This window comes from Allobosea sp. FG18 (assembly GCF_057809495.1).
In genome coordinates, this window is the sequence record NZ_JBMDKB010000015.1 from 54,916 (window position 1) to 163,552 (window position 108,637).

The 108,637-nt window shown below is 67.1% G+C and carries 101 protein-coding genes and 1 pseudogene (1 of these 102 cut by a window edge); 42 read left to right on the forward strand and 60 right to left on the reverse strand.

The window, feature by feature from the left end; all coding sequences use genetic code 11:
• The 14 genes and pseudogenes from ACODTJ_RS17110 to ACODTJ_RS17175 all read right to left on the reverse strand — a co-directional run.
• Window positions 1-241, reverse strand: partial view of an ATP-binding protein gene (locus ACODTJ_RS17110; RefSeq protein ID WP_454657658.1) — the 5' portion only. The gene continues 1,142 nt to the left of window position 1, outside the view; 241 of the gene's 1,383 nt are visible here — the first part of the coding sequence; it begins with the start codon at window positions 239-241; the stop codon falls past the left edge of the window.
• 9 nt (window positions 242-250) lie between these two features.
• Window positions 251-919, reverse strand: a complete 669-nt coding sequence (locus tag ACODTJ_RS17115) for a response regulator transcription factor (RefSeq protein WP_454657659.1) — start codon at window positions 917-919, stop codon at window positions 251-253.
• 38 nt (window positions 920-957) lie between these two features.
• Entirely contained in the window at window positions 958-1,281 is a 324-nt protein-coding gene (locus ACODTJ_RS17120) for a PepSY domain-containing protein (RefSeq protein ID WP_454657660.1), read from the reverse strand.
• Window positions 1,282-1,344: 63 nt separating this feature from the next.
• Window positions 1,345-5,268 (reverse strand): baseplate multidomain protein megatron, encoded by a 3,924-nt coding sequence (locus tag ACODTJ_RS17125; RefSeq protein ID WP_454657661.1) that lies wholly within the window; start codon window positions 5,266-5,268, stop codon window positions 1,345-1,347.
• Window positions 5,268-5,699: an NlpC/P60 family protein gene (locus ACODTJ_RS17130; RefSeq protein ID WP_454657662.1), complete on the reverse strand. Its 432-nt coding sequence runs from the start codon at window positions 5,697-5,699 to the stop codon at window positions 5,268-5,270. The genes ACODTJ_RS17125 and ACODTJ_RS17130 overlap by 1 nt, the downstream gene beginning before the upstream one ends.
• Complete coding sequence (locus ACODTJ_RS17135; RefSeq protein ID WP_454657663.1) at window positions 5,696-6,577, reverse strand: DUF2163 domain-containing protein; 882 nt, start codon at window positions 6,575-6,577, stop codon at window positions 5,696-5,698. The genes ACODTJ_RS17130 and ACODTJ_RS17135 overlap by 4 nt, the downstream gene beginning before the upstream one ends.
• A 9-nt stretch (window positions 6,578-6,586) precedes the next feature.
• Window positions 6,587-7,225 carry a phage distal tail protein, Rcc01695 family gene (locus ACODTJ_RS17140; RefSeq protein ID WP_454657664.1) on the reverse strand — a complete coding sequence of 213 codons (639 nt, stop codon included), beginning with the start codon at window positions 7,223-7,225 and terminating at the stop codon, window positions 6,587-6,589.
• Window positions 7,226-7,236: 11 nt separating this feature from the next.
• A complete protein-coding gene (locus ACODTJ_RS17145; protein WP_454657665.1) occupies window positions 7,237-7,833 on the reverse strand; it encodes a phage tail tape measure protein in 597 nt (198 codons plus the stop codon).
• Between the two features lie 36 nt (window positions 7,834-7,869).
• Window positions 7,870-8,040, reverse strand: a pseudogene (locus ACODTJ_RS17150) (phage tail assembly chaperone); the annotation flags it as partial.
• Between the two features lie 26 nt (window positions 8,041-8,066).
• Window positions 8,067-8,411 carry a gene transfer agent family protein gene (locus tag ACODTJ_RS17155; RefSeq protein WP_454657666.1) on the reverse strand — a complete coding sequence of 115 codons (345 nt, stop codon included), beginning with the start codon at window positions 8,409-8,411 and terminating at the stop codon, window positions 8,067-8,069.
• Between the two features lie 10 nt (window positions 8,412-8,421).
• Window positions 8,422-8,832 carry a phage major tail protein, TP901-1 family gene (locus ACODTJ_RS17160; protein ID WP_454657667.1) on the reverse strand — a complete coding sequence of 137 codons (411 nt, stop codon included), beginning with the start codon at window positions 8,830-8,832 and terminating at the stop codon, window positions 8,422-8,424.
• 19 nt (window positions 8,833-8,851) lie between these two features.
• A complete protein-coding gene (locus tag ACODTJ_RS17165; protein WP_454657668.1) occupies window positions 8,852-9,262 on the reverse strand; it encodes a DUF3168 domain-containing protein in 411 nt (136 codons plus the stop codon).
• Window positions 9,259-9,594 (reverse strand): phage head closure protein, encoded by a 336-nt coding sequence (locus ACODTJ_RS17170; RefSeq protein WP_454657669.1) that lies wholly within the window; start codon window positions 9,592-9,594, stop codon window positions 9,259-9,261. The genes ACODTJ_RS17165 and ACODTJ_RS17170 overlap by 4 nt, the downstream gene beginning before the upstream one ends.
• A 2-nt stretch (window positions 9,595-9,596) precedes the next feature.
• Window positions 9,597-10,166 carry a head-tail connector protein gene (locus tag ACODTJ_RS17175; protein ID WP_454657670.1) on the reverse strand — a complete coding sequence of 190 codons (570 nt, stop codon included), beginning with the start codon at window positions 10,164-10,166 and terminating at the stop codon, window positions 9,597-9,599.
• A 114-nt stretch (window positions 10,167-10,280) separates the two neighbouring features.
• On the opposite strand from ACODTJ_RS17175, the gene ACODTJ_RS17180 reads away from it, so the two are divergent.
• Both ACODTJ_RS17180 and ACODTJ_RS17185 read left to right on the forward strand, forming a co-directional pair.
• Window positions 10,281-11,057: a S1 family peptidase gene (locus ACODTJ_RS17180; RefSeq protein ID WP_454657671.1), complete on the forward strand. Its 777-nt coding sequence runs from the start codon at window positions 10,281-10,283 to the stop codon at window positions 11,055-11,057.
• A 63-nt stretch (window positions 11,058-11,120) separates the two neighbouring features.
• Entirely contained in the window at window positions 11,121-11,966 is an 846-nt protein-coding gene (locus tag ACODTJ_RS17185; protein ID WP_454657672.1) for a S1 family peptidase, read from the forward strand.
• A 131-nt stretch (window positions 11,967-12,097) separates the two neighbouring features.
• On the opposite strand, the gene ACODTJ_RS17190 is transcribed toward ACODTJ_RS17185, so the two are convergent.
• The 5 genes from ACODTJ_RS17190 to ACODTJ_RS17210 are packed head-to-tail and all read right to left on the reverse strand — an operon-like array spanning window position 12,098 to window position 15,432.
• Complete coding sequence (locus tag ACODTJ_RS17190; RefSeq protein ID WP_454657673.1) at window positions 12,098-13,342, reverse strand: phage major capsid protein; 1,245 nt, start codon at window positions 13,340-13,342, stop codon at window positions 12,098-12,100.
• A gap of 23 nt (window positions 13,343-13,365) precedes the next feature.
• The gene (locus tag ACODTJ_RS17195; protein ID WP_454657674.1) at window positions 13,366-13,875 is read right to left on the reverse strand and encodes an HK97 family phage prohead protease; all 510 of its coding nucleotides are present in this window, start codon (window positions 13,873-13,875) and stop codon (window positions 13,366-13,368) included.
• The gene (locus ACODTJ_RS17200; RefSeq protein WP_488849518.1) at window positions 13,872-14,051 is read right to left on the reverse strand and encodes a hypothetical protein; all 180 of its coding nucleotides are present in this window, start codon (window positions 14,049-14,051) and stop codon (window positions 13,872-13,874) included. Before ACODTJ_RS17200 ends, ACODTJ_RS17195 begins: the two co-directional genes overlap by 4 nt.
• Entirely contained in the window at window positions 14,048-14,248 is a 201-nt protein-coding gene (locus tag ACODTJ_RS17205; RefSeq protein ID WP_170843290.1) for a hypothetical protein, read from the reverse strand. Before ACODTJ_RS17205 ends, ACODTJ_RS17200 begins: the two co-directional genes overlap by 4 nt.
• Window positions 14,245-15,432: a phage portal protein gene (locus ACODTJ_RS17210; RefSeq protein WP_454657676.1), complete on the reverse strand. Its 1,188-nt coding sequence runs from the start codon at window positions 15,430-15,432 to the stop codon at window positions 14,245-14,247. Before ACODTJ_RS17210 ends, ACODTJ_RS17205 begins: the two co-directional genes overlap by 4 nt.
• Window positions 15,433-15,765: 333 nt before the next feature.
• Here ACODTJ_RS17210 and ACODTJ_RS17215 point away from each other — a divergent pair, with 333 nt between their 5' ends.
• The gene (locus ACODTJ_RS17215) at window positions 15,766-15,933 is read left to right on the forward strand and encodes a YegP family protein (RefSeq protein ID WP_454657677.1); all 168 of its coding nucleotides are present in this window, start codon (window positions 15,766-15,768) and stop codon (window positions 15,931-15,933) included.
• Window positions 15,934-15,999: 66 nt separating this feature from the next.
• Here the strand turns inward: ACODTJ_RS17215 and ACODTJ_RS17220 are convergent, their stop codons facing one another.
• The 4 genes from ACODTJ_RS17220 to ACODTJ_RS17235 form a co-directional block, all read right to left on the reverse strand.
• Window positions 16,000-17,262: a DNA-packaging protein gene (locus ACODTJ_RS17220; RefSeq protein WP_488849521.1), complete on the reverse strand. Its 1,263-nt coding sequence runs from the start codon at window positions 17,260-17,262 to the stop codon at window positions 16,000-16,002.
• Window positions 17,240-17,641, reverse strand: coding sequence for a hypothetical protein (locus ACODTJ_RS17225; protein WP_454657679.1), 402 nt, complete (start codon window positions 17,639-17,641; stop codon window positions 17,240-17,242). Before ACODTJ_RS17225 ends, ACODTJ_RS17220 begins: the two co-directional genes overlap by 23 nt.
• 157 nt (window positions 17,642-17,798) lie before the next feature.
• The gene (locus ACODTJ_RS17230) at window positions 17,799-18,380 is read right to left on the reverse strand and encodes an LOG family protein (RefSeq protein WP_454657680.1); all 582 of its coding nucleotides are present in this window, start codon (window positions 18,378-18,380) and stop codon (window positions 17,799-17,801) included.
• Window positions 18,377-19,759: a M20/M25/M40 family metallo-hydrolase gene (locus ACODTJ_RS17235; RefSeq protein ID WP_454657681.1), complete on the reverse strand. Its 1,383-nt coding sequence runs from the start codon at window positions 19,757-19,759 to the stop codon at window positions 18,377-18,379. The genes ACODTJ_RS17230 and ACODTJ_RS17235 overlap by 4 nt, the downstream gene beginning before the upstream one ends.
• Window positions 19,760-19,951: 192 nt before the next feature.
• On the opposite strand from ACODTJ_RS17235, the gene ACODTJ_RS17240 reads away from it, so the two are divergent.
• A complete protein-coding gene (locus tag ACODTJ_RS17240; protein WP_454657682.1) occupies window positions 19,952-21,295 on the forward strand; it encodes an Nramp family divalent metal transporter in 1,344 nt (447 codons plus the stop codon).
• 248 nt (window positions 21,296-21,543) lie between these two features.
• On the opposite strand, the gene ACODTJ_RS17245 is transcribed toward ACODTJ_RS17240, so the two are convergent.
• Window positions 21,544-23,085 carry a helicase HerA-like domain-containing protein gene (locus ACODTJ_RS17245; RefSeq protein ID WP_454657683.1) on the reverse strand — a complete coding sequence of 514 codons (1,542 nt, stop codon included), beginning with the start codon at window positions 23,083-23,085 and terminating at the stop codon, window positions 21,544-21,546.
• Between the two features lie 159 nt (window positions 23,086-23,244).
• Here ACODTJ_RS17245 and ACODTJ_RS17250 point away from each other — a divergent pair, with 159 nt between their 5' ends.
• The 6 genes from ACODTJ_RS17250 (at window position 23,245) to ACODTJ_RS17275 (ending at window position 29,454) form a co-directional block, all read left to right on the forward strand.
• The gene (locus ACODTJ_RS17250) at window positions 23,245-23,631 is read left to right on the forward strand and encodes a DUF2267 domain-containing protein (protein WP_199091723.1); all 387 of its coding nucleotides are present in this window, start codon (window positions 23,245-23,247) and stop codon (window positions 23,629-23,631) included.
• Between the two features lie 166 nt (window positions 23,632-23,797).
• A complete protein-coding gene (locus ACODTJ_RS17255) occupies window positions 23,798-25,771 on the forward strand; it encodes a methylmalonyl-CoA mutase subunit beta (RefSeq protein WP_454657684.1) in 1,974 nt (657 codons plus the stop codon).
• Between the two features lie 16 nt (window positions 25,772-25,787).
• Window positions 25,788-26,612 (forward strand): bifunctional hydroxymethylpyrimidine kinase/phosphomethylpyrimidine kinase, encoded by an 825-nt coding sequence (thiD, locus tag ACODTJ_RS17260; protein ID WP_454657685.1) that lies wholly within the window; start codon window positions 25,788-25,790, stop codon window positions 26,610-26,612.
• A complete protein-coding gene (scpA, locus tag ACODTJ_RS17265) occupies window positions 26,609-28,774 on the forward strand; it encodes a methylmalonyl-CoA mutase (RefSeq protein WP_454657686.1) in 2,166 nt (721 codons plus the stop codon). The genes thiD and scpA overlap by 4 nt, the downstream gene beginning before the upstream one ends.
• Before the next feature lie 42 nt (window positions 28,775-28,816).
• Window positions 28,817-29,113, forward strand: coding sequence for a nucleotidyltransferase family protein (locus ACODTJ_RS17270; protein ID WP_454657687.1), 297 nt, complete (start codon window positions 28,817-28,819; stop codon window positions 29,111-29,113).
• Window positions 29,113-29,454 (forward strand): HepT-like ribonuclease domain-containing protein, encoded by a 342-nt coding sequence (locus ACODTJ_RS17275; RefSeq protein WP_454657688.1) that lies wholly within the window; start codon window positions 29,113-29,115, stop codon window positions 29,452-29,454. Before ACODTJ_RS17270 ends, ACODTJ_RS17275 begins: the two co-directional genes overlap by 1 nt.
• A 62-nt stretch (window positions 29,455-29,516) precedes the next feature.
• On the opposite strand, the gene ACODTJ_RS17280 is transcribed toward ACODTJ_RS17275, so the two are convergent.
• From ACODTJ_RS17280 to ACODTJ_RS17300, 5 genes are all read right to left on the reverse strand, one after another.
• The gene (locus ACODTJ_RS17280) at window positions 29,517-29,786 is read right to left on the reverse strand and encodes a hypothetical protein (protein WP_454657689.1); all 270 of its coding nucleotides are present in this window, start codon (window positions 29,784-29,786) and stop codon (window positions 29,517-29,519) included.
• Window positions 29,787-29,883: 97 nt separating this feature from the next.
• Window positions 29,884-30,672, reverse strand: a complete 789-nt coding sequence (locus ACODTJ_RS17285) for an ABC transporter permease (RefSeq protein WP_488849527.1) — start codon at window positions 30,670-30,672, stop codon at window positions 29,884-29,886.
• Window positions 30,669-31,571: an ABC transporter permease gene (locus ACODTJ_RS17290; protein WP_454657691.1), complete on the reverse strand. Its 903-nt coding sequence runs from the start codon at window positions 31,569-31,571 to the stop codon at window positions 30,669-30,671. Before ACODTJ_RS17290 ends, ACODTJ_RS17285 begins: the two co-directional genes overlap by 4 nt.
• Window positions 31,568-32,722, reverse strand: a complete 1,155-nt coding sequence (locus ACODTJ_RS17295; RefSeq protein WP_488849541.1) for an ABC transporter ATP-binding protein — start codon at window positions 32,720-32,722, stop codon at window positions 31,568-31,570. The genes ACODTJ_RS17290 and ACODTJ_RS17295 overlap by 4 nt, the downstream gene beginning before the upstream one ends.
• A 26-nt stretch (window positions 32,723-32,748) precedes the next feature.
• Window positions 32,749-33,861: a polyamine ABC transporter substrate-binding protein gene (locus ACODTJ_RS17300; RefSeq protein ID WP_454657692.1), complete on the reverse strand. Its 1,113-nt coding sequence runs from the start codon at window positions 33,859-33,861 to the stop codon at window positions 32,749-32,751.
• A gap of 164 nt (window positions 33,862-34,025) precedes the next feature.
• Here ACODTJ_RS17300 and ACODTJ_RS17305 point away from each other — a divergent pair, with 164 nt between their 5' ends.
• Complete coding sequence (locus ACODTJ_RS17305; protein ID WP_454657693.1) at window positions 34,026-34,763, forward strand: DUF3750 domain-containing protein; 738 nt, start codon at window positions 34,026-34,028, stop codon at window positions 34,761-34,763.
• A gap of 13 nt (window positions 34,764-34,776) precedes the next feature.
• Here ACODTJ_RS17305 and ACODTJ_RS17310 read toward each other — a convergent pair whose 3' ends face one another.
• Window positions 34,777-36,060, reverse strand: coding sequence for a cystathionine gamma-synthase family protein (locus tag ACODTJ_RS17310; protein WP_454657694.1), 1,284 nt, complete (start codon window positions 36,058-36,060; stop codon window positions 34,777-34,779).
• Between the two features lie 133 nt (window positions 36,061-36,193).
• On the opposite strand from ACODTJ_RS17310, the gene ACODTJ_RS17315 reads away from it, so the two are divergent.
• Entirely contained in the window at window positions 36,194-36,664 is a 471-nt protein-coding gene (locus ACODTJ_RS17315) for an Lrp/AsnC family transcriptional regulator (RefSeq protein WP_377846710.1), read from the forward strand.
• A 6-nt stretch (window positions 36,665-36,670) separates the two neighbouring features.
• On the opposite strand, the gene ACODTJ_RS17320 is transcribed toward ACODTJ_RS17315, so the two are convergent.
• The 3 genes from ACODTJ_RS17320 to ACODTJ_RS17330 form a co-directional block, all read right to left on the reverse strand.
• Complete coding sequence (locus ACODTJ_RS17320; RefSeq protein WP_454657695.1) at window positions 36,671-37,555, reverse strand: alpha/beta hydrolase family protein; 885 nt, start codon at window positions 37,553-37,555, stop codon at window positions 36,671-36,673.
• A 13-nt stretch (window positions 37,556-37,568) separates the two neighbouring features.
• A complete protein-coding gene (locus ACODTJ_RS17325) occupies window positions 37,569-38,573 on the reverse strand; it encodes an alpha/beta hydrolase (protein ID WP_454657696.1) in 1,005 nt (334 codons plus the stop codon).
• A 134-nt stretch (window positions 38,574-38,707) separates the two neighbouring features.
• Window positions 38,708-39,859: an alpha/beta hydrolase gene (locus ACODTJ_RS17330; protein WP_454657697.1), complete on the reverse strand. Its 1,152-nt coding sequence runs from the start codon at window positions 39,857-39,859 to the stop codon at window positions 38,708-38,710.
• A gap of 132 nt (window positions 39,860-39,991) precedes the next feature.
• Between ACODTJ_RS17330 and meaB the strand changes: the two genes are divergently transcribed.
• Complete coding sequence (gene meaB / locus ACODTJ_RS17335) at window positions 39,992-40,978, forward strand: methylmalonyl Co-A mutase-associated GTPase MeaB (protein WP_454657698.1); 987 nt, start codon at window positions 39,992-39,994, stop codon at window positions 40,976-40,978.
• A gap of 85 nt (window positions 40,979-41,063) precedes the next feature.
• Window positions 41,064-42,434 (forward strand): TIGR03808 family TAT-translocated repetitive protein, encoded by a 1,371-nt coding sequence (locus ACODTJ_RS17340; protein WP_454657699.1) that lies wholly within the window; start codon window positions 41,064-41,066, stop codon window positions 42,432-42,434.
• Window positions 42,435-42,441: 7 nt separating this feature from the next.
• Here ACODTJ_RS17340 and ACODTJ_RS17345 read toward each other — a convergent pair whose 3' ends face one another.
• Window positions 42,442-43,437, reverse strand: coding sequence for an asparaginase (locus ACODTJ_RS17345; RefSeq protein WP_454657700.1), 996 nt, complete (start codon window positions 43,435-43,437; stop codon window positions 42,442-42,444).
• A gap of 140 nt (window positions 43,438-43,577) precedes the next feature.
• Between ACODTJ_RS17345 and ACODTJ_RS17350 the strand changes: the two genes are divergently transcribed.
• From ACODTJ_RS17350 to ACODTJ_RS17370, 5 genes are all read left to right on the forward strand, one after another.
• Entirely contained in the window at window positions 43,578-44,402 is an 825-nt protein-coding gene (locus ACODTJ_RS17350; protein ID WP_488849532.1) for an alpha/beta hydrolase, read from the forward strand.
• Between the two features lie 52 nt (window positions 44,403-44,454).
• Complete coding sequence (locus ACODTJ_RS17355; protein WP_038361355.1) at window positions 44,455-44,691, forward strand: Lrp/AsnC ligand binding domain-containing protein; 237 nt, start codon at window positions 44,455-44,457, stop codon at window positions 44,689-44,691.
• A 215-nt stretch (window positions 44,692-44,906) separates the two neighbouring features.
• Window positions 44,907-47,207 carry an NADP-dependent malic enzyme gene (locus ACODTJ_RS17360; RefSeq protein ID WP_454657702.1) on the forward strand — a complete coding sequence of 767 codons (2,301 nt, stop codon included), beginning with the start codon at window positions 44,907-44,909 and terminating at the stop codon, window positions 47,205-47,207.
• 140 nt (window positions 47,208-47,347) lie between these two features.
• Window positions 47,348-48,943, forward strand: a complete 1,596-nt coding sequence (locus ACODTJ_RS17365; RefSeq protein WP_454657703.1) for a peptide ABC transporter substrate-binding protein — start codon at window positions 47,348-47,350, stop codon at window positions 48,941-48,943.
• 120 nt (window positions 48,944-49,063) lie between these two features.
• On the forward strand, window positions 49,064-49,921 hold the full coding sequence (locus ACODTJ_RS17370; protein WP_348704754.1) for a D-amino-acid transaminase: 858 nt from the start codon (window positions 49,064-49,066) through the stop codon (window positions 49,919-49,921).
• 134 nt (window positions 49,922-50,055) lie between these two features.
• Here the strand turns inward: ACODTJ_RS17370 and guaD are convergent, their stop codons facing one another.
• Complete coding sequence (gene guaD / locus ACODTJ_RS17375) at window positions 50,056-51,360, reverse strand: guanine deaminase (protein WP_454657704.1); 1,305 nt, start codon at window positions 51,358-51,360, stop codon at window positions 50,056-50,058.
• Between the two features lie 117 nt (window positions 51,361-51,477).
• On the opposite strand from guaD, the gene xdhA reads away from it, so the two are divergent.
• From xdhA to ACODTJ_RS17425, 10 genes are all read left to right on the forward strand, one after another.
• The gene (gene xdhA / locus ACODTJ_RS17380) at window positions 51,478-52,968 is read left to right on the forward strand and encodes a xanthine dehydrogenase small subunit (RefSeq protein WP_454657705.1); all 1,491 of its coding nucleotides are present in this window, start codon (window positions 51,478-51,480) and stop codon (window positions 52,966-52,968) included.
• Window positions 52,961-55,303, forward strand: a complete 2,343-nt coding sequence (gene xdhB / locus ACODTJ_RS17385) for a xanthine dehydrogenase molybdopterin binding subunit (RefSeq protein ID WP_488849537.1) — start codon at window positions 52,961-52,963, stop codon at window positions 55,301-55,303. Before xdhA ends, xdhB begins: the two co-directional genes overlap by 8 nt.
• Window positions 55,300-56,142, forward strand: coding sequence for a xanthine dehydrogenase accessory protein XdhC (xdhC, locus tag ACODTJ_RS17390; protein WP_454657707.1), 843 nt, complete (start codon window positions 55,300-55,302; stop codon window positions 56,140-56,142). The genes xdhB and xdhC overlap by 4 nt, the downstream gene beginning before the upstream one ends.
• Window positions 56,126-57,670: an ABC transporter ATP-binding protein gene (locus ACODTJ_RS17395; protein WP_454657708.1), complete on the forward strand. Its 1,545-nt coding sequence runs from the start codon at window positions 56,126-56,128 to the stop codon at window positions 57,668-57,670. The genes xdhC and ACODTJ_RS17395 overlap by 17 nt, the downstream gene beginning before the upstream one ends.
• Window positions 57,663-58,727: an ABC transporter permease gene (locus ACODTJ_RS17400; protein WP_454657709.1), complete on the forward strand. Its 1,065-nt coding sequence runs from the start codon at window positions 57,663-57,665 to the stop codon at window positions 58,725-58,727. Before ACODTJ_RS17395 ends, ACODTJ_RS17400 begins: the two co-directional genes overlap by 8 nt.
• Window positions 58,728-58,899: 172 nt before the next feature.
• Window positions 58,900-59,823 (forward strand): ABC transporter permease, encoded by a 924-nt coding sequence (locus ACODTJ_RS17405; RefSeq protein WP_454657710.1) that lies wholly within the window; start codon window positions 58,900-58,902, stop codon window positions 59,821-59,823.
• A gap of 30 nt (window positions 59,824-59,853) precedes the next feature.
• Window positions 59,854-60,933 (forward strand): BMP family ABC transporter substrate-binding protein, encoded by a 1,080-nt coding sequence (locus ACODTJ_RS17410; RefSeq protein WP_454657711.1) that lies wholly within the window; start codon window positions 59,854-59,856, stop codon window positions 60,931-60,933.
• A 320-nt stretch (window positions 60,934-61,253) separates the two neighbouring features.
• Window positions 61,254-61,526: an HU family DNA-binding protein gene (locus ACODTJ_RS17415; protein ID WP_055730639.1), complete on the forward strand. Its 273-nt coding sequence runs from the start codon at window positions 61,254-61,256 to the stop codon at window positions 61,524-61,526.
• Between the two features lie 83 nt (window positions 61,527-61,609).
• Window positions 61,610-62,785 carry a vWA domain-containing protein gene (locus ACODTJ_RS17420; RefSeq protein WP_454657712.1) on the forward strand — a complete coding sequence of 392 codons (1,176 nt, stop codon included), beginning with the start codon at window positions 61,610-61,612 and terminating at the stop codon, window positions 62,783-62,785.
• Window positions 62,786-62,796: 11 nt separating this feature from the next.
• Complete coding sequence (locus ACODTJ_RS17425; RefSeq protein WP_454657713.1) at window positions 62,797-63,390, forward strand: hypothetical protein; 594 nt, start codon at window positions 62,797-62,799, stop codon at window positions 63,388-63,390.
• Window positions 63,391-63,393: 3 nt separating this feature from the next.
• Here the strand turns inward: ACODTJ_RS17425 and ACODTJ_RS17430 are convergent, their stop codons facing one another.
• The 3 genes from ACODTJ_RS17430 to ACODTJ_RS17440 all read right to left on the reverse strand — a co-directional run bounded on the left by ACODTJ_RS17430 (window position 63,394) and on the right by ACODTJ_RS17440 (window position 64,735).
• The gene (locus tag ACODTJ_RS17430; protein ID WP_454657714.1) at window positions 63,394-63,816 is read right to left on the reverse strand and encodes a universal stress protein; all 423 of its coding nucleotides are present in this window, start codon (window positions 63,814-63,816) and stop codon (window positions 63,394-63,396) included.
• 174 nt (window positions 63,817-63,990) lie between these two features.
• Window positions 63,991-64,311, reverse strand: coding sequence for a 2Fe-2S iron-sulfur cluster-binding protein (locus ACODTJ_RS17435; RefSeq protein ID WP_454657715.1), 321 nt, complete (start codon window positions 64,309-64,311; stop codon window positions 63,991-63,993).
• A gap of 85 nt (window positions 64,312-64,396) precedes the next feature.
• Window positions 64,397-64,735, reverse strand: a complete 339-nt coding sequence (locus ACODTJ_RS17440) for an Hpt domain-containing protein (protein ID WP_454657716.1) — start codon at window positions 64,733-64,735, stop codon at window positions 64,397-64,399.
• 262 nt (window positions 64,736-64,997) lie between these two features.
• Between ACODTJ_RS17440 and ACODTJ_RS17445 the strand changes: the two genes are divergently transcribed.
• Window positions 64,998-71,093: an apolipoprotein A-IV repeat region-like domain-containing protein gene (locus ACODTJ_RS17445; protein ID WP_454657717.1), complete on the forward strand. Its 6,096-nt coding sequence runs from the start codon at window positions 64,998-65,000 to the stop codon at window positions 71,091-71,093.
• A gap of 247 nt (window positions 71,094-71,340) precedes the next feature.
• Here ACODTJ_RS17445 and ACODTJ_RS17450 read toward each other — a convergent pair whose 3' ends face one another.
• From ACODTJ_RS17450 to ACODTJ_RS17470, 5 genes are all read right to left on the reverse strand, one after another.
• Window positions 71,341-72,054, reverse strand: a complete 714-nt coding sequence (locus tag ACODTJ_RS17450; protein ID WP_488849538.1) for a DNA helicase — start codon at window positions 72,052-72,054, stop codon at window positions 71,341-71,343.
• Between the two features lie 193 nt (window positions 72,055-72,247).
• Window positions 72,248-72,847: an ABC-type transport auxiliary lipoprotein family protein gene (locus ACODTJ_RS17455; protein WP_454657719.1), complete on the reverse strand. Its 600-nt coding sequence runs from the start codon at window positions 72,845-72,847 to the stop codon at window positions 72,248-72,250.
• 3 nt (window positions 72,848-72,850) lie between these two features.
• On the reverse strand, window positions 72,851-73,993 hold the full coding sequence (locus ACODTJ_RS17460) for an MlaD family protein (protein ID WP_454657720.1): 1,143 nt from the start codon (window positions 73,991-73,993) through the stop codon (window positions 72,851-72,853).
• 3 nt (window positions 73,994-73,996) lie between these two features.
• A complete protein-coding gene (locus ACODTJ_RS17465) occupies window positions 73,997-74,830 on the reverse strand; it encodes an ABC transporter ATP-binding protein (protein ID WP_454657721.1) in 834 nt (277 codons plus the stop codon).
• A gap of 2 nt (window positions 74,831-74,832) precedes the next feature.
• Window positions 74,833-75,978, reverse strand: a complete 1,146-nt coding sequence (locus ACODTJ_RS17470; RefSeq protein ID WP_454657722.1) for an MlaE family lipid ABC transporter permease subunit — start codon at window positions 75,976-75,978, stop codon at window positions 74,833-74,835.
• Window positions 75,979-76,290: 312 nt separating this feature from the next.
• On the opposite strand from ACODTJ_RS17470, the gene ACODTJ_RS17475 reads away from it, so the two are divergent.
• Complete coding sequence (locus ACODTJ_RS17475) at window positions 76,291-77,133, forward strand: hypothetical protein (protein WP_454657723.1); 843 nt, start codon at window positions 76,291-76,293, stop codon at window positions 77,131-77,133.
• 18 nt (window positions 77,134-77,151) lie between these two features.
• Here ACODTJ_RS17475 and ACODTJ_RS17480 read toward each other — a convergent pair whose 3' ends face one another.
• The 3 genes from ACODTJ_RS17480 to ACODTJ_RS17490 form a co-directional block, all read right to left on the reverse strand.
• A complete protein-coding gene (locus tag ACODTJ_RS17480) occupies window positions 77,152-77,964 on the reverse strand; it encodes an ABC transporter permease (protein ID WP_454659021.1) in 813 nt (270 codons plus the stop codon).
• A gap of 59 nt (window positions 77,965-78,023) precedes the next feature.
• Window positions 78,024-78,845: an ABC transporter ATP-binding protein gene (locus ACODTJ_RS17485; protein ID WP_454657724.1), complete on the reverse strand. Its 822-nt coding sequence runs from the start codon at window positions 78,843-78,845 to the stop codon at window positions 78,024-78,026.
• Between the two features lie 160 nt (window positions 78,846-79,005).
• Entirely contained in the window at window positions 79,006-80,037 is a 1,032-nt protein-coding gene (locus tag ACODTJ_RS17490) for an ABC transporter substrate-binding protein (RefSeq protein WP_454657725.1), read from the reverse strand.
• Window positions 80,038-80,185: 148 nt separating this feature from the next.
• Here ACODTJ_RS17490 and ACODTJ_RS17495 point away from each other — a divergent pair, with 148 nt between their 5' ends.
• Complete coding sequence (locus tag ACODTJ_RS17495) at window positions 80,186-80,986, forward strand: creatininase family protein (protein WP_454657726.1); 801 nt, start codon at window positions 80,186-80,188, stop codon at window positions 80,984-80,986.
• Between the two features lie 157 nt (window positions 80,987-81,143).
• Here the strand turns inward: ACODTJ_RS17495 and soxR are convergent, their stop codons facing one another.
• On the reverse strand, window positions 81,144-81,599 hold the full coding sequence (soxR, locus tag ACODTJ_RS17500) for a redox-sensitive transcriptional activator SoxR (RefSeq protein WP_454657727.1): 456 nt from the start codon (window positions 81,597-81,599) through the stop codon (window positions 81,144-81,146).
• 77 nt (window positions 81,600-81,676) lie between these two features.
• Between soxR and ACODTJ_RS17505 the strand changes: the two genes are divergently transcribed.
• Window positions 81,677-82,270, forward strand: coding sequence for an NADPH-dependent FMN reductase (locus ACODTJ_RS17505; protein WP_454657728.1), 594 nt, complete (start codon window positions 81,677-81,679; stop codon window positions 82,268-82,270).
• A 391-nt stretch (window positions 82,271-82,661) separates the two neighbouring features.
• Window positions 82,662-83,426, forward strand: a complete 765-nt coding sequence (locus tag ACODTJ_RS17510; protein WP_454657729.1) for an MBL fold metallo-hydrolase — start codon at window positions 82,662-82,664, stop codon at window positions 83,424-83,426.
• A 143-nt stretch (window positions 83,427-83,569) separates the two neighbouring features.
• Here the strand turns inward: ACODTJ_RS17510 and ACODTJ_RS17515 are convergent, their stop codons facing one another.
• From ACODTJ_RS17515 to otnK, 3 genes are all read right to left on the reverse strand, one after another.
• Window positions 83,570-85,099: a malonate--CoA ligase gene (locus ACODTJ_RS17515; RefSeq protein WP_454657730.1), complete on the reverse strand. Its 1,530-nt coding sequence runs from the start codon at window positions 85,097-85,099 to the stop codon at window positions 83,570-83,572.
• Between the two features lie 118 nt (window positions 85,100-85,217).
• Complete coding sequence (locus tag ACODTJ_RS17520) at window positions 85,218-86,552, reverse strand: malonyl-CoA decarboxylase (RefSeq protein WP_454657731.1); 1,335 nt, start codon at window positions 86,550-86,552, stop codon at window positions 85,218-85,220.
• A gap of 58 nt (window positions 86,553-86,610) precedes the next feature.
• Entirely contained in the window at window positions 86,611-87,882 is a 1,272-nt protein-coding gene (gene otnK / locus ACODTJ_RS17525; protein WP_454657732.1) for a 3-oxo-tetronate kinase, read from the reverse strand.
• 295 nt (window positions 87,883-88,177) lie between these two features.
• Here otnK and ACODTJ_RS17530 point away from each other — a divergent pair, with 295 nt between their 5' ends.
• The 6 genes from ACODTJ_RS17530 to ACODTJ_RS17555 all read left to right on the forward strand — a co-directional run bounded on the left by ACODTJ_RS17530 (window position 88,178) and on the right by ACODTJ_RS17555 (window position 95,060).
• Window positions 88,178-89,683: an ABC transporter substrate-binding protein gene (locus ACODTJ_RS17530; RefSeq protein ID WP_488849539.1), complete on the forward strand. Its 1,506-nt coding sequence runs from the start codon at window positions 88,178-88,180 to the stop codon at window positions 89,681-89,683.
• A 145-nt stretch (window positions 89,684-89,828) separates the two neighbouring features.
• The gene (locus ACODTJ_RS17535) at window positions 89,829-90,773 is read left to right on the forward strand and encodes an ABC transporter permease (protein WP_454657734.1); all 945 of its coding nucleotides are present in this window, start codon (window positions 89,829-89,831) and stop codon (window positions 90,771-90,773) included.
• Window positions 90,773-91,654 (forward strand): ABC transporter permease, encoded by an 882-nt coding sequence (locus ACODTJ_RS17540; protein WP_454657735.1) that lies wholly within the window; start codon window positions 90,773-90,775, stop codon window positions 91,652-91,654. The genes ACODTJ_RS17535 and ACODTJ_RS17540 overlap by 1 nt, the downstream gene beginning before the upstream one ends.
• A 17-nt stretch (window positions 91,655-91,671) precedes the next feature.
• Window positions 91,672-93,471 (forward strand): gamma-glutamyltransferase family protein, encoded by a 1,800-nt coding sequence (locus ACODTJ_RS17545; RefSeq protein ID WP_454657736.1) that lies wholly within the window; start codon window positions 91,672-91,674, stop codon window positions 93,469-93,471.
• 162 nt (window positions 93,472-93,633) lie between these two features.
• Window positions 93,634-94,362: a DUF1028 domain-containing protein gene (locus ACODTJ_RS17550; RefSeq protein ID WP_454657737.1), complete on the forward strand. Its 729-nt coding sequence runs from the start codon at window positions 93,634-93,636 to the stop codon at window positions 94,360-94,362.
• 83 nt (window positions 94,363-94,445) lie between these two features.
• The gene (locus ACODTJ_RS17555) at window positions 94,446-95,060 is read left to right on the forward strand and encodes a hypothetical protein (RefSeq protein WP_454657738.1); all 615 of its coding nucleotides are present in this window, start codon (window positions 94,446-94,448) and stop codon (window positions 95,058-95,060) included.
• 109 nt (window positions 95,061-95,169) lie between these two features.
• Here ACODTJ_RS17555 and ACODTJ_RS17560 read toward each other — a convergent pair whose 3' ends face one another.
• The 10 genes from ACODTJ_RS17560 to ACODTJ_RS17605 form a co-directional block, all read right to left on the reverse strand.
• A complete protein-coding gene (locus tag ACODTJ_RS17560) occupies window positions 95,170-96,291 on the reverse strand; it encodes an alanine racemase (RefSeq protein ID WP_454657739.1) in 1,122 nt (373 codons plus the stop codon).
• The gene (locus ACODTJ_RS17565) at window positions 96,288-96,746 is read right to left on the reverse strand and encodes a RidA family protein (protein ID WP_454657740.1); all 459 of its coding nucleotides are present in this window, start codon (window positions 96,744-96,746) and stop codon (window positions 96,288-96,290) included. Before ACODTJ_RS17565 ends, ACODTJ_RS17560 begins: the two co-directional genes overlap by 4 nt.
• Window positions 96,747-96,795: 49 nt before the next feature.
• Window positions 96,796-97,305 carry a GNAT family N-acetyltransferase gene (locus ACODTJ_RS17570; RefSeq protein ID WP_454657741.1) on the reverse strand — a complete coding sequence of 170 codons (510 nt, stop codon included), beginning with the start codon at window positions 97,303-97,305 and terminating at the stop codon, window positions 96,796-96,798.
• Between the two features lie 6 nt (window positions 97,306-97,311).
• Complete coding sequence (locus ACODTJ_RS17575) at window positions 97,312-98,475, reverse strand: amidohydrolase/deacetylase family metallohydrolase (protein ID WP_454657742.1); 1,164 nt, start codon at window positions 98,473-98,475, stop codon at window positions 97,312-97,314.
• A gap of 22 nt (window positions 98,476-98,497) precedes the next feature.
• Window positions 98,498-99,433 (reverse strand): N-carbamoyl-D-amino-acid hydrolase, encoded by a 936-nt coding sequence (locus ACODTJ_RS17580; protein ID WP_454657743.1) that lies wholly within the window; start codon window positions 99,431-99,433, stop codon window positions 98,498-98,500.
• 113 nt (window positions 99,434-99,546) lie between these two features.
• Complete coding sequence (locus ACODTJ_RS17585; RefSeq protein ID WP_454659022.1) at window positions 99,547-100,389, reverse strand: ABC transporter permease; 843 nt, start codon at window positions 100,387-100,389, stop codon at window positions 99,547-99,549.
• A 50-nt stretch (window positions 100,390-100,439) separates the two neighbouring features.
• Entirely contained in the window at window positions 100,440-101,381 is a 942-nt protein-coding gene (locus tag ACODTJ_RS17590; protein ID WP_454657744.1) for an ABC transporter permease, read from the reverse strand.
• A 134-nt stretch (window positions 101,382-101,515) separates the two neighbouring features.
• Window positions 101,516-103,111 carry an ABC transporter substrate-binding protein gene (locus ACODTJ_RS17595; protein ID WP_454657745.1) on the reverse strand — a complete coding sequence of 532 codons (1,596 nt, stop codon included), beginning with the start codon at window positions 103,109-103,111 and terminating at the stop codon, window positions 101,516-101,518.
• Window positions 103,112-103,326: 215 nt separating this feature from the next.
• The gene (locus ACODTJ_RS17600; RefSeq protein ID WP_454657746.1) at window positions 103,327-104,739 is read right to left on the reverse strand and encodes an amidase; all 1,413 of its coding nucleotides are present in this window, start codon (window positions 104,737-104,739) and stop codon (window positions 103,327-103,329) included.
• Between the two features lie 11 nt (window positions 104,740-104,750).
• Window positions 104,751-105,980, reverse strand: coding sequence for a M20 family metallo-hydrolase (locus tag ACODTJ_RS17605; RefSeq protein WP_488849540.1), 1,230 nt, complete (start codon window positions 105,978-105,980; stop codon window positions 104,751-104,753).
• Between the two features lie 144 nt (window positions 105,981-106,124).
• On the opposite strand from ACODTJ_RS17605, the gene ACODTJ_RS17610 reads away from it, so the two are divergent.
• The gene (locus tag ACODTJ_RS17610) at window positions 106,125-107,531 is read left to right on the forward strand and encodes an MATE family efflux transporter (protein ID WP_454657748.1); all 1,407 of its coding nucleotides are present in this window, start codon (window positions 106,125-106,127) and stop codon (window positions 107,529-107,531) included.
• A 194-nt stretch (window positions 107,532-107,725) separates the two neighbouring features.
• A complete protein-coding gene (locus tag ACODTJ_RS17615; protein WP_454657749.1) occupies window positions 107,726-108,487 on the forward strand; it encodes a L,D-transpeptidase in 762 nt (253 codons plus the stop codon).
• Window positions 108,488-108,637 lie beyond the last annotated feature (150 nt).

Below are 108,637 nucleotides of genomic sequence, written 5' to 3' on the forward strand. Positions count from 1 at the left end.
GGTCGAAGCGCGGCTCGCCGAGATCGCCGATCGTCTGGCGCTCGGTCTCGGGCGGCGCGGCGAGGTCGGCGACCAGCTGCTTGATATAGACCGAGAGCCGCTCGTCGAAGCCGCGCTCGGCCGAGCGGCGATAGAAGGTGGTCAGGCCGACGCCGGCCAGCACCAGGATCAGCACGCAGCAGACGGCCGCCGAGAAGAACAGCCGCGTTCCCAGCGAATAGCGATGGGATTTGAGCGGCATCGCCCGCGATCAGACCTTTTCCGGAGCGGCGGCGATATAGCCGAGCCCCCGGACAGTCTCGATGACATCGACGCCGAGCTTCTTGCGCAGACGGCCGACGAAGACCTCGATCGTATTGGAATCGCGGTCGAAATCCTGATCGTAGAGATGCTCGACCAGTTCGGTGCGCGACACCACCCGTCCCTGATGGTGCATCAGATAGGAGAGCAGCCGGTATTCATGCGAGGTCAGCTTGACCGGATTGCCGTCGACGACGACGCGGCTCGCGCGGGTGTCGAGCCGGACGGGGCCGCAGACCAGTTCCGAGGTGGCGTGGCCGGCGGCGCGGCGCAGCAGGGCCCGGACGCGCGCCAGCAATTCCTCGATATGGAAGGGCTTGACGACATAGTCGTCCGCGCCGGCATCGAAGCCCGAGACCTTGTCGCTCCAGCGGTCGCGCGCGGTCAGGATCAGCACCGGCATGGTCTTGCCGGCGCGGCGCCAGCTCTGCAGCACGGCGACGCCATCGACCTTCGGCAGGCCGAGATCGAGAATCACCGCGTCGTAGGGCTCGGTCTCGCCGAGATAGAGGCCTTCCTCGCCGTCGAAAGCCTTGTCGACGGCATAGCCGGCATTCTCGAGCGCGGTCACGATCTGGCGGTTGAGGTCCTTGTCGTCCTCGACGACGAGCAATCTCACGGTAGGGTCGCTCCAGTTAGGGGTAGCCGCAACGGCTGTCAGCGGATGGTGGCGATCTTGCCGGATTGTCCTTCCAGCGTCACCCTCGCGACGCGACCGTCACGCTTCAGCGTCGTCACCACATAGACGAATTCCTCGCCCTGGCGACAGAGCCTGATGCGGACGACCTCGCCCGGAGCGGCATGGCGGGCATGGCGCGAGGCCTCGGCCGGCTGCATCACGCGCCCCTCGGCGACGGCATCTCGCGTCTCCTCGGAGGACAGGCATGAGATCGGCGTCGCGTCGTCGACGCGGATCACCGGCATCGGCGAGGAGGCGATAAGCGCAAAGGCAAGGATCGGTTCGACCGGCATCATCGACATGGGCTAGTCCCATCCGCCTGAATGCGCCATGAATGCATCGCCTCGTTCACAACTCACAGTAGATCAACGCACCGAAATCCGTCCACGCCATTCGCGGCCGCGGCCGACCGTGGCGCTGAGCTGCCGGAGCGAGAGTCCGATTTCCTGCTGCGGCGCACCGAAATCGGCGAGCTCCTGCGCAGCCGGATAGGTCCATGCCGGTGCGTTCACGATTTCGGTACGAAGCGGCGTCTCGCCGTCGAGGACATCGAGGACGTAACGCTCTCCCTCCTCTCCAAGCGGCACCTCCACCAGGTCCCAGGAATCGCCATCGATTCGCGTCCGCCTTAGCCAGTCGATGTCGATACCGGCCCCGGTCCTGATCGCCTTCGGCCGGACAGGCGATAGCGGCACGAGCGCCTCCCCGGCGATCGGGGCCACGAATTCCACCATCGTGGCATCGCCGACATCGTCGCGGGCCGGGCCGATGCGATAGCGCTGCGTCCGGCCGAGATGGGCCAGATCGCTCGTCAAAGCGACGGCGGCACCATCCAGCACGACGACGCGAGAACCGGCCGGAAGAGTACGCGCCGCCGCACTCTCGCTGCCGCCGATTCCACGAATCAGGCTGGACAAGCGGAAGCGCTGTGGTCCGATCAGTTCGACCTGCGAAGCCGTGGCGATTTCGACGATGCCGTCCGCTCCCACCAGAGCGAGCGCATTCGCGCCGGCCAACGCTGCCTCCGGCGAAACGGAAGACAGCACGCCGCCGCGCAGCCTGACCTCCAGCACAGCGTGCCGATCCGTCCGCCAGAGCGGCCCCGGCGGCAGTGCCGTCAAGGTCTCGCCGACGATCGAGGGCGCCTCGACGAAGCCGTCGAGCGCGAACAGCCCGGCCTCGTCGGCGCGCCAGATCGCCAGCGCGCCAGGCCAGGGCGCGGCGAAAGCAGCGAGCGACAGCAGAGGCGGCGGTTGCACGGTGACGATCGGCAGGGCCAGCGGCACCGCCAACGGGCGGCCGGGCAGAGCGGGCGGCAGTCGCGGCGGCCGCGTCCCGCCGCTCGCTCCAACCGCCACATAGATCGCCGGTTCGACGGCGCGGGCGCTGACACGCCGTGTCGGGCCGTCTGCGATACGCGTGACGCGGAACAGGCGGGTGCCGGCCTCGGCCGGAACGGACAGGACATCGCCGGGCTCGAGCGCGATGCAGCGTGGAGACAACTCGCATTCGAGGGTTTCGCGCCCGGCCCAGGCTTCCTGCAGTCGCTGGTCCGCCAGGCGCCGCCCTTCAGCGGAGCGGGTCACGATCGCGGTTTCGACCGCGGCCTCGCGACGAGCCGCTCCCGCCAACCGGCGCGAGCGTGCGGCGGCGCTTCGGTAATCAGCCTCGCTGTCGCTGAAGCCGAGGCGCAGTTCGAGCGGCAGCTCGGTCTCCTGGCTGCGCCGGAGCGTGAACGGCTCGCCATCGCGATCTGGAACGAGATCGTCGGGTCCGAGCAGGCGAGCGACCTTGCCGCCCCTGCCCTCGAAGCGCAGAGCCCCAGCGCTCATGATCGCGTCGAAACCGAAGCTCTGGGCCAGCGGCTCGAGCGCCTGTCGCGCCGAAAGCGGCCGATCCAGCACATAGCCGTCGACGAAGCCGTCGACAGCGATCCGATCCGCAAGCGGCAGGCCGAAATCAGCCAGGAGCTTCGCGACGAGCCGGTCGACCGGCGTGCCTTCGAGACGCCCGTTCAGCCAGTGGCCGGTTTCGAAATTCGCGCCATCGGCCCAGATGCCCGAGAGATCCGGGAAGGCGGGGAACGGCCGCATATCCCAGGTCCAGACGAAAATCCTGTTGGGATCGACCATGCGGATACCGCTGGTCGGATGGACCGGATTGCGTGCGGGGTAGAACCCGGCCCGCGCCGGATCGAAGCCCGAAATGATCGCCTCGAGGGCGCGAGCCTGCACGAGATCGTCGCGCGCGCCGCTCGAAAACGGCGGATAGCCGCCCTCGTCCGATTTGGGATCGGGAAACATGTTGGGCGCATTGGCGCCCTTGTCGACCGCCGGCACGCCGATCTCGGTCAGCCAGACCGGCTTTCCGCCCGGCACGAACGGGGTCGCAGTCGTCTCGACGCCGCCCACGCGGCGGATATGAGCCTGGCTCCACCAGTTCCGAAGGTCCTTGGGCCGAAAGATCCAGGGCTTGCCATAGGCGCCGTCGGTGATCGGCAGGCGCGTCTGCGCGATCCGGCCGGCCTCGTCGGCGTAGTACCAGTCATAGGCTTCGCCGGCGGTGAGGCGCTGGCGCAGATAAGCGAGATCGGCCGGGCCGCGCGCGATCGCGGCATCGGCATGACTGCCGGAATCGCGCCAGTCCGAGAGCGGCGGATAGAAATCGATGCCGATCGCGCCGATGGCGGGAGAAGCCCAGAGCGGATCGAGCGGAAAATCGACACTGTCGCCATCGCCGCGGACATCCGCGCCATACTCTGTCCAGTCGGCGGCATAGGTCAGCGTGGCGCCCGGCAGCATGGACTTGACGTCCTGCGCGATGGCAACGAGCTGGTCGACCATCGGATAGCCGGATGCGCCACGCAGATGCGTCAGCCCGACCATTTCGGAGCCGATGACGACCCCCTCCACGCCGCCGGCGGCCTGTGCCAGGGCGGCGCAATGCATCACGAGCCGGCGATAGGACCATTCGTCAGGCTTGGCGCAGACGACGCTGGAGCCCGCTAGTGCCATGTCGACCGGTGCAACGGTGCCGACGAAGGATGCGACCTGTGCCGCAACCGCAGCGCTGCCTTCCGGGCTGCCCGGCCGACCCGGCGCGGGATCGCAGGTGATGCGGCCGCGCCAGGGATAACGCGGCTGGCTGGCGGCGCCGGAATAGGGATCCGGCAACGCGCTTCCGGCCGGGATGTCCATCATCAGGAAGGGGTAGAGCACGACCTCCAGCCCGTAATCGAAGCGCAGGCGCCGGATCAACGCGATGACACTCTCGTCCGAGGGCGTGCCGCCGAAAGCCGGCCGCCCGGAGAGCTGGCTGACGACACGGGCCGACGACCGCGTCAGCCCGGCCACCGACCATTGCGCCCCGACCGTCGGCTTGTGCGATATTTCGATCCGGGGCGCGACCGTGCAGGCCCCCGCGCGCAGATCGTCGCCGAACCAGGACACGATCAGCGACACGCGGCGCAGATTGGGGCAGAGCGCCGTGAGATAGCGCAGCGCCGTATCGGCATCGTTGCCGCTATACAGCTGGTGGCGCGTCAGGCTTTCAGTGACGCCGGGCTCGGGCTCGTGGCTGACCGGGCGGGTATCATAGACGAACTCGCCCGCACCCGGCGTCAGCGCCACCGCGCGGATCATACCACCCAGCCCGTCGACGGCGCGCACGACCTCAAAATCGAATTGCGGCACGCGGTTGCCGTAATCGGCCAGCGGGAAGCGCTCGAACACGACATAGGCGAGCCCGCGATAGGCCGGCGCCTCGCCCGCCTCCTTCGCCGCGATCAGCGGATCGGGCTCCTGCGTCTCGTAGCCGTGATGGACTCGCATCTGGACGGTCTGGACATCGAGCTCGCGCCCATCGACCCAGATGCGCCGGATGAAGGCGATCGGCCCTTCGCACAGGCCGATCGCGAGATTGGCATGGTAGCTATAGGTCGTCTCGAAGGTCTTCTTCGCACGGCTGCCGCCCTTGCCGCCGCTCTTGGTGCGCGTGATCGAGACCGTGACCTCTTCCTCGAAGCGCGTCGCCCAGATCAATTGCCCGCCAAGCCGCGCCCGGCCGTAGAGGCGGGGGATCGCCGCCCCCTCCGTCGCGGCGAGGCCATTGACCTCCTTGAGGCGCGGGCCTTCGACGATCTTGTTCCCGCCACCGGCGCCGCCGAGCCAGGCCTGATCGATGCTGGCGCCGGCAAGCCCACCCAAAGCCTGGCCGATGACGCCGCCGACCGGCCCGCCAAGGGCAGACCCGAGCGCGGCGCCGGCAACCTGGAGAAGAAGCGTCGCCATCAGTCGGTCACTCCGGGGAAGGAAAAGGCGTGGCTGAGATGGCGCCGCCACCAGGGCGTGAAGGCGACCTCGGCGACGGCCGCGCCGTCATGGGCATGGATGAGGCGGTCCGGGCCCGTGAGAATCGCGCAGTGTTTGGCCGGCAGGTGCTCGCGCCAGCGGAAGAGCAGCACATCGCCCGGCCGCACTTCCGCGAGGGCGAGCGGCTGCAGGTGGCGCTCGGCAGCCAAGGCGAGAGTCTCCTGCCGCAGGCTTTCGGCCCAGCTCGGCGAATAGGGCGGCGGCGCTTCCGGCTCGTCACCACAGAGATCGCGCCAGACGCCGCGCACCAGTCCGAGGCAATCGCAGCCGACGCCGCGCAGCGAGGCCTGATGATGATAGGGCGTGCCCAGCCAGAGCCGCGCGGCGTCGACGATCTCGTCGCGCCTCATCGGAACAGGCTCCCGCCGTCGAGCGCACCATCGCCGGGGCGGACGCCACCGATGATGAAATCCGTCGTCGGCATATGCGGGAAGCCGCGGAAATTGACGCCGTTGCCGAATTTGGCGCGACAGGTCGCGAAGCTCTTGTCGCAACCCGGCGTGACCCTGAATCCGTCGCCCAGGGCGATCGGCGCAGCCGGCGCCTGCCAGAGCTGGAACAGTGCCTGCACGCCCTCGCGGCCGTGCCGCTTCACCTCGGTGGCGAAGCCTGCGTTGGCACCGCCGGTGAAGACCAGCCGGCCACCGGTGAAGTGGCCATCCGCATAGGAGGCCAATCCCTCGACCGCGAGCGAGAGCCGGCCATCGCTCTCGACGACCTCGGCCTCCGCTGCGACCAACGACAGACCACAACGCGCATCGCCGAGATCGGCCGAACAGGAGCGCATGTAGAGCCGTCCGCGCTCCTCGTCGAAAGCCTTGGCAAAGCTACGGATCTCGGCGGTAAAGCGCGTCTCGCCGCGCTTGATCTCGCCGACGAAACCCTCCTCCAGCAGAACCCTCTGACCGGGATCGGCCCAATTGACCAGCCAGACGCGCACGCGCGCATCGTCGTAGAGCCCGCGCGCCAGATCGGCCTCGTTCAGGCCGAGGGCGGCGAAGGCGCCGGCGACCTCGCCGCCGCCGATGGCGAAGCCGAGCTCCGCCGCGCTTTCCGCCGCTTCGAGCCCGGCCGTCGCGGCAAAGTCGACGCCGTCGAAGGACAGCTTGCGATCATGGTCGGTAAAGCCGAGCACGAGCCCGTCACGGCGCGTCAGGCTCCAGCAATGGCAAAGCGTGGTCGCAGCCGCCGCGATATGGGCGGCGAGACCGGATGGAATGTCGCGCATGGGCAGACCTCAGGGAATGATCTCGATCACGGGGACGCGCGGGATCTCGCCGGCCGCAAAGGCGGAGAGATCGACCTCGATCGCATCGGTATCGAAGCGGACAGGCACGTCGAAGGAGAAGCCAGCGGTCACGACGGCGGCCGGCGGCGGGATCGAGCCGGCGGCGAAGGAGATCCGCCCAGTCGACAGGTTGCAGGAGAAGGCACCACCAGCCAGCTCGACGCCATCCATGGCGACCCGGACCGTGCCGGCGCAGGGCTTGGTGATCTCGCGGCTATAGGCGGACGCACCCGTCCCATAGGCCTTGCAGAGTTGGAAGCCGGTCGCGACGCCATCGCCGACCCCGATGACCTGGTCGGTCGCAGCCGGCTGCTGCGAGGGCCGGCAGCTCTTCCAGTCAAGCTGGTCATGCCAGCGAAAGCCATAGAGCCGGCCGCGACGCTCCTCGAAGAAGCTCACCACCGCTGCCAGCGCATCGAGATTGCGGATGCCGAGCCCGGCATCGTAGCGGCGGCGCGAATGCACCCAGCGGCTGTTGCGCACCTCCCGCCCGGAGGCGAGCGTCACGATCTGGGTCTGGCGCTCCGGCCCACCGCGCGCGCCGCGTGCGACATCGAGCGGGAAGCGAACCTCATGGAAATCCGGCATCCGCCCCTCCCTCAAAGAGCGCGCCGCCCACGCGCGACCGCGCGGGCGATCGCCGCGGAGACCTGTGCCTCCGAGCGACGGAAGCTGTCGGCATCGGGGGTCGAGACCTGCACGACGACATTGAGCGGCCGGCTCTGTCCGCTGCCGGCGCGCACGCCGAGGCGCCCGTCGGGACCGCGGGCGAGCGGCATGATCGCCTCGGCGCCGCGCTCACCCATCAAGCCGAGCCCCCGCCCGGTCGGGAAATAGGACGGCGAGGCGACGATGCCGCCTTCGGCGAAGGGCGCGACCGGAATGCTGCCGCCCGAGCCTCCGAAGCCGATGCCTCCGAACAGGCCGGTCAGACCCTTGATGCTGCTCCCGAGCAGGCTCGACAGACCGGTCTGCAGCGGTTTCAGCGCCGTCTTGAGCAGGCTATCGGTCATCGAGCGGCCGACGCTGCGCAGCACATCCTCGAAGCGCTTGCCCTCGACGACGCCGCGCGAGAAGGCGCCGACGATCGACTTGCCGAAGCTTTCCGAAGAGCGGCTCAGTGACTGGGTCAGCCGGTCCATCGTCTTGAGGTCCGAGAGGCGTCCCCCCGACTCCAAACCATCGTCATCCGTCATGGCCATCTCCTCGATAGATTGGTTGGAATTGCCGCCTCAGGCATCGGGGAAGACAGCCATCAGAGCAGCGAGCGCCGGACGTTCCGGCGCGGAGCCTCGGGAACGGTCCTGATGAGCCCGTAACGCCGCTGCGATCTCGCGCGGCGTCGCCGCCCAGAAGCGATCAGGCGGCCAGGCCAGCCGGCCGAGCCCGAAGGCCATCACCTCATCCCAGGGAAAACCCGCCGGCGCGCCTACGCCGGCGGCTGCGGAGGGCGGGCTGCGTCACCACCCTCGCCGAAGGTCGCCTCGAGCAATGCAATCGCCGCCTTGATGGCACCATTCAGGCCGCCATCGAAGGAGAGCTCCGCGACATCCTCGTCGCGGATCGCCTGGCCCGCTCCGCGGAGGCCGGCAGCGATGATGCGGATGATGTCGCGGGCGGAGAGCCTGCCTTCGACGAAGCGCTCGCCCAGCGCGGGGAGGCTATCGACGGCGAAGGCATGTTCGAGCTCAGCAAGCGCGCCGAGCGTCAGGCGCATCGGCAGGGTTTCACCGGCGACCACGAGCGCGGTCTCGCCGCGATGACGATTGACCATGGCTGTCCCCTCAGAGCGCCGCGAAGGCCAGAAGCCCGGCGGATTCCAGCGACAGGTCGAAGGTGACCTCTCCGGCATGGTCGCCGCGATACTCCAGGCCCGTGAGCTGGAACGCCCCCGAGATCGTGCCGAAATCCGGCACGACGATCTGCCAGTCGCGGATCGTCCCGTCGAAAAACGTCTGGCGGACGAGTGCATCCGACGCCTCGTCCTTGAAGATGCCGGCACCACTGATGCTGGCGCGGCGCACGCCGGCTCCCGCCAACAATTCGCGCCAGCGCCCGACCGATTCCGAATGCGTCACGTCGACGGTCTCGGCGTTGAACGCGATCTGCCGCGCCCTCAGGCCGGCGACCGTGACGAAGCCGCCGGCACCATCCCCCGCCTTGAGCAGCAGGTCCTTGCCCTTCTGTGCCGCCATGCGGCTTCTCCTTTATGAGCTAGAGCGTTTCGATGGCGGCGCGGAAGCGGATCGTCACCTGAGGCAACCCGTTGCGGGTCTCGCGGGCGAGCCGGCTCGACAGCCAACGCAGATTGATGAGCGCGTGCCCGTCCACAGTGAGGCCGACCTGATCGAGCGCTGTGACGATCAGGCCGGCGGCTTCCAGCGCCTGGCGCGACGAGCCGCTTTGCGCGGCCCAGACGACGAGCGCGAACTCCTGCTCGCAGCCCCGGTCGCTGCCGGTCGACCAGTCGCGCGCCTCAACCTCGCCATGAACGACATAGATCCCGCGCGCCGCGCGTGGCGCCTCATCGAAGATGCGGTCGGGGCCAATCAGCGTGGTCAAAGCTGCATTCGCGACGAGGCGCGCCTGTACGGCCGCACGAAGGGCCAGGATGGCATCGCTCATGGCGTCACCTCCTCGACCAGACAGATCAGCCGGCGGCGTGCGCCATCGGGATCTGCGGCGGAGCGGATGTCGAACAGGCGATCTCCGTCGCGCAGGCGCCTGCCCGCATCGACGTCACCGCGCCAGCGCATCGTGATGCGATAGTTGCGCGACTGCTCCGGCCTGCCCTGACGCCAGACCTCGGTGCCGGAAAGCCACTCGATCTGAGCCCAGAGCGCAGCGACGGTCTCGAACACCCGCGTCGTGCCACCCAGTCCGTCTGTCGCGGCGACCGGCGCCTCGAGCACGATTCGGCGCCGCATCCGGCCGATGGCAGCAGGTTCCTGGGCCATGCTCAGAGCCTCCCGCGGCGAAACGGCGCGACCAGCGCGGCAATGGCGACCGGCAATGCCTGTGCGTCGCGCCCGGCGACGTCGCCGCGCTGCTCGAACCAGCGGGCGGCAAGGCGCAGCACGGCCTGCCGCAGCGGCGCCGGCACGGCCGCAGCCGTTGCCCCGAAGCCAACGGCGATATCGATCTCGATCGCGCCATGGGTGCGGCCGATCTCCGGCACCTCGCCCGTCAGACGGATGACCGGCGGATCGGCAGCCTTGTCGACGGTCAGCGAAGCGTTCGCGACAGCCTGCGCCATGCCGAGCACGTCGTAGACGCGCGCCGCGTCGATCCGCAGCAGCGGCGAGAGCGGCAGGCGGATCACGCCACCCGCCGGCCAGCGATCGAGCACGATGCGCCAGGGCTGCTCGATCAGACAGCGTCCCGATGCCGCCTCGATCATCAGTCTTGCGGCCGTGATCAGAGTGGCAAGTAAACTGTCCTCATCGGTCTGATCGAGGCGCAGGAACTGGCGAGCTTCAGTGAGCGTCACCGGCTCCATCACCGGCGGGCCCAGGGCGAGCGGCGTCATAGGCGCTCCCTTCATTCGTTGGATTTCATGGGCTCGACCGCGAAGCCGCAGTCGAAAGGGTTCATCTGCGGCGCCGGGCGCGCTATTGAGCGCCCTCTCGGAGAGGAGCTCCCGATGCACATCGCCAACGGAATCGCCGCCATCGGCCTCGCCTGCGCTTTCGGAAGCTTCGGGAGCCTGCCGGCGCGGGCCGTCGTGGCCGGGCAGGAGGGCGGACCTGCTGCCGGCTCGACGCTGATGGTGCTCAACGCCCGCGGCGGGGTCTGCACCGGCATCGTCCTGTCGGCACGCGCCATCCTGACCGCCGCCCATTGCGCTGCCGGCGGCACCGAACTCCGGGTTCACTGGCGGGAGGGCGGAGAGCCCGTCCTCGTCGTGCCGTCAGCGGTCGCGATGCATCCGGAATTCGATGCCGGCGCGATCCGCAGCCGCCGCCGCACGATCGACCTCGCGCTGGTCCGCCTGGCGGAGCCCCTGCCCGGCCGGTTCAGCGCGGCCGGGCTCGTCGACGGCTCGCTGCCGCGCGCCGGCAGCAGCGTCACGCTCGCCGGTTACGGCGTCTCCCGCGAGGGCGAAGCTCGCAGCACGGGCACCTATCGTTCGGCGGCACTGACCACGGTCGAGCCTTATGGCCCCGGCCGCATCCTGCTCTGGGCAGCCGACGACGCCGGTGGCGGCAAGCGACCGGGCGCCGGCGCCTGCCAAGGCGATTCCGGCGGGCCGATCTTCGGCGATGACGGCATCGTCGCGGTCACGAGCTGGTCGACCGGCCCCTCCGGGCGCCAATGCGGACTGCTCAGCCAGGGCGTTCTGGTCGCGCCGCAGCGCGGCTGGATCGATTCCACCCTGTCGAAATGGGGCGAAAGCGCCCGCTGGACACGCGGCCGCTGACGGAAGGGCTGGACTGTATCGCGCCACAGCCTAGATTGGTCGGCCGGTCCATTGGTTCGTTTCATGATCTTTCGCTCGTCGTTTGCCCCTGCATGTTTCCTGGCCATCGCCGCCGCTCAGCCGGCGCTCGCCGTGGTCGGCGGCGTCGATTCGCGCGATGCGCTCGGCGCCCGCGCCTCGACCGTCCGCGTCGAGACGAGCCGCGGCGAACTCTGCACGGGAGCGGTGATCGCGCCCGAGATCGTGCTCACCGCGGCGCATTGCCTGATGGGCGGCGGCTCAATCAGCGTCGTCAGTCTAGACACCCGCTTCCGTGCCCGCCGCCAGATGGTGGTCGCGGTCCTGCCGCATCCGAGCTTCGTGCCGGGGACGACGCCCCGCACCCAACCCGGCACCGACCTCGCCCTGCTGCGCCTGGCGCAGCCGCTGCCGCGTGACATCGAGCCTTTGACACTCGGCAGCGGGCTCTGGCAGGGCGAGACCATCACCATGGCGGGCTACGGGCTGTCGGCGGAGAACAACAAGCGCACGGCCCGACGCCTGCGCGAGACGCAGCTGGTCAATGCCGGCAACTACACTACGCAGAACACCGTCAAGGTCGCGGTCGACGCCGAGAACCGCGGCGAGACGCCGGGAGCCGGCGCCTGCCGCGGCGATTCCGGCGGACCTGTGCTGCGCGGCAGCGGGACCCGCTCGCGCGACCTCGTCGGCATCGTCAGCTGGTCCAGCGGGCCGCTGAAAACGCAGGCGCGCCGGATCTGCGGCGGCTTCACCGCGATCACCCCGGTCAGCGATTATCGCGGCTGGATCGCCGAAGGCACCGCGCGGCTACGTGCGCTCGGCAGCGAAGCGCCGCCGGAGCAGGCAGCCGAGCCGCGCGCCGCCTTCAGCTGGTGGTTCTCGCGCTGATTGTTCCGCGGACCGGGCCGTCATGCTCGCCCTTGTGGCGAGCATCCACGTCTTGAACGCGACCTTCGACCAGCGAACACGTAGATGGTCGGGACAAGCCCGACCATGACGGAGACCGCGCGGCCAAAGGCTCAGACCGCGAACTTCAGCCCCTTGATCGCCGCGAAGTCCTGGACGCCGCCGCCGACGCGCTTGGTCGTGTAGAACAGCACATAGGGCTTGGCGGAATAGGGATCGCGCAGGATGCGCACGCCGGCCCGGTCGACGACGAGATAGCCGCGCCGGAAATCGCCGAAGGCGATCGAGACCGCGTTGTTGGCGATGTTCGGCATGTCCTCCGCCTCGACCAGCGGGAAACCGAGCAGCGTCGCCGGAGCGCCGGCCGAAGCGGGCGGCTGCCAGAGATAATTACCGGTCGAGTCCTTGAACTTGCGGACGGTTGCTTGCGTCTTGCGGTTCATCACGAAGGAGGCGTTCTGGCGGAAGCCTGCCTTCAGCGCATAGACGAGGTCGACGAGCACGTCGGAGGGGTTCGAGGCCGGAAAGGCTCCGGCCACGCCGGTATTGAGCGCGCCGATATTGCCCCAACTCCAGCTGGCCTCGGCCACCGTCGGATAGGCCAGGAAGCCCTTGGGCTTGTCGACGCCGTCGCCATTGACGAAGGCCGCGCCCTCCTGCTCGGCGAAGGCGCTCTCGACCTCCTCGGCGATCCACTGGTCGATATCGACGATGGCGTCGTCGAGCAGGGTCTGCGTCGCGGCCGGCATGGCGTAGAGTTCCATGGCGGGGAACGACAGCTCCGCCAGGGTCGGCGAGGCGCCTTGCGGCCGCGCCGCCGTCTCGGCCACCCAGCCGGAAGCCGGACCAGTCGTCGAGAACGCCTTCTTGTAGGTGCCCGACGAGATGGTGCGGACCGTGGCGAGCGCGCGGATCGGCGAGACAGTGGCCAGGCGGCGCAGGATTTCGCCCTCGACGGTCGCCGGCGCGAGATAGCCGCCATCCGGGCCGGAGCCGGCGGAGAGCGCCTTGGCCTCCAGCCGCTTCAGGCCGCCGGCCTCGCCGGTACGAACGTAAGCGCCGAAAGCCGCCTTGTGCTCCGCCGTCAGCGGATCGCGCGGGCCGTCCTGGCCGAGTGCCGGGCGGGAGCGCTCCAGCGTCAGCCGGTCGATACGGCGCATGGTGTCGTCGAGCGCAGCGTCCATGCGGACGAGCTTCTCCTCGGTCAGCGGATCGACGTTCTGGCGCGCCTCCAGGCCGGCGAGGCGCTCCTCGTTGGTGGCGCGGTAGTTCTCCAGCGTGTAGCGCAGGTCCTCGAAAGCCAATGCGAGATCGGCGCCTGCGGCCTTGGTCTCGGGCACGGTGTTGAGATGGCTCATGGTCTCTCCTCGGGGGTGATGGGTCAGATGAAGGCGGAGGGCCTGATCGCCTTCACAGCGGCGATCCGGGCCTGCGGCAGCATCGGGAAGGTCACGATCGAGACCTCCCAGAGATCGATGCGTTCGAGCCGGCGCAGGCCGGTTCGCGGCTCGGTGCGGGCCTTTTCGTGGCGAAAGCCGATCGAGAGCCCGTCGATCGCGCCGTCGCGCATCAGCGCGTGGAGTTCGCGGGCACGGGCGACGGCGAGCGACAACCGGCCGCGCACGAACAGGCCACGGCTATCCTCGGTCAGGCTCGACCAGCGGCCGATCGGCTCGGCCGGGTCATGCTGCCAGAGCATTTTCACGCCGGCCGGCCCGCGCCTTTGCAGGCTCTCGCGGAAGGCGCCGGGCTCGACGATGTCCTTGCCGAGATCGGGGATGCGGAAGAGGCTGGCATAGCCTTCGAAAACGCCGTCCAGACCGATCCGGGCCGGCTGGAGCGGCAGCAGCTTGGATTCGAGCGAGGCGCGGGCCGGACTGCGTGGCATCATCGCTCGCCCTCCGCGCCGTCCCCGCCACCTTTCGTCCGTTCGCCCTCGAGTTTGGCGAGCTGGCAGACGAAGCGGCTGAAGGTCTCGACGGGCGCGCCGCGGCGTGACGCCCTGCCCGAGCGGGCAGGCGCGGGAGCCTTGGGCGGCGGCTTGGCCGCGCCGTTCCTGCCTTTCATGACGGATCCCCCTCGTGGCGTGCGTTGAAGCGATTGAGTTCGCGGACGAAATCATCGAAGCGACGATTGGCGGCGGTCAGCTCGCGCAGGACGAGCCAGGCCAGCCCCGAGGCACTCGCCGCCCAGAGCAACAGGCCGAGATGGCCGACATCGGCGCGGCCGACGAAGGCCGCGACGACCTGTTCGAGCATGTTCATGAGGCCTCCTTCCCGGAGGCGCGACGGCCGTAGCCGACCGCCTCGCGCTTCTCGTCCTCGTCGAGGAAGGTCGCAGCACCGAGCCGGCGCCAAAGCGATTCCCGCTCGTCGGCCAGCGCCTCGATGGCATCGAGATCGGGCTCCAGCACGAGTTCGTCGCCGAAGGCCGGCCCAAGCCATTGCGCCAACGACTGCGCCGTGCGGCGCACCAGCGGGATGACGGTCTGGCGCCAGAGCGCGCGATTGGCCTCGGCGAAATTGGCGTGGGTGTTGTCGCCGGGCAGGCCGAGCAGCAGCGGCGGCACACCAAAAGCGAGCGCGATCTCGCGGGCCGCAACGCCCTTGGCCGCGACGAAATCCAGCTCAGCCGGCGTCAGCGAGAGCGGCTTCCAATCGAGCCCGCCTTCGAGCAACAGCGGCCGGCCGGCATTGCGGGCGCCCTGGAAGGAATCCTCCAGCTCCTGCTTGAGGCGTTCGAACTGCGCTTCGGTCAGCGTGGCGCCTTCCGGCCCGTCATAGACCAGGGCGCCGGAGGGGCGCGCGGCATTATCGAGCAGGGCCTTGTGCCAGCTGCCGGCGGCATTGTGGATGTCGAGCGACACCGCCGCTGGCTCGATCGGCGACAGGCCGTAATGATCGTCGACGGGGTGGAACAGCGTCAGGTGCAGGATCGGCGGCAGGCCGCCCTCGTCCTGCCGGAAGCGCACCGTGTCGCCGCCGACCGTGTAGTCATAAGCCTCCGGCCAGCCGTCGCGGCCGGGTACGACGCGCATCCGGTCGGGCCGCAGCGCATAGAGTTCACGCGGCTCGCGGCCGGCACTCACCGCCTCGACGTAGGCATTGCCGGCGACCATGAGGTGGCCGACCAGCATCTCGCGGAAGGCAATGCCGCCCTGGCGCGGATTGGGCCGCTCGATCAGGGCCAGCGCCGGATGCTCCGGCACCTCGCGCGAACCGACCTTGGCGACAAGCGGCGTCTGTGCCGCCGCCTCCGCGATCAGGCGGATGCAGCGATGCACGACCGGATTGCGCTCATAGCCCTCCCGCGAGAGCGCGACATAGTCGCGGGGCGTCCAGACGGCGCGCCCCGCCTCGTGCAGCGCGATCAGCGGCCCGACGCGCGAGCGCTTCTGGCCCGGCGCGGCTCGGCCGCGCAGGCTCAATAACCTATTGATTAGTTTCATTTTTCAATCCAGGAATGGGATCAAAACAAAAACAAGCCGCGAACGATGTTCGCAGCTTGTCCACAGAATGTTTCGATTTGAGGCTTGCGGCCGATCAGCAGCCGGATAACCTAAAGTCGGGCGGTGATGATTCGCCAGATTTTGCGAAAAGTACTGCCCGCTGGTATGTAGAGCTTCGCGGCGATCTGCCCTTCGCAACGAGCCCATGCGAGCGCCTTTACGCGAGCATGAGCATCATTCCAGTTGCGCGCTGGCAGTTCAATAGCCCACGTCTGCCCTTCATATCGGTACTCAACTAGGAACTTTTCGAAAGTTCCCTCAGATGGAGTCACCATGTTCTATTACCTGTACCAAGATGCCAATCGGCAGTGGCGCTGGACTCTCTACGCTGCCAACAACTTGAAGATCGCGAACTCTGGCGAGGGATACTTCAACAAAGCGGACTGCCTGCACGCAATCGGCTTGGTTAAAGGATCATTCAATGCGCCGGTTAAGGAATAGTGAAGCAGCTTCACTCTCTCCTTCCCAAAACAACTGACCCACTTCAACCTGTTGAAGTGGGTCTTTTTATATTCCCCTCACCCGCGGCCGGGCCTTCGGCGCGAGCATCAGATGGGTCAGCGCCCAGACCAGTGCATCGAGCCTGTCCGGCGAGCGGCCGGTTTCGAGGCCACGCGGTCCGAAGGCACACATCTCGTCTTCGAGCGCGGGGAAGACCCCGGCGTGGCGCACCCGGCCTTGCGCGTAGAGCGCCGCGACCGGCTCGGCGCGGAGGTACTTGCCGCGTGTCGCCCGCACGGAGACCACGGGCACGCCGGCATCGACCTCACGGATGACGCTCTCTACCATCTCGCCGCCCTGGTTGACCTCGACCACCAGCGCGTCCGCCTCATGGCGACGATAGGGCGCGACCGCCCTCTCCGCCCACTCCTGCGGCCGCGCGCCGGCCAATGTCGCGTCCTCCAGCACATGGCCGATGCCGTCATGGTCGACGCCGGCGACGACGAGTCCGCAACGGTCCGCCCGGTGCGACGAGGTGGCGGGCGGATCGACCGCGACCGCGATCCGGGCCAGCGCCGGCTTCTCGCGCTCGCGGGCAGCCTCGATCATGGCTCGTGTCCAGAGCGCGTCCGGGCTCTCCTCGACGATCTCGCCGTCGAGCTCCTGCCGGCCGAGCCGCGTCCCGCCATAGGTCTGCGTGACAGTACGGACGAACTCGGCGGCGAGGTTGTAGCGGTTGTCCTGCGTGCGCGCCCGGCTCACCGCGACATGCGGCTCGACCAGCAGGCGCTTCACCAAGGGCAGCGGACGCGGCGTCGTTGTCACAACCTGGCGGGGATGGTCGCCAAGGCGCAGGCCGAATTGCAGCATATCCCAGCACTCCCCAAGGTTCGGCCACTTGGCCAGTTCGTCGGACCAGGCGGCACCGAATTGCGGACCACGCAGCCCTTCCGGGTCTTCGGCGGTGAAGACCTGCGCGATCGCGCCGTTCGTCCATTGCAGGCGGCGCAGCGAAGGCTGCCAGATCGGGCGCTCCCAGCGGTTATGGATCGAGAGCAATCCGGAGACGCCCTCGATCATCACGTCGCGAACCTGCGCCTGGGTTTCTCCGACGAGGGCGATCCGTTCCGTTGGCAGATCCGTGAAGGGCGGATGGCCCAGCGCCATGCCCTTGACCCATTCGGCGCCGGTGCGGGTCTTGCCGGCGCCGCGTCCGCCCAGGACCAGCCAGATCGGCTTCAGCGGCTCTGGCGGCAATTGATCGGGGCGTGCCCAGATCTCCCAGGTGCTGCGAATGAGCTCGACGTCATCCGCCGTCGCCGTCGGCATCAGCTTCTTGAGAATCCTCACCCGCGTCCTGAGCGGCAAGGGCCTCAAGACGTCGAGCAAGATCCTGACGGAGCAGTGCGACATGTCGCAGATCGTCGGCAGCGGAAGGGTCATCCGAGCGCTTGTCCTTCCGTGCTGCCGGGGGCTCCTCGATCGCGACCAGCTCGCGCACGGTGCGGGCGAGCACGGCGAGCGCCTTGGCGTCGGCCTCGCTCGCGGTCGCGCCTTTCGGCAGGTCGGCGAGGTGCTCCTCATGGGTATCGATCTGGCGTTTGGCAGCGCGCCAGAGCTGCCCCACCACCGCCTTGCGTGAGACCGCCTTCCGTTTCGACTTGGGCTCGGCAGCCGGTTGCGACGTCATCTCGTTCTCTTCGGCCATCGCGTCCTTCCCGATGACAGGCACGAAAAAGCCGCCGGCTGGAGAGCGCGGCGGCTTCGTTCGGGCAGATTTCGTGAGCGTTCCTGATCTCTACCGGATCAGCGCCACGATGTCAAGGATAAAATTCCTACAATCCTGAGGGGTGGCAGACCGAAAATCAGGCCTGCTCCTTCTCGATCCACTTGTAGGTCGCGGCCGGGACATAGTTCTGCATCCGATCGAGCAAGGTCGCCGGCTCGGTATCGGTCATTGCCATCGCCCGGTGGCTCTGCTTCAGGAAACCGGCCTCGACGGTGCGGTCGAGGAAGGTCGCTAGCGGATCGTAGAATCCGGCGACATTGAGCAGGCCGAGCGGCTTGGCGTGGATGCCAAGCTGGCCCCAGGTCCAGATCTCGAACAATTCCTCGAAGGTGCCGATCCCGCCGGGCATGGCGATGAAGCCGTCCGAGAGCTCGGCCATGCGCGCCTTGCGGGTGTGCATGGTGTCGACGACCTCGAGCCGGGTCAGCCCGACATGGCCGACTTCCTTGTCCTTCAGCGCCTGGGGAATGACGCCGTGCACCTGCCCGCCGGCCTCCATCGCCGCATTGGCGACGATGCCCATCAGGCCGACCGCACCGCCGCCATAGACCAGCGTCAGGCCGCGCCGGGCGATCTCGGCGCCCATGGCGCGGGCGCCCGCCGCATAGACCGGATCATTGCCGGGATTGGAACCGCAGAAGACGCAAACCGATCTCATGAACCGAGAGCCTGCAGGATGCGGGCCCAGGAACGCTGGCCCTTGTGGAAGGAGGACAGGTCGTATTTCTCGTTGGGCGAATGGACCCGGTCGTCATCGAGGCCGAAGCCGACGAAGAGCGTATCGATGCCGAGCGTGCGCTTGAAATCGCCGCCGACGGGGATCGAGCCGCCGCTGCCGATCGAGACGACACGCCCGCCCCATTCATCGGCGAGCGCGACGCGCGCCTTCTGCAACACCGGCGAATCCACTGGCACCGCCAGCGCCGGCGAGCCGGAATGGCTGATGAATTCGGCGGTCACGTCATCGGGCAGGCGCTCGCGGATGAACTGGTGGAAGGCAGCGGCGATCTTCGCCGGGTCCTGGTCGCCGACGAGGCGGAAGGAAACCTTTGCCGAGGCTTGGCCCGGAATGACCGTCTTGCTGCCCTCGCCGGTATAGCCGCCCCAGATGCCGTTGACGTCACAGGTCGGGCGCGACTGGATCTGCTCGATCAGCATCCGGCCCTTCTCGCCGATGGAATGCTTCAAGCCCACCTGGCCGAGGAATTCCTTCTCCGTCAGGTTCAGGTCGGCCCATTCCGCCTTCTGGGCGTTGGTCGGCTCGTGCACGCCCTCATAGAAGCCGGGGATCGTGATGCGGCCGGTCTCGTCGTGGATCTCGCCGAGGATGCGCGCGAGGAGATGGATCGGGTTGGCTGCGGCGCCGCCGAAAAGGCCGGAATGCAGGTCGCGGTCGGCGGCCGTCAGCGTCACCTCCTGATAGACCATGCCACGCAGGGTCGAGGTGATCAGCGGCGTCTCGCGGTCCCACATGCCGGTGTCGCAGACCAGCGCGTAATCCGCCTTCAGCTCGGCCGCATTGGCCTTGATATAGCCCGGTAGGTTGACGGAACCGGACTCCTCCTCGCCCTCGACGAGGATGGTCAGTCCGATCGGCAGGTCGCCGGTCTCGGCCAGCGTCGCGCGCACGGCCTCGATGAAGGTCATCACCTGGCCCTTGTCGTCGCAGGCGCCACGCGCCGAGATGATCTTGCGGCCGGGCTCCAGCTCGCGGACCACTGGCTTGAACGGATCGGTGTCCCAGAGGCTGACGGGATCGACCGGCTGGACGTCGTAATGGCCGTAGAATAGCGCATGCGGCGCGCCGGGCTTGGGGCGATGGGCGAGGACGACGGGGTGCCCGCCGGTCTCGCGCAGTTCCGCCTTGAAGCCAAGCGTTTCCAGATCGGCCCGCAGCCATTCGGCGGCAGCGCGGGTCTGTGCATTGTAGGCCGGATCGGTGCCGATCGAGGGGATTTCGAGCCAGGTTGAGAGGCGATCGAGCGATGCGTCGAGCCCATCGTCGAGACGGGCGAGAATGGCGGGAAGCTTGGTCATGGCGGCCATCGGATGCGATTCAGATGACGTCATCATGGCAAGCCCAGGTGCGGGCGTCAGCTCCTATTCGCGCATGACGGGCAGGCTCGCTCCTCTCAGTCACCTCTAGTTGCCAATCGTTCGCAACTAATTTGACAGACCTGCTGCAAGCCGATACCCCTTATTGCAATCCAGTTGCAGCAAGGTATCGTCATGTCGCAGGGCGCCCCGGAATCCTCGTCGATCTGGCTTCGATCGCGGGGCGAGCCGTCGCTGACGGATGTCTTTCGCACTATCAAGGTGACGCCGACCTCCTCGAACTGGCGCAAGTTCCTCGCCTTCTTCGGGCCGGGCTATCTCGTTGCCGTCGGCTATATGGACCCCGGCAACTGGGCGACATCGCTCGCCGGCGGCGCCCAGTACGGCTACACGCTGCTCGTCGTCGCGCTGGTCTCGAACCTGATGGCGATCATCCTGCAGTCGCTCTGCGCGCGGCTCGCCATCGCCACCGGGCGCGACCTCGCCCAGGCCTGCCGGGACGCCTATCCGCGCTACATGGCCTTGCCACTCTGGCTGCTTGCCGAACTCGCGATCTGCGCGACCGATCTCGCCGAGGTGATCGGCACCGCGATCGGCCTCAACCTGCTTTTCGGCGTTCCGCTCGAAATCGGCGTGTTGATCACCGCCTTCGACGTCTTCGTCATCCTCTGGCTGCAGACGCGCGGCTTTCGCTGGATCGAGGCCTTCATCATCACCCTGCTCGGCGTCATCGCGGTCTGCTTCGGCATCCAGATCGCGCTGGCCGATCCGAACTGGGGCGAGGTCATCCGCGGCTTCGCGCCGACGACGGAGATCGTGACCAACCCGAACATGCTCTACATCGCACTCGGCATCATCGGCGCGACGGTGATGCCGCATAACCTCTACCTGCATTCCGGCATCGTGCAGACCCGCGCCTATGGCGAGACTCTGCCGGAGAAGCGCGAGGCCCTGAAATTCGCGACGATCGACTCCACCCTCGCGCTCTGCTTCGCGCTCTTCATCAACGCCTCGATCCTGATCCTCGCCGCAGCGACCTTCCACAAGGCCGGGCACACCGATGTCGCCGAGCTCGGCCGGGCGCAGGAGCTGCTGCAGCCCCTGCTCGGCGCTTCGATCGCGCCGTCGCTCTTCGCCATCGCCCTGCTCTGCTGTGGCCTGAATTCGACGGTGACCGCGACCATGGCCGGGCAGATCGTGATGGAGGGCTTCCTGCGCATCCGGCTGCCGGCTTGGATGCGGCGGCTGATGACGCGCCTCGTCGCGATCGTCCCGGCCATCGCCGTGACGCTGATCTATGGCGAGAGCCAGACGGCGAAGCTCCTGATCCTGAGCCAGGTCGTGCTCAGCCTGCAACTGCCCTTCGCGGTGGTGCCGCTGGTGATGTTCACGGCGTCAAAGGCGAAGATGGGCGCGCTCGTCGCCCCGCGCTGGCTGTCTCTGACCGCTGCCATCATCGCCGCGATCATCATCGTGCTGAACATCAAGTTGATCATCGATTTCGCCACGGGGGCGTGACACATCGAGCATACGCGCCGTCATTCCGGGAGCATGCCGCAAGCATGAGCCCGGAACCCATGACCACTCGGTTATTCCAGTCAGCGTCGTGCTCGCCCTTGTGGCGAGCATCCACGTCTTGAGCACGGCCTTCGTCCCGCGAAGACGTGGATGGTCGGGACAAGCCCGACCATGACGGAAAGGTCGTGTTCATGGGTTCCGGGTTCTTCGCTGCGCGAAGCCCCGGAAAGACGGCGGGGTTCTGCGCTCTACCGCTTTCCCGACATCGAGCCCAGAATGCCGCGCAGGATCGCGGTGCCGACCTGCCGGCCGATCGAAGTCGCAGCCGACCGCGCCGCCGAGGTGATGATCTTCTCGGTCATGCTCTGCGGCAACGCGCCGCCGCGCGAGCCCGGCCCGGTCTTCGGACGCTGCTGGGGAGCGCCGCCGCCGAGCCAGCCGCCGATCGTGTCGAGGATGCCGCCGCCCCCGCCATTCGTCGAGGCCTCGACCGGCGAACCGTCCGGGTTGAGGTTCTTGCGCTTCATCAGCTCTTCATAGGCCGACTCGCGGTCGACCATGGTCTCGTACTTGCCCTTCTCGGGCGATGCATTGATCGCCTGCTGGCGCTGCTGCGGCGAGCAGGGGCCGACCTGCGCCATCGGCGGCGCGATCAGGGCGCGCTCGACCATCTCGGGTGAGCCCTTGCCCTCGAGCATCGAGACCAGCGCCTCGCCGACGGCGAGCTGGCTGATCGCTTCCTCGGTCTTGATCTTCGGGTTCTGGCGGAAGGTCTCGGCCGCGGCGCGTACCGCCTTCTGGTCACGGGGCGTGAAGGCGCGCAGCGCGTGCTGGACGCGGTTGCCGAGCTGGGCCAGCACCGTATCGGGGATATCGAGCGGGTTCTGCGTCACGAAATAGACGCCGACGCCCTTGGAACGGATCAGGCGCACGACCTGCTCGACCGCGGTCAGCAGCGCCTTGGGTGCGCCGTTGAACAGCAGATGCGCCTCGTCGAAGAAGAAGACGAGCTTGGGCTTGTCGAGATCGCCGACCTCCGGAAGCTGCTCGAACAGTTCCGAAAGCAGCCAGAGCAGGAAGGTCGCGTAAAGCCGCGGATTGTTCATCAGCTTGTCGGCAGCGAGGATATTGACGACGCCGCGGCCGTCGCGATCCGTCCTCATCAGGTCGTTGATGTCGAGCGCCGGCTCGCCGAAGAACAGATCGCCCTTCTGGTTCTCCAGCACGAGCAGCGCGCGCTGGATCGTGCCGACCGACGCCGAGGTGACGTTGCCGTATTTGGTGGTCAGTTCCTGCGCGTTCTCGGCGATGAAGGTCAGGATCGCGCGCAGGTCCTTGAGGTCGAGGAGCAGCAGCTTCTGCTCGTCGGCGATGCGGAAGGCGATGTTGAGCACGCCCTCCTGCGTGTCGTTGAGGTCGAGCAGGCGGGCGAGCAGCAGCGGCCCCATCTCGGAGATGGTGGCACGGACCGGGTGGCCCTGCTCGCCGAACACGTCCCAGAACACGGTGGTGAACTGGTCCGGCTCGTATTTCAGGCCGAGCTCCTTGGCCCGGTTGACGAAGGGCGGCTTGGAATCGCCGGGCGCCACGATGCCGGAGAGATCGCCCTTGATGTCGGCCGCGAAGACCGGGACGCCATTGCGGGCGAAGCCTTCGGCCATCACCTGCAGCGTCACGGTCTTGCCGGTGCCGGTCGCCCCGGTCACCAGCCCATGGCGATTGGCGAGCTTGAGCAGGAGGTTTTCAGGCTTGCCGCTCTTGCCGATCAGAATCGCGCCATCATTCGCCATTGAAATTCGCCCATGAGGTTTCGTGCCGGTCCGGCAAGGGTGTAACCAAACGACGCAGAAGGCGGAAGCCCAATGACCGTTGGAAATCAGATCGTAAATATGTAAACTATTTTTCGAAGGCTTCGTGCGGAAGCCGTTTTGGCGAGGGGTTTTGGAACCATGGAAGAACTGCTGACGCGCGTGGCTGCGGCCGCCGGCATCAACGAAGAGCTCGCCCGCAAGGGCGTCGGCATCATTCTCGCGTTCCTGCAGAAGGAAGGCCCGGCCGCCGAGATCGGCCAGCTGATGGCGGCTTTGCCGGGCGCGCAGGAACTGGCCGATGCCGAAGGTGGCGCCAAGGGCGGCATGCTCGGCGCGATCGGCGGCCTGATGGGCGGCGGTGGCGGCGTGATGGCGCTCGGCGGCCAGCTCATGAGCGCCGGCCTTTCCATGGGCCAGATCCAGAGCGTCTCGAAGGAGATGTTCGCGGTGGGCCGCGAGAAGGCCGGTGAGGACGCGATGGGCGCGATCGTCGGCGCGATCCCGGGCCTCGGCCAGTTCGTCTAAGCTCGCCGAACCATCCGAACGCCGCGGCACTGTCTCAGGATGGCGCCGCGGCGTTTTTGCATTCTCGCACTCGCCTTGCGACGAAGTAGGGATGGCGGTGCGCGCGCGCCCATGGCAATCAGCGCTCCACGGCTGCACACTGTGCGGAAGAGGAGTATCGGCGCGCATGAACTCGGCTGCCCCATCCGACCTTCCCTATCTCGACGCTTTCGCGGCGCCGTCTCATGACGCGTGGCGCGCGGCGGTCGACAAGGTCCTGAAGGGCGGCGATTTCGAGAAGAAGCTCGTTGGCCGTACCGCCGACGGCATCCGCATCGAGCCGCTCTATCCTGCCGCCGCTACGCCCGCTCGCGCCCTGCGCGCCGAGACAGGGCGCTGGCATGTCGCCGCCCGGCTCGACCATCCGCAACCGGACGCAGCGCAGACGCTGGCTCTCGCCGATCTCGAGGGGGGCGCCGACACGCTCACCATCAGCTTCGCCGGGGCACTGGCGGCACGCGGCTACGGCCTTGTCGCCGACGACGTGACGACGCTCGATGCCGCGCTCCAGGGCGTGATGCTGGACCTCATTCGCCTGCGTCTCGACCCCGCCCCGCAAGGCCGCATCAACGCCTTGCTGCTGGCCGCCCTGATCGAAAAGCGCGGCCATGCGGCAAGCGAGGTCTCCGTCTCGTTCGGCCTCGATCCGATCGGCGTCTTCGCCAGCCGCGGCTCGCTCGTGGCCGCATGGCCGGAACTCGGCCGCCGGCTCGCGGCAACGATCCGCACCCTGAAGGAGCGCGGCTTCACCGGCCCCTTCATCGAGGTCGACAGCCGGCCCTATCACGAGGCTGGCGCCAGCGAGGCGCAGGAGCTCGGCGCGGCGCTCGCCACGGCTGTCACCTATCTGCGTACGCTCGAGGCGCAAGGCCTGCCCCTGTCCGAGGCGCGCGATGCGCTGGCCTTCACGTTGGTCGCGGATACCGACGAATTCCTGACCGTGGCGAAGTTCCGTGCCGCGCGCCTGCTCTGGAGCCGCATCCAGCAGGCCTGCGGCCTGACGCCGAAGCCGGCCCGCATCCATGCCGAGACCGCCTGGCGCTCGCTGACCAGGCGCGATCCCAACGTCAACCTGCTGCGCGGCACCGTCGCGGCCTTCGCGGCCGGGGTCGGCGGCGCCGATTCGATCGCCGTCCAGCCCTTCACCGCCGCACTCGGCTTGCCCGATGCCTTCGCGCGCCGCGTCGCCCGCAACACCCAGCTCATCCTGCTCGAAGAGAGCAATCTCTGGCGCGTCGCCGATCCCGCCGCTGGCGCCGGCGGCTTCGAGACGCTGACGCAGACGCTCTGTGAGCAGGGCTGGCAGGCCTTCCAGGAGATCGAACGGCAACGCAGCGGCGATCTCGGCGGCATCGTCGCATCACTGGTCGACCGCCATCTCCAGAAGACGCTCGCCGAGCAGCGCACCGCTCGCGCCAAGGCGGTGGCGACGCGCCGCGAGCCGATCACCGGCACCAGCGAATTCCCCAATATCCGCGAGGAGACGGCGACTGTGCTCGCCATCGCGCCGGTCAAGCTCGACGGAAAGCGCGTGCAAGGCAGCCTCGCCGAGCGCAACCAGGGGGAGATCATCCGCTCCTTCGTCGATGGCGCCGGCCGGGCCGATGCGCTGGCCGCGCCCGCCACTGGCCTGCGTGCCGATCCCCTGCCCTCGCTGCGGCTGTCGGAACCGTTCGAGGCTTTGCGCGACAAGGCCGATGCCCAGCCGCAGCGCCCTGTCGTCTTCCTGGCGACGCTCGGCCCGATCGCCGATTTCACCGCCCGCGCCGGCTTCGCCCGCAACCTGTTTGAGGCCGGCGGCCTTGCCGCTCCCAGCGGCGACGGCTTCGCCAAGGACGGCGCCACCGATCTCGATGCGCTCATCGGCGCCTTCCGCGCCTCGGGTGCGAAGCTCGCCTGCTTGTGCGGCTCCGATGCGGCCTATGCCGCCGAGGGACCGGCCGTGACCGAGGCGCTCGCCAAGGCTGGTGCGACGGTCTGGCTCGCCGGCCGCCCGGCCGAGAGCGAAGCCCTGAGCAAGGCGGGCGTCGCCACGTTCATCTATATGGGCTGCGACGTGGTCGAGACGCTCACGCGTGCGCAGGCCATCGCAAGCGCCTGACCTGGAGACTAAGAGTTTGACTGCCATCGCCCTCACCATCGCCGGTTCGGATTCGAGCGGCGGCGCCGGTATCCAGGCCGATCTCAAGACCTTTGCTGCGCATCAGGTCTATGGCGCCAGCGTCATCGTCGCGCTGACCGCGCAGAACACCAAGGGCGTCAGCGCCATCCATGCCGTGCCGCGCGATTTCGTCGCCCAGCAGATGGATGCGGTGTTCGAGGATCTCGATGTCGGTGCGGTCAAGATCGGCATGCTGGCGACGACAGAGCTGATCGAAACCGTCGCGGCCGGGCTGAAGCGCCATGGCGCGAAGAATGTCGTGCTCGATCCCGTGATGATCGCGGCCTCCGGCGCGCGGCTGCTGGAAAGCGCGGCGGTCGAGGCAATCCGCACCCATCTCTTCCCGCTCGCGACCCTGATCACGCCGAACCTGCCGGAAGCCGCAGCCCTGCTCGGCACGAGCATGGCCGAGACTGATGAGGCCATGGACGATCAGGCCGAGAAGCTCGCAGCGCTCGGCGCGGCCAATGTCCTGGTCAAGGGCGGCCACGGTACCGGCGAGATCAGCAGCGACCTCCTGTTGCTTGCAGGTGGCGCGCGCCAGCGCTTCAACGCGCCGCGCCTCGCGACGCGCAACACGCACGGCACGGGCTGCACGCTCTCCTCCGCCATTGCCGCCAATCTCGCCAAGGGACTAGCGCTGCCGGAGGCAGTCGGTCAGGCCAAGAGCTATATCTCCGCCGCCATCGCCGCCGCCGATCAGATCGTGGTTGGCCACGGCCACGGACCGGTGCATCATTTCCACCATTGGTGGGACAGGACCGACGGGAGCCAGTCATGACCGCGATCCCGGATTTCACGAAGCTCGCCTTTGCGGCCGGTGCTCGCCCCACCGCTAGCGCCTTGCCCACAGGCGAAGCCTGGCAGACACCCGAGGATATCACGGTCAAGCCGGTCTACACGGCGGCCGACCGTGACGGCCTGCCCTTCGTCGAGACGCTGCCGGGGATCGCGCCCTATCTGCGTGGCCCCTACCCGACGATGTATGTCAACCAGCCCTGGACGATCCGGCAATATGCCGGCTTCTCGACGGCGGAGGATTCCAACGCCTTCTACCGGCGCAACCTCGCCGCCGGCCAGAAAGGCCTCTCGGTCGCCTTCGATCTCGCGACCCATCGCGGCTACGATTCGGATCATCCGCGCGTCGCCGGCGATGTCGGCATGGCCGGCGTCGCGATCGACTCGATCTACGACATGCGCACGCTGTTCTCCGGCATCCCCCTCGACCAGATGAGCGTGTCGATGACGATGAACGGCGCGGTGCTGCCGGTGCTGGCGCTCTATATCGTCGCAGCGGAAGAACAGGGCGTGCCGCAGGCCAAGCTCTCAGGGACCATCCAGAACGACATCCTCAAGGAGTTCATGGTCCGCAACACCTATATCTACCCGCCCTCGCCCTCGATGCGGATCATCGGCGACATCTTCGCCTTCACCTCGGCCAACATGCCGAAGTTCAACTCGATCTCGATCTCCGGCTACCACATGCAGGAGGCCGGGGCGACGCAGGACCTCGAGCTCGGCTACACATTGGCCGACGGCGTCGAATATATCCGCGCCGGCCAGCGGGCGGGCCTGTCCGTCGACGTCTTCGCGCCGCGTCTGTCCTTCTTCTGGGCGATCGGCATGAACTTCTTCATGGAAGTCGCCAAGATGCGTGCCGCCCGGCTGATCTGGGCGAAGCTGGTCAAGGATTTCGGCGCGCAGAACGAGAAATCCCTCCCCTTGCGCACCCATTGCCAGACCTCGGGCTGGTCGCTGACGGCGCAGGACGTGTTCAACAACGTGCCGCGCACGATGATCGAGGCGATGGCGGCGACCCAAGGCCATACCCAGTCGCTGCACACCAACGCGCTCGACGAGGCTTTGGCGCTGCCGACCGATTTCTCGGCCCGCATCGCCCGCAACACCCAGATCCTGCTGCAGCAGGAGAGCGGCACCACCCGGATCATCGATCCCTGGGGCGGTTCTTACTATGTCGAGCGGCTGACAGCGGAGCTGGCGGAGAAAGCCTGGGGCCATATCCAGGAGGTCGAGAAGCTCGGCGGCATGGCCAAGGCGATTGAGGCCGGCATCCCGAAGCTGCGCATCGAGGAGGCCGCCGCCAAGACGCAGGCCCGCATAGACAGCGGCCTTCAGAAGATCATCGGCGTCAACTGCTACAAGCCCGACAACGAGGCGACGATCGACGTGCTCAAGGTCGACAATGCCGCGGTGCGCGCCCAGCAGCTCGACAAGCTCAGGCGCCTCAAGGCCGAGCGCAACGAGACCGAGGTGCAGGCGGCGCTGACCGCGCTGACCAACGGCGCCGCCGGCAACGGCAACCTGCTCGACCTCGCGGTCAAGGCGGCGCGGGCCAAGGCCACCGTCGGCGAGATTTCCATGGCGATGGAGCAGGTCTTCGGGCGCCACCGGGCCGAGATCAAGGCGATCTCGGGCGTCTACAAGCGGGAGGTCGGCGAGATGAACCCAGCCGTGACGCGCGTCCAGTTGATGTGCGAGGCGTTCGAGGAGGCGGATGGCCGCCGCCCGCGCATCCTCGTCGCCAAGATGGGCCAGGACGGGCATGATCGCGGCCAGAAGGTCATCGCCTCGGCCTTCGCCGATCTCGGCTTCGACGTCGATATCGGCCCGCTCTTCGCGACGCCAGACGAGGCGGCGCGGCAGGCAGTCGAGAACGACGTCCATATCGTTGGCGTCTCCTCGCTCGCGGCCGGACATCTCACGCTGGTGCCGGAATTGAAGGCCGCTCTCGCCAAGGCCGGCCGGCCCGACATCATGATCGTCGTCGGCGGCGTCATCCCGCCGCAGGATTTCGACGCGCTGATCGAGGCCGGCGCCTCGGCGATCTTCCCGCCCGGCACCGTCATTGCAGACGCCGCCGAAAAGCTGCTGGAAGAGCTCAACCAGCGCCTCGGCTACGCCCAGCGGACGGCAGCGGAGTGATGTGATAAGCTGGGTTTCGGCCCTTGAACCGATCACTTCGCCATGATGAACCAAGACCAATTGAAGCAGCGCATTCTGGCCATACGGCCGGATTTGCGCGCGCGCGGCGTCAGCCACATGGCGCTGTTCGGCTCTCGGGCACGCGGCGATGCCCGGCAGGACAGCGATGTCGACCTGATGATCGAGGTCGACGATCCCGGCTTCTCTCTCATCGATCTGGCCGGTATCCAGCAGGACCTGTCGGAAGCGATCGGCTTGCCGGTCCAGATCACAATGCGCCGCAGCCTGTCCGAGCGGCTGGCGGAAGCCATACGAAACGAGACCGTCGAGCTGTTCTGATGGCGGTGACGTTCCGCGATCGCATCGCGCATATGAAGGATGCGATCGCGCATATCCGCAGCCTTCGCGCCGAAGCTTCCGACACCCGGATCAGGCACGACCCGGTCCTGCGTGCCGCGCTTGAGCGCTTCTTCGAGATCATCAGCGAAGCGAGCCGCCATATCCCCGAAGATCGGCGGGCGGCCTATCCGGACATCCCCTGGAAACGCATCGCAGGCATCGGCAATGTGCTGCGCCATGCCTATGACGGCGTCGACATCGACCTCCTGCTCAACACGGCAGGCCCCGAGCTCGATGCGCTGGAACGAGCCGTGTCACAACTGCTCGACGCCCCGGAATAAAAGAAGGCGGGCGCTGCCAGCCGGCAACGCCCGCCCCATGATCACGACCGACGTGGCGACACTTACCGCCAGCCGTAACCATAGCCGTAGCGCGGCGGAGGCGGCCGCATGCCATAACCGTCGGAATAACGATGCCAGCGCCGCTGGCCCCAGAAGCCGTGGACGGCGGGCGGCGCCGGGCGCCAGCCATAGCCGTAAGCCGGGCGATCGTAGGAGCGTTCATAGCCGCCGAAGGCCTGAGCCTCGCCTGCTCCGGCGAATGCCGAGGCTGTAAGCATAGCGCCGCTGAGCGCGAGCGCTGCCAAACCGATCCGGGCGCGATTGCCAAACATGGTCTCATGTCCTGTTCCGGCAGGGGTCTCCCTGCCACGGATCGGACATTCGCATGGCGTGGCTGAACGGGCTTTGAGAGCGCCGTTCAGCCACCGTTTAGCTGCCGGACAATTGCTCGCGCTTCAGCAAGATCGAGGCGGCAATCACGACGACGGCGACCGCCCCGATCATGATCGTGCAGGCGGCATTGATCTCCGGCGAGACGCCGAGCTTGACCGCCGAATAGAGCCGCATCGGCAGCGTGGTCGCGCCCGGCCCCGTGGCGAAGCTTGCGATGACGAGGTCGTCGAGCGAGAGCGTGAAGGCCAGCATCCAGGCCGCCGCCACCGCCGGCCAGATCAGCGGCAAGGTTACGGTCCAGAAGGTGACGAAGGGCGTGGCCCCCAAATCCTGAGCTGCCTCTTCCAGCGAGCGGTCGAAGCCGACGAGCCGCGACTGCACGACGATGCAGGCAAAGCCGAGGCTGAAGGTCGCGTGGGCGATCGTCACGGTCCAGAAGCCGCGCTCGACATCGGCGGCGACGAAGAGCAACAGCAGCGACAGGCCCGTCACCACCTCGGGCATGACGAGCGGCGCCAGCACCATGCCGGAGAACATCGTGCGTCCGATGAAGCGGCCATGGCGCGCCAGCGCGAGCGCCGCCAGCGTTCCTAGGATCGTCGCCAGGGTGGCCGAGACGAAGCCGAGGCGGATCGAGAGCCAGGCTGCGTCGAGCAGCGGCCCATTCTGCATCAGCGCGCCATACCAATGCGTCGAGAAGCCGCCCCAGACCGTCACCAGCCGCGAGGCGTTGAAGGAGTAGGCGATCAACGTCACGATCGGCAGGTAGAGGAAGGCGAAGCCGACGATCAGCGCCAGGATCAGTCCGGGACCGAGCCGGCTCATGCCGCCATCTCCCGGCGCAGGCGCGCGCGCTGAGCCAAGACGAGCGGCAGCACCAGCACGACGAGCAGTACCACCGCCACGGCCGAGGCCAACGGCCAGTCGCGGTTCGAGAAGAACTCGTTCCACAGCACCTTGCCGATCATCACGGTATCCGGGCCGCCAAGCAGGTCGGGGATGACGAACTCGCCGACGGCGGGGATGAAGACCAGTGCGGAGCCGGCGAGGATGCCCGGCAGCGACAGCGGCAAGGTCACCGTCAGGAAGGCCGTGACCGGGGTGGCGCCGAGATCGGCGGCCGCCTCCAGCAGGCCGCGATCGAGCTTCTCCAGCGTAGCGAAGAGCGGCAGCACCATGAAGGGCAAGTAGGAGTAGACCATGCCGAGCAGCACGGCCGTCTCGGTGTTGAGCAGGCGCAGCGGCTCGGCCTCGAAGCCGAGCAGGCTGAGCGACGCATCGAGCAGACCGTCCGGCCTAAGGATGCCGATCCAGGCATAGACCCGGATCAGGAACGAGGTCCAGAACGGCAGAATGACGAAGACGAGCAGGATGCCGCGCCAACGTGCGGGCGCCGAGGCCATCGCATAAGCCAGCGGATAGCCGATCGCCAGCGCGAAGAGTGTGGTCAGCGCCGCGATGCGCAGGGAGTAGAGATAGCTTTGCCAGTAGAGCGCGTCGTCGCCGAGCAGGCTGAAGTTCGCGAGATCGAGCTGGGAGAGGAATTCGCCGAGCTGGGCAAGGCCTTCCCAATGCGGCGCATAGGGCGGCAGGGCCGTCGCGGCCTGCGAGAAGGCCATGCGCAGCACGATGCCGAAGGGGACGAGGAAGAACAACGTGAGCCAGAGATAGGGCACGGCCACGACGAGGCGGCGGAGCCACTGCAGCGAAGCGACCGCGCTCATGGCGGCAGTACCACGCCGGCCTCGACATCCCAGGAGAGCCAGACCTTGTCGTCCCAGGCGAAGGGCCGGGCCAGCCGGCGCGTGCGGTTGGCCAGCGCGACCTTGACCAATTGACCGCCCTCACCGCCGAGCATCACCTGGATCATCGTGAAGTCGCCGAGATAGCCGATATCCCAGATCTCGCCGGCAACCTTGTTGACGGCCTGAGTGGGCTCGTCATGGGCGATCTCGATCTTCTCCGGCCGGATGCCAACGACGAGAGAGTCACCCGGCTCCAGGGCCGGCGCCTCCTCGTCGAGCTCGATGGTGCCGACATGCGGTATCTCGGCCCGGACCAGCTCGCCCTGGACGGTCGCGATCCGACCCTCGAAGATGTTGATATCGCCCACGAATTCGGCGACATGGCGGTTCGCAGGCGCCTCGTAGATCACGCCGGGCGGACCGATCTGGACGAGCTTGCCATGGTCCATCACCGCCATGCGGTCGGCCATGGTCATCGCCTCATCCTGGTCATGGGTGACGACCATGAAGGTGAGCCCGAGCTCGCTCTGCAGGTCCATCAACTCGAACTGGGTCTGCTCGCGCAGCTTCTTGTCGAGCGCCGCCATCGGCTCGTCGAGCAGCAGCAGCTTCGGCCGCTTGGCCAGCGAGCGGGCAAGCGCGACGCGCTGGCGCTGGCCACCGGAGAGCTGATGCGGCTTGCGCCCGCCCAAGCCCGAAAGCTTGACCAGCGCCAGCATCTCCTCGACGCGCCGGTCGATCTCGGCGCGCGGCAAACCCTCGCGCTTCAGCCCGTAGGCGATGTTGCCGGCCACGCTGAGATGCGGGAACAGCGCGTAGGACTGGAACATCATGTTGATCGGCCGCAGATGCGGCGGGATGGCAGTGATGTCCTGCCCATCGAGCAGAATCCTGCCTTCGTCCGGCGTCTCAAAGCCGGCGAGCATGCGCATCAGCGTGGTCTTGCCGCAGCCGGAAGGCCCAAGCAGCGCGAAGAACTCGCGCGGATAAAGCGCGAGCGAGAGATCGCCCACCGCGGTGACGTCGCCGAAGCGCTTGGTCACGCCCTGGAACTGGACCAGCGGCTTCGCCGCCGGGTCGTTCCAGGGCTGGAAGGCCCGGCGCACGCTGCCGGGCGAGGTCTTCTTCATGGTGCTCGCGACCTGTCCGGAGCCGGTCACTTGCCGGTCTTGACGCGGGTCCAGAGCCGATTCACCAGCCGCTGGGACTTCTGGTCATAGGGCGTGATCGTGTAGAGCCGCCCCATCACTTCGTCCGACGGATAGATGCCGGGATTGTCGCGTACCGCCGCCGACAGGAACGGCTTTGAGGCGAGGTTGCCGTTGGCATACTGGATGAAGTCCGAGTTCTTTGCGGCCATCTCCGGCTTGTTGACGAAGTCGATGAACTTCATCGCCGCGTCGACATTGCCGGCATCCTTCGGGATCACGAAGGAGTCGAACCACATCAATGCGCCTTCCTTCGGGATGGAATAAGCGATCTGGACGCCGTTCTTGGCTTCCTCGGCGCGCTTCTTGGCCTGGAGGATGTCGCCGGAATAGCCCACGGCCAGGCAGATATCACCGTTCGCGAGCGCGTTGATGTATTCCGAGGAGTGGAACTTCTGGATATGCGGGCGGATCTTGCGCAGGAGTTCGCCGGCCTTGTTGAGATCGGCCTCGTTCTTGGAATCCGGATTGAGGCCGAGATAGCGCAGGGCCGCCGGGAACATCTCCTCGACCGCGTCGAGCACGTGCACGCCGCAGTTCGAGAGCTTCTTGAGCTGGTCGGGCTCGAAGACGATCTTCCAGGAATCGATCACGGCATCGGGGCCGAGCCGTTCCTTGATCTTGGCGGTGTTATAGCCGATCCCGGTCGTGCCCCACATGTAGTTCACGGCGTATTTGTTGCCGGAATCATACTTTGAGAGCCGCGTCTGGATCTCCGGCCAGATATTCTTGAGGTTCGGCGCCTTGTCCTTCTCGACCGGCTGATAGAGCCCGATCGGGATATGGCGCGGCAGGAAGGAGGCGGTGACGACGATCAGGTCGTAGCCGGTCTTGCCGGCCAGAAGCTTGGTCTCCACCGTCTCCATCTGATCGAAGGTGTCGTAGACGACGGTGATGCCGGTTTCCTTCTTGAAGGCGTCGAGCACCTCCGGATCGACATAATCAGACCAGTTGAAGATGCGCAGTTGCTTGTCCTGCGCGGCCACTGGCGCGGCCAGAAGTCCCAGTCCGATCGCGCAAGCGGCAATCGCCTCGGTCAGTCGCTTCGTCGTCCTACCCAATCCGCCCCTCCATCGTGTTGGCGCGCGCACGCTACCAGCTTTCCCCCCGGCATCAACCGCTAGAGGGCGCGACCGAACACCCGCGCACAGGCAAGCTGCGCCTGACGCAAGCGTGAACGGCGGCAGCCTTGCCGGCCCACGCCGCCATGCACATACCGTACCGCATGCGTCTGCTCCGCCGTTTCCTGCTCTTCTTCGCGATCGCCTTCCTGCTGCCGCTCGCAAGCCATGCCGGCTGGTGGGCCTGGCAGGAGCGTGCGCCGAACTGGCAGCGCGCCGACTGGACCAGCGCCAAGCTCCTGCCCGCGGCCTCGGATGCTGCGGAAGCGACGGTGCATGTCTTCGCCGCGCGCGTCGGCCGCTGGCGCGGCATCTTCGCGCATCACTCCTGGATCGTCGTGAAGGAACGCGGCGCTTCCGCCTATACCCGCTTCGACGTCGTCGGCTGGGGCGCGCCGCTCAGGGTCAATCACCGCGACGCCGATGGGCGCTGGTTCGGCAACATGCCGGAACCGGTCACCGAGATCCGCGGCGAGGCCGCCGAGCAACTGATCCCACGCATCCGTGCGGCCGTGGCCGCTTACGCCTATTCCAGCCCCGGCAGCTATCTCGCATGGCCGGGACCGAACTCGAACAGCTTCGTCCAGCATGTGCTGGCGGAGGTGCCGGAGCTCCATCAGGCGCTGCCGCCGACCGCACTCGGCAAGGATTGGCGCGCCGATGGGCTCTTCGCCGGGCTGACCGCGAGCCGCACCGGCATCCAGGCCTCGCTCTACGGGCTTGCCGGCGTCACCGTCGGCTGGGTCGAAGGCATCGAGATCAACCTGCTCGGCCTCGTCGCCGGGTTCGACCTGCGCAGCCCGGCGCTGAAGCTGCCGGGCTGGGGACGGGTCGGAGTTTAAGGTTTCGAGGCGGTCAAACCGCCTCGAAGGCCTGCGCCAGATCCGAGATCAGGTCCTCGATATTCTCGATGCCGACGGAAATGCGGATCAGCGCGTCGGTGAGGCCGATCTCCTCGCGCATTTCACGGGCGACACCGGAATGGGTCATCGCCGCGGGATGCGAGACCAGCGTCTCGGTGCCGCCGAGGCTGACCGCGAGCTTCATGATCTGGAGGTTGTCGAGCAGCGCGAAGGCCTCCTTCTCGCCGCCCTTGACGTCGAAGGCGAAGGTCGAGCCCGCCGCCGTGCACTGGCGGTCGAAGACGGCCTTGCGCGGGTCGCCGTCCTTGAGATTGCCGAGATAGTGAACCCTGGCGACCTTGGGGTGGCTCTCCAGGTATTCCGCCACGAGCTTGGCGTTCTCGTTGGCGCGGCTCATGCGGATGTCGAGCGTCTCCAGCGAGCGCATCAGCATCCAGCAGGAATTGGGATCGAGTTGCGTACCCAGCGAGCCGCGCCAGGCCTTCACCTGCCGCACCAGCACCTCGGAGCCGCTGATCGAGCCGCCGACGAGGTCGGAATGGCCGCCGACATATTTGGTCAGCGAGAGCAGCGAGAGATCGGCGCCCTGCTTCAGCGGCTTCTGGTATTTCGGGCCGAGCATGGTGTTGTCGACGACGACAGGCGGGCGGTGGCCCTGCGACTTCTCCAGCTCATCCGCGATCATCTTGCAGGCGGCGAGGTCGACGAGGCCGTTGGTCGGGTTGGCCGGGGTTTCGACCAGGATCATCGCGACGCGCCCCTTGGCGGCGGCAGCGCGTGCCACATCACGCATCTGCGCGATGTCGAGACCATCGGTGAAGCCGAAGGGCGTAACGCCGAAGGCGCCCATCTGGTTCTTCAGCAGCGTCTCCGTTCCGCCATAGAGCGGGCGCGAATGCAGGATCGTGTCGCCCGGCCGCAGGAAGGCGAAGCAGGTCGTCGCGATCGCAGCCATGCCGGAAGCGAAGACGGCGCATTTCTCGGCCTCGTCCCAGATCGCCAGGCGATCCTCGAGGATCTCCATGTTCGGGTGGTTGAAGCGCGAATAGACGAGGCCGGGCTTCTCGCCGGGCTTGGGCTGGCGCCGGCCGGAGGTGAAGTCGAAGAAGTCCTTGCCCTGCTGGGCATTCTGGAAAACGAAGGTCGAGGTCAGGAAGACCGGCGGCTTCAGCGAGCCTTCCGACATGGCCGGCGAATAGCCGAAGCCCATCATCAGCGTCTCGGGATGGAGCTTGCGGTTGGCGATCCGGTCCTTGTGGTAGTTGTCTTCGCTCATGGCCGTCTCCCTTGCGATCCTGCGACGCAGGCCGGTTTCTGACACCAGATTATTCCCATCAGCGCGCCATTGCTTGGCCGATCAGCATCATCCTAATGTGCCATGAGCAGCTTTCTGCTCAATTTTGTCAGAGATGGAGCATATCGTGCTCGATAGCATCGACCGCCGGATTCTCGCCGTTCTGCGTGAGGACGGGCGCATCACCAACCAGGACCTGTCGCAGCGGGTCGGGCTCTCGCCGACGCCATGCCTCCGGCGCCTGAAGCGGCTGGAGGAGACCGGTGTTATTCAGGGCTACACCGCTGTCGTCGACCCCAAGGCCTACGGGCTGCCCTTCAGCGTCTTCGTCTCGGTGCGGCTGACCCAGCAGAATCAGGAGCAGATCGCCGAGTTCGAGAAGGCGGTCGAAAGCTGGAGCGAGGTCGCCGAGTGCTATCTGATGACCGGCTCTCAGGATTACCTGCTGCGCGTCGTCACCGACGGCATCGAGGGCTATGAACGCTTCCTGAAGCAGAAGGCGACGCGGCTGAAATGCATCCAGTCGGTCGAATCCAATTTCGCGCTGGCGACGATCAAGAAGCGCTCCGGCCTGCCGCCGGTCTAAAGGCTCTCAACGGGCGTCGAACAGTTCCGCAGCCGCAGCCTTCACCATGCCGCCCTGCTGATGCGCCACGCCCGGCACGACAACCTCGCGCCAGCGAAGCGCAATGCCGAGACGGCGCGCTTCGTCGCGGGCCGCAGCCATGAAGTGCTCGCCGCGGGTGAAGCGGGTCGGCCCCTGCTCCTCGGCGCCGCGTGACTTGTTCAGCTGGTGGTGATCGGGATCGATGTCCTGATCACCCAGCATAACCAGCATCGGCTTGGCGAGCGCCCGAGCCAGCGTGGCATCGGTGACCGGCGTGCCCTTGAGCGAATAGGGGTAGGCGCGCTCGCCGGCGAGAGCCGGCAGCGTGTAGTAGCCGGCATTCGCCACGGCTGCCGTCGCGATGCGAGCCTCCGGCATCAGCATGACCATGCGGTGCACGAACTGGGCGCCGGCCGAATGCCCGAAGATCGTATAGCTGTCGCCCGCAACACGGCCGCTGGCGCGAGCGGCGTCGAACAGCCTTTCGATCAGGCCGAAAGTCCATTTCGTCTTGTCGGTTTCGCTGCGGACGTCACCTTGCTGGAACCGGCGGCTGGGAAACTGCTCCTTGTCGAAGCGCGGGGCCAGAACGAGGAACCCGGCCCGGTCGGCAGCGGCTTTCCAGGCATCGCGCGCGCCTTTCGCGTTGCGACCCATGCCATGGACCGCGATCAGCAGGGGGCAAGGCTTGGCCGCGCAGGCCGGCGGCGCATAGCTCGAAACCGCGATGGCAACGGACAACGGGTCGGCATAGCTGCCCTCAGCCGGACCGGTCCCGGCGAAGAGCGCCGGCGTTTCGGCAGAAGCGACGGACAGGCCGAGGCCCAGCGCCAGCACGACGGCCGTCAGTCCCCAACGCAACCGCGCCATTCCGCTCGCTCCTCTAGCCGCCGCGATCCATGGCGCGGCGCACGACCTGCGTGACTTCGCTGTTCGAAAGGAAGAGATCGTGCCGCAGCATGCTCCAGCCCCGGCCGGAGGTGTCGGCGACGCGTACTCCCAAAGCCTCCAGCCGCGAACGGTCCGCCGCGCCGGCGCGCGCGACGCCGCCGGCGATGCGGGCGGAGACGGCAAGCGCCCGGTCGCCGGGGTCGATGATCACGGTCATGCGCTGGGCCAGCGGGCCGAGCTTCTTCACCGTCTGCTCGAAGGCGTCGATATCGACGTCCGGCGAGGCCAGCACGACCGAGCCGATCCGGGCGTAGATCTCCTGGGAATCGCGCAGCTCGCGCAGGCCTTCCAGGGTCAGGAAAGTGCCCATGGAATGGGCGACGATGTGGATGCGGCCGACGGTGGGGTTGGCGACGAGCGCCTGCAAAGACTGGACGAAGCCGTCGCGCGACCAGAGCGCGCTCTCGCGATCATAGGCGTAATCGAAGAGCTTGCCGCCCGAAGGCCAGGTGAACAGGGCGGTCCGGCCCTGGAATTCCAGCGAATGGGAGAGCTGGCCGGCGCTGCGCGCGGCGGTCTCGAAGGTCTCGTTGAAGCCGTGGATGTAGAGCAGGACGTCGCGCCCGTTCACGGCGTCCGAGAAGGCTCGTGGCGCGTTCCCCGAGGTCTCACGCGAAATCCCGAGCACGGCCCAGTCACCGCTTACCGCCGAGGAAACACGACCCGCGATGCCGCGCCCGGGCGGCGACAGCCGCGCCTCGGCAAAGGTGAGCGGGCCGCGATCCGTGTTGAAGAACGGCGTGGCGTTGCCGGTCGACCGGCGCGTCGTCATGACGAGCAAGCGCGGGTCCTTGCCGAGCGCCGAGGTATCGGCGCGCTCGGGTTCGGAAAACGGCGATACGCTCGCCTCGCTCTGCGCGCAGGCGGCGAGGCCGAGCGGCAGGAACGCGGCGAGGGCCAGCGAACGGCATGAAAAGGCGCGCCTTGTAACGGGCATTGAGACAGGTATCCGGTCAGAATGTGAGGGGCCGAACTGGCAGCCATACCTCTAAAGGCAGGCCAAGGCGGCCAGAATGGGGCAAGCGATCAGCTTCCGATCAGAAGCGGCCGGGGCGTTGCGCGGAGGCGACATCACTGCGCCGCGCCGGAAATGATCTGGATCGGCGCGGTGACGACGAGCCCGACGGTCGAGCCGACCGTACCCATGACGCCGCCGGCGACATCGCCAAGCCTGTCACCGAAGCGCGGCCCGGCGAAGCCGATGCCTCGATCCTGCTGCAGCCTCTGGCCGATGAGCTGCACCACCTTCGGCGACGATGCGAATTTCGCGTGGTTGAGGCTGTCCCCGGAGGAGACCTCGGACAGATCGATCAGCCGCACGCCGAGCTTCTCCAGATCCGCGATCGTCTCGGTATCCTTGCTCGACACCGCGCCCAGCCGCGTCTTGTCACCGGCAAAGCGCCGGGAGAAGTCGAGCGCTCGATCGTCAGCCGAGACGAAGACCGTCAGCGGCCGGCGGATCGCGCGCATCTGCATCTTGAACACGTCGAGATCGACATCTGGCGCAGCGAGCATCACGTCGCGCAGCTTGCCGCCGAAACTGCCGTCGCCGCGGATCGCGGCCTGGCGTAGCGTCTCCAGCGTCAAGAGCGTCCCCATGGAATGGGCGAGGATGTCCATGCGCGAAGCGCCGAGATCGCGAGCGATGGCGCGCAGGTTCAGTTCGAGGAAATCGCGCGAATAGAAGGCGCTTTCGCGATCGTAGGGATAGGCCAGCAACTGACCGCGCGACGGCCAGGTGAACAGCACCGGCACGCCCTTGAAACCGGAATCATAGACGATCTGGGCGAAGCGATAGGCCGCATCCGCGAAATTGGTGTTGTAGCCGTGGACGAAGATCAGAATGTCGCGCTGGGAGGGCGGCCGCCGCTGCAGTTCCTTGCGCACGTCGGAGACGATCGGTGCGAGATCGAGCTTCTGGATATAGGTCGCAGTGAAATGCTTGGCGGGGTCGCCCGGCCCCGAATCGGGCAGCTCCAGGTCCCCGGCCTTGTGGCTGCGCGGCACGGTGATGTCGAGACGGGCGAAGGAGAGCTTGGGCCCGCGCTCGCCGCTGAAATAGACCGGCTGCGCCGAGACCTCGCGCGTCGTCGCGACGTAGATCTGGACGGTCCCCGCGACATCCGCCTTCGGAGCTTCGCTCAGCTCCAGCACGCGCGGCGTGCCGCAGGCTGCGAGCGCCAGCGGCAGGAACAAGGCCAACAGGAAAACACGAAGCCGCATCGCCACGCACATCATTGCCAACTCGTCTCATCGCAACGGCGAATTCACAAGATGCCGACATGACACAGTGATGAAGCAAGTGACGCGCGAGGACGCCTTGTCGCCCGCTCCCGCGACTTGCTAACTGGCGACATGGTCGACAACAGCTCTCCAGCCGATCCACTCGGCGAAGCCATCCTCGCCGGCGAGCGCGCCGCGCTGGCCCGTGCGATCACGCTGGCGGAATCGCGCCGCGCCGACCATCGCGAGCAGGCGCAGGCCCTGATCCAGCGGCTGCTCCCGCATACCGGCCGCGCCATCCGGGTCGGGATCACCGGCGTGCCCGGCGTCGGCAAGTCGACCACGATCGATGCGCTGGGCACTTACCTCACCGGCAAGGGCCACAAGGTCGCGGTGCTCGCCGTCGACCCCTCCTCGACCCGCACCGGCGGCTCGATCCTTGGCGACAAGACGCGGATGGCCCGGCTCGCGGTCGATCCAAACGCCTATATCCGCCCCTCCCCCTCCTCGGGCACGCTCGGCGGCGTCGCCGCCAAGACGCGCGAGACGATGCTGCTCTGCGAGGCCGCCGGCTTTGACGTGATCCTGGTCGAAACTGTCGGCGTCGGGCAGTCGGAGACCGCGGTCGCCGATCTCACCGACTTCTTCCTCGTGCTGATGCTGCCCAATGCCGGCGACGAATTGCAGGGGATCAAGAAGGGCATCATCGAGCTCGCCGACATGATCGCGGTCAACAAGGCCGATGGCGATGGCGCGACGCCTGCCCGCGCCGCAGCCGCCCAGTACAAGGCCGCGCTACATATCCTGGCGCCGACCTCGGCGCTGTGGAGCACGCCGGTCGTGACGATCTCGGGGCTGACCGGGCTCGGCCTCGATGCGCTCTGGTCGAAGGTCGAGGATCACCGCGCCCGCTTCGAGGCCAAGGGCTTGATCGCAGAGAAGCGCCGCCGGCAGGACGTGAAATGGATGTGGGCGATGGTGCAGGACCGGCTGCAGGCGAAGCTCCGGCACGATCCCGCTCTCAAGGCTCGCACCCCTGAACTGGAAGCCGCGGTCGCGGGGGGCCGCCTGCCCCCGACATCGGCCGCCGACGAGATCGCGCAGGCTCTCGGACTGTAAGCTCCACACCGGGAGCGTCGGTTTCAGATCGGCACAGATGAAGCTGGCACGCGGCTTGATCCGCGCCGGCGGAGCAGGAGCTTCCATGGTGCTTTCCCGACGCAACGTTCTGGCGATGGGCCTTTTCGGCACGGCCTCGGTCGTTCTGCCCGCCCACGCCCAATCCCGCGGCGCGACTGCCGGGCCGCTCGGCCATCTCGGGCTCGATGCCGGCCAATTCGGCCTGCGCCCCGGCGCCTCCGAGGATCAGTCGCGGCAATTGCAGGCTGCGCTGAAGCAAGCCGCTGGGCGCGGTGCGCCGCTCCTGCTGCCTCCGGGCCGCTACCGGATCGGCGGCGTCGCCCTGCCCGAGAATGCCCGGATCGTCGGCGTACCCGGCGAAACGCATCTCGTCACCGCCAATGGCCAGCCCGTGCTGATCGCCCGCAATCTCAGCCGGGCCGAGCTTTCCGGCCTGAATTTCGACGGGCTCGACATTCCCGCCGCCCAGCGCAGCGGCCTGCTCGCGGCCGAGAATGTCGGCGAACTCGTGATCTCTGGCTGTGCCTTCGCCAAGGCCGGCTCGGTCGGACTGACGCTCGATCGCTGCGGCGGGCGCATCGCGGCGAACCATTTCCGCGAGATGCGGGATGCCGCCCTGTTCGCGATCGATTCGAAGGGACTCACCATCGAGCAGAACCGGGTCGAGGATTGCGGCAATAACGGCATTCAGATCTGGCGCAACCAGCCGGGCGATGATGGCTCCACCGTGCGCGGCAACCATGTGATGCGCATCCGCACCGATGCCGGCGGCAGCGGGCAGAACGGCAACGGCATCAGCATCTTCCGTGCCGGCGGCGTGATCATCGAGGGCAACCAGTTGCGCGACTGCACGATGACCTTCATCCGCAACAATTCCGGCTCGGGCGTCCAGATGCTCGGCAACCAGGGGCGGCGCTGCGGCGAAGTCGGCCTCTACAGCGAATTCGCCTTCGAGGGCGCGATCATCGCCAACAACCTCGTCGAGGACTGCGCGGCCGGCGCCACCATGACCAATCTGGACCACGGCGGGCGCCTGGCGGTCTGCGCCAACAACATCATCCGCCGGGCGACGCGCAAGGCCGTGCCCTATAGCAAGGATCCGGTCGGCGGCTACGGCATCCATGTCGAGGCGGAAGCAGCCGTGACCGGCAACGTCATCGAGGAGGCCAGCGATATCGGCATCGCGCTCGGCTGGTCCTGGGGCATGCGCAACCTCGCCGCGACCGGCAACGTCATCCGCAAGACCGGGATCGGCATCTCGGTCTCGCTGGTGCCGAAGGAGCGCAACGCGCTCGTTGCCAACAACATCATCGCCGAGGCCCGCGACGGCGCCGTGATCGGCACCGAATACGGCAAACCCGTTACCGGCGACCTGACGAAAGCCCCCGATGCCAGGGCCTCGGGGATCGTGGTGGCGAACAACGCGGTGCGTTGAGCCCAGCTCAGGCTGGCGCGCGGATGCGGCCGACCTCGATGCCGTTCCAGTTCTTCAGCACGGTCTCGCGCAGCGGCGCGAAGGCGGCCTGCATGGCGTCATCCATCGGGAGAAAGCGCGCGATCAAGGCGCCGAGAGCGATCTCGGCGGCGCGGCCGGCGCCGTCATCGCATTTCAGGGCGATGCCGTAGCCCAGTTCCGGCAGGGACGCGCAATAGACGCCCTCGGCCCCGGTCTTGGTGAAGGCGCGCGCGCCGAGCAGGCCCATCAGCCGCGTGTCGTAACGACCGGTCCCGGCGACCATGAAGGGATGGGCCGCAGCCGCAGCCCGGATGCGCGCCGCCGCCTTCGCCCGTTCCGGCCCGAAGCCCCGACCGGTGCCGAAGCGAGCGAAGCCCAGGGCCAGTGCCGAAAGCGGCACGGTATAGGACGGGATCGAGCAGCCATCGATGCCCATCCGATCGGCGCTATGGGCGGCGCCGGTCACCGCTTCCAGCGCGCCGCGCACGGCCTGCTGCACGGGATGGCCAGCCTTCACATAGCCGGTCGGGTCCTCGTCCATGTTGCAGGACAGGCAGACGAAGCCGGCATGCTTGCCGGAGCAGTTGTTGTTGAGCGCGCTCGGCTCGGCGCCCGATTTCGCCAGGGCGCGGGACACGAGCTCGTTCGACGGCCAATGCGCGCCGCATTCGAGGCAGCCGGCATCGCGGCCGGCCTTGCGCAGCATCGAAAGCGAGGTCTCGGCATGGAGCGGTTCGCCGGAATGCGAGGAGACGGCGAGCGCGATCTCGGCCTCGGTCAGCCCGTAGCGGTCGGCGGCGCCGCTCTCGATCAGCGGCAGGCCCTGGATCGCCTTGACGGCCGAGCGCGGGAAGACCGGGCGCGCGACATCGCCGGCCGAGAAGACCACGCCGCCATCGGCATCGACGACGATCGCCGCGCCGCGATGACGCGATTCGACGACATTGCCGCGCGTGACCTCGGCGAGAACAGGGTTTTCCATGGCGACCTCCATTGCCCATTCATCCGGGCTTGCCGCCTTTTGGCGCCGGACCGGGGTCCTGTCAAAAGCGCTGGCGCGAAGCGCGCCGGGCTGCCACGGTGCGGCCCAACCGACCCACGCCCTTCAGCGATGGAAGACCGATGTCGCCGGACTACGAGACCGAGTACAACAACCGCGCCCGCGTGCCGGAACATCCCGGCATCATCGCGGGCTGGCAGGCCGATGCCGCCGCCTATCGCAGCGAGGCCCTGTGCGAGCTCGATGTCTCCTATGGCGAGGGCGAGCGCCAAGCCTACGACCTGTTCAAGCCCGAGACGATCCGTGGCAACGCATTGGTGATGTTCATCCATGGCGGCTACTGGCAGGCGCTCGACCGCAGCTATTTCTCGCATATGGCGCGCGGGCTGAACCAGCTCGGCCTGCCGGTCGCGGTCGTCGGCTACGACCTCTGCCCGCAGGTCCATCTCGGTCATATCGTCTGGGAACTGCAGCAGGCGGCAGCGGCACTGTGGCGACGCTTCGGCCTGCCTGTCGTCGCGTCCGGCCATTCCGCCGGCGGCCATCTCAGCGCCTGCACGCTCGCCACCGACTGGAAGAATGTCGATCCCGACCTGCCGGACCAGCTCGTGCCGGCAGCCTATGGCATCTCCGGCCTCTACAACCTGAAGCCTCTCGTCGAGACCAGCATCAACAAGGCGCTGAATCTCGAGCTGCCCGCCGCGGAACTCGAGAGCCCTCTGTTCTGGCCGGCCCCCTCGCGTTTGACGATGGATGCCGTGGTCGGCGGCGCCGAGAGCGAAGAGTACCACCGGCAGAGCCGCCGGCTCACAGACGTCTGGGGGCTGGAGGGTGTAACGACACGCTATGAGGAAATCCCCGGCGCCAACCATTTCACCGTGATCGCCGGACTGACCGATCCCGAGAGCGCGATGACACGACGGATCGCCGCGCTCGCGGGCGCTTGATCTTTCTGCCCAGACGATTCTATCCAGACCCGACAGAGTTTCGGAGCGCGCGATGCAGACCTTCTTCGTCGAGATCAAATGCAAGCTCGGCAAGACCTACGAGGTCGCCAGTGAACTGGCCGATCGCGAGATCGCCTCCGAGATCTACTCGACCGCCGGCAATTACGACATCCTGGCCAAGTTCCATGTCGCGGCCGATGTCGATATCGGCCATTTCGTCGCGCAGAAGGTGCAGTCGATCCCCGAGATCGCCGACACCCACACGATCATCACCTTCAAGGCGTTCTGACCTTCGCGCCGACGGCGCGGGGAATTTGGCGAATCGTTTCCGGTGCTTGCGTGCGATTTCTCGCATGCCGATTCAGCATCTTGCCAGATTGATTCAAGTTCGCGCCTGCGCCTTCCTTTCGAATCCGGCGAAACTGCTAGCGGCATCCCGACGGCTTGACGGCATGGGGGCTTTCGCGCGACCAGCATCCCTCTGACTGCAGGGACCATCGCGCCATGAAAAGCACGCTCTCCTCCGATCTGCGCTCGGGCGCGCTCGTCTATCATCGCCAGCCCCGGCCCGGTAAGCTCGAGATCCAGGCGACCAAGCCGCTCGGCAACCAGCGCGATCTGGCACTGGCCTATTCCCCCGGCGTCGCCGCCGCCTGCGAAGCGATCGTCGACGATCCCTCGGAAGCCGCCGAGCTGACCTCGCGCCAGAACCTCGTCGCCGTCATCACCAACGGCACGGCCGTGCTCGGCCTCGGCGATATCGGCCCGCTCGCCTCCAAGCCGGTGATGGAGGGCAAGGCCGTCCTCTTCAAGAAATTCGCCGGCATCGACTGCTTCGACATCGAGGTCGAGCAGAAGAACATCGAGAAATTCGTCGAGGTGGTCGCGGCGCTGGAGCCGACCTTCGGCGGCATCAATCTCGAGGACATCAAGGGGCCGGAATGCTTCGAGATCGAGGAGCAGCTCAAGGCCCGGATGAACATCCCGGTCTTCCATGACGACCAGCACGGCACGGCGATCATCGTCGGCGCCGCCGTCCTGAACGGTCTCGACCTCGCGGGCAAGAAGATCGCCGACGTCAAGATCGTCGTCTCCGGCGCGGGCGCCGCCGCGCTCGCCTGCACCAACCTGCTGGTCGAGCTCGGCGCACAGCGCAAGAACATCTGGGTCAGCGATATCGACGGCGTGGTCTACAAGGGCCGCAACACGCTGATGGACCGCTGGAAGGAGGTCTATGCGCAGGAGACCGACGCCCGGACGCTCAGCGACGTCATCGGCGGCGCCGACATCTTTCTCGGCCTCTCCGCCGCCGGCGTGCTCAAGCCCGAGATGGCCAAGCAGATGGCACAGAGGCCGCTGATCCTGGCACTCGCCAACCCCAATCCCGAGATCACGCCGGAAGACGCGCTTGCCGTTCGCCCCGACGCGATGATCTGCACCGGCCGCTCGGACTATCCGAACCAGGTCAACAACGTCCTCTGCTTCCCCTACATCTTCCGCGGCGCGCTCGATGTGCAGGCGACGACGATCAACGAGGCGATGAAGCTCGCCGCCGTGCGCGCCATCGCCTCGCTCGCCCGCGAGGCGACCTCCGACATCGCGGCGCGCGCCTATGGCGGCGAGGCCTCGACCTTCGGTGCGAATTCGCTCATCCCGAACCCGTTCGATCCGCGCCTGATCATGCGCATCGCCCCGGCCGTCGCCGAGGCCGCGATGGCGACCGGTGTCGCCCGCAAGCCGCTGCTCGACATCGAGGCCTATCGCGAGCAGCTCTCGCGCTTCGTCTTCCGCTCCGGCTTCCTGATGAAGCCGCTGTTCCAGAAGGCGAAGGCCGATCCCAAGCGCGTGATCTATGCCGAGGGCGAGGACGAGCGCGTGCTGCGCGCCGCCCAGGTCGCACTGGAGGAAGGGCTCGCCATCCCGATCCTGATCGGCCGCCCGAGCGTGATCGAGACGCGCATCCAGCGCTTCGGCCTTACGCTCAAGCCCGGCGTCGATTTCGAGGTGGTGAACCCCGAGGACGACCCGCGTTATCGCGACTATGTCCAGACCTATCTCGACATTGCCGGCCGGCGCGGCATCACGCCCGAGGCGGCGCGCTCGCTGGTGCGCACCAACAACACGGTGATCGCGGCGCTCGCCGTCGCCCGCGGCGAGGCCGATGCGATGATCTCGGGCCTCGAAGGCCGGTTCATGTCGCGCCTGCGGCATATCAAGGACATCATCGGGCTGGCGCCGGGCGTCTGCGACCTTGCAGCGATGACCCTGATCATCACCAACAAGGGTGCCTTCTTCCTGTCGGACACCCATGTGAAGCACGATCCGACGGCGGAGGAGATCGCCGACATGACCGTGCTGGCGGCGAGCCATGTCCACCGCTTCGGCATCGATCCGAAAATCGCGCTGCTCTCGCATTCCGACTTCGGTGCGGCCGATACGCCCTCCTCGCTCAAGATGCGCAAGGCGCTGAAGCTGATCCGCGAACGGGCGCCGCATCTCGAATGCGACGGCGAGATGGAGGCCGATACCGCTCTCGTGCCGCTGATCCGCGAGCGCGTCCTGCCCTCCTCTACACTGAAGGACATGGCCAACGTCCTGATCTTCCCCAATCTCGACGCGGCCAACATCTCCTACCAGTTCGCCAAGGTGATGGCCGACGCGCTGCCGGTCGGGCCGATCCTGATCGGCACGGCCAAGCCCGCGCATATCCTCACCGGCTCGGTGACGGCCCGCGGCGTGGTCAACATGACCGCCGTCGCCGTGGTCGAGGCGCAGGAGAGCGCGGCGGAAGCGGCCAGCCGCTGAGCCTGTAGCCAGCTCCTGACAATCACGGCGCGAAAACTGCGGCCCCGCCGTCGTTTTCGCGCTTGGCAGACTCGACGTAACGGGGTCTACTTCCCCCGTCGGGCATCGCTCGCAACGGCGCCCGGTTGAGGGAAGTTGCCATGCTCGACGTCACGCGCCGCCATGCCCCCTTGGCGCTCGCTGCCATCCTGGCCGCAACACGCGCAGCCGCCCAGGGCCGTATCGTCTTCCACCGCGGCAATGACGGCGATCCGGAGACGCTCGATCCGCACAAGACCTCGACCGTCGCCGAAGCCCATCTGCTGCGCGACCTGCGCGAAGGGCTCGTCATCCACGACATGAAGGGCGAGGTCGCGCCCGGCGTCGCCGAGAGCTGGACGATGAGTCCGGACGGCAAGACCTGGCGCTTCAAGCTGCGCGACAACGCGAAATGGTCAAATGGCGACCCGGTCAGGGCCTCGGACTTCGTCTATTCCTTGCGGCGCATCATCAACCCTGAAACCGGTGCGAAATACGCCAACCTGCTCTTCCCGATCCGCAATGCCGAGGCGATCCACAAGGCAGCTTCCGGCTCCTCGCTCGAAGCGCTCGGCGTCACCGCTCCAGACGAGAGCACGCTGGAGATCGCGCTGGAGCAGCCGACGCCCTATCTGCTCGAACTCCTGACCCATCAGAGCGCCCTGCCGGTGCACCAGGCCAGCGTGGCCATGGCGGCACAGGAGCCGGCGCGGCCGGAGAACTGGATCACGAACGGCCCTTACATGCTCAAGGAGCTGGCGCCGAACTCGCATATCCGGCTCGACCGGAACCCACATTTCCACGCAGCGGCCGATGTGAAGATCGATACGGTGATCTTCTACCCGGCCTCCAACCTCGCGGCGGCGGCGCGGCGCTTCCAGGCCGGCGATCTGCATCTCACCACCGACATCCCGGCCGACCAGTTCAAGGCCCTGAAGGAGAAGCTCGGTGATCAGGTCAGGATCGGTCCCTATCTCGCGACCTATTTCCTGATCATCAACAGCGCCAAGCCACCCTTTGACGATGAGCGTGTCAGGCGCGCGCTCTCCTTGCAGGTCGATCGCGAATTCATCGCCGACCGCATCTGGGGCGGCACGATGCTGCCGGCCTATGGCGTGATCCCCCCGCATATCGGCAACTACGGCGAGCGCGCCGAACTCGATTTCCGCCATGCCTCGGTGCTGGAACGCGAGGAAGAGGCGAAACGTCTGCTCGCCGCAGCCGGCTTCGGCAGCGTCCCGCTCCAGATCGAGTTCCGCTTCAATACCACAGACAATAACCGCCGCACGGCGGAAGCGATCGCCGAGCAATGGCGCGCCATCGGCGTCGAAACCCGCTTCGTCGAGACCGATTTCCGGACGCATTTCGCCTATTTGCGTGACGGCGGCGATTTCGACGTCGCCCGCTATGGCTGGGTCGGCGACTATTCCGATCCGCAGAACTTCCTGTTCCTGTTCGAGAGCGACAATGCCGGCTTCAACATCGGCAAGTACAGGAACCCCCAGTTCGACGCACTGATGAAACTCGCGACCGAGGAACTCGACCTCGCCCGGCGCGCCACGATCCTGCGCGAGGCCGACAGCATCGTCATCCGCGAGGAGCCCTGGATACCGGTACTGCATTACTCGACCAAGAACCTGGTCTCGCCGAAGCTTATCGGCTTCGAGCAGAACCTGCGCGGCGCGATCCCGACGCGGTTCCTGAGCCTGAAGGCATGAAGCCCTCTCGGCCGGCCCTGCACCAGACGCCGGGCCGTTTCCCCGCCTTGAGGCTCGCAACCGGCGCCAAGCTTCGCTAGGAAGGACCCGCGTTCCCTTCCAATCAGCGAGTCCGCATCGATGAGCCGCATCGTCTACGTCAATGGCGCCTATCTTCCCGAGGAAGAGGCCAAGATTTCTGTTTTCGACCGCGGCTTCATCTTCGGCGACGGCATCTACGAAGTTTCGGCAGTGATCGGCGGCAAGCTCGTCGATTGCGAGGCGCATCTGACCCGCCTCGAGCGCTCCTGCGGAGAGATCCGCCTCGGCCTGCCCTGGTCGAAGGCCGAGCTCGTCGCGATCCATGAGGAGCTGATCAAGCGCAACAACCTCGACGAGGGCGGCATCTACCTGCAGGTCTCGCGCGGCGCGGCCGATCGCGACTTCCCCTTCCCGAAGGATGTCCAGCCGACGCTGGTGATGTTCACCCAGGCCCGCAATTTCGTGAATGCGCCGGGCGCCAAGACCGGCATCAAGGTGGTCTCGACGCCGGACCTGCGCTGGGCGCGCCGCGACATCAAGAGCGTCAACCTGCTCGCCCCCGTGCTCGCCAAGCAGTTCGCGCTGGAAAGCGGCGCGCAGGAGGCCTGGCTGGTCGAGGACGGCGTCGTGACCGAGGGCGCCTCCTCCACCGCCTGGATCGTCAAGGGCAAGACGCTGATCTCGCGCCCGCTCTCGCACAAGGTGCTGCCGGGCATCACCCGCAAGGCCGTGCTGGCCTATCTCGCGGAATCCGGCTTCACCTTCGAGGAGCGCGAGTTCACGCTGGAAGAGGCGCTTGACGCCGAGGAGGCCTTCATCACCTCCGCGACCAGCCTCGTCATGCCGGTGACCACGATCGACGGCCACACGATCCATAACGGCGCGCCCGGCCCGACCGCGCAGCGCCTGCGTGAGATCTATATCGACTACGCCCGCAAGGGTGGCGTGCTGGGCTGAGCCCCTACGCGGGTCATCCCGGACAAGCCGCGTGAGCGGCGCCGATCCGGGATCCATGCCTGAACCGTTCCGGCATGGATCCCGGGTCTGCGCTTCGCTGCGCCCGGGATGACCTTGAGGTGGTGGAAAGGTCTTTACAGACCCGCCCGCTCCCCCATCACATAGGTCGCGGCGACATTGCGCTCGTCGCCGAGCGTGACGAGCACGAAGAGTTCCTCTGCGAGATCGCGCACCGTCTCCATGCGATGCGCCATCGCTCGCGTCGCAGCCGTATCGAGCACCACGACATCCGCCTCGCGACCGGGCTCGAAGCCCCCGATCACATGATCGAGTCCGAGCGCAATCGCATTGCCGCGCGTGATCGCGTGCAGTGCCGCGAAAGCGGAAAGCGACTGCCCCTGTAATTGCAGCACCTTGTAGGCCTCGGCCATGGTCCTGAGCATCGAATAGGACGTGCCACCGCCGATATCCGTGGCAACCGCGACCTTCACCCCGCGCTGCCGGGCATGGGCCCAGTCGAAAAGCCCTGAGCCGAGGAACAGGTTCGAGGTCGGGCAGAACACCGCGACCGCGCCGGTCTCGGCAAAAGCCTGCCATTCGTTATGGATCATGTGAATGCAGTGGCCCATCAAACTTTTGGGGCCGAGCAGGCCGTAGCGCCGATAGATATCGGCATAATCAGCCGCTTCCGGATAAAGCTCGCAGGCGAAGGCGATCTCGGCCCGGTTCTCGTCGATATGGGTCTGGACATGGCAGTCGGGGTGCTCGGCAACGAGCTTCCCCGCCGCCGCCATCTGCTCCGGCGTCGAGGTGATCGCGAAGCGCGGCGTGATCGCATAGAGCTGCCGGCCCTTGCCGTGCCAGCGCGCGATCAGCGCCTTCGAATCGCGATAGCCGCTCTCGGCCGTGTCGGTCAGCGCTTCCGGCGCATTGCGATCCATCATCACCTTGCCGGCGATCATGCGGGTATTGCGGCGCTGCGATTCCGTGAAGAAGGCCTCGGCCGATTGCGGATGGACCGAGCAATAGACCGCCGCGGTCGTCGTGCCGTTGGCCAGCAATTCGTCGAGGAAGAAGCGCGAGAGCTTCTCGGCATGGCCTTGGTGGCTAAGCTTCTGTTCCTCGACGAAGGTGTATTTGTTCAGCCATTCCATCAGTTGCGCGCCATAGGAGGCGACGACCTGCGTCTGCGGCATGTGGATATGGGCGTCGATGAAGCCCGGCATGATCAGATGCGGGCGATGGTCGACGATCTCGGCATCAGCCGGCAGTGTCCGCAGCAGGTCACGCGCCTCGCCCGCCGCCTTGACCAGCCCGTTCTCGATGATGAGCAAACCATCCGCGATGAAGCGATGCGCGGCCTCGCCAGCCGTGTGCGGGTCATCGACGAACCAGAGCAGGCGGCCGCGCAGGCCACGCAGAACGGTGGATGCAGTCACGTCGGGCAGCTCCGGCACAATTCCACATCACATCTGCACCAAATCGAAGCTTCCGGCCAAGCGCGGATCATGCCTAATCTGCAGGCATGATTTGGCTTTGCGAAGGAAGCGGGCGTGATGCGTGAAAGCTTGCGCTTCCTGCTCGGCGACAGGCTGGTCGAGATCGATCGCTGCGATCCGACCTTGACCGTGCTCGACTGGCTGCGCCTCAACCAGCGCATGACCGGCACCAAGGAAGGCTGTGCCGAGGGCGATTGCGGCGCCTGCACCGTCGTTGTCGGGCGGCTCGATCGCGGCCTGCTGCGCTACGAGGCGATCAATGCCTGCATTCGCTTCCTGCCGACGCTGGACGGCTGCCAGTTGCTCACCGTCGAGCATCTGAAGGGCGCGGACGGCGCCCTGCACCCGGTCCAGCAGGCAATGGTGGAGTGCCACGGCTCGCAATGCGGTTTCTGCACGCCGGGCTTCGTGATGTCACTGCTGGCGCTCCGGCTGAACGAGGCCGAGCCGAGTGTCGGCCGCATCGAGGATGCGCTCGCCGGCAATCTCTGCCGCTGCACCGGCTACGAGCCGATCATCGCCGCAGGTCGCCACATGGACGAGATCGCGCCGCGCGAAGCCGATCGCTTCATGCTGGAGCGAGAGGCCATCGCTTCGCGTCTTATGACCCTGAACGACAACGAGACGCTGGCCCTGCAAGGCGATGGCGGGAGCTTCCATGCGCCCGCGACCATCGAAGCGCTGGCCGAGCTTGTCGCAGCACACCCTCAGGCCACGCTCGTGGCCGGCGCGACCGATGTCGGGCTCTGGGTCACCAAGGCGATGAAGCGGCTCGACCCGGTGATTTCTCTCGGGCGGATCGAAGCGTTGCGCGCCATCACCGACGAAGGCGACCATCTCCGCTTTGGCGCGATGGCTGGTCACATCGACGTCCGTACGGCGCTGGCCGCCCTCTCCCCGCAGCTCGACGAATTGATGCGGCGCTTCGGCGGCGAGCAGGTGCGCAATGCCGGCACGATCGGCGGCAACATCGCCAACGGCTCGCCGATCGGAGACCTCCCGCCAGCCCTGATAGCGCTGGATGCAACTCTGGTGCTGGCCCGGCGCTCCGAGGCCGGAATCGAACGCCGCGCCATCCCGCTCGAAAGCTTCTTCATCGAGTACCGCACGCAGGACCGGCGCCCGGGCGAATTCGTCGAGGCCGTGCTGGTGCCGAAGCTGGCGGAGGGCGTACTGTTCCACGCCTCCAAGGTCTCGAAACGTTTCGACGAGGATATTTCCGCCGTCTGCGGCGCCTTCAAGCTGACGCTCAGCAGCGATGGGCGGATCAGCGAAGCCCGCCTCGCCTTTGGCGGCATGGCCGGCATCCCGAAGCGCGCGACGGCGGCCGAGGTGGCGCTCGTCGGTCAACGCTGGAACGAGGCGGTAGTCGCGGCGGCCATCGCAACCCTCCCGCAGGATTTCTCGCCGCTCGACGACATGCGCGCCTCGGCGCATTATCGGCTGACGATCGCCGGCAACCTGCTGCGCCGTTTCCTGATCGAGACGACCCAAGCCGCGATGCAAACGCGGGTCGCCGGCCTGCTGGCGGAGGCCGCCCATGGCTGACGCGCGCCGCAAGCTCGATATCGGACTGGAGAGCGGCCCGGTCGGCAGCTCCCGCATCCATGATTCCGCGCCCAAGCATGTCGCGGGCGAAGCGCTCTATATCGACGACATCGCCGCGCCCGAAGGCCTGCTGCACGCCTATCTCGGCACGAGCACAATCGCTCATGGCCGGCTACTCTCCCTCGATCTCGCCGCGGTCCGTGCCGCGCCGGGTGTCGCTGTCGTGCTGACAGCCGCGGATATCCCCGGCGCCAACGACATCTCCTCGACGCATCTGCATGACGAGCCGGTCTTCGCGACCGATGCCGTCCTGTTCCACGGCCAGCCGCTCTTTGCGGTTGTGGCAGAGACGCGCGAGCAGGCCCGACAGGCCGCGGCATTGGCGAAGGCGGAGTATGCCGAAGAAGCGCCGCTGATCGACATCGCTGCGGCACGCGAGGCCGGCGGCAAGCTCGTCACCGCGCCGCTCAAGCTGGAACGCGGCGATGTCGCGGCAGCCCTGGGCGCAAGCCCGCGCCGGCTGCAGGGTTCAATGACGATCGGTGGGCAGGAGCATTTCTACCTCGAAAGCCAGATCGCGCTCGCCATCCCCGGCGAGGACGAGGACATGACGGTGCTGGTCTCGACCCAGCATCCGAGCGAGGTCCAGCATATGGTCGCCGCCGTACTCGGCGTCGGCTCGCATGCGGTGACGGTCGAGGTCCGGCGCATGGGCGGCGGCTTCGGCGGCAAGGAGACGCAGGCCAATCTCTTCGTCTGCGTCGCCGCGATTTGCGCCCGCAAGCTGAAACGCCCGGTCAAGCTCCGGCCCGACCGCGACGACGACATGGCGATCACGGGAAAGCGCCATGATTTCGTCTGCGACTACGAGATCGGCTTCGACGATGACGGCCGCATCCATGCGCTCGATGCCGTCTATGCGGCGCGCTGCGGCTGGAACGCCGACCTGTCGGGACCGGTGACGGACCGCGCCTTGTTCCACATGGACAATTGCTATTTCTACCCGGCGGTACGCGCCCGCTCCGAGCCGCTCTTCACCAATACCTGCTCGAACACCGCTTTCCGCGGCTTCGGCGGGCCGCAAGGCATGGTCGGGGCGGAGCGCTTCATCGAGGAGGTCGCCTACGCCACCGGGCTCGACCCGCTGGAGGTGCGCCGGCGCAATCTCTATGGCGGCGCCGGCCGCGACGTCACGCCCTATCACCAGACGGTCGAGGACAATATCGCGGCGGATGTCATCGCCGAGCTGGAGCGGCGCTGCGACTACCAGGCCCGCAAGGCCGCGATCCGCAAGGCCAACAAGACGAGCCCGATCATCAAGCGCGGCATCGCGCTGACGCCGGTGAAGTTCGGCATCTCCTTCACCGCGACCTGGTTCAACCAGGCCGGGGCGCTGGTGCATGTCTATACCGACGGCACGGTCGCGCTGAACCATGGCGGCACCGAGATGGGGCAAGGGCTCTACGTCAAGGTGGCGCAGGTCGTGGCGCATGCCTTCGGCATCGGGCTCGACCAGATCAAGATCACCGCGACAACGACCGGCAAGGTGCCGAACACATCGGCGACCGCCGCCTCGTCGGGCTCCGATCTCAATGGGATGGCAGCGCTCGATGCCTGCGAGACGATCAAGAAGCGGCTGACGGAGTTTGCCGCGAAGCACTGGCAGGTCGAGGCAGAGGAGATCGCCTTCCTGCCCGGCCGCGTGAAGATCGGCACCCGCGAGATCGCTTTGAGGGAGTTGATCGCCGCCGCCTATATGGCCCGCGTCCAGCTCTCGGCGACGGGCTTCTATGCGACGCCCAAGATTCACTGGGATCGCGAGGCCGGGCGCGGCCACCCGTTCTACTATTTCGCCTATGGTGCAGCAGCGGCCGAGGTCGCCATCGATACGCTGACGGGCGAGTACAAGGTCGAGCGCGTCGATATCCTGCATGATTGCGGGCAGTCGCTGAACCCGGCCATCGACAAGGGGCAGATCGAAGGTGGCTTCGTGCAGGGCATGGGCTGGCTCACGACCGAAGAGCTGGTCTGGGACAAGAAGGGCCGGCTCTGGACCCATGCGCCCTCAACCTACAAGATCCCCGTCGCCTCCGACCGGCCGCGCATCTTCAACGTGCATCTGCTGGAGAACGCGCCGAACCGCGAGCCGACGATCCATCGTTCCAAGGCCGTCGGCGAGCCGCCCTTGATGCTGGCGATCTCGGTGCTGCATGCGCTGTCGGATGCGGTGGCGAGCATCGGCGATCATCGCATCTGCCCGCGCCTCGATGCGCCCGCGACGCCCGAGCGCGTGCTGGATGCGGTCGAGCGGGTCAGGGCGGAGGCCGCACAATGACCCTCGCCGCCTTCCTCACCACCCATCAGCGCGACGGCATCGTTCTCGTCCGCATCGAAGCCGCAGAAGGATCGACACCGCGCGAGGCTGGCGCCTGCATGGCCGTCAGCCCGAACGCCATCGCGGGAACCATCGGCGGCGGGCAGCTCGAGTTCCATTGCATCGATATCGCCCGGCATATGCTGAGCGAGGGTGCCGGGGATCAGTTGCTCGACATCCCGCTCGGCCCGCAGATGGGGCAATGCTGCGGCGGGCGGGTGCGCGTGTCGCTCAAGCGCTGTTCTGCCTCAGAAGCAGCATTGATGGCGGCGCGCGATAAGGCAGAAGCCGCGGCGCGGCCACCGGTCCTGATCTTCGGCGCCGGCCATACCGGCCGGGCGCTGGCGCAGGCACTGACGCCCCTGCCCGTCTCGGTCTCGCTGATCGACGACCGCGACGATGTCATGAGTGGGCTGCCGGCAGCGGTCACCTGCATCCGCATGGCCGACCCCGTCGATGCGATCGCGAGTTCCCCGGCGAAAGCCGCCTTCGTCGTGCTCTCGCACAGCCACGCACTCGACTACCGGCTGGCGGAGGCGGCTCTGGCGCGCGGCGATGCGACTTATGTCGGCATGATCGGCTCGGCGACCAAGCGCGCCCGCTTCGAGGCCGGTTTCCTGCGCGCAGGCGGCCGGCGTACGGCGCTCGACCGCCTCACCTGCCCGATCGGCGGTTCGGATGTGGACGACAAGCGCCCGGAGGTGATCGCGGCCTTGACGGCAGCCGAGCTGGTGCGTTGCTTGCTTGGCCGCCGGGAGCCGGCGAAAGGGAGACGGTTGCGACATGAATCAGCCGCGTGAGCAGGAAGTGCCGCCGCGGCTGGCGCTCGCCCATATCTCGAAGAGCTTTCCCGGCGTCAAAGCCAATGAAGACATCAGCCTGAGCGTCCAACCCGGCGAAATCCACGCCCTGCTCGGCGAGAACGGCGCTGGCAAGTCGACGCTGGTCAAGATCATCTACGGCGTCCAGCAGGCCGACGAAGGCACCATCTCCTGGAACGGCTCGCCGGTTTCGATCCCCTCGCCCAAGGCCGCGCGCAAGCTCGGCATCGGCATGGTCTTCCAGCATTTCTCGCTGTTCGACGCGATGACGGTGATCGAGAACATCGCGCTCGGGCTCGACGAAGCCGTCGATCGCGACGAGCTGAAGCAGCGCGTCGCCGCCATCCTGCAATCCTATTCGCTGCCGCTCGACCCCGAGCGCGAGGTCCATACGCTCTCGGTCGGCGAGCGCCAACGCATCGAGATCGTTCGCTGCCTGCTGCAGAAGCCGAAGCTGCTGATCATGGACGAGCCGACCTCGGTGCTGACGCCGCAGGAGGTCGAGCGCCTGTTCGCGACTTTGCGCCAGATCGCGGCCGAGGGCTGCTCGATCCTCTACATCTCGCACAAGCTGCACGAGATCAAAGCGCTCTGCGACAGCGCCACGATCCTGCGCGGCGGGCACGTCGTCGCGACCTGCGACCCCAAGATCGAGACCACCAAGCGCATGGCCGAGCTGATGATCGGCGCGGAACTGCGCAAGATCGAGCACGGCAAGGCAACCGGCACCGGTGCGGTCCGGCTGGAGATCAAGGGTCTGTCGCTCCCCGGGGAGCCACCCTTCGGCACCGATCTGGAGAGCGTTTCCTTCGAGGCGCGGGCCGGCGAGATCCTCGGCATCGCCGGTGTCGCCGGCAATGGACAGGCTGAACTTCTGACCGCGCTTTCGGGCGAAAAGCTCGCGGCCCATGCCGAAGCGATCAGGCTCGACGGGAAAGCCGTCGGTCTGGAAGGCGCAGGGGCGCGCCGAGCGCTTGGCCTCGCCTGCGTGCCGGAGGAGCGCAACGGCCATGCCGCCGTGCCGGATTTCTCGCTCTCGGACAATAGCATCCTGACGGCGCGCCATCGCCTGCCGCTGGCGCCGCATGGCTTCATCAGCCGCGCTAGCGTGAAGCGTTTCGCCGATGGCGTGATCAAACTTTTCGACGTTCGGACCACCGGCAACGCGGCGCTGGCCCGCTCGCTCTCGGGCGGCAATTTGCAGAAATTCATCATGGGCCGCGAGATCGGGCAGCAGCCCGCCGTACTCGTCGTCTCGCAGCCGACCTGGGGCGTCGATGCCGGTGCTGCCGCCGCGATCCGGCAAGAGCTTGTCGATCTCGCCGCCAAGGGCTCGGCCGTGGTGGTGATCTCGCAGGATCTCGATGAATTGCTGGAGCTCGCCGACAGGCTCTGCGTCATCAACGAGGGCCGGCTCTCGGCCCCGCGCCCGGTCGCCAGCCTCGGCATCGACGAGATCGGCCTGATGATGGGCGGCGTCCATGGCGCGGAGGCGGCCCATGCTTGAGTGGCGTCGTCGCCGCGAGCCGAGCACGCTGATGCTGCTCGCAAGCCCGCTGATCGCGATCGGGCTCACCATGCTCACGGGCGTGATCGTCTTCACCGCCATGGGTTATGACGGCTTCCACGCCGTCGAGAGCATCTTCCTGACGCCCTTCCTTGAGCCGCAACGCTGGGGCGATATCGGGGTCAAGGGCGCGCCGCTCGTGATGATCGCGCTTGGCCTCGCCATCGGCTTCCGTGCCAATGTCTGGAACATCGGCGCCGAGGGGCAATACGTCATGGGCGCCATCGCCGGCACCGGCGTCGCCCTCCTGACCCATGACATGACGGGATGGTGGATCCTGCCCGCCATGGTGCTGGCCGGCATCCTCGGCGGCATGGCCTGGGCCGCGATCCCTGCCTTCCTGCGGGTGAAATTGCAGGTCAGCGAAATCCTGACCAGCCTGATGCTGACCTATGTCGCCGTGCAGTTCCTGTATTTCCTCGTGCGCGGCCCCTGGAAAGACCCCGGCGGCTTCAATTTCCCGCAGACCCGGATGTTCACGGCCGACCAGACGCTGCCGACGGTGCTGGAAGGGACGCTCGTCCATCTCGGCATCCCCGCCGCGCTCGTCCTCACGGTCATCGCCTGGCTGCTGATGGAGAAAACGACGGCGGGCTACGCGATCAAGGTCGTCGGCCTGGCGCCCGCAGCCGCGCGCCATGGCGGCTTCAGCGCGGCGCGCACGACCTGGGCGACGCTGCTGATCAGCGGCGCGCTCGCCGGCCTCGCCGGGCTGTTCGAGGCAGCCGGCCCCTTCGGCCAGCTCACGCCGCAATTCCCGGTCGGCTACGGCTTCACGGCGATCATCGTCGCCTTCCTCGGACGGCTCAATCCGCTCGGCATCGTCTTCGGCGGCATCGTTCTGGCGGGCACCTATGTCGGCGGCGAAATCGCGCAATCGACGGTCAGGCTGCCGCAGGCGGCGACCGGGCTGTTCCAGGCGACGCTGCTGTTCATGCTGCTCGCCACCGACGTGCTGGTGCGCTGGCGGATCGCCTTCAAGCGGAGGGCGATGTGATGGCTTCGATGCGCACCCACCCCTGTCATTCCGGGGCTTCGCGCAGCGAAGAACCCGGAACCCACGACTGGGCGAGACCTTCCAAACGCATGATCACAAGCTTTCACCCAGTCGTGGGTTCCGGGTTCGTGCCTGCGGCGCGCCCCGGAATGACAAAGGGCGAGGCTGTGGCATGACCTCCGCGATGCTCGTCTCCATCCTGATGACCCTGATCGCGGCCTCGACGCCGCTGCTACTGGCCGCGCTGGGCGAGCTCATCGCCGAAAAGGCGGGTGTGCTCAATCTCGGGGTCGAAGGCATGATGCTCTGCGGCGCCGTCGCGGGCTTCGCCGTTGCCTTCTCGACCGGCAGCACCGGCATCGGCCTCGTCGCGGCCGCCTTCGCCGGCGTCGCCGCCTCGATGATCTTCGCCGTTCTCGCGCTCTCGCTGATGGCCAATCAGGTCGCAACGGGGCTGGCGCTAACGATCTTCGGCATCGGCGCGTCGTCGCTGATCGGGGCGGGCTTCGTCGGGCGCACGATCGCGCGGCTCCAGCCGGTCTTTCCGGCGGCGTTGTCGGAGCATCCGATCCTGCGCGTGATCTTCGGCCACGACATCCTCGTCTATCTCTCGCTCGCCCTCGTCGCAGGGGTGAGCTGGTTCCTGCGCCGGACGCGGCCGGGGTTGATCCTGCGCGCGGTCGGCGAGAACGACGCCTCCGCCCATGCGATCGGCTATCCGGTGGTCGCGATCCGCTATGCGGCAGTCGCCTTCGGCGGTGCGCTGGCCGGGCTCGGTGGCGCCTATTTCTCGCTGGCGCTGACGCCGATGTGGGCGGATCGCCTGACCGCGGGCCGCGGCTGGATCGCGCTCGCCCTCGTCGTGTTCTCGGCCTGGAAGCCGGGGCGCCTGTTGCTCGGGGCCTATCTCTTCGGTGCCGTGATGACGCTCGAATTGCAGCTCAAGGCAGCCGGCGTCACCTGGCTCGCGCCGGAGGTGCTGGCGATGGCCCCCTACCTTGCGACCATTGCAGTTCTGACCATGATGTCGCTAGGACGGAAGACCGGCCGGCTCGACGCGCCCGCCTGCCTCGGCAAACCCTTCTCGGCGTCCTGACGCCGCAACTTACAACGGGGAGTTCTCGTAATGACCAGCATCATCACCCGCCGCCGGCTGACCTTCGGTGCGGCAGCCGCCTCCACCTTGCCGATCCTCGGCCGCGGCGCCTCGGCGCAGGCCCCGCTCGGCGTCGGCTTCGTCTATGTCGGCCCGATCGGCGACCACGGCTACACCTGGACGCATAATCAGGGCCGGCTCGCGCTGGAGAAGGAATACGGCGCCAAGATCAAGACGAGCTTCATCGAGAACGTCGCCGAGGGGCCGGACGCGGCGCGCGCCATCCGCCAGCTCGCCCAGGCCGGCAACCAGCTGATCTTCACGACTTCCTTCGGCTTCATGAACCCGACGATCCAGGTCGCCAAGCAGTTCCCGAAGATTTATTTCGAGCACGCCACCGGCTATATGCGCGCCGAGAACGTCGCGACCTACGATGCGCGCTTCTACGAGGGCCGCGCCGTGATCGGCACCATCGCCGGCCATATGTCGAAGACCGGCCAGGCGGGCTATGTCGCCTCCTTCCCGATCCCGGAAGTGGTGATGGGCATCAACGCCTTCCACCTCGCCGCCCGCAAGGTGAACCCGAACTTCAAGACCAAGGTCGTGTGGTGCTCGACCTGGTACGACCCCGCCAAGGAAGCCGACGCCGCCAAGGCGCTGATCGATCAGGGCGCCGACATGATCACCCAGCACACCGATTCCGCCGCCCCGCTCCAGGCGGCCGAGCAGCGCGGCGTCTTCGCCTTCGGCCAGGCCTCGGACATGAAGTCCTTCGCGCCGAAGGCCCATCTCTCGGCCATCGTCGACGACTGGTCGGGCTACTACATCAAGCGCGTCAAGGACGTGATGGACGGCAACTGGAAGAGCGGCGCCGTCTGGCACGGGCTCAAGGACGGCATGGTCAAGATCGCGCCGTATAACGACGCCGTCACGCCCGCCGCCCGCGCCGCCGCCGACGAGGTCACCAAGGGCATCATCGCCGGCACGCTCCATCCGTTCACCGGCGAGCTCAAGGACCAGAAGGGCGTGGTGCGCCTCAAGGCCGGTGAAAAGGCCAGCGACGAGATGCTCTCGAAGATGGACTGGTACGTCGACGGCATCCAGGCCTGATCTTCACGCCTTCGCTGCGGCGGCTCCCCGAGCCGCCGCAGCGATTCGCCGCCCCCGGCGCCTGACGAATGGTCAATTCGACCGCAGAAGCCTGTCATGGCTCTAAATCGGGCTCGTTCCCGCCTAAATCCGATGGAACGAAGCCGTTTCCTGTGCGTATCTACCGCCGCGGGCATCGTCTTTCCGCGTTAGCCGTGGCAACTGCGTGAGTTGCGCGCCGCGAATGGCACCCATGTGTCGCGGTCGCTCGTGTCGGAAACGGGCATGAACGGCCGTCATCCTGCACGCGACGCCTGAACCACCTTCTCAAGGAGGAATTCATGACCAAGAACGAACTGATCGCCGCCATCGCCGACGAGACCGGCAAGACCAAGGCCGACGTCTCGGCCATCCTGGCCTCGCTCGGCGCGACCGTCGCCAAGACCCTGAAGAAGGGCGACGACGTCACTCTCGGCGGCATCGGCAAGCTCTCTGCTGCCAAGCGTGAAGCCCGCGAGGCCCGCAACCCCTCGACCGGCGCAACCATCAAGGTGCCCGCCAAGACCGTCGTGAAGTTCAAGGTCACCAAGGACCTCGCCGACGCGGTGGCGTAAGGCCATCATCGGGATCGAGCGGCGTTCGCGCCTGAAACGCGGACGCTGCTTGACCCGGCGCCCCATGCCCACACATTAGCGGCATGTTCCTTCGCCTCTTCACCGATCTGCGCGCCGCCAAGGTCCCCGTGACCCTGCGCGAATATCTGACGCTGCTCGAAGGGGTGGAGGCCGATCTCGCCGAGCACCGCGTCGACGAGTTCTATTATCTCGCCCGCGCCACGCTGGTGAAGGACGAGCGCCATCTCGACAAGTTCGACCGCGTCTTCGCCCAGGTCTTCAAGGGCATGGAGACGCTGCAGCAGGCGATCGAGGAATCCGGCATTCCCGAGGAATGGCTGCGCAAGCTCGCCGAAAAATTCCTGACCGACGAAGAGAAGGCCCAGATCGATGCGATGGGCTGGGAGAAGCTCTGGGAGACGCTGAAGCAGCGCCTGGAAGAGCAGAAGGGCCGCCATCAGGGCGGCAATAAATGGATCGGCACCGCCGGCACCTCGCCCTATGGCGCCTATGGCTACAATCCCGAAGGCATCCGCATCGGCCAGGACAAGAACCGTAATTTCCGCGCGGTGAAGGTCTGGGACAAGCGTGAGTTCAAGGATTTCGACGATACGCGCGAGCTCGGCGTGCGCAACATGCGGATCGCGCTTCGGCGCCTGCGCCGCTTCGCCCGCACCGGCGCAGCCGAAGAACTCGACCTCGACACCACGATTTCAGAGACGGCCAAGCACGGTTATCTCGACGTCCAGCTTCGGCCCGAGCGCCGCAACGCCGTGAAGGTGCTGCTCTTCCTCGATGTCGGCGGGTCGATGGACTGGCATATCGAGCTGGCCGAGGAGCTGTTCTCGGCGGCACGGGCCGAGTTCAAGCATTTCGAGCATTTCTACTTCCACAACTGCCCTTATGAGCGGGTCTGGAAGGAGAACCGTCGGCGCCACGACCAGCAGATCGCGACCTGGGACGTGCTCCGGACCTACCCCTCCGACTATCGCCTCGTCTTCATCGGCGACGCCTCGATGAGCCCCTACGAGATCGCAATGCCCGGCGGCTCGGTCGAGCATTGGAACGAGGAAGCCGGCGAGGTCTGGATGGAGCGATTGGCGACCAAATTCCCGAAATCCGTCTGGCTCAACCCCGTGCAGCAAAACCTGTGGAACTACACCCAGTCGATCCGCCAGATCGGCGGCCTGATGGGCGGGCGCATGTTCCCGCTGACGCTCGACGGGCTCGATGGCGCGATGAAGGTTCTGGCACGGTGATCAATACTGTCATGAACGAAGACGACGACGGCCCTGCCCCGAGCTGGCGCCAGCGCCCGAAGCCCGTCGGCTTCGAGATCGCCTACAAGCTGGAGGGCGACACGCTCGAGGTCGACCGGACCCGCCGGGTCGACAGCATCCGCTTGAGCGCGGTCGAGCAGGTGCGCTTCGTCTATGCGCCCGGCAACATCTCGTCGAAGGGCTACAAGACACAGCTTCGGCTCAGCGACGGCCGGACCGTGACCTTCGGCAACCTGTCCTGGCGCTCACTGACCGATCTCGACCGCGACGATCCGCGCTATCACCGCTTCGTCACGGCCCTGGCGGCCGCGATCGCGCGGGCCAATCCCAAAGCCCGCTTCATCGCCGGGCGACCGAAGCCGATCTGGCTTGGCGTCGCCGCAGTCGGTGCACTCTCGCTCCTGATGCTGACGGCCTTCACGCTGCGCGCCTTCCAGCAGGGCGCGACCAATGCCGGCCTGCTTGGCGTACTGCTGATCGCCGCCTCGTTCTGGCAGGTCTGGCCTCTGGTCAGCCTCAACCGGCCGCGCGAACTCGCGACCGGCGAGGTGCCCGACAGCCTCGTCCCGGGCGGGACGGGCTGAGGATCAGCGGACGACCAGCACCGAGCATTTTGCCCGGCGCACGATGGCCGAGGCGTTCGAGCCGATGACATAGGCCAGCATGCCGGGCTCGTGCGAGCCGATGACGATGAGGTCGATGCCGCCGGCATCGGCCTCCGCCAGCACCTCGCCATGGACGGAGCCGATCAGCACCTTGGCCGAGACCTGCTCGGCCGGGAGATCGATCTTCGCCGCGATCTCGGCGAGCTTCGCCTCGGCGTCCTCCTGCTGCTCGGTATCGAAATCCGCCGGCACGAATTCCATATAGGTGATCGGAATGAGCGAGCGGACATAAACAAGCCGTACTCGTCCACCCGAAATCTTGGCGAAGGATACGGCTGCCGCGATCGCCGGCTGGGCGAGTTCGGCCTCGGCGAGATCTACGGGGACCATGATCGATCTGTACATCGCATCCTCCTAGGCTAGTTATGCAACCACTATGGAGTTTGCCAGTAAGCGCGCCATGATCCAGCGCAAAATGCGGGATGCGGCGCAGCGACGCGCTCCTTCCCGTATCCTCGGCCTTTCCGTCATTGCGAGCGCAGCGACGAAGCAATGACGTGAAAGCCGTCGGAAAGCGCTTCAGCCCTGGCGCGCCGGGGTACGGACGACGAGCCCATCGAGGTCGTCGCGGATGCGGATCTGGCAGGAGAGGCGCGAGCTGGGGCGGACATCGAAGGCGAAGTCCAGCATGTCCTCTTCCATATGCTCGGCAGGGCCGACGGCCGCGGTCCAGGCATCGTCGACATAGACATGGCAGGTCGCGCAGGCGCAGGCGCCGCCGCATTCCGCCTCGATGCCGGGGATCGCGTTGCGGATTGCCGTCTCCATCACGGTCGAGCCGGTTTCGGCCTCGACGGTGCGGCTCTCGCCCTGAGCGTCGATGAAGGTGATATTGGGCATGAAGGACTCCGGCGGCGCGATGACGGCCTCCGCTTAGAGCATTTCAAAGCGGCACGGAACGGGGTTTCGCGCCGCAGCCCTCCGCTCAGGCGGCGCAATCGAAGCGCGCGATGACCGCCCTCGCCTCGGCCGCAGCCAGTGCGAGCGCATCGAGCGCGCTCTCGCTCGCCTTCTGCTCCGGCCCGGCAAGGCCCTCCTCGATCCGGTCGGCCGCCTCGGCGACCTGCCAGGCACCGACGGCGCGGGCCGCGCCCTTCAGGGTGTGGGCCGCATCCATCCGCGCCTGCCGGTCCGCGCTGCCGTGGAGGGCGCGCAGATGGACGACACATTGCTGGGCGAAAAGCGTGAGCAATTCGCGCTCAAGCTCATGATCTCCGGCGGTCTGGCGAGAAAGATAGGCGAAATCGATGGCCTTCTCGGTCATGTCGGGAACTCTTGGAAACTGGTCATCAAATGGCCGCATCGGCCGGTCTCTTGCCCTTCAGGAAGCGCCCGGATGGTAAACGAGGCGTTAACGACGTTTGTGAATCGCGCAGTCAAATGGGTTTCCAAGGGTCCAGGGGTCCACTACCCTTCCAATTGGTAAATGATGGGCGCAGTGTCTCCGTTCACCCGGCCAGAGGCGGCATGGGGCGGCGGAGATCACCGTATGCGCCCATGTTCAGTAGCGTGGCGAGGCGGCAACGATGAATCGACCCAAGAAGCTCCAGGACCCCACTGAAGCTGCGATGTCGGCGATCGAAGAGGCGCTCCGCCTTGACCAGCCCAAGGACGGCACTGACACGCCTGTCGAGACCGAGCCCCGGCTGCCCACGACCAGCGAGAACGACCTGAAGCTCGAACTGCCGCGCGTCGAGCCGGCCCCGGCGTCGCCTCCGCCGGTTCCTGCTGCCCCCGCCCAGCAGCAGCCTGCGCCGCCGCGCGCCGCGATCGCGCCCGATACCAGCCGCGTCGCCAATGACGACCGCCGGGATTCCAGCTCGCTCGTCCAGGCCTTCGCCGTGCGCCCCTCAAGCAGGCCCTACTGGTTCGCCGCGCTCGCCTCGCTCGCCTGGCTCGGTGGAGCCGCCTTCGTCCTGCTCGGCCGCTACGGCTCGTTCAGCAACGGCCTGCCCGAGCCCGTCGCCAGCTTCGGCATCGGCGAATGGACCTTGCTCGCGCTCTCGATCGGCGCGCCGGTCGTGTTCTTCTTCGTCCTGGCGGCGCTCTATCGCCGCACCCAGGAAATGCGCCTGATCTCGCGCGCCATGACCGAGGTCGCGCTGCGTCTGGCCGAGCCCGAGGTCGCAGGGGCGGATTCCGTCCTCTCCCTCAGCCAAACCATCCGCCGCGAGGTCGCCGCCATGGGCGACGGCATCGAACGCGCGGTCGCACGCGCCGGCGAGCTTGAAACCATCGTGCGCGGCGAGATTTCGACGCTGGAGCGCGCCTATGCCGACAATGAGATCCGCCTTCGCTCGCTGATCGACGAACTCGTCACCCAGCGCGAGGCCGTGGTCGGCAATGCCGAGCGCGTCAAGCTCGCTATCAGCGGCGCCCATGACGGGCTCGCCAAGGACCTCGACAGCGCCAGCCGCACCATTGCGGAAGCTGTCTCGCAGGCCGGCGACCGCGTCACCGGCTCGCTCGGCGCCAAGGGCGACCAGATCACGCAGGCGCTCGGCCGCGCCGGCGAGAAGATGATCGAGGAGATCAGCGGCCGCAGCCACGACCTCGTCGAGCGCCTTCAGATCACCTCCGGCGAAGTCTCCGAGCGCCTGGCCGGCGCCAGCGGCAACCTGTCGGACATGCTCGACGGCCGCGCCAAGGAAATCGCAAGCTCGCTGGAACGCACCGGCGCGGTCCTGACCGAAGGCCTGACCACCGGCGCCCAGGACGTCACCCGCGCCATCAGCGAGACCGGCAACCAGGTCGCCGAGACGCTGACCGGCCGCGTCGAGACCGTCAACGAACTGCTCAAGAATACCGGCGAGACCCTCGCTCGCGACATCTCCGCGCGTGGCACGGAAGCGGCCGAGCGCTTCGAGGTCAGCAGCCGCAACATGGTCGCGCTGATCGAGAGCCAGAGCGAGGCCCTGCAGGCGCGCCTGGCGGAATCCGGCGAAGCGCTGCGCAGCGCCCTCTCCGACGAGGGCGAGAGCGTCACGACGCGCCTCGCCGAGGTCGGGCGCGGGGTCAACAGCCTGCTCAACCGCCAGAACGAAGCCATCGCCAACCGCCTCACCGAGGTCGGCGAGAGCGTCCACGGCCTCATCGGCACGCATGGCGACACGCTGGTCAATCGCCTCAACGACACCGCCCGCACCGTCGACGACGTGCTGCGCGAGCGCAGCGAAGCGATCATCCTGCGCGTTACCGACGCCAGCCAGTCCCTCAGCGAGTCCGTCGCGCAGCATGGCGACACCCTCACCGGCCGCATCACCGATGTCGCGGGCCAGGTGAACGGACTCTTCACCGAGCAGGGCAGCAAGCTCGTCGACCGCCTCAACGAAACCGGCCAGACCGTCCATACCCTGCTCGACCAGCAGGCCGAGAAGCTCGTCGACCGCGTCTCCAGCGCCGGCAGCGAGCTCGCCGACCTCGTCGGCCAGCAGAGCGACAGCGTCGTCGGCCGCGTGTCGGAGGCCAGCACCGAGCTGGCCCGCGTCCTGGCGGAGCGCAGCGAAGCAGCCGTCGCCAGCGTCTCCGGCGCCAGCAACGACCTTGCCCGCCTGATGGGCGAACAAAGCGACGCGACCGTCGCGCGCGTCTCCAATGCCGGCGTCGATGTCGCCAAGCTCCTCTCGGAGCGTAGCGAAGCCCTGGTCGCCAGTGTCTCCGGCGCGGTCAACACCGTCGAAACCCGCCTGCGCGACGAAAGCGAACTGCTCGTCAGCCGCCTGACTCAGGCCGGGCAGGATGTCAGCGCCGTCGTCGGCAGCGAGAGCGAACGCCTGATCTCCGGCCTCTCCGATACCGGCATGCGCGTCAGCGCCCTGCTCGAGGAGCAGGCCGGCGCGATGACCGTGAAGGTTTCGCAGGCCGGACTCGAGATCAAGGACCTGCTCGGCAGCGAGAGCCAGGCGCTGGCCAGCCGCGTCGCCGATGTCGGCCGCTCGGTGCACGGCATCCTGGCGGAGCGCTCGAACGCGCTGATCACCCGCCTCGCCGAGACCGGCGCCGGCATCGACCAGCAGCTCGACGAGCGCGGCGCCGTTCTGGCGTCCCGCATCACCGGCAGCATCGAAGCCGCCCAGAACGCGCTCGAGCAGCAGCAGACGGGTTTCCTCGCCAGCATCAGCGAGACCGGGGAGAAGGTCGGCGCCCTGCTCGGCGAGCAGCGCGAGACGATGGTGCGCGATCTCGTCGACACTGGCCGCGAGGTCCACACCCTGCTCGGCGAGCAGAGCGAGGATCTGGCACGCCGCATGACCGAGGCGACCCGTACCCTCACCGAGACGATCAATGTCGACGGTCGCCATGTCGCCGACCGCGTCTCCGAAGCGACGCAAGGGTTGCGCGACACCTTCACCGTCCATGCCGAGGAGGCGCGCACCATGCTCGCCGGCACCGGCCGCGAGATCGTGATGGCGCTGACCCAGCAGGGCGGGCGTGTCAACGAGGCGCTCTCGGCTAATGCCGAGTCGATGCTGCGTTCGGTCGAAGGCCGTGCGCAGGCGCTGAACGAGGCACTGGCTCTGCGCCACGATGCGCTGACCAAGCTCTTCGACGAGCGAGGGCACGAGATCGAGGCCGCGCTCGGCGGGCGTCTTGCAGCGTTCTCGACGCTGTTCGATACGCAGGGCCGCGACGTCGAGACCGCGCTCGCCGCGCGCCTTGGCGCGTTCGAGGACCTCATCGTCGTCCAGGGCGGCATGCTGACCGCCAAGATCTCCGGCGATGCGCAACAGCTCACGGCCGCGCTCCATACCGGCATCGCGCAGGTCGAGAAGCTGATCTCCGAAGACAGCGTCATGCTGGCTGACAAGGCCGGAACGCGCGCGCTGGAAGCGGCCGAGCTCCTCGCCAACCGCACCCGCGAGGCGGCGGAGGCGATGGAGAGCCAGATCAAGCTGTTCGAAGACCGCTCGGGCACCAAGAGCGCCGAGATCGCCGGCACGCTCGACAGCCTGATCGCCCGCATCGACGGCAGCCTCGGCTCGCGCGCCACAGCCCTCAACGAGGCGCTGGTCGAGCGCACGGTCGACATCGCCCGCGTGCTGGCCGAAGGCGGACGCGAGGTTACCAAGGCGCTTGCCGCCAAGGCCGACGAGATCGGCGAGGTCGTCACCTCCAAGAGCGAGTCGCTCACCCGCACGCTCAGCGACAAGGCCGACACGATCAACGCGACGCTCGGCGGCCGCGCCCTCCAGATCGCCGACACGCTCGACCAGAGCGTCGCGCGCTTCGAGGAGCGCGTCGTCGGCCGGCTCGACACGGTGTCTCACACCCTCGACACGCGCGGCGACGAGATCGCCGCCACGCTGCAGGGTCGTTCGGAGGCCATCGCTACGGTGCTGGCCGAGCGGGCGCAGGAATTGCGCGCGCTGTTCGACGACCAGGGCGGCGGCATGGTCTCGGCGCTCGCCGGCCAGAGCGAGGCGATCGCCGCCGCGCTCACCGAGCGCGCCGAGCAGCTGCGCACGCTGTTCGACGATCGCGGTCTCGGCATCGTCGCGGCGCTCGGCCGTCGCGGCGACGCCATCTCGGGTGCGCTCGATCAGCGCGCCGAGCAACTGCGCGCGATCTTCGAGGGCCAGGGCGCCGGCATCGTCACCGCGTTGGAACGCCAGGGCACCGCGATCGCCAATTCGCTGGACGAGCGGACCGATGCCATGCGCGCCGCCTTCGACGCCAAGGGCCACGGCCTCGTCGAACTCATCGACCGCCGGGGCGAGACCCTCACCCAGTCGCTCGACGAGCGGGTGGAGACCCTGCGCGCCGTGTTCGACGCCAAGGGCAACGGCGCCGTCGAGGCGCTGAACGAGCGCGGCGAGGCTCTCGCCGCCGAGTTCGCCACGGTCGGCGAGACGGTGGTGCGCGCGCTCGAAAGCCGCGGCAACGCCATCGTCGCCGGCCTGCGCGATCGCGGCGCGGTCATCGCCAACGCGGTCGAGGCTTCCTCCAACGCGCTGCGCGAGACGCTCGAGGCCGGCTCGCGCCAGTCGATCGAGGCGCTGGTCGGCACCAACGAGCAGCTGCGCGAGGAGCTCGGCGGCATGCTCGGACGCCTCGGCGAGGCCAACAAGCTGATGCAGCAGATCGTCAACGGCGCGAACAAGAACCTCGCCGCCGTCGAGAACAGCCTGTCGACCCGCGTCGGCGAATTGCAGACTGTGATCGGCACCGTGATGGCGGAGGCCGGCTCGGCCTCGCAGCAGGTCACGGCGCAGATCGCCGAGCTGAAGAGCTTCTCGGAAGGCACGTTGCGCGAGACGACCGCACTGATCGGCCAGCTCGACGATCGCGGCACCTCGCTCAACGAGGTGACCCAGGCCAGCAGCGCGGCGCTCAACGCCGTCGCCGGCAGGCTGGAGCAGATCGAGGGCCGCGTCGGCAAGGCGCTGGCCGAGCGCCGCGATGCGCTGGAGCAGCTGCACGGGCTGATCGCCAACCGCACCGACGATGTCGAGTCGATCACCCGCTCCTTCGCCGCGCTGATCGACGACTCGCTCAGCACGGCCGAGGCCCGCGCCCGCCAGATCGGCACTGTCCTGTCCGACTCGGCGGAATCGACGACGAACGCGATCGCCCAGCAGTTCGAGACGATCCGTTCGGCCACCGGCCAGGAGCGCGAGCGCACGGCGGAAGCCCTGCGCGCGGCCTATGCCCAGGTCTCGACCGAGATCGGCGGCGAGATCACCAAGGTGACCGAGCGCTTCCAGAAGGCGGCGCAGGACATGCGCGGCATCACCGGCGACATCCAGCGCGAGCTGGAAGCCACCCGCGCCGAACTGAAGCGCGGCGTGCTCGAACTGCCGGCGGAAGCCCAGGAATCGACCTCGGCCATGCGCCGGGTCGTGGCCGAGCAGATCAAGGCACTGAACGATCTCACCGAGATCGTGACGCGGTCCGGCCGCCGCGGCGACGTCTCGCTGCCGATCGACCATGTTGCCAGCCGGCGCCCGGTCGCGGCTGCCGCCGCCCCTGCCCCGGTTGCCCCGGCACGGCCCGCCCAGGCGTTCACGCCGGCTCCGCAGCCTGCGCCCGTCGCGGAGGAGCCGCTGCTGCGGCCGTCCATCGATGCGGCGAGCGAGCCCGCGCAACCCGCCGTGCCGCGCGCGACCGTCCGGATCGAGACCGCGACCGCGCCGACCCGCCCGGCCACGGTGCAGGAGGCCCCGCGCCGCCAGCCGGAGCCGGCCCAGCAGCAGCCGGCGAAGGCTGGCTGGCTCTCGGACCTGCTGACCCGCGCCTCGCGCGAGGACAAGCAGCCGGAGCCGAGCAAGCCGACGTCCCATTCGATCGAGAAGCTCGACTCGCTCTCCGTCGACATCGCGCGGATGATCGACCATGACGCGGCCGTGGAACTGTGGGATCGCTACAAGCGCGGCGAGCGCAACGTCTTCACCCGCCGGCTCTACACGCTGCAGGGCCAGCAGACCTTCGACGAGATGCGCCGCAAGTATCGCCGCGACGCCGAATTCAAGGACACGGTCGACCGCTATATCGAGGAGTTCGAGCGCCTGCTCGGCGAAGCCGCCAAGGACGACCGCGACTCGATGGTGGCCAAGACCTACCTGACCTCGGAGACCGGCAAGGTCTACACGATGCTCGCCCACGCCAGCGGGCGCTTCGAGTAAGCACGCAGCTTCCAGCAACTGAGACGCGAAGGGCCGCCCGAGAGGGCGGCCTTTCCGTTACAGGTTGCTGCACCGGGGCCGGCTACGTGCCTGGGGCGCGCTGATTTCCCATGGTAACTCGGGTCATCCCGGCCGGAGCGAAGCGAAGAGCCGGGATCCATGCCTGAACCTTGATCGGAATCGTTCCGGCATGGATCCCGGGTCAAGCCCGGGATGACGGCGTGGTTCCGTCTCAAACCAGCACGCTCTAAGCCCCCGCCCGGAAGCGCGCCTCGCCCCGGCTCACGAAGCAGCTCCTGTCGAACAGCGAGAGGTCGAGCGGATTGGGCAACCGCACATCCGCGATCTCGGGGAATGGCTTGCCAAAACCCTCATAGGCGCGGTCGATCTGCGAGATGAAGACGAGGATCAAACCCTTATCTCGCGCAAAGGCTCTCAGCGCTCTCACTTGCAGCTCCAGTTCCGGCGTGTCGCGGCGCTGGTCGAGCAGCTGCAGGTAATCGATGACCGCGACGGTGCCGCGCGGCGCACCTGCCAGCCTTGCGACGATATAGTCGGCGCTGATGGCATCGGAACAGTCGCAGTCGAACAAGCCAGCGAAGTCATTCGGCTCGATGTCGATCGCCCGCAGCCGGGACAGCACGTCGGCTGGCCTGTATTCAAGCGTGAGGAAGACGCCCCGGCGCCCGGCCCGCATGGCTTCCGCCAGAAGCGCAAGGCTCGCCAAGGTCTTGCCCTGCCCCGGCCGCCCGGCGACCAGGGCGAGATCCCCCAGCTCCAGCAGGGACCAAAAGGCGCGAACCGATGTCATTCCCGGCTGCTTTGCCGTGAGCAGGCTCCAGCTGCGATAGCCTTCCTCTGCCGCGATGCGATCGAGTGCGGCGTGCAACGGTATGCGTTCCGCCCGGCTCATAAGCCTGGCCTTGCGCTTCAACTGATGGATCGGGGCCGACAAACTCATGACGTGAACCTCCTATCGCGAGCAGCTGGCGCAATCCCTCCTCATGCGTGATGCCCGGACAGTCGGTCATGTCGTCGGAATGCCCTGCATGATGATGCTTCCCCGGCTGGAGGGGGGAGGCTCGGGCCGAGCCAGAATCACAGCCTAGCGCAGCCGCGGGCCGAAGAAAATCACCAGCGACAGCCGGACGCGCTCAGCGCGCCCAGCGCACGATCTCGACCAGCACTTGCGACAGCGCCCGGTCGAGCGCCTGGGTTGCCCCCGGTCCGTCGACCGCGCCGGCCGGCACACGCGCCGCGAACAGGCGCGCCCGCTGGATCTGTCCGGTCCGGTCGCCGACGATCCGGGCAGTGATCTCGACCACCGCCGTGCTCGTCGCCGCATCGATGTTGAAGCTGCGGATATTGGTGTTGAGCTGCACGTCGGGGGAGATGCGCTGCCCCGGACCGGAGACCGAGCCGACCCGGCCGGCATTCTCGAAGGTCTGGATCAGGCGGGCCTGCACCAGCGCCGGAACCCGGTCCGCCCATTGCGCGCCGCCGACGAAGGAGAGCGCGCCGCTCGAATCCCGGACGATGACGCGATCGGAATCGAGCGCCTGGACCGCCGTCGGCTCGGCCACGACCATGATGGCGCGCGAACCGCCGACCTTACCGAGCCCGCCGGGTGCCGAGAGATCGAAGGTGGTCGGCGTCGCTCCGCCGCCGCAGCCGGCAAGCAGCGCGGCCACGGCTAGGACGGGGAGGAAGCGGCGAGCCCGGCGGGCCGGAGGAAGCTGAACCTCGGTCGTCATGGGCTAGCGGGATCCGTTGTACTGGGGAAGCGGCGGCTTGCCGCCGAAAATGAACTGCTGCGGGTTGCGTTCGAAATTCCGCAAGGTGCGGTTGAGTTCCGTCAAGGTCCTCTTGCCATCCGATGCCAGCGACTCGACATCGCGCAGGCCCGGCCCGGTGAAGCGGCTGATGCCGGCGGTGATCTCGGCCGTGCGCTTGTCGAGATTATCGGCCAGCGTCCGGATCGACTTGGCGGCGTCGGCCACCTCCTGGAAGGCGGTGCGGCCATCGGGACCCGATCCGGATTCAAGGAAGCCCGTAGCGGCCTTCAGCACGCCTTCGATCTGGTCTGCCGCCTTGTCCAGCTTGGCCGTAATCGAAGCTGCGTCCTTGACTGCCTTGGCGACATCGGCACTCGAGCCGCCGAGCGCGCCGGTGAACTTGTCGACATTGTCGACGATGCTGGCGATCCGGTTGCGATCGACCGAACGCACCACCGCGGTCAGCTCCTCGCTCAGCGATTGCAGCTTCTGCGAAAGCGGCTGGATCGTCTCGGCAATGCTGCCGAAACTTGCCATCAGCTTGTCGATGCCATCGGCATTGTTGCCGAGCGCCTGCGAGAACTTCTCGACATTGCGGACGGTGTTGTTGATCGGCGTGGCGTTCTGCTTGATCAGCCCATCGAGCGAGGTGAGCATGCCATCTGCCTTCTGCGCGACGTTGCGCACGGTCTCGATGATGTCCTGCAGCTCCGAGCGCTCGGCGATGATCGTCGGCATCGGCTCGCCGGGCTTGGCCTTCAGGACCGGCGCCGTGGGATCGCCGCCGATGAGCTGGAGCGCGACCACGCCGGCCAGGCCCTGAGCCTCGATGCGCGCGCGCGTGTCCTCGCGCAAGGGCGTCGTGTTGGCGACCTGGATTACGGCGTAGATGCGGCGCGGGTCGTCCGGCTGGAGTTCGATATTGGTGACCTCGCCGACGCGCAGGCCGTTGAACAGCACACTTGATCCGCGGCCAAGCCCGGTCACCGTGCCGGTGAAGATGACGCGGATATTCTCCTTGCTTCCCGCCCCACCACTGTTGAACCAGTAGACGAAGCCGAAAGCCGCCGCGAGGACCGCGAGCGTGAACAGACCGACGAGTGCATAATTGGCGCGCGATTCCATCGTCTAGCCGTTTTGTCCCTGCTCTCCCGCCGGCAGCCTGGCCATGGCGCGCTCCCCGCCGAAATAGGCCTTCAACCATGGATGGTCGGACGCCAGCATCGCCGCCAGCGGGCCGACCGCGATCACCTTCTTGTCCGCCAGAGCGGCGATTCGGTCGCAGGCATGATACAGGCTGTCGAGGTCGTGGGTTACCATGAAGACGGTGAGGCCCAGCGTCTGCTTCAGGGTCATGATCAGATCGTCGAATTCGGCGGCGCCGATCGGGTCCAGCCCCGATGTCGGCTCGTCCAGAAAGACGATCTCGGGGTCGAGCGCGAGCGCGCGGGCCAGAGCCGCCCGCTTGATCATGCCGCCAGAAAGCTCGGAAGGCGCCTTGTCGGCGGCGTCCCGCGGCAGGCCGACCAGATCGAGCTTCACCATCGCCAGTTCGTCGAGCAGGTCCGGCGAGAGCTGGAGGTACTCGCGCATCGGCACCTGAATGTTCTGCTTCACGGTCAGGGCCGAGAACAGCGCGCCCTGCTGGAACATCACGCCGAAGCGCCGCTCGAGCACGCGGCGCTGCTGCAGGTTGAGATCGTCGACATCCTCGCCGAAGACCTCGATCGTGCCCCGCCGCTTGCGGACGAGGCCGAGGATCGTGCGCGTCAGCACCGACTTGCCCTGTCCGGAGCCCCCGACGAAGCCGAGGATCTCGCCGCGCATCACGTCGAGATCGAGCCCGTCCATGATCACCTTGTCGCCGAAGGCGACCTTGAGGTCACGGACGCGGATGACGGCCTCGGGTTCGCCGGGAGCCTGCGTCCGATGGTGAGGATGAGAAGCGTCCCGCAGCGTCATCGTCAGAACTCGATCGAGGCGAAGAATATGGCGAAGAGCCCGTCGACGACGATGACCATGAAGATCGCCTTCACCACAGAGGCTGTGACCTGCCGGCCGAGTGATTCCGCCGAGCCCTTGACCGCGAGCCCCTCGATCGAGGCGATCAGCCCGATCACGAAGGCCATGAAGGGCGCCTTGATCAGGCCAACGGCGAAATGCTTCCAGGTGATGACCGATTGCAGGCGGGCGAGGAAAGTGTCGACGCCGATGCCGCCGTAGAGCCACGACACGAGCCCGGCTCCGACCAGCCCGGCCATCGCCGAGATGAAGGTCAGGATCGGCAGCGAGATGATGAGCGCGAGGATGCGCGGCACCACCAGAACCTCGATCGGATCGAGGCCCATCACGCGCAGCGCATCGATCTCCTCGCGCATCTTCATCGAACCGATCTCGGCGGTGAAGGCCGAGCCCGAGCGGCCGGCGATCATGATCGAGGTCAGCAACACCGCGAGTTCGCGCAGGATCAGGATGCCGGTCAGGTTCACCACGAAGGCGGAGGCGCCGAATTGCTGAAGCTGGAAGATGCCCTGCTGCGCGACGATGCAGCCGACCAGGAACGAGATCAGCATGATGATCGGCGCGCCGTTGAAGGCGATCAGCTCGATCTGGTTGATCAGCGACGGCCCCCGGAACTTGCGCGGGCCGAGCACGACACTGACCGAGCCGACCACGACCTCGCCGAGGAACATGGCACCGCCGACCATGTCGCGGCCGAAACGCACGACGCCCTCCCCGATATCGACGAGGATGTCGACGACACCGACATGCCGATGCGGCTTCGGCGGATCGTCGTCATGGACCTGGACTTCGGCCAGGAGGATGCCGTGCTCCGGCCTGCTGCTGACGAGTTCGATTTCGACGCCGTCACGCTCCTGCCGGGCCTTCAGGCGGTTGAGGACATAGGCGCCGAGCGTATCGAGCCGCGTCACGTCGGAGAGATCGATCCGGGCGCCGGAGGTTGCAGGGAGGCGCTCGGTGATCTCGCCGATCAGCTCCTCGATGCGCGGGGCGCGGTCGGCGCTCCATGAGCCCGAGAGCGCCACCGCGAGCGCGCCCGCGTCATCGCGGATAGTCGCCTGCGGTTCGGCGTAATCGAGGCTCGCCATATCGCCGTGAGGTCCTTGTTCCCCTGGCCGAAACGGCCATGCAGCCTTTGCGCGACCGCGTATCGCGGGCCACACCAGCCTCCACCCCTGCCCTGTATTGCCGTGCTGCGCGAGCTTGGCAAGTTTCGGGCAATCCAGTGCTTTCCGCTGCGCCGCCAATGCCGCGAAAGGCTCGGGAACCGCGCCTTCTCCGGCGATTTGTTCCAGTTCGGGGCGAAAGCAGCAATTCCTTAAGAAACCGCAAGGCAGGCTCGGATTGTAACGTCACGACCGCCTCCTGATTCGGCCGGTCCTTTCGAAGGCAGATTCGTCATGGGCGACGCGCGCTCGCTGACACCGCTGAGCCAGGCCGACTACGTGGCGATCGAAGCCGCGGTGATGGAAACGGCGCGCGGTCGCTGGTTCATGGTCGAGTACACCAAGCGCAACCGGCAGGCGGACACGCTGCAACTGCTCGGCGCCATCCAGAGGATCGAACGGGTCGTCGGCCTCGGCGTGCAGGAGACCAGCCGGGAAGCCAATCTGATCGAGGCAGCCGCGCTGATCAGCGACCTGCGCACGGATCTCGAACGCATCAGCGGCAAGGCCGAAGCGCGCTCGTCCGGGCTCGCCGCCCAGATCGAGAAGGCCGCCGGCTCCGTGCTCGCCGCGACCGAGGGCATCCAGGAGGTCGCCTGGGCGCTGCGCGAAACCGGAGCGGATACGGAAGCCTGCGATGCGCTCGATCACCGTGCCGCCGATATCTCGACGGCGATCGGGGTGGTCGACAGCGTGGTCCAGCGCATCGACAAGATCGCCGACACCATCGCGATGCTGGATTCCAGCCTGCGGGCCTTCGGCGAGGTTTCGCGCGAGAGCAGCGTGAACTTCGAGTCGATGGCTGCGATGACGGTGCCGCCTCCCTCCGCCGCGCCGCGCCACTACGACGATCTCGACATCGCGACCGACGGCCAAGAGCCGGTTCCTCTGGAATTCAAGGACGCCGCCTCCGAAGCGCGTTTCGCGACCGTCCACCTGCTCGACGACGATATCGTGTTCGACGAAGCCGATGCCGCACTGCCGGAGCCCGCGCGCCTGGGTGCGAGCCCCTCGGAAACGGCCTTGCGCGAGATCGACGCGCTGCCGGCCGAGCGCAAGCTCGCCTATTTCGTCTAGCTTCGCCGGGCGGGCCGCTCAGTTCTCGCGGCGGATGGCGCTTTCGTGCCAGCGGTGCAGCAGAAGATACGAGATCAGGCTGGTCGCCAGGAAGATCGCGATGCCTGACAGCGAGATCATCACCAGCGCCGCGAAGACACGCGGAATCTTGAGCTGGTAGCCTGCTTCCAGGATGCGATAGGCCAGCCCCGAAGCGCTGCCTCCGGTCCCTGCGACGAACTCCGCCACGACCGCGCCGATCAGCGCGAGGCCGCCCGAAATCTTCAAGCCAGCCAGAAAATAGGGCAGCGCCGCCGGCAGCTTGAGATAGCGCATCGTCTGCCAGCGCGAGGCCCCGTAAAGCTCGAACAGGTTGACGAGATTGTGATCAGCCGAGTTCAACCCGAGGATCGTGTTCGACAGAATCGGGAAGAAGGCGACGATCCAGGCACAGATCAGGAGCGACAGGTCGATGTCGTTGGCCCAGATGATGATCAGCGGGGCGATGGCGACGATCGGCGTGACCTGCAGGATGACGGCATAGGGCAAAAGCGCCATCTCCAGCCATTTCGACTGGCTGAACAGCACGGCGAGCGTCACGCCGACGACGACCGCGGCGGCCAACGCCATGAAGGTGATCTTCAAGGTGACCCAGAGCGAGCCCGAGAGCGTGCCCCAATCCGCGACCAGCGTCTGTCCGACGAGGATCGGCCCAGGCAGGACATAATGCGGGATCTCGTTCCAGCGAACGGCGAACTCCCAGAGCCCCAGCACAGCGACGCCGATGACCAGCGGCGCGAGGATGCGCGGCCAGACGCTGGCAGGCAGGCCGAGGATGCGGGTCTCGGCCATCACGACGGGCAGCGCCTGCGCGTCGGTGCCGTCCGGGCTCAGTGTTTCGACGGGCGCGCTCATTGGCCGATCGCCTCCTTGAGCTTGGTGGAGGCGACGCGGCAGAGATGGGCGTATTCGCCGGAGGTCCGGAACAGGTCGTCGCGCGGATAGGCGGCATCGACCGAAAGATCGGCCATGACCCGGCCGGGGCGCGCCGCCATCACCACGATGCGCTGCGAGAGATAGACGGACTCGAAGACCGAATGGGTGACGAAGACGGCGGTGAAGCGCTCGCGCTCCCACAGCGCCAGCAGGTCGTCGTTGAGGCGATGGCGCGTGATCTCGTCGAGCGCCGCGAAAGGCTCGTCCATCAGCAGGATCTTGGGCCGCATCACCAGCGCACGCGCAATCGAGACGCGCATCTTCATGCCGCCCGAGAGCTCGCGCGGATAGGATGTCTCGAAGCCCTTGAGCCCGACCAGCGCCAGCATCTCGGCGGCGCGCGCCTCGGCCTCGGCCCTTGGCACGCCCTTGAGCTTCAGCGGCAGCATGACGTTGGCGAGCGCGTTGGCCCAGGGCATCAGCGTCGGATCCTGGAAGACGAAGCCGAGATCGCGTGCGCCATGGCCGGCGCTGCCCTGCGCCTCGCCGGTCTCGCCCGGCCAGGTGATGGAGCCGGTCGTCGGCGCGCCAAGGCCGGCGATCATGCGCAGCAGCGTCGACTTTCCGCAGCCGGATGGGCCGAGCAGGCTGATGAACTGCCCTGCCCCGAGCTCCAGATCGACATCGCGAACGGCGAGCGTGCCGTTGGCGAATTGCTTCGAAACGTGCCGGATCGCCACCAGCGGGGTGCCGGCGCTCTCCTTGCCTGGGGGTGTGCTTAGATAGGCTGTGTCCAAAGCCTGATGATCCGATCTCGATACCAATAACGCAGCGTCATCCCGGGCGACCGAAGGAAGACCCGGGATCCATGCCGGAACGGTTCAGGCATGGATCCCGGATCGGCGCCGCTATCGCGGCTTGTCCGGGATGACCCGTTTTTTTTCGCAGAGTCCTGAATCAGCCCTTGCCGATGCCCTTGTTGACGAAGTCGAGGCTGTAAGCCTTCTTCACGTCGACGCCGGCCGGGACGACGCCGGCCTCGCTCATCGTCTTGTAGAAGCTCGCCCAGCGCGCATCGGTCATCGCGCCGATGCCGAGCGTCCTGGCGTCGCCGGAGACGACGATGCCGCGATCGTTCATCACCTTGAGCGCATAGTCGATCTTCTCCTGATCCATGTCGGGATTATCCTTCAGGATCCGGGCATTGGCGGCGGCGTTGCCGGGGCCGCCCTTCATGTACTCGGCCCAGCCTTCCAGCGTGGCGTCGGTGAAGCGCTGCACCAGCTCCTTCTTCTCCTGGACCATCTTCCGGGAGATCGTGATCGTGGTGTTGTAGTTCTCGAAGCCGGCATCGGCGAGGAGATGCACGACCGGCTCGACGCCCGCCTTGCGGATGACGAAGGGCTCGGAGGACAGGAAGCCCTGCTGCGTCAGCTTCTTGTCGGCCAGGAACGGCGCCATGTTGAAGGTGTAGGGACGAATCTGCTCGTCCTGGAAGCCGAACTTCAACTTCAGGAAGGGCCAGAAGCCGACCCGGGCCTGCGCCGCGATCAGGATCGGCTTGCCCTTGAGATCGGCGAGCGTGTCATTGCCCTGGCCGGGATGCGAGATCAGGACCTGCGGGTCCTTCTGGAAGATCGAGGCGATGCAGAGGAAGGGCAGGTTCTCATGCGCGAAGCTGAGCGCTTCCAGCGAGTTGCCCATGATCATGTCGACGCGGCCGCCGAGCAGGAGCTGGGTCGGGTTCTGCTGCGGGCCGCCGGGGCGGATCTCCACGTCGAGGCCGTATTTCTTGTAGATGCCGTTGGTCGCGGCGAGATAGAAGCCGCCATGCTCGGTCTGGGCGCGCCAGTTGGTCTGGTAGCTGACCTTGTCGAGCGTTTGCGCGTTGACGCGCGCGCCCGGCATCGGGATCAGCAGGGAGGCGGTGGAGCCGCCGATCAGCCCAAGCGCGGCGCGCCGGTTCACGCGATATTTCATCGTCGTCATCTCGCTCTCTCCCCTCGCGCTGCGGCCGGCCCGGCCACTGGCCCGTCTCCTTATCCCATGCGATAGGACGACGGGACAATGCAACGCCGGGCCGCCGGGTTTCTGCACAGAAACAAGGCGATCAAGCCGGCTCCTGACAGGCCTGATCATGACCGCACGTTTCTGGGGCGACCTGAAGAGCTCCGACTTCGCCACGCTTTCGCCTGACCGCACCGTCGCGGTGCTGCCGCTGGCGGCGATCGAGCAGCACGGCCCCCATCTGCCGGTCTCTGTCGACACCACCGTGATGAACGGGATGCTCTCGGAAGCGATGCCGCTGGTGCCTGATGATCTCGACGTGCTCGTCCTGCCGACGCAGGCCATCTGCAAGTCGAACGAGCACCTGCATTCGCCGGGCACGGTCACGATCGGCTGGGAGAGCGCGATCCGCTCCTGGCTGGAGATCGGCGGGAGCGTGAAGCGGGCGGGCCTGCGCAAGCTCGTGCTGGTCACCTCCCATGGCGGCAATGTCGACCCGATGAAAATCGTGGCGCGGGAGCTGCGCGTCGACCACGGCATGCTCGCCGTCTGCACCGCCTGGACATCCTTCGGCCTGCCTGAAGGGCTCTATGGCGAGCTGGATGTCCGCCACGGCATTCATGGCGGCGATGTCGAGACTTCGCTGATGCTGCATTTCCGGCCCGATCTCGTCGACATGAGCAAGGCCGCGCTGTTCACGCCGCATACGGTGACCATGGCCGAGGAAGGCTATGCCCACCTGCGCCCGACCGGCCCGCATGCCTTCGCCTGGATGGCGCAGGATGTGAACCGGGCCGGTGCCGCAGGCGACGCGACCCTCGCGACTGCCGAGAAAGGCAAGACAACGGCCGCATTGCAGGCGAAGGGCTTCGTCGCGCTCATGGCCGATGTCGCACGCATGCCGCTCGACACGCTCTACAAGGCGGATTGATCGATAGAGCTCGACCACCCCACCGGGTCATCCCGGGCTTGACCCGGGATCCATCATAGAGCGCAGAGCCCAACGATGGATCCCGGATCGGCGCTGCTGCGCAGCTTGTCCGGGATGACGGTGCGCTTGTAACAAGCGACATTTCCCCTCCCGCCCCTCACTCGGGATCGAGGAGGCGCGGCCCCGGCCCCTCCTCGGCCAGGCGGTCGAACGGGTTGTGCAGCGGGCAATCCCGCACCGAGAGACAGCCGCAGCCGATGCAGCCGTTCAGGTGGTCGCGCAACCGTGTCAGCCGGTCGATGCGGCGCTCCAGCTCCTGCTTCCAGGCGGATGAAAGCCGCGTCCAGTCCGCCACGGTCGGCGTGCGCTCCTGTGGCAGCGCCTTGAAGGCCTCGCGGATAGTCTTCAGCGGAATGCCGGCGCGCTGCGCCACCTTGATGATCGCGACCCGGCGCAGCACCTCGCGGGCATAGCGGCGCTGGTTGCCCTGCGTGCGATGGCTGCGGATCAGCCCTTCCGCCTCATAGAAATGCAATGCCGAGACGGCAAGGCCGCTGCGGCGGGCGACATCGCCGACACTGAGTTCGCCCGGCAAACGCGCCTGCTGGGACATCGGAATACGCCTCTTGACCTTAACCTTACTTGAGGTTCTATAAGCCGCGCTCCCGTGATGCAAACCGGAGCGCCTCCATGCACCAGAAGGTCGATACGCGGATCAGGCTCGCCCTGATCTATGGCAGCAGCCGCGAAGGCCGCTTCTGCGACAAGGTCGCCGGCTGGGCGATCTCCCAGATCGCGGGCGACGGCCCCTTCGACCTCGCGGTCGTCGACCCCGGCGAGATCGACCTGCCGCCGCGCCATGTCAGCGGCAAGCACCCAGCGCTTGAAGAGCTCAGGAGCATCATCGGCTGGGCCGACGGCTTCGTCGTCGTGACGCCGGAATACAACCGCGGCTACCCGGCGATCCTGAAATTCCTGATCGACGCCGTCGGGCAGGAATGGCGCGGCAAGCCCGTGGGCTTCGTCTCCTATGGCGGCATCTCGGGCGGCCTGCGCGCCGTCGAGCAATTGCGCCTGGTCTTCGGGGAACTGCACGCCGCGCCGATCCGCGACGGCGTCGCCTTCGCCGATGTCTGGAGCCGCTTCGATGCGGAGGGCGCCCTGCTCGATGCCGACCGCGCGGAACAGGCGATGGCGACGATGCTGGCACAGCTGCATTGGTGGGCGAGCGCATTGCGCAAGGCGCGCGAGAGCGTGCCCTACGGACAGTTCGCGGCGGCGTGACAGACTGTCTGATCAAGCCAAAAGCGCGGTCATCCCGGACGGAGCAAAGCGGAGATCCGGGATCCATTCCGGAGCCCGTCCGAAAAGGTTCCGGAATGGATCCCGGGTCTCCCTGCGGTCGCCCGGGATGACCCGCCTATTTTAAAGAAAGCTCTCAGGACACGGGCTCGCGATCGTTCCAAACCAAGCTGATACGTCACGCGAACGTGGAAAGAGCTTCACAAATCCGAACTGGTCTCCTCGTGGCGGGATGCGGAACAATGCTCCTCCCGAGACTAGATCATCGCGCGTCCTCGCGGACGCAAAGCGACGATCTAACTCTTTGTCACCGCATCGGTTTTTTCGAATATGGTCCCCATTCTTCGGTCCGATGCAGGAGGAGCCGACGGATATGAAGCTCAAACTTCTCCGCAACGCGACGCTGAAGCTCACCTATGGCGGCAGGACTTTCCTGATCGACCCGGATTTCGGCCCGCGCCATAGCCGCCGTTCCTTCACCGGGCGCTCGGAGAACCCGATGGTCGAGCTGCCCGAGCCGATCGAGGACATCATCACGGGCGTCGACACGGTGATCGTCTCGCACCTGCATGCCGACCATTTCGACGAGGTCGCCAAGGAGAGCCTGCCAAAGGACCTGCCCGTCATCTGCCAGCCCGGTGACGAGGCCGCGATCGCGCAGGCGGGTTTCTCCTCAATCACGGCGATCGACTGCTACGTCAGGTTGGGGCCGATCATCCTGAAGCGACATCCGGCCCAGCACGGAACCGGGGCCGTCGCCGACAAGATGGGGCCGGTGATGGGCCTGAGCTTCGAGGCGCCGGGCGAGCCGACGCTCTACTGGTGCGGCGACAGCGTGCTCTATCCGCCGCTGCGCGATGCCGCGACGGCGACGGGGCCGGACGTGATCGTCACGCATTCCTGCGGGGCGATGTGGGACAACACGCTGATCGTGATGGACGATGAGCAGACGCTCGACCTCGCCGAGGCCTTTCCGCTGGCGACCGTGATCGCGACGCATATGGAGGCGCTCGATCACGCCACAATCAGCCGCACCGCTCTCCGCAAGGCGGCGAAGGAGCGCGGCGTCGATACGCGGCGCCTGCGCATCCCCGCCGATGGCGAAATGATCGAACTCGGCGTGCCGGCGCTGGTGTGAGCCCACTCAAACGCGCCGTCATCCCGGGCGACCAAAGGGAGACCCGGAATCCATGCCGGAGCTTATCCGGCACAGGTTCAGGCATGGATCCCGGCCCTTCGCTTCGCTCCGGCCGGGGTGACACGCGATGAAGGTAGAGAGGCTTACTCACCCGCCTTCAGCTGCTTGGCGTAGATATCCTTGTACTGCTCGCGCAGCAGGTTCTTCTGGACCTTGCCCATGGTGTTGCGCGGCAGTTCCGCTACGACGAAGACCTGCTTCGGCTGCTTGAACTTGGCAAGCCGCTGCTCCAGCGCCGCGGCGATGCCCTTCGCGGTGACATCGGCGCCGGGCTTGCAGACCACGACGGCCGTGACGCCCTCGCCGAAATCGGGATGCGGGCAACCGATGACGGCGCTCTCGATCACGCCCGGCATCTCGTCGATCTCGGTCTCGACTTCCTTGGGATAGACGTTGTAGCCGCCGGTGATGATCAGGTCCTTGCCGCGCCCAACGATATGGACGTAGCCGGCCGGGTCGATCTTGCCGAGGTCGCCGGTGATGAAGAAGCCGTCGGCCCTGAACTCGGCCTTGGTCTTCTCCGGGTTGCGCCAGTAGCCCTTGAAGACGTTGGGGCCCTTGACCTCGATCATGCCGATCTCGTCGCGGGCGATCTCCTTGCCGGTCTCGGGATCGGTGACGCGGGCCGAGACCCCCGGCAGCGGGAAGCCGACCGTGCCGGCGACGCGATCCCCCTCATAGGGGTTCGAGGTATTCATGTTGGTCTCGGTCATGCCGTAGCGCTCGAGGATGGCGTGGCCGGTCTTCTCGCGCCATTCGCGATGCGTCTCGGCCAGCAGCGGCGCCGAGCCGGAGACGAAGAGACGCATGTGCTTCGTCGCCTCCTTGGTCAGGCGGGCATCCTGCAGCAGGCGGACATAGAAGGTCGGCACGCCCATCATGCTCGTCGCCTGCGGCAGATATTTGAAGACCTGCTCGGGATCGAACTTGGGCAGCAGGATCATCGAGGCGCCGGACAAGAGGATCACGTTCGTCGCGACGAAAAGGCCATGGGTATGGAAGATCGGCAGGGCGTGGAGCAGCACGTCGCCCTTCGTGAAGCGCCAGTAGTCGACCAGCGCCAGTGCATTGGACGACAGGTTGTCGTGGCTGAGCATCGCGCCCTTGGAGCGGCCGGTCGTGCCGGAGGTGTAAAGGATCGCGGCGAGATCGTCCGGCCCGCGCGCGACGTCGGCAAAAGTCGTCGGAGTCGCATTCGCCTTGTCGAGCAGGCTCCCAGAGCCGATGCCGAGTGTCTCCAGCTTCGCGCCGGCCTTCTCCGCATAGGGACGCAGGGCCTCAGCCTTGGCGGGATCGCAGACGAAGACGGCTGGCTCGGCATCGCCCAGGAAATACTCGATCTCGGCCGGGGTATAGGCGGTGTTAAGCGGCAGGAAGATCGCACCCGCCCGGACCGTTCCGAGATAGAGCATCAGCGCCTCGAAGCTCTTCTCGACCTGGACGGCGACGCGATCGCCCGGCTTCACGCCAAGCCCGACGAGGGCGTTCGCGAAGCGCGCGGACACCGCGACCATGTCGCCATAGGAGAAACGCCGGCCGTCATCGAGCAGCGCGAAGGGCGCGTCGGGCGCCGGCATGCGCGAGCGGATCAGGTCGAAGAGGTGGTTGCCCATGATTTCGGGTCCTTTCAGGCGTTTCCGTATCGATGTCGTCTACAATGCAGCCCTCATCCTGAGGAGCAGCCGGAGGCTGCGTCTCGAAGGATGAGGGCTGAGGGGATTTGCACAACGCTCAACTCGCCGCCGGGCGCAGCAGCTTGCGCACGCCGGAGGAGGCCACCACCGTGTTGCGGGTGGCGAAGGCCTCGTGATTGGTCTCGATGTCGTCGAGGTCGTAGCGGTAATTGACCATCACGCCATGGGACTCACGCAGGCCCCGTGCCGAGAGATTGCCGCCGACATTGATCCGCTCCAGCCGCGCGCCGTTGCCGAGATGGAAGCGCGCGACGGGATCGATGACGCGGCCGGACGCCGTGCGTGCCTGCAGCATGTACTGCGCCATCATCTGGCCGAGCAGCTTGTCGCGGCGCGCCTTCGTGGCATCGTCGAGCGAGATCGTCTCGCCGGCCGGGCGGGCCATTTCTGAGCGCTCCTCATTGGTGAGGACGAGATCGCCGGGCTCCTTGGCAATATCGGCAAGCCAGCGCGCGAAGCCGGGCACCGGCGAGAGCGTGACGAAGGTATCGAGCCCCGGCAGTTCGCGCTTCAGGTCTTCGGCCACCTGCTTGATCAGGAAATTGCCGAAGGAGATGCCGCGCAAACCCTCCTGGCAGTTCGAGATCGAGTAGAACACCGCCGTCGTCGCCTGCTGCGCGGGCAGGATCGCGCGCTCGGGCTCCAGCACCTCGCCGATGCTGCGCGGAATATCGCCGGTCAGCGCGACCTCGACGAAGATCAGGGGATCGTCGACGAGCTGCGGATGGAAGAAGGCGAAGCAGCGCCGGTCCGCCGGCTCCAGCCGGCGCCTCAGATCGTCCCAGCCCTGGATTTCGTGCACCGCCTCGTAGCGGATGATCTTCTCCAGCACGTTGGCGGGCGTGCGCCAGTCGATGCGACGCAGGACAAGGAAGCCGCGGTTGAACCAGGAGCCGAAGAGATGGCGGAAATCGTCATCGATGCCCTTCAGCTCCGGCTCCGCCGCCATGGCCTCGAACAGCGCCTCGCGCATGCGCACCAGCACATGCGTGCCTTCGGGCGCGAGGTTGAGGCGGCGCAGCAGCTCCTGCCGCCGCGGCTCGGCCGCGAGATGAAGCGCCGAGATCGTCGCGGCATCCGGCTTGGCGCGATAGGCCTCGATCGCCGCATCGAGGCGGTCGTGATCGGGGCCGAAGCGCTCCTGCAGCATATTGAAGAAGGCGAGCCGACCGGGCTTGTCGAGCCCCTGCCAGGCTTCCAGCACAGCTTGCGCCAGCGCCATGCCCGAGGCCTCGCCGCGGCCGGAGAGCAGGTCCTCGCAGAGCTTGTCGATCGGGCGCGAGCGGCTCCCCAGGAAACGCTCGAAGCCGATCAGCGCGCGGCCGCGATCCGCCACGCTGGTCAGAAGTTCGCCCAGAAATGCCATGTCCATGCCGGCTCCCAGTTCGCAGGCTGATCCTATACGAGATTCAGCGCAGGCAAATCGGGCATCAGCGCAGCAGGCTCCAGGCCTTCAGGAAGAAATCCGGCGTGCCGAAATTGCCGGACTTCAGCGCGACGACCATCTCCGGCCCGTCGACGACGCGGGTCCAGGGCACGCCGGGGTCGATTTCGGGGCCAATCTCCAGCGTGCGGATACTCAAGCCCAGCACAGTCGCGCCTGAAGTCTCGCCGCCAGCGACGAGAAGCCGCGTCACGCCGCCCTCGGAAAGCCGGCGCGCCAGTTCGGCAAAGGCCTCCTCGACGATGGCTCCAGCCCTATCGCGGCCGAGCTTGTCCTGCACGGCCGCGACCTCCGACGGATCGTCGCTGGAGTAGACGAGGAACGGCTTGTCGGCCGGCTGCGCCAAGGCCCATGCGGCAAGGCCGGCGGCGTCCTGGCTGCCATCGGCCAGCGCCAGCGGATCGACCTTGAGCGCGGGATAGCCTGCCTCCAGCGCCGCCTTGATCTGGCCGCGCGTCGCGGTCGAGCAGCTGCCGGAGATGATGCCGGCGCGACCGGCCGGCGCCTTCAGATCCTGCGGGCCGGGACGCTCCGGCAGAAGCCCGGCGCGGCGGAAATTCTGCGGCAGGCCCATCGCGATGCCCGAGCCTCCGGTCAGCAGGACATGCTCGGACACGGCATGGCCGAGCGTCATCAGGTCCTCATTTGTCAGCGCGTCGGTGACGGCATAGCGGATGCCGTCGGCCTGCAACTTCGCGAGACGCGCCTTCACGGCGGCAGGGCCAGCGAGCACGGTGGCGTAGTCGACGAGCCCGGTTTCGGTCTTCGCCTGTGCCGACATCAATCGCATCAGGCTGGAATCCCGCATCGGCGTCAGCGGGTGGTCCTTCATCGAGCTTTCATGCAGCGGCACGGCCCCGACGAAGAGATAGCCCTGATAGATCGAGCGGCCATTCGCCGGGAAAGCCGGGCAGACGATGGCGAGCTTCGCGCCCAGCCGCTCCGCCAGCGCGTTCGCCACCGGCCCGATATTGCCCTCGGCCGTCGAATCGAAGGTCGAGCAGTATTTGAACAGGATCTGACGCGCGCCGCCCTTCAGCAGCGCCTCGCAGGCGGCGAGCGAATCCGCAACGGCCTCGGCAACCGGATTGGTCCGCGATTTCAGCGCGACGACGACCGCATCGGCCTCAGGCAGGGCGGAGCCGGCCGGAGGCACGCCGATGACCTGAACGGTGCGCATGCCCGCCCGGTTCAGCATCAGCGCGACATCGGTCGCACCCGTCATGTCGTCGGCGATCACGCCCAGCAGCATGCTCATTCTCCCCTGCCCCACGCGGGCCTTGCCTTGCGATCGCCGTTCTAGCCCCTGCCGAAAGGGGTGGCGACCGCCATCGCCGCATCGTGCATGTCCGCCCCGGACATGGAACCCGCTTACCGCCAGGCCGCGCCTGCCCACAGGGCAGGCAGCGCTGCCTGCGAATTGATGCGGCGCATCATCGACGCCGGCCTCGTTCTGAGTCAGGTTAGTGCCACAAGGAACGAATTGAGCAGGACGACCCGCTGCCGACGCGGCGGGAACGTTCGCCGACAACCGTCCGGAACGAGGGGAAATCATGAAGCTTTTGAAGGTTGCGATCTCCGCTGCCGCGCTCGCACTCGCGACGTTGCCGGCCCTGGCCCAGTCGCCATCCACCCTGCGCATCGGCCTGCAGGAAGACCCCGACATGCTGGACCCGCACAAGGCGCGCACCTTCGTCGGCCGCATCGTCTTCATGGGGCTGTGCGACCGGCTGGTCGACATCACGCCGGAGCTGAAGCTGGTGCCGCGGCTGGCGACGGAGTGGAATTTCTCGGCCGATGGGCTGACGCTGACGATGAAGCTGCGTAGCGATGCGAAGTTCCACGATGGCGAGGCCTTCAACGCCGAGGCTGCCAAGGCCAATCTCGACCGCGCCCGCACCCTGCCCGACTCGCTGCGCAGGGCCGAGCTTGCATCGGTCGAGAGCGTCGAGGCGCCCGATGCCACCACGCTGGTGCTGAAGCTGAAGCGCCCGGACGCGACGCTACTCTCGCAGCTCACCGACCGCGCCGGCATGATGCTCTCGCCCAAGACCCTCTCGGGCGATGTCGCGGCGAAGCCGGTCTGCTCCGGCCCCTACAAGTTCGTCGAGCGCGTGCAGAACGACCGCATCGTGCTCGAAAAATTCAAAGAGCACTGGGAGGCCGACAAGTACAATTTCGACCGCGTGCTCTATCGCTCGATCCCCGACACGACGGTTCGCCTCGCCAATCTGCGCTCGGGCGAGCTCGACATGCTGGAGCGGCTGGCCCCGACCGATGTGAAATCGGCCCAATCGGACAAGTCCCTGAAGATCGAGAGCATCGCCAATCTCGGCTACCAGGGCATCACCATCAACACGAACAATGGCGAGGCCGCCAACCAGCCGATGGGCAAGGACAAGCGCGTGCGCCAGGCGCTCTCGCTGTCGATCGATCGCAAGGTGCTGAGCCAGGTCGTGTTCGAGGGGCTCTATGCGCCGTCGAACCAGCCGTTCAACCCCGGCAATTTCTACGTCAGCGCCGACCTGCCCGTTCCCGCCCGCGATCTCGCCAAGGCCAAGGCGCTGCTCAAGGAAGCCGGACAGTCCAAGGTCTCGGTCGAACTCTTCGTCACCAACAACCCGGTCGACGCCCAGCTCGGCCAGGTGATCCAGGCGATGGCGCAGGAAGCCGGCATCGACATCCAGATCCGCTCGACCGAATTCGCCAGCCAGCTGCGCGACCAGCAGCAGGGCAAGTTCCAGATGAGCCGCGTCGGCTGGTCCGGCCGCATCGACCCGGACGGCAACATCCACCCCTTCGCGCATTCGAAGGGCAACCAGAACGACGGCAAATACGCCAATGCGGAGGTGGACAAGTTGCTGGACGAAGCCCGCACGATCTACGACCCGGCCGAACGCAAGAAGCGCTACGACGCCGCGCAGAAGATCCTGCAGGACGAATTGCCGATCGTTTATCTCTATAACCAGACTGTGTTCTTCGCGATGCGCTCCAACCTGCAGGGCTTCGCGATCAATCCCGACGGCATCATCCGGCTGGCGGGAATGAAGCGCTCGTGAGGGGAGCTTTCGGCTTCACAATCGCGCCGTCATCCCGGGCGGCCGAAGGTCGACCCGGGATCCATCGTAGAGCGCAGTTCTCTACAATGGATCCCGGAGTTCCGCTTCGCTACATCCGGGATGACGGAGCAGGTTCGAGCGCATCATGTTCACCCTGATCCTCCGCCGCATCCTGATCGCGATCCCGACGCTGTTCCTGGTATCGCTCTTCGTCTTCGCCCTGCAGCGCGCGCTGCCGGGCGACCCCTTCCTCGTCATCGCCGGCGAGGAACGCGACCCCGAGGTGATCGCGCGGCTGCGCGAGATCTACCGGATGGACGATCCGATCTTCGTCCAGTTCTTCGCCTGGCTCGGACAGGTCGTGCAGGGCGATTTCGGCCGCTCGCTGCGCACGGGCGAGCCGGTGCTCAACCTGATCCTGCAGAAGCTGCCGGTGACGATCCAGCTCGCCACGGCCTCGATCCTCGTCGCGATCTGCATCGGCATCCCGATCGGCATCCTGGCGGCGCGGCGCAAGGGCACGGTGGTCGACTACTCCGCCAGCGCGGTCGCGCTGTCGGGGCTGTCGATCCCGAATTTCTGGTTCGGGATCATGCTGATCCTGCTGGTCTCGGTGCACCTGAAATGGCTGCCGGCCTCGGGCTATGAATCGATCTTCGAGCACCCGTGGGAGGCGATCAAGCGCCTGATCATGCCGGCCTTCGTGCTCGGCAACGGGCTCGCCGCCTTCCTGATGCGCCATACCCGCTCGGCGATGCTGGAGGTGCTGCGCTCGGACTATGTCCGTACCGCCCGCGCCAAGGGGCTGGACGAAGATGCGGTCGTGCATCGCCATGCCCTGCGCAACGCGCTGATGCCGATCATCACCCTGACGACCCTGCTCTTCGGCGAGTTGCTGGCGGGCGCGGTGCTGACCGAGCAGGTCTTCACCATCCCCGGATTCGGCAAGCTGATCGTCGATGCCGTGTTCAACCGCGACTATGGCGTGGTGCAGGGCGTGGTGCTGTGCACGGCCATCGGCTTCATCCTGATGAACCTCATCGCCGATATCCTGTACGTCCTCGTCAATCCGCGTCTGAGGGCCGGCTGATGGCATCGCTCGATTCCATCTCCTCGACAGGCGCCGCGAGCGGCGTCAGCGCCCGCCCCGGCGTGCTCGCCCGGCTGATCCGCAACAGGTCGGCGCTGATCGGCGGCAGCATCGTGCTGGTCTTCCTGCTGATGGCGGTGCTGGCGCCGGTGCTGCCATTGGCCGATCCGTTCAAGTCGAATTTTCTCGCCATCCGAAAGCCCCCCTCGGAACTGTACTGGTTCGGCACGGACGAGCTTGGGCGCGATCAGGTCTCGCGATTGTTCTTCGGTGCGCAGGCCTCGCTGCTCGCCGGCATCGTCTCGGTGCTGATCGCGGTGGCGATCGGCCTGCCCTTCGGCCTGCTGGCCGGCTGGTATGGCGGCTGGATCGACATCGTGATCTCGCGCGTCACCGAGGCCCTGCTCGCCTGCCCGTTCCTGATCCTCGCGATCGCCTTCGCCGCCGTGCTCGGCCCGTCGCTGACCAATGCGATGATCGCGATCGGCCTCTCGGCCGTACCGATCTTCATCCGGCTGATCCGCGGCCAGGTGATGAGCGTCAAGGCGGAGGATTTCGTCGAGGGTGCGCGGGCTGTCGGCGCGCGCGATCTCCGGCTGATGTTCCGCCATGTCCTGCCCAACACCCTGTCCCCTATCGTGGTACAATCGACATTGTTCATGGCGCAGGCGATCATCCTGGAAGCCGCCCTCTCCTTCCTCGGTCTCGGCCAGCAGCCCCCGGCGCCGTCCTGGGGACAGATGCTCAACGTCGCCAAGAACTTCATGGAGCAGGCGCCCTGGATGTCGATAGCGCCGGGCATCTGCATTTTCCTCGCCGTGCTCGGCTTCAACCTGCTCGGCGACGGCCTGCGCGACGCGCTCGACCCGAAAGAAAACTAGGCTTCAGGGATACGCCCATGTTCACCACCCGCCCCGAAATCCTCGGCACTTTCGGCGTCGTCACCTCGACGCACTGGCTCGCGACCGCCTCGGGCATGGCGATGCTGGAAAAGGGCGGCAACGCCTTCGACGCCTGCGCCGCCGCGGCCTTCGTGCTGCAGGTGGTGGAGCCGCATCTCGTCGGCCCTGCGGGCGACATGCCCGCCGTGTTCTATTCGGCTGAAACCGGGAAGGTCGAGACGCTCTGCGCACAGGGCCCCGCCCCGCAGGCCGCGACCATCGCGGCCTACAAGGCGCTCGGTCTCGACCTGATCCCCGGTTCCGGCCTGCTCGCTACCGTCATCCCCGGCGCCTTCGGCGGCTGGATGACGCTGCTGCGCGACCATGGTCGGCTGAAGCTGCGCGACGTTCTCGAACCGGCGATCGGCTATTTCGAGAACGGGCATCCGATGCTGCCGCGCGTCTCGGATTCGATCCGCGAGCTGACCGACCTCTTCAGCAACGAGTGGGCGACATCGGGCGACGTCTACCTGCCGGGCGGCAATGTTCCGGAGGCGCGCAAGCTCTTCGCCAACAAGGCCGCGGCCGAGACCTACAAGCGCATCCTCGCCGAGGCGGAAGCCAAGGGCAGCGACCGCCAGGAGCAGATCCAGGGCGCCTATGACGCCTGGTACAAGGGCTTCGTCGCCGAGGCGATGGACCGCTTCTGCCGCACGCAGGAGGTGATGGATTCCTCCGGCCGCCGCAACAAGGGCCTGCTGACCGCGCAGGACATGGCGAACTACAAGCCGACCTACGAGACGCCGACCTCGGTGACCTATCACGGCTGGGAGGTCTTCAAGATCGGGCCCTGGGGCCAGGGCCCGGCCTTCCTGCAGACGCTGAAGATCCTCGAAGGCGTCGACCTCGCCGGGATGGGTCCGGCCAGCCCGGAATTCGTCCATCATGTCGTCGAGGCGATGAAGCTCGCCTTCGCCGATCGCGAGGCCTATTACGGCGACCCGGATTTCGTGAAGGTGCCGCTGGCCACGCTGCTCTCCGAGGATTACGCGGCCGGGCGGCGCGGGCTGATCGGCGAGCGCGCCTCGCTGGAACTGCGGCCGGGTGTCGTCTCCGGCTACGAAGCACAGGTCGCGCATGCGATGAGGGCGCTCGGGGCCATCGCCCAGCCGACCCAAGGCGGCGCCAGCGTCGGCGAGCCGACGATGGCCTCGATGGTCGCGGCTGGGCGCAAGGGCGACACCGTCCATATCGACGTCATCGACAAATGGGGCAACATGATCGCGGCGACGCCCTCGGGCGGCTGGCTGCAATCCTCGCCGGTCATCCCCGAGCTTGGCTTCCCGCTGAATTCGCGCGCCCAGATGTTCTGGCTGGAAGAGGGCCTGCCCTCCTCGCTTGCGCCCGGCAAGCGGCCGCGCACGACGCTGACCCCCTCGATCGCCTTCGAGCACGGCAAGCCCCGCCTCGCCTTCGGCACGCCGGGCGGCGACCAGCAGGAGCAATGGCAGCTCGGCCTGTTCCTGCGCCGCGTGCATCACGGCCTCAACCTGCAGGAGGCGATCGACCTGCCGCTGTTCCACACGCAGCATTTCCCCTCCTCCTTCTACCCGCGCTCGTCGCGGCCGGGCCATATGATGATCGAGGAGAGCATCGGCGCTGCGGCCCTCGCCGATCTGGAGCGCCGCGGCCACGCCGTGGAGAAGGCGCCGGCCTGGACGGTCGGACGGCTCACTGCGGCAGAACGCAGCGATGACGGCCTCTTGCGCGCCGCCGCGACGCCGCGTCTGATGCAGGCCTATGCTGCGGGGCGATGAGCTTCGCCGTTTTTTGCCGTGATTCCGGGCGAAGCGAAGCGCAGACCCGGAATCCATCGTAGAGCGCCACGCCCTTCGATGGATCCCGGATCAACGCGGCTTCGCCGCTTGTCCGGGATGACGGAGAAAGACTGAGATCGACCTGATAACGAGGAACTGCATATGACCTGGTCCATCGTCGCCCGCGACGCCGCGACCGGCGCCTATGGCGTCGCCGTCTCGACCTGCGCCTTCGCCGTCGGCGCCCGCGTGCCCTATGGCGGCGGGCGGATCGGCGCGATCGCGACGCAGGCCTTCGTCAATCCGCTCTACGGGGTGGACGGCCTTCGGCTGCTGCAGGAAGGCCGCTCGGCCGTCGAGATCATCGCGACGCTGACGGCGGCCGACGAGGGGCGCGCCCATCGCCAGCTCCACGTCATCGACCGCGACGGCAAGATCGCTTCTCATACTGGCGCGGCCTGCATCGACTGGTGCGGTGCCGTCGACGGGCCGCAGGTCTCGGTCGCCGGCAACATGCTCGCCGGCCCGGAGGTCGTGCAGCAGACGCTGAAGGCCTATATCGCCGCCTCGGCGCTCGACTTCGACGAGCGCCTGCTGGTGGCACTGGAGGCAGGCGAGAAGGCAGGCGGCGACAAGCGCGGCAAGCAATCCGCCGCGATCCGCATCTGGAGCGGCGAGCCCGTGCCCAGCCTCGACATCCGCGTCGACGACCATACCGACCCGTTGAAGGAGCTGCGGCGGCTCTGGCGTGTCGCGCATCAGCGCTCGGTGCCGTTCCAGCAGGCTTCGCCCTCGCGCGGCCGCCCAGCCGGCGTCACCGACCGGGCCGAGCTCGACCGGCTCTGCACGGAATACGCTGCCGCCTGGAACGCCCGGCACCCGGAAAGCTGATCAGTGCCCGGCATTCTCGCGGCGCCCGGCGCGTGATAGGCTGACGCTTCGTCATTCTGTCATGCCGACGAGCGGAGAATGCGATGGCCGATCCGGATACCGAAGCCCTCCAGAAGCGCATCGCCACGCTGGAGGCGCAGGTCGCAGCGCTGCTGCAGGCGATCTCGGCGGATCGCGGCGGCAATGTCGTCATCAACGCGCCGGGTTCGCTGACCGTCAATTGCGGGATGGGCATTGCTTTCACCGCCGGCAGCGTGATGACCCTGACCGCGGGCGGGGTGATGGCAATGACGGCCGGGGTCAATCTTTCCGTGACCTCAGGCGCCAATGCCACCATGGTCATCGGCAACCGCCTGCGCGTCAGCAGCGGTCATGAAGCGTCGTTCGAAACACGGAGCTTCAACGTGAGCGCGGCGGTGGGCTGCGATATCGATAGCGGGCAGAACTTCGCCATCACGGCCGGCAAGGACATGGCGATGAGCATCGGGAAGGACATGGCCGTCCATGTCGGCAAGACGCTTGCGATCGAAAGCGCGGACGCCGCTTCACTGAAAAGCGGCGATGCCAGGCTGAGCATGAAGAAAGACGGCAGCGTCCAGCTGCAAGGGCGCGATATCGCGCTCAACGCGTCCGGACGCCTCGAAGCCAAGGCGTCCGGCAATGTCACGATCAAGGGATCGAAGGTCCTGCAGAATTGAAACGCGCCCGTCATGCTCGCCCTTGTGGCGAGCATCCACGTCCTTGATCACGGCCTTCGACCAGCGAAGACGTGGATGGTCGGGACAAGCCCGACCATGACGGATGGGCTCAGGTCAGGCGTCCACGGGCCGCGACCGGCAGTTCACCGATCAGCTTGTCGCCGCGCACGGTGATCAGACGGTCGACCATGTTGACGACGACGCAGACATGGTTCGGCACCACACGCACGACCTCGCCGACCAGCGGGCGCTTGTTCGAGGCCGAGAGGTCGAGGAAGCCGTGTTCCTCGGCGAATTGCGCGATCCGCGCGGCCGGGTATTCGAGGATATAGCCGTGGCCGTCGAGATTGCCCTTGTCGCTGGTCAGCGTCTTCGAGCCTGAATCGAGGATGCCGCGGTCCGCGCCGGCCCGGCTCACCACCGTCGCGTAGACCATGAGCGCGCAATCCTCGAGCGTCGCCACGCCGGCCGCGATCTGCATGCGGTCGTTGAAGATCGAGGTGCCCGAGCGGTGCTCGGTCGAGCCCTTCAGCTTGCCGATATGGGGCAGATTGGGCGAACCACCGGTCGAGACGATGTCGGCCTTGAGGCCGGCATCGCGCAGGCCCGCATTGGCGGTGTCGAGGAAGACCTGCGTGCGGTCCCAGCCATTCTCCGGCGGGTACAGCAGGAAGCCGGCGAAGCGCAGGCCGGGCGAGGCCGCGACCATCTTGGCAAGCTCGACCGCCTCGCCGGGCGTCTCGACGCCGGCGCGCTTGCGGCCGGTATCGCACTCGATGACGACTTCGAGGTCGCGCCCGGCGATCTCGCCCGCCCGCGGCAGGCCGGAGATGGTGACCGGGTTGTCGGCGGCGACGATCATCCGGACGCGGCGCTGGAGTGCTCCCAGACGCCCCAGCTTCTCCTCGCCGAGGATGTTGTAACTGATCAGGATGTCGTCGATGCCGCCATCGGCCATGACCTCGGCCTCGCCGAGTTTCTGGCAGGTAATGCCGCGTGCGCCGGCCTCGATCTGGAGGCGGGCCAGCTCGGGCGACTTGTGCGTCTTGATATGCGGGCGGTTGGCGAGACCGGCGGCGTCGCAAGTGGCCTGGAGGCGGGCGATATTGGCATCGACCTTGTCGAGATCGATCACCACGGCGGGCGTGCCGTAGACGCGGGCGATCTCGGCGGCAAGCGGGGTAGCGGCCGGCTGGTCGACGGCGCGGGAGGTGGTCGCGGTGACGCTCATGGGTGCACCTTCACGATGACCTCGATCTCGACGGTCATGCGGTTCGGCAGCGAGCCCATGCCGACGGCCGAGCGGGCATGGCGGCCGCGATCGCCGAGCACGGCGACGAACAGGTCCGAGCAGCCATTGATGACCTTGGGATGATCCGAGAAATCCGGCACCGCATTGACCATGCCGAGCAGCTTGACCACCTCGACCTTGTCGAGGGAGCCGACCGCCTTCTTCATCGCCGCGAGCAGCCCGAGGCCGGTCTGCTTGGCGTGCTCATAAGCCTGCTCGACCGTGACATCGGCGCCGACCTTTCCGGTCGGATAGGTGCCGTCGGCCCGCTTCGGCCCCTGGCCCGAGAGATAGACCATATCGCCGACCTGCTTGAAGCTGACATAGGTCGCGACCGGCGTCGGCACGTCTGGCAGGGTCAGCCCCAGCTCCTTCAGCTTGTCTTCGGCGCTCATGGCGTTCCTCTCCTCAAAGTCCAGCCGGCATCTGTCGCACCGGCCTGTCTCAGTTCGTCAGTTCACGGCGCATATAGCGGGCCGCATCGTCATAGCTCGCAAGCTTGCGATCAAGCGCGGGGTCATGCACCTCGCGAAAGCCTTGCCGCCGCCAGAAGCCGGTCGAATCGTTGACTGCGACCAGCGCCAGGCTCGTATGCCCGGTTTCGGCGGCATGACGGGCGATCTCGGTGACGATCGCGCCCGCCGCCCCGCTGCCACGCCCGGCCGGCAGCAAGGCGAGATCGTGAAGATACCAGTTCGCGACATCGTCCGGGATGGCGCCGAGCAGGGAATTCAGGGCCGGGACCGTACCCGCCGGCCAGGGATGGCTGACGAGATATCCGTGCAACGCGCCATCTTCGCCGGCCAGCACATGGCAGCCCTCCGGCGCCAGGCGCAGCCGCTCGGCGAAGACCGCCTCGTCCTCGGGATAATCCGGGTGCACGACGGCCGCGATCGCCATCACGGCCGTCAGGTCGGCCGGCGCCATGCGGCGCCAACCCGTTTCACTGGACATGAACGCTTACGCCGCGCCCTTCGGGAATTTGCTGGTCCGCTTCGGGTGCCACCACTTGCCCTTGAGCACGACGCCCTCGGAGGCGATCTTGCGGTCGCCGATCAGGTGCTCGCCGACGACGTCGACATAGTCGAACTTACCTTCCTTGACCGTCAGGATCGTCGCATCGCCGAGCGAACCGACCTTGAGCGAACCGTATTCCGGGCGCTTCAGCGCCATGGCGGCATTCACGGTCGAGGCCGCGATGACGTTGTTCAGGGTCATGCCCATGCAGAGGAATTTCGACATCGTGGTGACCTGGTCATAGGCCGGGCCGTCGATGCAGAGCTTGTGCACGTCAGACGAGATCACGTCCGGCTCGAAGCCATTGGCGAGCATGGCGCGGGTGGTCTTGAACGAGAACGAGCCCTTGCCGTGGCCGATATCGAAGATGACGCCGCGCTTGCGGGCGGCGAGCACCTCCGGCTTCACCGTGCCCTGCGCGGTCGCGGGCGCGTTCGGGAAGGGGCGGAAGGCGTGGGTCAGCACGTCGCCCGGCCGCAGCATGCCGATGACTTCCTCATAGGACGGCGGCGGATGGTCGATATGGCACATCAAGGGCATGCCGACCTCGTTGGCGACCTGCAGCGCGATGTTCAGCGGCACGGTGCCGGACGTACCGGAAGCATGCAGGCCGACGCGGACCTTGATGCCGACGATCAGGTCGCGGTTCTTGTCGGCGACCTCGGCGCAGTCGATCGGGTTCATCAGGCGCAGGTCGCCGCTCTCGCCGACCATGACGCGGTGGTCGAAGCCGTAGATGCCGGCATGCGAGACGTGGAGATAGGCGAGGATGCGGGCCTGGCTCTGCTCGATGACATGCTTGCGGAAGCCCGGCCAGTTGCCGGGGCCGGCCGAGCCGGTATCGACCGAGGTGGTGACACCGGAGAGCCGGCAGAACTCGTCGGCGTCGATGCCGAGCGAGGTGCCGCCCCAGTAGACATGGGTGTGCAGGTCGATCAGGCCGGGCGAGACGATGTAGCCGGAGACGTCGCGGATCTCCTTGGCGCCCTTCAGGTCCTTGCCGAAGCCGGACACCTTGCCGTCCGTGAAGGCGACATCGAGGATGCCGTCATGCTTCTGGGAGGGGTCGATGACGCGACCGCCCTTCAGGATGAGATCGTGGGTCACTTTTTTGTCCTCTGGAGGCTGATCAAATCGGGGAGACGGCGCCCTTGCGCTCGACGATCAGGCCGTAGGCCTGAGGCTCGCGATGCCGGGCGAAATTGAAGGTCGAGGCCTTGTAGCTCTTGCCGAGGTCCATGTCGCAACGGGCGACGACGAGTTCATCGCCCTCGGTCACGGCCTGCGCCACCACTTCGCCGGTGGGCGCGATGATGCAGGAACCGCCGATCTGGTCGACGCCGGCCTCCAGCCCCGCCTTGGCGACGCCGACGACCCAGGTGGCGTTCTGGTAGGCGCCGGCCTGCATCACGAGCTGATTGTGGAAATTGCCGAGCCGGTCATGGTCCGGGGCCGGCGGATTGTGCTTGGGCGTGTTGTAGCCGAGCACGATCAGCTCGACATCCTGCAGGCCCATCGAGCGATAGCTCTCCGGCCAGCGGCGGTCGTTGCAGATCATCATGCCGATATTGGCGTCCATCGTCCGCCAGACCGGCCAGCCGAGCTCGCCGGTCTCGAAATAGCGCTTCTCCAGGTTCTGGAAGGGTGCGGCGGGGCGGTGCTCCGGATGGCCCGGCAGATGGATTTTGCGGTACTTGCCGACGATCGCGCCAGACTTGTCGACGAGGATCGCGGTGTTGAAGCGGCGCTTGCGGCCCTGCTCGAAGGCGAGCTCGCAATAGCCGAGGTGGAAGCCGATGCCGAGGCGCTTGCTCTCCTCGAAGAGCGGCGCCGTCTCGTTCGAGGGCATGGCGCTTTCGAAATGGCTGTCGATCTCGGCTTCGTCGTCAATCCACCAATGCGGGAAGAAGGCGGTGAGCGCAGCTTCCGGGTAGACGACGAGATCGGCGCCGTGGCTCTTCGCCTGCCGCATCAGCTCGATCATGCGGGCAACCGCCGAGGCGCGGCTCTCATCGCGCTGGATGGGGCCGAGCTGGGCGGCGGCGACGGTCAGGATTCGGGTCACGTCATAGGCTCCGGATGAGGTTCACCCTCAAGGGCAAGGCTTTCAAGCACTGAGCCGGCGCGTCAAGCGCCGGCAATGCGGGGCGTGGGTTGTCCCAGCTGCGGGGCAAGCCCTCAGAGAGTCTTGGCGAGCCGCGGATCGAGCGAGTCGCGCAGGCCGTCGCCGAGCAGGTTGACCGCGAGCACGGTGATCGAGAGGAACACGGCCGGGAACAGGATGATGTGCGGCCGGACCTGCCAGAGCGCCCTGCCCTCGGCCATGATGTTGCCCCAGGATGGCGTCGCCGGCGGCACGCCCGCGCCGATGAAGGACAGGATCGCCTCGACGATCATGGCGCTGGCGCAGATATAGGTCGCCTGGACGCTCATCGGCGCGAAGGTGTTGGGCAGGATATGGCGCCAGATGATGCGCGGCACGCGCGCACCGTTGGCCACCGCCGCCTCGACATAGGGCTGTTCGCGCAAGGACAGCACGACGCCGCGCACGAGGCGCGCCACGCGCGGAATCTCGGCGACGGTGATGGCGATGATGACGTTCTGGATCGAGCCGCGGGTCAGCGCCATCAGGGCGATGGCGAGCAGGATCGGCGGGATCGACATCATGCCGTCGATGATGCGCATGATGATGCCGTCGGCCCAGCGCACGAAGCCGGCGAAGAGGCCGATGGTGAGCCCGATGATCGAGGACAGGACCGCGACGCTGAAGCCGACGAGCAGCGACACGCGAGCGCCGTAGACCACGCGGGAATAAACGTCGCGGCCGAGCATGTCGGTGCCGAACCAGTAGAGCTCGGACGGTACGCGGGTACGCCGCGACGGCGCGATCGCGGTCGGGTCGGTGGTCCAGAGCAGCGGCGCGAAAATGCCGATCAGCGCCATCAGGATCAGGAGCCCGCCGCCGATCGCCACCGAAGGATGGCGACGCAGATAGCGGCGGAAGCGGGCGGCGCGGCTCAGTTCAGCCTTTGCCGGTTCGGCGGCAGGCGCCGCGAGGGTCGATGAAGCGGTCAATAGCGGATCCTCGGGTCGACGAGGGTATAGGTCAGGTCGATCAGCAGGTTCACGAGCACGTAGACCAGGCTGAACATGAGCACGACGCCCTGGATGACGGGGTAGTCGCGCCGCAGGATGGCATCGACCGTGAGCCGGCCGAGGCCGGGAATGGCGAAGACGCTCTCGGTGACGACGGCGCCGCCGATCAAGAGCGCGATGCCGATGCCGATGATGGTGACGATCGGCACCGCGGCGTTCTTCAGCGAATGCAGGAAGAGCACGTCCTTCTGCGTCACGCCCTTGGCCTGGGCGGTGCGGACATAGTCCTGCTGCAGCACCTCGAGCATGGTGGCGCGGGTGATGCGGGCGATCAGCGCGATATAGACGAGGCCGAGCGTGACGGCCGGCAGGATCAGGTTCCTGAGCCAGGGCCAGAAGCCCTGCGAGAACGGCGTGTAGCCCTGCACCGGCAGCCAGTCGAGCTTGAGCGCGAAGAAATAGGCGAGCAGGTAGCCGACGACGAAGACCGGGACCGAGAAGCCGAGCACGGCGAAGCCCATCGCCGCCTTGTCGACCCAGCTTCCAGCCTTCCAGGCCGCGACCACGCCCATCGGCACGGCGACCACGACGGCGAAGATCAGCGTCAACACCATCAGGGAGAGCGTCGGCTCGATGCGCTGCGCGATGAGCTGCGTCACCGGGAGGTTGGTGAAGATCGAGGTGCCGAGATCGCCCTGGATCACGCGGAAGGACCATTCGGCGAAACGGACCAGATAGGGTCGGTCCAGGCCGAGGCTGGCGCGGATGCGCTCGACATCGGCCGGCGACGCCTGGTCACCGGCGATGATGGCGGCGGGATCGCCGGGCGCGACATAGAGCAACGAAAAGACGAACAGCGCCACGAAGGCCATCACGGGGATGGTCGTGACGATGCGCCTGACGACGAAAGCAAGCATAGGGCAGTCGGACCTCGTTCACGGCGAATCCAGGAGCCGCGGCCCGGACTTCTTCCAGGTCGCGACGAAGCGAGGCAGCAGAGCCGAGCGGACTCCGCAAAGGCGGAGCGGCCTTGCCGCTCCGCGCGAGGCGATCAGCCCTTCTTGACGTCCCAGAAGAACGGCAGCGGCCCGCTGACCACGCCGGTGACGTTCTTCCGCCAGGCCTGATAGCTGAGGTAGAAGCCCGTCGGCGCGAAGACGACGTTCTCGACCGCCGCCTTGTTGAGCCGGGCCAGTGCCGCCTTCTCCTCGGCGAGGTCTTTGGCGTTGAACCAGTTGGTCACCTCGGTCTCGACCGAAGGCACGTCCGGCCAGCCGAACCAGGCCTTGTCGCCATTGGCGCGAATCGCTGTGTAGGCGGCGGGATTGGTGCAGTCGGCGCCGGCGTGCCAGGTGTGGAACATGCTCCAGCCGCCCTGGCCCGGAGGCGTCTTCTGGGCGCGGCGGGAACCGACCGTGCCCCAGTCGGTGGCGACGAAGTCGACGTTCATGCCGATGCTCTTGAGCAGCGAGGCGGTGACGTCGCCCATCGACTTGGTCGCGGCCATGTCCTGCGCGACGACGCAGACCACCGGCTCGCCCTTGTAGCCGGCCTCGGCGAGGAGCTTCTTGGCTTCGGCGACATTGCGCTTCTTGAGGATGTCGCCGCCTTCCTCGGTGTAGAGCGGCGTGCCCGGGGTGAAGAAGCCCGGCAGCGGCTTCCAGAGCTTGTCGTCATCGCCGACGACGGCGCGCATGTAGTCTTCCTGGTTCAGCGCCGTCAGTACCGCCTGGCGCACCTTCACGTTGTTGAAGGGCGGGAACAGGTGGTTCATGCGGAAGGCGCCGACATTGCCCAGGGGATCGCCGATATCGACATTGATATCCTTGTGGCCCTTCAGCACCGGCACGAGATCGGCGAGCGGGGTCTCCCACCAGTCGACCTCGCCGTTCTGGAGGGCGGCAGCGGCCGTCGCCGGATCGGGCATGATCACCCATTCGATCCGGTCGACGAGGATGTTCTTGCCGCCGGCGAGCCAGTCCGCCTTCTCCGAGCGGGGCTTGTAGTCCGCGAATTTCTCGAACACCGCCTTGGCGCCCGGCACCCAGTCGCTGCGCATGAACTTCATCGGCCCGGAGCCGATATATTCGGTAATCTGCGTGAACGGGTCGGTCTTGGCGATGCGCTCGGGCATCACGAAGGAACAGGGCGCGTTGTTCTTGGCCAGCGCCAGCAGCATCTTCGGGAAGGGCTGCTTCAGCGACCATTTCCAGGTCAGCTCATCGACGGGCGCGAGCTCTACCTGTATGGCCCGGAGCATCAGGCCCATCGGATCGCGCGCCGACCAGCGCACGAGGCTGGCGACCACGTCCTTGGAGGTGACCGGCGTGCCGTCATGGAACTTGAGGCCGGAGCGCAGCTTGAAGGTCCAGTTCAGGCCGTCGGAGGAGACTTCCTCGCTCTCGACCATCTGGCGCTGCGGCTGGAATTTGGAATCGATGCCATAGAGCGTGTCCCAGACCAGCGCCGCGGCGTTGCGGACGACGTATTGCGTTCCCCAGATCGGGTCGAAATTGGCGAGATTGGCCTGCGGTACGAAGCGTAGCGTCTTGGTTGGACTTTGCGCGAGGGCCGGCATCGCCAGCCCGCCGGTCGCGGCAGCCATGCCGGCGCCCGTCGCGGATTTCAGAAACGTCCTGCGATCCATCATGCTCTCCCCTGAAGCGGCGCCTCTGAACGGGCTGCCTTGGCGCGAGTTTGGGCAGAAAAACTCCGCCTGACAACACGCCTCAGCACCCGATCAGGGCTGTCCAACCGCCTGCACGGTTCGTGCCAGACGGAACTTCCGGGGGGAGAACCCGGTGTTTCGGCTCCGGACGGGCTTTTTCGGCCCGTTCCGGGAAAAGCGAAAAATATTCGCGCCTAAATCGGTTTGACCGGCTCATCGACCCGCGCGAAGGGCCGCGCCTGTTCGAAGGCCGCCGCCGCCCGCAGCACGAGCGCATCCTTGCCGAAGGCCCCGACGATCTGGAGGCCCGCGGGCAGCCCTGCGTTCGTCAGGCCGCAAGGCACCGAGACCGCCGGCTGCTCGGTGATGTTGAACGGGTAGGTGAAGGGGGTCCAGCGCGTCCAGTCGTCGCCATAAGCGCCATGTTCGGGCGTATCGCGCCCGACCGCGAAGGCCGGCAGCGGCAGGGTCGGCGTCAGCAGCAGGTCGTAGCGCTGGTGGAACTGCGCCATCCGATAGGCCAGCGCATTGCGCCGGTTCAGGAGCGCGTCGACATAGGCCGAGGCCGGGATGCGCTCGCCCTGCTCGGCCACCGCGACGAGGCCCGGGTCCATCTGCTTGCGGCCGGCCGTATCGATGCTCTTCAAGGCCAGCGCCGCGCCGGAGGACCAGAGCGTCATCAGAATCTCGATGGGATCATCGAAGCCGGGATCGACCTCCTCCACCGTCGCGCCGAGTTCGGCGAAGGCCTGCGCGGCGGCGGCCGTCAGGGCGGCGATCTCGGGATCGACGGTCACGTCCTGGCCGAGACGCGGCGACCAGGCGACGCGCAGGCCCCGCATGCTGCCCTTGAGCCCGTCGACATAATCCGGCGGGCGGTCCGTCAGCGCGGTCATGTCGCGCGCGTCGGGCTGCCCGATCACCTTCATCGCGAGCGCGGTATCCGTGACGGTACGGGTCAGCGGCCCGAGATGGGCGAGGAAACCCATGACCGAGATCGGCCAGGCCGGCACGCGGCCATAGCTCGGCTTCAGGCCGACGACGCCGGTGAAGGCGGCGGGGATACGGATCGAGCCTGCCCCGTCCGTACCCATATGGAGACAGCCGAGATTCAGCGCGGCGCAGACCGCGGCGCCGGAGGAGGAGCCGCCCGGCCCCGTGCCGGTGTTCCAGGGATTGCGGGTTATACCGGTCAGCGGGGAATCGCCGACGCCCTTCCAGCCATATTCCGGCATGGTGGTCTTGCCGAGGAAGACAGTTCCGGCCTCGCGCAAACGCGCGGTGATCGGCGAATCCTCGGCGAAGGGCGCGTCGGAGGCGATGGCCGAGCCGCGCTGCATCGACCAGCCCGCGACGCCGAGATTGTCCTTGATCGTCACCGGCACGCCGTCGAGCGGGCCGATCGCCTCGCCGTTCAGCCAGCGTGCCTGCGAGGCCTCGGCCATGGCGAGCGTCAACGCCTCGTCGCGAACCGCGAAGGCGTTGACCGCGGGCTCGAAGCGCTCGATGCGGGCGAGCGTGTCCTTCGCGACCTCGACGGGAGACAGCTGCTTGCTGGCGTAGAGCGGGCCGAGTTCGGCGGCGGAAAGCGAGGCGATCGACGACATACGGGGACCTCTCAGGCGTTGGCGACGCGCCAGGCGGTGGTGAGTAGGATGTTGGCGCCGGCGACCATGTCGTCATCGGTGCTGAACTCGGCCGGATTGTGCGAGAGACCACCGATCGAGGGGATGAACACCATCGCCGTCGGGCAGAGCCGCGCCATCATCTGCGCGTCGTGGCCCGCGCCGGAGATCATGCGGCGGACGGCCAAGCCGAACTCGCCGGCGCTGCGCTCGACCTCGGCAATGATCTCCTCGGCGAAGGGCGTCGCGGGGAAGCGGGCGAGGTCGCGGAAGGAGATCTCGATGCCGTCGCGCTCGGCGAGTTCGGCGCAGAAGGCTCGCACCGCCGCCTCTGCCTGAGCCAGCGGCGCATCGAGCGGGTTGCGCAGGTCGAGCGTCATCACCACCGTCTCGGGCACGACGTTGACGTTGCCGGGCTGGACGCGGATGACGCCGCTATTGGCGAGCTGGTTGGGGATGGTCTTGGTCAGTTCGTTGGCGAAGATATTGATGCGCGCGGCGGCAAGGCCGGGGTCCTTGCGATAGGCCATCGGCGTCGTGCCGGCGTGGCTCGGGCGGCCCTTCAGAGTCAGTTCCAGCCAGCAGATGCCCTGGATGCCGGTGACCGCGCCGAGCCCGCCGCCTTCGTTCTCAAGGATCGGCCCCTGCTCGATATGCATCTCGATATAAGCGTGCGCCGGCAGGAAGCCCGGCTTCTCCGCGCCCTCATAACCGATGCGCTTCAGTTCGGCGCCGAGCCCGATGCCGTCGGAATCGACCTCCCTGTGCGCCGCCTCGACACTCATGCCACCGGCCCAGACATAGGAGCCGAGCATGTCGGGGTGGAAGCGCGCGCCCTCCTCGTTGGTGAAGGCGATCACCGCCATGTCGCGCTTCGGCGTCAGGCCGGCATCGCGCAAAGCCGCGAGAACCTCGACGCCCGCGACGACGCCGAGCGCACCGTCGAAGCGCCCGCCGGTGCCGACCGTGTCGATATGCGAGCCCATGATGACGGCCGGGCCGCTCTCCTGCCCCTTGAGGATGCCGACGATATTGCCGATGGCGTCGACGCGGGTATCGAGGCCGAGCGCCTTCATCTGGGCGACGAGCCAGTCGCGCCCCTGCCTGTCCTCGTCGGTCAGGGCGAGGCGCCGGCAGCCGCCTTCCGGCGTGGCGCCGATCTTCGAGAGTTCTGCCAGCCGCGAGGTCAGCCTCGCGCCGTCGATCCTCAGATTGGTGCTCATCGCCTCAGGCCCTCCATCGTCTGCGAGGCAAGATGCAGACCGCGGCGGCGCTTGTCGACCCGCGTCCAGCGCATCGGCTCCGGACGGTGGAGCGCGTGGCACCGGCTGTTTCGATGCTCCGATCGGCGGTAGAAGCGGCGCCCCATGTCCGAGATCGCCGAATCCCGTCCGCATCACTCCTGGCTCACCGAGGCGCGCGCCATGCTGGCCCTGAGCTGGCCGATGGTGCTGACCAATGTCGCGCAGACGGCGATGACGGCGACCGACGTCATCATGATGGGCCATCTCGGCCCGGACGCGCTGGCGGCCGGCGCGCTCGGCACCAATCTCTACAATGCCGTCCTGATCTTCGGCATCGGCGTGATGGGCGCGGTCTCGCCGATGATCGCGATCGAGCTCGGCCGCAACAGGCATGCGGTGCGCGACCTGCGTCGCACGGTCCGGCAGGGCTTCTGGGCCGCGGCCACCATGGTCGGGCCGATGTGGCTCTTCCTCTGGCAGGCCGAGTTCATCCTGAGGGCGATGGGGCAGGACCCCGCCCTCTCGAAGGCCGCGGGGTCCTATGTCCACACGCTGCAATGGGGGCTGCTGCCCTTCTTCCTCTATTTGTGCCTGCGTGGCTTCGTCGCCGCGCTCCTGCGGCCGCGCTGGGCCTTCCTCGTCGTGCTGTTCGCGCTGGTGTTCAATGCCTTCGCCAACTGGTGCCTGATGTTTGGGCGGCTCGGCTTCCCGGCGCTCGGCCTGCCCGGCTCGGGACTGGCGACGGCCCTGTCATCGGCGCTGATGTTCACGGGGCTTGCGCTCGTCGTCTCGCTCGACAGGCGCTTCCGGCGCTATCATCTGCTCGGCCGCTTCTGGGTGCCCGACTGGCCGCGCTACCGCGCCTTCTGGCGCCTCGGCCTGCCGATCGGCCTGACGCTTGCCTTCGAGGTGATGATCTTCAACGGCGCGGCCTTCCTGATGGGGCTGATCGGCGCATCCTCGCTGGCGGCCCACGCCATCGCGATCCAGATCGCCTCGCTGACCTTCATGGTGCCCCTCGGCATCGGCCAGGCCGGTACGGTCCGTGTCGGCCGCGCTTTCGGCGCCGGCGACAAGGAGGGCATCCGCAGAGCCGGCACGATGGCCCTGATCCTCGCGCTGAGCTTCATGACATTTACGGCCCTGCTGATGGCGGTCGTGCCGGAATGGCTGGTCGCGCCCTTCCTCGACCGCTCCAAGCCCGGCGCGGAAGCGGTCGCCGAGCTGGCGATGCTCTTCCTATTCTACGCCGCCGTGTTCCAGATCGTCGATGGCGCACAGGTGATCGGCTCCTCGATCCTGCGCGGGCTCGGCGACACGCGCCTGCCGATGATCCTCGCCGGCATCGGTTACTGGGGCATCGGGCTGCCGCTTTCGGCCGCATTGGGCTTTCTCACGCCTCTGGCCGGCCGCGGCATCTGGATCGGGCTGGCGATCGGGCTCACGGTCGTCTCCGTGATGATGCTCTGGCGCTGGTGGGCCCGCGAAAGGCTGGGCCTGCTCAAATGGGGACTACACGAAGCAACCTGAGCCGCGAGCAGGTTCGCCCGAGCAGCTCGCCCGCCTGTTGCCGAACGGCAACAGCGTTACGCCGACACAATTTGGCCATCTCCTGTTCACCCCAAGGCCATCTCGGCCACCTTGAACGGAGGTCATCAACGGCGCATGGAACCACCGCGCCGTTCCGCCGTTCATTCATGCCTATAAAGCCGAGTTGTCCGTCGATGTCCCCCGTCCGTCCGCCCGTCTCTCCCCTCGCCCGGCCGACCCGCCGCGTCTTCGCGGCGCTCAGCCCGCTTTTCCTCGCCGCCTGCGTCAGCCAGCGCCAGCAGCCTATCGAGGCCGCCGCGTATCAGAGCCCGCATATCAGCGCCGAGTATCTGTCGATGTATGGCGAGCGGCCGGATGAGAAGCATCCGCTGCCCGCAACGGATCTCTCCGAGGTCGAGCCGCAGTTCCTGCGCCGCATCGTCTCGTACCAGACCCGCGAGCAGCCCGGCACGATCGTTATCGACACCGACGCCCGCTACCTCTATCTCGTGATGGAGGGCGGTCGCGCCGTCCGCTATGGCATCGGCGTCGGCAAGCAGGGCATGTCCTGGCGCGGCCGCGCCACGGTTGCCCGCAAGGCGCAGTGGCCGCGCTGGACCCCGACCCCAGCGATGATCGCCCGCGAGCCGGAGCGGAACCGCCCCTGGGCCGGCGGCATGGCCGGCGGCATCGAGAACCCGCTCGGCGCCCGCGCACTCTATCTCTACCAGGGCGGCCGCGACACGCTCTACCGCATCCATGGCACCTCCGAGCCGTGGTCGATCGGCAAGTCGGTGTCGTCGGGCTGCATCCGCCTGTTCAACCAGGACATCATCGACCTCTACAACCGCGTCCCGAGCGGCACGACGGTGGTGGTGCTGAACCGCGGCACCCTGCAGGCGCCGCCCGAGGTCGACGAGATGCCCCCGCCGGACGACGACTTCGGCAGCATCTGACGCTGACCTGACATTCTATCATCGCATCGGCCCGAAAGGTGGAACACACCTTTCGGGCCGATGCGTTTCCCGGGGGCACCGCCTTGATACCGTCACAGGCCGATCCCACTTCTCGTTGGGCGGCGCAACCGCGCCTGTCTCGTATTCACA

Bases quoted from the DNA above. Each gene is read 5' to 3' on its own strand.
- scpA (WP_454657686.1), top strand. From the start codon at position 26,609: ATGACCGCGATCCCGGATTTCACGAAGCTCGCCTTTGCGGCCGGTGCT.
- ACODTJ_RS17435 (WP_454657715.1), bottom strand. From the start codon at position 64,311: ATGCCCAATATCACCTTCATCGACGCTCAGGGCGAGAGCCGCACCGTC.
- ACODTJ_RS17370 (WP_348704754.1), top strand. From the start codon at position 49,064: ATGAGCCGCATCGTCTACGTCAATGGCGCCTATCTTCCCGAGGAAGAG.
- ACODTJ_RS17405 (WP_454657710.1), top strand. From the start codon at position 58,900: ATGACCTCCGCGATGCTCGTCTCCATCCTGATGACCCTGATCGCGGCC.
- ACODTJ_RS17145 (WP_454657665.1), bottom strand. From the start codon at position 7,833: ATGACGGATGACGATGGTTTGGAGTCGGGGGGACGCCTCTCGGACCTC.
- soxR (WP_454657727.1), bottom strand. From the start codon at position 81,599: ATGTCCCAGCAGGCGCGTTTGCCGGGCGAACTCAGTGTCGGCGATGTC.
- ACODTJ_RS17195 (WP_454657674.1), bottom strand. From the start codon at position 13,875: ATGATGCCACGCAGTCCGGCCCGCGCCTCGCTCGAATCCAAGCTGCTG.
- ACODTJ_RS17310 (WP_454657694.1), bottom strand. From the start codon at position 36,060: ATGAGCGAAGACAACTACCACAAGGACCGGATCGCCAACCGCAAGCTC.
- ACODTJ_RS17275 (WP_454657688.1), top strand. From the start codon at position 29,113: ATGGCGGTGACGTTCCGCGATCGCATCGCGCATATGAAGGATGCGATC.
- ACODTJ_RS17445 (WP_454657717.1), top strand. From the start codon at position 64,998: ATGAATCGACCCAAGAAGCTCCAGGACCCCACTGAAGCTGCGATGTCG.
- ACODTJ_RS17350 (WP_488849532.1), top strand. From the start codon at position 43,578: ATGTCGCCGGACTACGAGACCGAGTACAACAACCGCGCCCGCGTGCCG.
- ACODTJ_RS17170 (WP_454657669.1), bottom strand. From the start codon at position 9,594: ATGGCCCAGGAACCTGCTGCCATCGGCCGGATGCGGCGCCGAATCGTG.
- xdhC (WP_454657707.1), top strand. From the start codon at position 55,300: ATGACCCTCGCCGCCTTCCTCACCACCCATCAGCGCGACGGCATCGTT.
- ACODTJ_RS17320 (WP_454657695.1), bottom strand. From the start codon at position 37,555: ATGGCGCGGTTGCGTTGGGGACTGACGGCCGTCGTGCTGGCGCTGGGC.
- otnK (WP_454657732.1), bottom strand. From the start codon at position 87,882: ATGAGCATGCTGCTGGGCGTGATCGCCGACGACATGACGGGTGCGACC.
- ACODTJ_RS17315 (WP_377846710.1), top strand. From the start codon at position 36,194: ATGGAGCATATCGTGCTCGATAGCATCGACCGCCGGATTCTCGCCGTT.
- ACODTJ_RS17295 (WP_488849541.1), bottom strand. From the start codon at position 32,722: ATGAAGAAGACCTCGCCCGGCAGCGTGCGCCGGGCCTTCCAGCCCTGG.
- ACODTJ_RS17345 (WP_454657700.1), bottom strand. From the start codon at position 43,437: ATGGAAAACCCTGTTCTCGCCGAGGTCACGCGCGGCAATGTCGTCGAA.
- ACODTJ_RS17415 (WP_055730639.1), top strand. From the start codon at position 61,254: ATGACCAAGAACGAACTGATCGCCGCCATCGCCGACGAGACCGGCAAG.
- ACODTJ_RS17245 (WP_454657683.1), bottom strand. From the start codon at position 23,085: ATGGCGAATGATGGCGCGATTCTGATCGGCAAGAGCGGCAAGCCTGAA.
- ACODTJ_RS17470 (WP_454657722.1), bottom strand. From the start codon at position 75,978: ATGGCGAGCCTCGATTACGCCGAACCGCAGGCGACTATCCGCGATGAC.
- ACODTJ_RS17495 (WP_454657726.1), top strand. From the start codon at position 80,186: ATGACCGCACGTTTCTGGGGCGACCTGAAGAGCTCCGACTTCGCCACG.
- ACODTJ_RS17355 (WP_038361355.1), top strand. From the start codon at position 44,455: ATGCAGACCTTCTTCGTCGAGATCAAATGCAAGCTCGGCAAGACCTAC.
- ACODTJ_RS17460 (WP_454657720.1), bottom strand. From the start codon at position 73,993: ATGGAATCGCGCGCCAATTATGCACTCGTCGGTCTGTTCACGCTCGCG.
- ACODTJ_RS17180 (WP_454657671.1), top strand. From the start codon at position 10,281: ATGCACATCGCCAACGGAATCGCCGCCATCGGCCTCGCCTGCGCTTTC.
- ACODTJ_RS17235 (WP_454657681.1), bottom strand. From the start codon at position 19,759: ATGACCAAGCTTCCCGCCATTCTCGCCCGTCTCGACGATGGGCTCGAC.
- ACODTJ_RS17565 (WP_454657740.1), bottom strand. From the start codon at position 96,746: ATGAGCGCCGAAGACAAGCTGAAGGAGCTGGGGCTGACCCTGCCAGAC.
- ACODTJ_RS17505 (WP_454657728.1), top strand. From the start codon at position 81,677: ATGCACCAGAAGGTCGATACGCGGATCAGGCTCGCCCTGATCTATGGC.
- ACODTJ_RS17400 (WP_454657709.1), top strand. From the start codon at position 57,663: ATGCTTGAGTGGCGTCGTCGCCGCGAGCCGAGCACGCTGATGCTGCTC.
- ACODTJ_RS17510 (WP_454657729.1), top strand. From the start codon at position 82,662: ATGAAGCTCAAACTTCTCCGCAACGCGACGCTGAAGCTCACCTATGGC.
- ACODTJ_RS17490 (WP_454657725.1), bottom strand. From the start codon at position 80,037: ATGACGACGATGAAATATCGCGTGAACCGGCGCGCCGCGCTTGGGCTG.
- ACODTJ_RS17440 (WP_454657716.1), bottom strand. From the start codon at position 64,735: ATGACCGAGAAGGCCATCGATTTCGCCTATCTTTCTCGCCAGACCGCC.
- xdhB (WP_488849537.1), top strand. From the start codon at position 52,961: ATGGCTGACGCGCGCCGCAAGCTCGATATCGGACTGGAGAGCGGCCCG.
- ACODTJ_RS17160 (WP_454657667.1), bottom strand. From the start codon at position 8,832: ATGGCGGCACAGAAGGGCAAGGACCTGCTGCTCAAGGCGGGGGATGGT.
- ACODTJ_RS17395 (WP_454657708.1), top strand. From the start codon at position 56,126: ATGAATCAGCCGCGTGAGCAGGAAGTGCCGCCGCGGCTGGCGCTCGCC.
- ACODTJ_RS17330 (WP_454657697.1), bottom strand. From the start codon at position 39,859: ATGCGGCTTCGTGTTTTCCTGTTGGCCTTGTTCCTGCCGCTGGCGCTC.
- ACODTJ_RS17270 (WP_454657687.1), top strand. From the start codon at position 28,817: ATGATGAACCAAGACCAATTGAAGCAGCGCATTCTGGCCATACGGCCG.
- ACODTJ_RS17475 (WP_454657723.1), top strand. From the start codon at position 76,291: ATGGGCGACGCGCGCTCGCTGACACCGCTGAGCCAGGCCGACTACGTG.
- ACODTJ_RS17190 (WP_454657673.1), bottom strand. From the start codon at position 13,342: ATGAGCCATCTCAACACCGTGCCCGAGACCAAGGCCGCAGGCGCCGAT.
- ACODTJ_RS17410 (WP_454657711.1), top strand. From the start codon at position 59,854: ATGACCAGCATCATCACCCGCCGCCGGCTGACCTTCGGTGCGGCAGCC.
- ACODTJ_RS17125 (WP_454657661.1), bottom strand. From the start codon at position 5,268: ATGGCGACGCTTCTTCTCCAGGTTGCCGGCGCCGCGCTCGGGTCTGCC.
- ACODTJ_RS17325 (WP_454657696.1), bottom strand. From the start codon at position 38,573: ATGCCCGTTACAAGGCGCGCCTTTTCATGCCGTTCGCTGGCCCTCGCC.
- ACODTJ_RS17450 (WP_488849538.1), bottom strand. From the start codon at position 72,054: ATGAGTTTGTCGGCCCCGATCCATCAGTTGAAGCGCAAGGCCAGGCTT.
- ACODTJ_RS17605 (WP_488849540.1), bottom strand. From the start codon at position 105,980: ATGAGCACCAATCTGAGGATCGACGGCGCGAGGCTGACCTCGCGGCTG.
- ACODTJ_RS17560 (WP_454657739.1), bottom strand. From the start codon at position 96,291: ATGAGCGTCACCGCGACCACCTCCCGCGCCGTCGACCAGCCGGCCGCT.
- ACODTJ_RS17420 (WP_454657712.1), top strand. From the start codon at position 61,610: ATGTTCCTTCGCCTCTTCACCGATCTGCGCGCCGCCAAGGTCCCCGTG.
- ACODTJ_RS17280 (WP_454657689.1), bottom strand. From the start codon at position 29,786: ATGTTTGGCAATCGCGCCCGGATCGGTTTGGCAGCGCTCGCGCTCAGC.
- ACODTJ_RS17210 (WP_454657676.1), bottom strand. From the start codon at position 15,432: ATGAAACTAATCAATAGGTTATTGAGCCTGCGCGGCCGAGCCGCGCCG.
- ACODTJ_RS17185 (WP_454657672.1), top strand. From the start codon at position 11,121: ATGATCTTTCGCTCGTCGTTTGCCCCTGCATGTTTCCTGGCCATCGCC.
- ACODTJ_RS17425 (WP_454657713.1), top strand. From the start codon at position 62,797: ATGAACGAAGACGACGACGGCCCTGCCCCGAGCTGGCGCCAGCGCCCG.
- ACODTJ_RS17140 (WP_454657664.1), bottom strand. From the start codon at position 7,225: ATGCCGGATTTCCATGAGGTTCGCTTCCCGCTCGATGTCGCACGCGGC.
- ACODTJ_RS17465 (WP_454657721.1), bottom strand. From the start codon at position 74,830: ATGACGCTGCGGGACGCTTCTCATCCTCACCATCGGACGCAGGCTCCC.
- ACODTJ_RS17230 (WP_454657680.1), bottom strand. From the start codon at position 18,380: ATGAGATCGGTTTGCGTCTTCTGCGGTTCCAATCCCGGCAATGATCCG.
- ACODTJ_RS17130 (WP_454657662.1), bottom strand. From the start codon at position 5,699: ATGAGGCGCGACGAGATCGTCGACGCCGCGCGGCTCTGGCTGGGCACG.
- ACODTJ_RS17135 (WP_454657663.1), bottom strand. From the start codon at position 6,577: ATGCGCGACATTCCATCCGGTCTCGCCGCCCATATCGCGGCGGCTGCG.
- ACODTJ_RS17430 (WP_454657714.1), bottom strand. From the start codon at position 63,816: ATGTACAGATCGATCATGGTCCCCGTAGATCTCGCCGAGGCCGAACTC.
- ACODTJ_RS17340 (WP_454657699.1), top strand. From the start codon at position 41,064: ATGGTGCTTTCCCGACGCAACGTTCTGGCGATGGGCCTTTTCGGCACG.
- ACODTJ_RS17615 (WP_454657749.1), top strand. From the start codon at position 107,726: ATGTCCCCCGTCCGTCCGCCCGTCTCTCCCCTCGCCCGGCCGACCCGC.
- meaB (WP_454657698.1), top strand. From the start codon at position 39,992: ATGGTCGACAACAGCTCTCCAGCCGATCCACTCGGCGAAGCCATCCTC.
- ACODTJ_RS17595 (WP_454657745.1), bottom strand. From the start codon at position 103,111: ATGGATCGCAGGACGTTTCTGAAATCCGCGACGGGCGCCGGCATGGCT.
- ACODTJ_RS17455 (WP_454657719.1), bottom strand. From the start codon at position 72,847: ATGACGACCGAGGTTCAGCTTCCTCCGGCCCGCCGGGCTCGCCGCTTC.
- ACODTJ_RS17285 (WP_488849527.1), bottom strand. From the start codon at position 30,672: ATGAGCCGGCTCGGTCCCGGACTGATCCTGGCGCTGATCGTCGGCTTC.
- ACODTJ_RS17570 (WP_454657741.1), bottom strand. From the start codon at position 97,305: ATGTCCAGTGAAACGGGTTGGCGCCGCATGGCGCCGGCCGACCTGACG.
- ACODTJ_RS17205 (WP_170843290.1), bottom strand. From the start codon at position 14,248: ATGAACATGCTCGAACAGGTCGTCGCGGCCTTCGTCGGCCGCGCCGAT.
- ACODTJ_RS17540 (WP_454657735.1), top strand. From the start codon at position 90,773: ATGGCATCGCTCGATTCCATCTCCTCGACAGGCGCCGCGAGCGGCGTC.
- ACODTJ_RS17545 (WP_454657736.1), top strand. From the start codon at position 91,672: ATGTTCACCACCCGCCCCGAAATCCTCGGCACTTTCGGCGTCGTCACC.
- ACODTJ_RS17165 (WP_454657668.1), bottom strand. From the start codon at position 9,262: ATGAGCGATGCCATCCTGGCCCTTCGTGCGGCCGTACAGGCGCGCCTC.
- ACODTJ_RS17250 (WP_199091723.1), top strand. From the start codon at position 23,245: ATGGAAGAACTGCTGACGCGCGTGGCTGCGGCCGCCGGCATCAACGAA.
- ACODTJ_RS17120 (WP_454657660.1), bottom strand. From the start codon at position 1,281: ATGTCGATGATGCCGGTCGAACCGATCCTTGCCTTTGCGCTTATCGCC.
- ACODTJ_RS17515 (WP_454657730.1), bottom strand. From the start codon at position 85,099: ATGGGCAACCACCTCTTCGACCTGATCCGCTCGCGCATGCCGGCGCCC.
- ACODTJ_RS17600 (WP_454657746.1), bottom strand. From the start codon at position 104,739: ATGTCGTCGATCGCCTCGCTTTCCGCCGCCGAACTCGGCCCGCTCTAC.
- ACODTJ_RS17590 (WP_454657744.1), bottom strand. From the start codon at position 101,381: ATGCTTGCTTTCGTCGTCAGGCGCATCGTCACGACCATCCCCGTGATG.
- ACODTJ_RS17225 (WP_454657679.1), bottom strand. From the start codon at position 17,641: ATGGCCGAAGAGAACGAGATGACGTCGCAACCGGCTGCCGAGCCCAAG.
- ACODTJ_RS17520 (WP_454657731.1), bottom strand. From the start codon at position 86,552: ATGGACATGGCATTTCTGGGCGAACTTCTGACCAGCGTGGCGGATCGC.
- ACODTJ_RS17305 (WP_454657693.1), top strand. From the start codon at position 34,026: ATGCGTCTGCTCCGCCGTTTCCTGCTCTTCTTCGCGATCGCCTTCCTG.
- ACODTJ_RS17610 (WP_454657748.1), top strand. From the start codon at position 106,125: ATGTCCGAGATCGCCGAATCCCGTCCGCATCACTCCTGGCTCACCGAG.
- ACODTJ_RS17155 (WP_454657666.1), bottom strand. From the start codon at position 8,411: ATGGTCAATCGTCATCGCGGCGAGACCGCGCTCGTGGTCGCCGGTGAA.
- ACODTJ_RS17290 (WP_454657691.1), bottom strand. From the start codon at position 31,571: ATGAGCGCGGTCGCTTCGCTGCAGTGGCTCCGCCGCCTCGTCGTGGCC.
- ACODTJ_RS17215 (WP_454657677.1), top strand. From the start codon at position 15,766: ATGTTCTATTACCTGTACCAAGATGCCAATCGGCAGTGGCGCTGGACT.
- ACODTJ_RS17360 (WP_454657702.1), top strand. From the start codon at position 44,907: ATGAAAAGCACGCTCTCCTCCGATCTGCGCTCGGGCGCGCTCGTCTAT.
- ACODTJ_RS17200 (WP_488849518.1), bottom strand. From the start codon at position 14,051: ATGAAAGGCAGGAACGGCGCGGCCAAGCCGCCGCCCAAGGCTCCCGCG.
- ACODTJ_RS17255 (WP_454657684.1), top strand. From the start codon at position 23,798: ATGAACTCGGCTGCCCCATCCGACCTTCCCTATCTCGACGCTTTCGCG.
- ACODTJ_RS17535 (WP_454657734.1), top strand. From the start codon at position 89,829: ATGTTCACCCTGATCCTCCGCCGCATCCTGATCGCGATCCCGACGCTG.
- ACODTJ_RS17220 (WP_488849521.1), bottom strand. From the start codon at position 17,262: ATGCCGACGGCGACGGCGGATGACGTCGAGCTCATTCGCAGCACCTGG.
- ACODTJ_RS17550 (WP_454657737.1), top strand. From the start codon at position 93,634: ATGACCTGGTCCATCGTCGCCCGCGACGCCGCGACCGGCGCCTATGGC.
- xdhA (WP_454657705.1), top strand. From the start codon at position 51,478: ATGCGTGAAAGCTTGCGCTTCCTGCTCGGCGACAGGCTGGTCGAGATC.
- ACODTJ_RS17175 (WP_454657670.1), bottom strand. From the start codon at position 10,166: ATGACGCCGCTCGCCCTGGGCCCGCCGGTGATGGAGCCGGTGACGCTC.
- ACODTJ_RS17365 (WP_454657703.1), top strand. From the start codon at position 47,348: ATGCTCGACGTCACGCGCCGCCATGCCCCCTTGGCGCTCGCTGCCATC.
- ACODTJ_RS17480 (WP_454659021.1), bottom strand. From the start codon at position 77,964: ATGGCCGAGACCCGCATCCTCGGCCTGCCTGCCAGCGTCTGGCCGCGC.
- ACODTJ_RS17240 (WP_454657682.1), top strand. From the start codon at position 19,952: ATGTCGCAGGGCGCCCCGGAATCCTCGTCGATCTGGCTTCGATCGCGG.
- ACODTJ_RS17555 (WP_454657738.1), top strand. From the start codon at position 94,446: ATGGCCGATCCGGATACCGAAGCCCTCCAGAAGCGCATCGCCACGCTG.
- ACODTJ_RS17530 (WP_488849539.1), top strand. From the start codon at position 88,178: ATGAAGCTTTTGAAGGTTGCGATCTCCGCTGCCGCGCTCGCACTCGCG.